The organism is Escherichia sp. E3659, from assembly GCF_005781135.1.
GTDB lineage: Bacteria > Pseudomonadota > Gammaproteobacteria > Enterobacterales > Enterobacteriaceae > Escherichia.
Window position 1 is genome coordinate 1 of sequence record NZ_VATQ01000010.1, and the last position, 115,343, is coordinate 115,343.

At 51.7% G+C, this 115,343-nt stretch carries 107 protein-coding genes, 1 tRNA gene and 1 riboswitch (1 of these 109 running past the window's edge); of the genes, 60 read left to right on the forward strand and 48 right to left on the reverse strand.

Going from position 1 to position 115,343, the window contains the following annotated elements; genetic code table 11:
- Positions 1-253: 253 nt before the first annotated feature.
- Both higB and higA read left to right on the forward strand, forming a co-directional pair.
- Positions 254-568, forward strand: a complete 315-nt coding sequence (gene higB, locus FEK47_RS10520) for a type II toxin-antitoxin system toxin HigB (RefSeq protein ID WP_000550189.1) — start codon at positions 254-256, stop codon at positions 566-568.
- Positions 565-981, forward strand: coding sequence for a type II toxin-antitoxin system antitoxin HigA (gene higA / locus FEK47_RS10525; RefSeq protein WP_130260147.1), 417 nt, complete (start codon positions 565-567; stop codon positions 979-981). Before higB ends, higA begins: the two co-directional genes overlap by 4 nt.
- Positions 982-1,025: 44 nt before the next feature.
- Here higA and fadH read toward each other — a convergent pair whose 3' ends face one another.
- The 7 genes from fadH to ebgR form a co-directional block, all read right to left on the reverse strand.
- A complete protein-coding gene (gene fadH, locus FEK47_RS10530) occupies positions 1,026-3,044 on the reverse strand; it encodes an NADPH-dependent 2,4-dienoyl-CoA reductase (RefSeq protein WP_135487217.1) in 2,019 nt (672 codons plus the stop codon).
- Between the two features lie 225 nt (positions 3,045-3,269).
- The gene (ygjK, locus tag FEK47_RS10535) at positions 3,270-5,621 is read right to left on the reverse strand and encodes an alpha-glucosidase (protein WP_135487218.1); all 2,352 of its coding nucleotides are present in this window, start codon (positions 5,619-5,621) and stop codon (positions 3,270-3,272) included.
- 16 nt (positions 5,622-5,637) lie between these two features.
- Entirely contained in the window at positions 5,638-6,708 is a 1,071-nt protein-coding gene (gene ygjJ, locus FEK47_RS10540; protein ID WP_000767654.1) for a protein YgjJ, read from the reverse strand.
- Between the two features lie 133 nt (positions 6,709-6,841).
- Positions 6,842-8,275 (reverse strand): amino acid permease, encoded by a 1,434-nt coding sequence (locus tag FEK47_RS10545; protein WP_135385465.1) that lies wholly within the window; start codon positions 8,273-8,275, stop codon positions 6,842-6,844.
- Between the two features lie 62 nt (positions 8,276-8,337).
- The gene (locus tag FEK47_RS10550; RefSeq protein ID WP_135487219.1) at positions 8,338-8,787 is read right to left on the reverse strand and encodes a beta-galactosidase subunit beta; all 450 of its coding nucleotides are present in this window, start codon (positions 8,785-8,787) and stop codon (positions 8,338-8,340) included.
- Complete coding sequence (ebgA, locus tag FEK47_RS10555; protein ID WP_135487220.1) at positions 8,784-11,876, reverse strand: beta-galactosidase subunit alpha; 3,093 nt, start codon at positions 11,874-11,876, stop codon at positions 8,784-8,786. Before ebgA ends, FEK47_RS10550 begins: the two co-directional genes overlap by 4 nt.
- A 183-nt stretch (positions 11,877-12,059) precedes the next feature.
- On the reverse strand, positions 12,060-13,043 hold the full coding sequence (gene ebgR, locus FEK47_RS10560) for a transcriptional regulator EbgR (protein WP_135487221.1): 984 nt from the start codon (positions 13,041-13,043) through the stop codon (positions 12,060-12,062).
- A 218-nt stretch (positions 13,044-13,261) separates the two neighbouring features.
- Here ebgR and FEK47_RS10565 point away from each other — a divergent pair, with 218 nt between their 5' ends.
- A complete protein-coding gene (locus tag FEK47_RS10565; protein ID WP_000450588.1) occupies positions 13,262-13,594 on the forward strand; it encodes a tRNA-binding protein in 333 nt (110 codons plus the stop codon).
- Between the two features lie 41 nt (positions 13,595-13,635).
- On the opposite strand, the gene ygjG is transcribed toward FEK47_RS10565, so the two are convergent.
- A complete protein-coding gene (ygjG, locus tag FEK47_RS10570; RefSeq protein WP_001309772.1) occupies positions 13,636-15,015 on the reverse strand; it encodes a putrescine aminotransferase in 1,380 nt (459 codons plus the stop codon).
- Positions 15,016-15,432: 417 nt separating this feature from the next.
- Here ygjG and aer point away from each other — a divergent pair, with 417 nt between their 5' ends.
- Complete coding sequence (aer, locus tag FEK47_RS10575; RefSeq protein WP_135487222.1) at positions 15,433-16,953, forward strand: aerotaxis sensor receptor Aer; 1,521 nt, start codon at positions 15,433-15,435, stop codon at positions 16,951-16,953.
- Positions 16,954-17,071: 118 nt separating this feature from the next.
- Here the strand turns inward: aer and nfeR are convergent, their stop codons facing one another.
- Positions 17,072-17,695 (reverse strand): DNA-binding transcriptional regulator NfeR, encoded by a 624-nt coding sequence (gene nfeR, locus FEK47_RS10580; RefSeq protein WP_135487223.1) that lies wholly within the window; start codon positions 17,693-17,695, stop codon positions 17,072-17,074.
- Positions 17,696-17,982: 287 nt separating this feature from the next.
- On the opposite strand from nfeR, the gene nfeF reads away from it, so the two are divergent.
- Entirely contained in the window at positions 17,983-18,747 is a 765-nt protein-coding gene (gene nfeF / locus FEK47_RS10585; RefSeq protein ID WP_135487224.1) for an NADPH-dependent ferric chelate reductase NfeF, read from the forward strand.
- Between the two features lie 60 nt (positions 18,748-18,807).
- Here nfeF and FEK47_RS10590 read toward each other — a convergent pair.
- Positions 18,808-18,883, reverse strand: a tRNA-Ile gene (locus FEK47_RS10590).
- 125 nt (positions 18,884-19,008) lie between these two features.
- Between FEK47_RS10590 and mug the strand changes: the two genes are divergently transcribed.
- Positions 19,009-19,515 carry a G/U mismatch-specific DNA glycosylase gene (gene mug / locus FEK47_RS10595; protein ID WP_130260138.1) on the forward strand — a complete coding sequence of 169 codons (507 nt, stop codon included), beginning with the start codon at positions 19,009-19,011 and terminating at the stop codon, positions 19,513-19,515.
- 78 nt (positions 19,516-19,593) lie between these two features.
- Here the strand turns inward: mug and rpoD are convergent, their stop codons facing one another.
- The 3 genes from rpoD to rpsU form a co-directional block, all read right to left on the reverse strand.
- Entirely contained in the window at positions 19,594-21,435 is a 1,842-nt protein-coding gene (rpoD, locus tag FEK47_RS10600) for an RNA polymerase sigma factor RpoD (RefSeq protein ID WP_064529606.1), read from the reverse strand.
- Positions 21,436-21,625: 190 nt separating this feature from the next.
- Entirely contained in the window at positions 21,626-23,374 is a 1,749-nt protein-coding gene (gene dnaG, locus FEK47_RS10605; RefSeq protein ID WP_135487226.1) for a DNA primase, read from the reverse strand.
- Positions 23,375-23,484: 110 nt separating this feature from the next.
- Positions 23,485-23,700 (reverse strand): 30S ribosomal protein S21, encoded by a 216-nt coding sequence (gene rpsU / locus FEK47_RS10610; protein ID WP_001144069.1) that lies wholly within the window; start codon positions 23,698-23,700, stop codon positions 23,485-23,487.
- Between the two features lie 237 nt (positions 23,701-23,937).
- On the opposite strand from rpsU, the gene tsaD reads away from it, so the two are divergent.
- Entirely contained in the window at positions 23,938-24,951 is a 1,014-nt protein-coding gene (gene tsaD, locus FEK47_RS10615; protein ID WP_001264352.1) for a tRNA (adenosine(37)-N6)-threonylcarbamoyltransferase complex transferase subunit TsaD, read from the forward strand.
- Positions 24,952-24,993: 42 nt separating this feature from the next.
- On the opposite strand, the gene ttdT is transcribed toward tsaD, so the two are convergent.
- Genes ttdT through ttdA form a run of 3 tightly spaced genes read right to left on the reverse strand, consistent with a single transcriptional unit; the run spans position 24,994 to position 28,019 of the window.
- Complete coding sequence (ttdT, locus tag FEK47_RS10620) at positions 24,994-26,457, reverse strand: L-tartrate/succinate antiporter (protein ID WP_000804924.1); 1,464 nt, start codon at positions 26,455-26,457, stop codon at positions 24,994-24,996.
- A gap of 48 nt (positions 26,458-26,505) precedes the next feature.
- A complete protein-coding gene (gene ttdB, locus FEK47_RS10625; RefSeq protein WP_000722957.1) occupies positions 26,506-27,111 on the reverse strand; it encodes a L(+)-tartrate dehydratase subunit beta in 606 nt (201 codons plus the stop codon).
- Entirely contained in the window at positions 27,108-28,019 is a 912-nt protein-coding gene (gene ttdA, locus FEK47_RS10630; protein WP_138183179.1) for a L(+)-tartrate dehydratase subunit alpha, read from the reverse strand. Before ttdA ends, ttdB begins: the two co-directional genes overlap by 4 nt.
- A 206-nt stretch (positions 28,020-28,225) precedes the next feature.
- Here ttdA and ttdR point away from each other — a divergent pair, with 206 nt between their 5' ends.
- Positions 28,226-29,158, forward strand: a complete 933-nt coding sequence (gene ttdR, locus FEK47_RS10635) for an L-tartrate utilization transcriptional activator TtdR (protein WP_130257967.1) — start codon at positions 28,226-28,228, stop codon at positions 29,156-29,158.
- A gap of 12 nt (positions 29,159-29,170) precedes the next feature.
- Here the strand turns inward: ttdR and plsY are convergent, their stop codons facing one another.
- Entirely contained in the window at positions 29,171-29,788 is a 618-nt protein-coding gene (gene plsY, locus FEK47_RS10640) for a glycerol-3-phosphate 1-O-acyltransferase PlsY (RefSeq protein WP_130210442.1), read from the reverse strand.
- A gap of 104 nt (positions 29,789-29,892) precedes the next feature.
- On the opposite strand from plsY, the gene folB reads away from it, so the two are divergent.
- Complete coding sequence (folB, locus tag FEK47_RS10645) at positions 29,893-30,261, forward strand: bifunctional dihydroneopterin aldolase/7,8-dihydroneopterin epimerase (protein WP_135487227.1); 369 nt, start codon at positions 29,893-29,895, stop codon at positions 30,259-30,261.
- Positions 30,262-30,351: 90 nt separating this feature from the next.
- Positions 30,352-31,173 carry an undecaprenyl-diphosphate phosphatase gene (bacA, locus tag FEK47_RS10650; protein WP_130210446.1) on the forward strand — a complete coding sequence of 274 codons (822 nt, stop codon included), beginning with the start codon at positions 30,352-30,354 and terminating at the stop codon, positions 31,171-31,173.
- A gap of 181 nt (positions 31,174-31,354) precedes the next feature.
- On the opposite strand, the gene cca is transcribed toward bacA, so the two are convergent.
- Positions 31,355-32,593, reverse strand: a complete 1,239-nt coding sequence (gene cca / locus FEK47_RS10655; RefSeq protein WP_135487228.1) for a fused tRNA nucleotidyltransferase/2',3'-cyclic phosphodiesterase/2' nucleotidase/phosphatase Cca — start codon at positions 32,591-32,593, stop codon at positions 31,355-31,357.
- A 63-nt stretch (positions 32,594-32,656) separates the two neighbouring features.
- Positions 32,657-33,277, reverse strand: coding sequence for a TIGR04211 family SH3 domain-containing protein (locus FEK47_RS10660; RefSeq protein WP_130210468.1), 621 nt, complete (start codon positions 33,275-33,277; stop codon positions 32,657-32,659).
- A gap of 243 nt (positions 33,278-33,520) precedes the next feature.
- On the opposite strand from FEK47_RS10660, the gene ygiF reads away from it, so the two are divergent.
- The 3 genes from ygiF to hldE are packed head-to-tail and all read left to right on the forward strand — an operon-like array spanning position 33,521 to position 39,166.
- Positions 33,521-34,822 (forward strand): inorganic triphosphatase, encoded by a 1,302-nt coding sequence (ygiF, locus tag FEK47_RS10665; protein ID WP_135487229.1) that lies wholly within the window; start codon positions 33,521-33,523, stop codon positions 34,820-34,822.
- A gap of 22 nt (positions 34,823-34,844) precedes the next feature.
- The gene (gene glnE / locus FEK47_RS10670) at positions 34,845-37,685 is read left to right on the forward strand and encodes a bifunctional [glutamate--ammonia ligase]-adenylyl-L-tyrosine phosphorylase/[glutamate--ammonia-ligase] adenylyltransferase (protein WP_138183180.1); all 2,841 of its coding nucleotides are present in this window, start codon (positions 34,845-34,847) and stop codon (positions 37,683-37,685) included.
- Positions 37,686-37,732: 47 nt separating this feature from the next.
- A complete protein-coding gene (hldE, locus tag FEK47_RS10675) occupies positions 37,733-39,166 on the forward strand; it encodes a bifunctional D-glycero-beta-D-manno-heptose-7-phosphate kinase/D-glycero-beta-D-manno-heptose 1-phosphate adenylyltransferase HldE (protein ID WP_130218220.1) in 1,434 nt (477 codons plus the stop codon).
- Between the two features lie 119 nt (positions 39,167-39,285).
- Here the strand turns inward: hldE and ibsE are convergent, their stop codons facing one another.
- The 4 genes from ibsE to FEK47_RS10695 all read right to left on the reverse strand — a co-directional run bounded on the left by ibsE (position 39,286) and on the right by FEK47_RS10695 (position 42,275).
- Complete coding sequence (gene ibsE, locus FEK47_RS10680; RefSeq protein ID WP_001387082.1) at positions 39,286-39,345, reverse strand: type I toxin-antitoxin system Ibs family toxin; 60 nt, start codon at positions 39,343-39,345, stop codon at positions 39,286-39,288.
- Positions 39,346-39,659: 314 nt separating this feature from the next.
- Positions 39,660-39,719: a type I toxin-antitoxin system Ibs family toxin gene (locus FEK47_RS10685; protein WP_001387081.1), complete on the reverse strand. Its 60-nt coding sequence runs from the start codon at positions 39,717-39,719 to the stop codon at positions 39,660-39,662.
- A gap of 238 nt (positions 39,720-39,957) precedes the next feature.
- Positions 39,958-41,619, reverse strand: coding sequence for a flotillin family protein (locus tag FEK47_RS10690; RefSeq protein ID WP_130218218.1), 1,662 nt, complete (start codon positions 41,617-41,619; stop codon positions 39,958-39,960).
- Positions 41,620-41,645: 26 nt separating this feature from the next.
- The gene (locus FEK47_RS10695) at positions 41,646-42,275 is read right to left on the reverse strand and encodes an OB-fold-containig protein (RefSeq protein ID WP_130210458.1); all 630 of its coding nucleotides are present in this window, start codon (positions 42,273-42,275) and stop codon (positions 41,646-41,648) included.
- 266 nt (positions 42,276-42,541) lie between these two features.
- Between FEK47_RS10695 and glgS the strand changes: the two genes are divergently transcribed.
- Positions 42,542-42,742 carry a cell surface composition regulator GlgS gene (gene glgS, locus FEK47_RS10700; RefSeq protein WP_130210460.1) on the forward strand — a complete coding sequence of 67 codons (201 nt, stop codon included), beginning with the start codon at positions 42,542-42,544 and terminating at the stop codon, positions 42,740-42,742.
- Positions 42,743-42,776: 34 nt separating this feature from the next.
- Here the strand turns inward: glgS and ubiK are convergent, their stop codons facing one another.
- Entirely contained in the window at positions 42,777-43,076 is a 300-nt protein-coding gene (ubiK, locus tag FEK47_RS10705; protein ID WP_064529620.1) for a ubiquinone biosynthesis accessory factor UbiK, read from the reverse strand.
- A 121-nt stretch (positions 43,077-43,197) separates the two neighbouring features.
- A riboswitch (FMN riboswitch) is annotated at positions 43,198-43,346 on the forward strand.
- Positions 43,347-43,449: 103 nt separating this feature from the next.
- Here ubiK and ribB point away from each other — a divergent pair.
- Both ribB and yqiD read left to right on the forward strand, forming a co-directional pair.
- Positions 43,450-44,103 carry a 3,4-dihydroxy-2-butanone-4-phosphate synthase gene (ribB, locus tag FEK47_RS10710; protein WP_113305203.1) on the forward strand — a complete coding sequence of 218 codons (654 nt, stop codon included), beginning with the start codon at positions 43,450-43,452 and terminating at the stop codon, positions 44,101-44,103.
- Between the two features lie 263 nt (positions 44,104-44,366).
- Positions 44,367-44,537: a protein YqiD gene (gene yqiD, locus FEK47_RS25105; protein ID WP_165382779.1), complete on the forward strand. Its 171-nt coding sequence runs from the start codon at positions 44,367-44,369 to the stop codon at positions 44,535-44,537.
- Between the two features lie 55 nt (positions 44,538-44,592).
- On the opposite strand, the gene zupT is transcribed toward yqiD, so the two are convergent.
- The gene (zupT, locus tag FEK47_RS10715) at positions 44,593-45,366 is read right to left on the reverse strand and encodes a zinc transporter ZupT (RefSeq protein WP_001295627.1); all 774 of its coding nucleotides are present in this window, start codon (positions 45,364-45,366) and stop codon (positions 44,593-44,595) included.
- Between the two features lie 142 nt (positions 45,367-45,508).
- Between zupT and ygiD the strand changes: the two genes are divergently transcribed.
- Positions 45,509-46,297 carry a 4,5-DOPA dioxygenase extradiol gene (gene ygiD / locus FEK47_RS10720; protein WP_171020850.1) on the forward strand — a complete coding sequence of 263 codons (789 nt, stop codon included), beginning with the start codon at positions 45,509-45,511 and terminating at the stop codon, positions 46,295-46,297.
- Between the two features lie 103 nt (positions 46,298-46,400).
- Here ygiD and FEK47_RS10725 read toward each other — a convergent pair whose 3' ends face one another.
- The 3 genes from FEK47_RS10725 to tolC form a co-directional block, all read right to left on the reverse strand.
- Entirely contained in the window at positions 46,401-47,561 is a 1,161-nt protein-coding gene (locus tag FEK47_RS10725; RefSeq protein WP_135403937.1) for a glutathionylspermidine synthase family protein, read from the reverse strand.
- Between the two features lie 5 nt (positions 47,562-47,566).
- Entirely contained in the window at positions 47,567-48,238 is a 672-nt protein-coding gene (locus FEK47_RS10730; RefSeq protein WP_000831534.1) for a DUF1190 family protein, read from the reverse strand.
- 147 nt (positions 48,239-48,385) lie between these two features.
- Positions 48,386-49,867: an outer membrane channel protein TolC gene (gene tolC / locus FEK47_RS10735; RefSeq protein WP_135487230.1), complete on the reverse strand. Its 1,482-nt coding sequence runs from the start codon at positions 49,865-49,867 to the stop codon at positions 48,386-48,388.
- 204 nt (positions 49,868-50,071) lie between these two features.
- Here tolC and nudF point away from each other — a divergent pair, with 204 nt between their 5' ends.
- The 5 genes from nudF to parE are packed head-to-tail and all read left to right on the forward strand — an operon-like array spanning position 50,072 to position 54,478.
- Positions 50,072-50,701 (forward strand): ADP-ribose diphosphatase, encoded by a 630-nt coding sequence (gene nudF, locus FEK47_RS10740; RefSeq protein WP_135487231.1) that lies wholly within the window; start codon positions 50,072-50,074, stop codon positions 50,699-50,701.
- Positions 50,702-51,124: a DUF1249 family protein gene (locus tag FEK47_RS10745; RefSeq protein ID WP_000833390.1), complete on the forward strand. Its 423-nt coding sequence runs from the start codon at positions 50,702-50,704 to the stop codon at positions 51,122-51,124.
- A gap of 24 nt (positions 51,125-51,148) precedes the next feature.
- Positions 51,149-51,976 (forward strand): 3',5'-cyclic-AMP phosphodiesterase, encoded by an 828-nt coding sequence (gene cpdA / locus FEK47_RS10750; protein WP_130218206.1) that lies wholly within the window; start codon positions 51,149-51,151, stop codon positions 51,974-51,976.
- Positions 51,976-52,557, forward strand: coding sequence for an esterase YqiA (gene yqiA / locus FEK47_RS10755; RefSeq protein ID WP_000105733.1), 582 nt, complete (start codon positions 51,976-51,978; stop codon positions 52,555-52,557). Before cpdA ends, yqiA begins: the two co-directional genes overlap by 1 nt.
- A gap of 28 nt (positions 52,558-52,585) precedes the next feature.
- Positions 52,586-54,478, forward strand: coding sequence for a DNA topoisomerase IV subunit B (parE, locus tag FEK47_RS10760; protein WP_130218204.1), 1,893 nt, complete (start codon positions 52,586-52,588; stop codon positions 54,476-54,478).
- A 63-nt stretch (positions 54,479-54,541) separates the two neighbouring features.
- Here the strand turns inward: parE and FEK47_RS10765 are convergent, their stop codons facing one another.
- A complete protein-coding gene (locus FEK47_RS10765) occupies positions 54,542-56,683 on the reverse strand; it encodes a TonB-dependent siderophore receptor (protein ID WP_138183182.1) in 2,142 nt (713 codons plus the stop codon).
- A 373-nt stretch (positions 56,684-57,056) separates the two neighbouring features.
- On the opposite strand from FEK47_RS10765, the gene FEK47_RS10770 reads away from it, so the two are divergent.
- From FEK47_RS10770 to FEK47_RS10790, 5 genes are read left to right on the forward strand one after another with little or no spacing between them, the layout of a single operon-like run.
- Positions 57,057-57,866, forward strand: coding sequence for an ABC transporter ATP-binding protein (locus FEK47_RS10770; protein ID WP_000940874.1), 810 nt, complete (start codon positions 57,057-57,059; stop codon positions 57,864-57,866).
- A complete protein-coding gene (locus FEK47_RS10775; RefSeq protein WP_135487232.1) occupies positions 57,863-58,846 on the forward strand; it encodes an iron ABC transporter permease in 984 nt (327 codons plus the stop codon). The genes FEK47_RS10770 and FEK47_RS10775 overlap by 4 nt, the downstream gene beginning before the upstream one ends.
- A gap of 8 nt (positions 58,847-58,854) precedes the next feature.
- On the forward strand, positions 58,855-59,892 hold the full coding sequence (locus FEK47_RS10780; protein ID WP_135487259.1) for an iron ABC transporter permease: 1,038 nt from the start codon (positions 58,855-58,857) through the stop codon (positions 59,890-59,892).
- Between the two features lie 10 nt (positions 59,893-59,902).
- Positions 59,903-60,850 carry an iron-siderophore ABC transporter substrate-binding protein gene (locus FEK47_RS10785; protein ID WP_135487233.1) on the forward strand — a complete coding sequence of 316 codons (948 nt, stop codon included), beginning with the start codon at positions 59,903-59,905 and terminating at the stop codon, positions 60,848-60,850.
- Positions 60,847-61,734, forward strand: coding sequence for a MurR/RpiR family transcriptional regulator (locus tag FEK47_RS10790; RefSeq protein WP_135487234.1), 888 nt, complete (start codon positions 60,847-60,849; stop codon positions 61,732-61,734). The genes FEK47_RS10785 and FEK47_RS10790 overlap by 4 nt, the downstream gene beginning before the upstream one ends.
- 44 nt (positions 61,735-61,778) lie before the next feature.
- Here FEK47_RS10790 and FEK47_RS10795 read toward each other — a convergent pair whose 3' ends face one another.
- From FEK47_RS10795 to qseB, 4 genes are all read right to left on the reverse strand, one after another.
- A complete protein-coding gene (locus FEK47_RS10795) occupies positions 61,779-62,093 on the reverse strand; it encodes a putative quinol monooxygenase (protein ID WP_000633737.1) in 315 nt (104 codons plus the stop codon).
- 30 nt (positions 62,094-62,123) lie between these two features.
- Positions 62,124-62,705, reverse strand: coding sequence for an NADPH:quinone oxidoreductase MdaB (mdaB, locus tag FEK47_RS10800; RefSeq protein ID WP_000065441.1), 582 nt, complete (start codon positions 62,703-62,705; stop codon positions 62,124-62,126).
- A gap of 109 nt (positions 62,706-62,814) precedes the next feature.
- Positions 62,815-64,164 (reverse strand): quorum sensing histidine kinase QseC, encoded by a 1,350-nt coding sequence (gene qseC / locus FEK47_RS10805; protein WP_135487235.1) that lies wholly within the window; start codon positions 64,162-64,164, stop codon positions 62,815-62,817.
- The gene (qseB, locus tag FEK47_RS10810; protein ID WP_130223937.1) at positions 64,161-64,820 is read right to left on the reverse strand and encodes a quorum sensing response regulator transcription factor QseB; all 660 of its coding nucleotides are present in this window, start codon (positions 64,818-64,820) and stop codon (positions 64,161-64,163) included. The genes qseC and qseB overlap by 4 nt, the downstream gene beginning before the upstream one ends.
- A 151-nt stretch (positions 64,821-64,971) precedes the next feature.
- Between qseB and ygiW the strand changes: the two genes are divergently transcribed.
- The 7 genes from ygiW to FEK47_RS10845 all read left to right on the forward strand — a co-directional run bounded on the left by ygiW (position 64,972) and on the right by FEK47_RS10845 (position 74,788).
- Positions 64,972-65,364 (forward strand): OB fold stress tolerance protein YgiW, encoded by a 393-nt coding sequence (ygiW, locus tag FEK47_RS10815; RefSeq protein ID WP_096251400.1) that lies wholly within the window; start codon positions 64,972-64,974, stop codon positions 65,362-65,364.
- Positions 65,365-65,415: 51 nt separating this feature from the next.
- Positions 65,416-65,898 (forward strand): GyrI-like domain-containing protein, encoded by a 483-nt coding sequence (locus FEK47_RS10820; RefSeq protein WP_135487236.1) that lies wholly within the window; start codon positions 65,416-65,418, stop codon positions 65,896-65,898.
- Between the two features lie 107 nt (positions 65,899-66,005).
- Positions 66,006-67,613 (forward strand): ABC transporter substrate-binding protein, encoded by a 1,608-nt coding sequence (locus FEK47_RS10825; protein WP_135487237.1) that lies wholly within the window; start codon positions 66,006-66,008, stop codon positions 67,611-67,613.
- A gap of 137 nt (positions 67,614-67,750) precedes the next feature.
- Positions 67,751-70,000 (forward strand): DNA topoisomerase IV subunit A, encoded by a 2,250-nt coding sequence (gene parC / locus FEK47_RS10830; protein ID WP_130223942.1) that lies wholly within the window; start codon positions 67,751-67,753, stop codon positions 69,998-70,000.
- Positions 70,001-70,234: 234 nt separating this feature from the next.
- Positions 70,235-70,972, forward strand: coding sequence for a 1-acylglycerol-3-phosphate O-acyltransferase (gene plsC / locus FEK47_RS10835; RefSeq protein WP_130223945.1), 738 nt, complete (start codon positions 70,235-70,237; stop codon positions 70,970-70,972).
- A 73-nt stretch (positions 70,973-71,045) separates the two neighbouring features.
- Entirely contained in the window at positions 71,046-72,458 is a 1,413-nt protein-coding gene (gene ftsP / locus FEK47_RS10840) for a cell division protein FtsP (protein WP_130218174.1), read from the forward strand.
- 110 nt (positions 72,459-72,568) lie between these two features.
- Complete coding sequence (locus FEK47_RS10845) at positions 72,569-74,788, forward strand: YgiQ family radical SAM protein (RefSeq protein WP_000095187.1); 2,220 nt, start codon at positions 72,569-72,571, stop codon at positions 74,786-74,788.
- A gap of 42 nt (positions 74,789-74,830) precedes the next feature.
- On the opposite strand, the gene yqhH is transcribed toward FEK47_RS10845, so the two are convergent.
- The 4 genes from yqhH to yqhD all read right to left on the reverse strand — a co-directional run bounded on the left by yqhH (position 74,831) and on the right by yqhD (position 78,359).
- A complete protein-coding gene (gene yqhH / locus FEK47_RS10850) occupies positions 74,831-75,088 on the reverse strand; it encodes a lipoprotein YqhH (RefSeq protein ID WP_135487238.1) in 258 nt (85 codons plus the stop codon).
- Between the two features lie 50 nt (positions 75,089-75,138).
- Positions 75,139-76,065, reverse strand: coding sequence for a YbjP/YqhG family protein (locus FEK47_RS10855; RefSeq protein WP_135487239.1), 927 nt, complete (start codon positions 76,063-76,065; stop codon positions 75,139-75,141).
- A 199-nt stretch (positions 76,066-76,264) separates the two neighbouring features.
- Entirely contained in the window at positions 76,265-77,092 is an 828-nt protein-coding gene (gene dkgA, locus FEK47_RS10860; protein WP_130218154.1) for a 2,5-didehydrogluconate reductase DkgA, read from the reverse strand.
- A 103-nt stretch (positions 77,093-77,195) separates the two neighbouring features.
- Positions 77,196-78,359: an alcohol dehydrogenase gene (yqhD, locus tag FEK47_RS10865; RefSeq protein ID WP_130218152.1), complete on the reverse strand. Its 1,164-nt coding sequence runs from the start codon at positions 78,357-78,359 to the stop codon at positions 77,196-77,198.
- 193 nt (positions 78,360-78,552) lie between these two features.
- Here yqhD and yqhC point away from each other — a divergent pair, with 193 nt between their 5' ends.
- Positions 78,553-79,452, forward strand: a complete 900-nt coding sequence (yqhC, locus tag FEK47_RS10870; RefSeq protein WP_138158408.1) for a DNA-binding transcriptional regulator YqhC — start codon at positions 78,553-78,555, stop codon at positions 79,450-79,452.
- A gap of 39 nt (positions 79,453-79,491) precedes the next feature.
- On the opposite strand, the gene yghB is transcribed toward yqhC, so the two are convergent.
- Both yghB and metC read right to left on the reverse strand, forming a co-directional pair.
- A complete protein-coding gene (yghB, locus tag FEK47_RS10875) occupies positions 79,492-80,151 on the reverse strand; it encodes a DedA family general envelope maintenance protein YghB (protein ID WP_064529651.1) in 660 nt (219 codons plus the stop codon).
- A gap of 139 nt (positions 80,152-80,290) precedes the next feature.
- Positions 80,291-81,478: a cystathionine beta-lyase gene (gene metC, locus FEK47_RS10880; RefSeq protein WP_135487240.1), complete on the reverse strand. Its 1,188-nt coding sequence runs from the start codon at positions 81,476-81,478 to the stop codon at positions 80,291-80,293.
- Between the two features lie 251 nt (positions 81,479-81,729).
- On the opposite strand from metC, the gene exbB reads away from it, so the two are divergent.
- Together exbB and exbD are read left to right on the forward strand one after the other, a co-directional pair.
- Positions 81,730-82,464 (forward strand): tol-pal system-associated acyl-CoA thioesterase, encoded by a 735-nt coding sequence (gene exbB / locus FEK47_RS10885; RefSeq protein WP_130208037.1) that lies wholly within the window; start codon positions 81,730-81,732, stop codon positions 82,462-82,464.
- Positions 82,465-82,470: 6 nt separating this feature from the next.
- On the forward strand, positions 82,471-82,896 hold the full coding sequence (gene exbD / locus FEK47_RS10890) for a TonB system transport protein ExbD (RefSeq protein WP_130208035.1): 426 nt from the start codon (positions 82,471-82,473) through the stop codon (positions 82,894-82,896).
- A gap of 159 nt (positions 82,897-83,055) precedes the next feature.
- On the opposite strand, the gene yghA is transcribed toward exbD, so the two are convergent.
- A complete protein-coding gene (yghA, locus tag FEK47_RS10895) occupies positions 83,056-83,940 on the reverse strand; it encodes an NADP(+)-dependent aldehyde reductase (protein ID WP_131162512.1) in 885 nt (294 codons plus the stop codon).
- 190 nt (positions 83,941-84,130) lie between these two features.
- On the opposite strand from yghA, the gene FEK47_RS10900 reads away from it, so the two are divergent.
- The gene (locus tag FEK47_RS10900) at positions 84,131-84,625 is read left to right on the forward strand and encodes a TIGR00645 family protein (RefSeq protein ID WP_000439331.1); all 495 of its coding nucleotides are present in this window, start codon (positions 84,131-84,133) and stop codon (positions 84,623-84,625) included.
- A gap of 39 nt (positions 84,626-84,664) precedes the next feature.
- Here FEK47_RS10900 and gpr read toward each other — a convergent pair whose 3' ends face one another.
- Positions 84,665-85,705: an L-glyceraldehyde 3-phosphate reductase gene (gene gpr / locus FEK47_RS10905; RefSeq protein ID WP_135487241.1), complete on the reverse strand. Its 1,041-nt coding sequence runs from the start codon at positions 85,703-85,705 to the stop codon at positions 84,665-84,667.
- A gap of 156 nt (positions 85,706-85,861) precedes the next feature.
- Here gpr and yghX point away from each other — a divergent pair, with 156 nt between their 5' ends.
- The 10 genes from yghX (at position 85,862) to hybG (ending at position 93,889) form a co-directional block, all read left to right on the forward strand.
- A complete protein-coding gene (yghX, locus tag FEK47_RS10910; protein ID WP_135487242.1) occupies positions 85,862-86,749 on the forward strand; it encodes a YghX family hydrolase in 888 nt (295 codons plus the stop codon).
- 118 nt (positions 86,750-86,867) lie between these two features.
- Complete coding sequence (yghW, locus tag FEK47_RS10915) at positions 86,868-87,155, forward strand: DUF2623 family protein YghW (RefSeq protein ID WP_001059136.1); 288 nt, start codon at positions 86,868-86,870, stop codon at positions 87,153-87,155.
- A 188-nt stretch (positions 87,156-87,343) separates the two neighbouring features.
- The gene (gene hybO / locus FEK47_RS10920) at positions 87,344-88,462 is read left to right on the forward strand and encodes a hydrogenase 2 small subunit (RefSeq protein WP_130218140.1); all 1,119 of its coding nucleotides are present in this window, start codon (positions 87,344-87,346) and stop codon (positions 88,460-88,462) included.
- Positions 88,463-88,464: 2 nt separating this feature from the next.
- Entirely contained in the window at positions 88,465-89,451 is a 987-nt protein-coding gene (gene hybA, locus FEK47_RS10925) for a hydrogenase 2 operon protein HybA (RefSeq protein ID WP_135487243.1), read from the forward strand.
- Complete coding sequence (gene hybB / locus FEK47_RS10930) at positions 89,441-90,619, forward strand: Ni/Fe-hydrogenase cytochrome b subunit (RefSeq protein ID WP_000017694.1); 1,179 nt, start codon at positions 89,441-89,443, stop codon at positions 90,617-90,619. The genes hybA and hybB overlap by 11 nt, the downstream gene beginning before the upstream one ends.
- Positions 90,616-92,319 carry a hydrogenase 2 large subunit gene (hybC, locus tag FEK47_RS10935; protein ID WP_000083065.1) on the forward strand — a complete coding sequence of 568 codons (1,704 nt, stop codon included), beginning with the start codon at positions 90,616-90,618 and terminating at the stop codon, positions 92,317-92,319. The genes hybB and hybC overlap by 4 nt, the downstream gene beginning before the upstream one ends.
- Positions 92,319-92,813, forward strand: coding sequence for a HyaD/HybD family hydrogenase maturation endopeptidase (locus FEK47_RS10940; protein ID WP_001221954.1), 495 nt, complete (start codon positions 92,319-92,321; stop codon positions 92,811-92,813). The genes hybC and FEK47_RS10940 overlap by 1 nt, the downstream gene beginning before the upstream one ends.
- Complete coding sequence (gene hybE, locus FEK47_RS10945) at positions 92,806-93,294, forward strand: hydrogenase-2 assembly chaperone (protein ID WP_000134014.1); 489 nt, start codon at positions 92,806-92,808, stop codon at positions 93,292-93,294. The genes FEK47_RS10940 and hybE overlap by 8 nt, the downstream gene beginning before the upstream one ends.
- Positions 93,287-93,628, forward strand: a complete 342-nt coding sequence (gene hypA / locus FEK47_RS10950; RefSeq protein ID WP_000544957.1) for a hydrogenase maturation nickel metallochaperone HypA — start codon at positions 93,287-93,289, stop codon at positions 93,626-93,628. Before hybE ends, hypA begins: the two co-directional genes overlap by 8 nt.
- Positions 93,629-93,640: 12 nt before the next feature.
- The gene (gene hybG / locus FEK47_RS10955; RefSeq protein ID WP_000334896.1) at positions 93,641-93,889 is read left to right on the forward strand and encodes a hydrogenase maturation factor HybG; all 249 of its coding nucleotides are present in this window, start codon (positions 93,641-93,643) and stop codon (positions 93,887-93,889) included.
- A gap of 141 nt (positions 93,890-94,030) precedes the next feature.
- Here the strand turns inward: hybG and yghU are convergent, their stop codons facing one another.
- Entirely contained in the window at positions 94,031-94,897 is an 867-nt protein-coding gene (gene yghU, locus FEK47_RS10960; RefSeq protein WP_126665286.1) for a glutathione-dependent disulfide-bond oxidoreductase, read from the reverse strand.
- Between the two features lie 204 nt (positions 94,898-95,101).
- Here yghU and gss point away from each other — a divergent pair, with 204 nt between their 5' ends.
- Together gss and pitB are read left to right on the forward strand one after the other, a co-directional pair.
- Positions 95,102-96,961, forward strand: coding sequence for a bifunctional glutathionylspermidine amidase/synthase (gene gss, locus FEK47_RS10965; RefSeq protein WP_135487244.1), 1,860 nt, complete (start codon positions 95,102-95,104; stop codon positions 96,959-96,961).
- Between the two features lie 302 nt (positions 96,962-97,263).
- Entirely contained in the window at positions 97,264-98,763 is a 1,500-nt protein-coding gene (pitB, locus tag FEK47_RS10970) for an inorganic phosphate transporter PitB (protein ID WP_130218134.1), read from the forward strand.
- A 47-nt stretch (positions 98,764-98,810) separates the two neighbouring features.
- On the opposite strand, the gene FEK47_RS10975 is transcribed toward pitB, so the two are convergent.
- Entirely contained in the window at positions 98,811-99,503 is a 693-nt protein-coding gene (locus tag FEK47_RS10975; RefSeq protein ID WP_135487245.1) for a dTMP kinase, read from the reverse strand.
- Between the two features lie 173 nt (positions 99,504-99,676).
- On the opposite strand from FEK47_RS10975, the gene FEK47_RS10980 reads away from it, so the two are divergent.
- Genes FEK47_RS10980 through lptG form a run of 7 tightly spaced genes read left to right on the forward strand, consistent with a single transcriptional unit; the run spans position 99,677 to position 106,146 of the window.
- Positions 99,677-100,390, forward strand: coding sequence for a dTMP kinase (locus tag FEK47_RS10980; RefSeq protein WP_135487246.1), 714 nt, complete (start codon positions 99,677-99,679; stop codon positions 100,388-100,390).
- Between the two features lie 31 nt (positions 100,391-100,421).
- Complete coding sequence (locus FEK47_RS10985; RefSeq protein ID WP_135487247.1) at positions 100,422-101,180, forward strand: hypothetical protein; 759 nt, start codon at positions 100,422-100,424, stop codon at positions 101,178-101,180.
- A gap of 46 nt (positions 101,181-101,226) precedes the next feature.
- The gene (locus tag FEK47_RS10990) at positions 101,227-102,579 is read left to right on the forward strand and encodes a lipopolysaccharide biosynthesis protein (protein WP_135487248.1); all 1,353 of its coding nucleotides are present in this window, start codon (positions 101,227-101,229) and stop codon (positions 102,577-102,579) included.
- Positions 102,576-103,400, forward strand: coding sequence for a hypothetical protein (locus FEK47_RS10995; RefSeq protein ID WP_135487249.1), 825 nt, complete (start codon positions 102,576-102,578; stop codon positions 103,398-103,400). The genes FEK47_RS10990 and FEK47_RS10995 overlap by 4 nt, the downstream gene beginning before the upstream one ends.
- A gap of 11 nt (positions 103,401-103,411) precedes the next feature.
- Positions 103,412-103,969, forward strand: a complete 558-nt coding sequence (locus FEK47_RS11000; protein ID WP_135404006.1) for a YtfJ family protein — start codon at positions 103,412-103,414, stop codon at positions 103,967-103,969.
- A gap of 30 nt (positions 103,970-103,999) precedes the next feature.
- On the forward strand, positions 104,000-105,070 hold the full coding sequence (gene lptF / locus FEK47_RS11005; protein ID WP_135487250.1) for an LPS export ABC transporter permease LptF: 1,071 nt from the start codon (positions 104,000-104,002) through the stop codon (positions 105,068-105,070).
- A complete protein-coding gene (gene lptG / locus FEK47_RS11010) occupies positions 105,067-106,146 on the forward strand; it encodes an LPS export ABC transporter permease LptG (protein WP_135487251.1) in 1,080 nt (359 codons plus the stop codon). Before lptF ends, lptG begins: the two co-directional genes overlap by 4 nt.
- A 34-nt stretch (positions 106,147-106,180) precedes the next feature.
- Here the strand turns inward: lptG and FEK47_RS11015 are convergent, their stop codons facing one another.
- The 4 genes from FEK47_RS11015 to FEK47_RS11030 are packed head-to-tail and all read right to left on the reverse strand — an operon-like array spanning position 106,181 to position 110,277.
- Positions 106,181-107,353, reverse strand: coding sequence for an aminotransferase class I/II-fold pyridoxal phosphate-dependent enzyme (locus FEK47_RS11015; protein WP_135487252.1), 1,173 nt, complete (start codon positions 107,351-107,353; stop codon positions 106,181-106,183).
- On the reverse strand, positions 107,353-107,601 hold the full coding sequence (locus FEK47_RS11020; protein WP_001697422.1) for an acyl carrier protein: 249 nt from the start codon (positions 107,599-107,601) through the stop codon (positions 107,353-107,355). The genes FEK47_RS11015 and FEK47_RS11020 overlap by 1 nt, the downstream gene beginning before the upstream one ends.
- 31 nt (positions 107,602-107,632) lie before the next feature.
- Complete coding sequence (locus FEK47_RS11025) at positions 107,633-108,547, reverse strand: NAD-dependent epimerase/dehydratase family protein (RefSeq protein ID WP_135487253.1); 915 nt, start codon at positions 108,545-108,547, stop codon at positions 107,633-107,635.
- Positions 108,544-110,277, reverse strand: a complete 1,734-nt coding sequence (locus FEK47_RS11030; protein ID WP_240727797.1) for a fatty acyl-AMP ligase — start codon at positions 110,275-110,277, stop codon at positions 108,544-108,546. The genes FEK47_RS11025 and FEK47_RS11030 overlap by 4 nt, the downstream gene beginning before the upstream one ends.
- Positions 110,278-110,640: 363 nt before the next feature.
- Here FEK47_RS11030 and yghO point away from each other — a divergent pair, with 363 nt between their 5' ends.
- A complete protein-coding gene (gene yghO, locus FEK47_RS11035; protein WP_171020851.1) occupies positions 110,641-111,783 on the forward strand; it encodes a protein YghO in 1,143 nt (380 codons plus the stop codon).
- Between the two features lie 62 nt (positions 111,784-111,845).
- Here yghO and glcC read toward each other — a convergent pair whose 3' ends face one another.
- Positions 111,846-112,616: a transcriptional regulator GlcC gene (glcC, locus tag FEK47_RS11040; protein ID WP_135487255.1), complete on the reverse strand. Its 771-nt coding sequence runs from the start codon at positions 112,614-112,616 to the stop codon at positions 111,846-111,848.
- Between the two features lie 250 nt (positions 112,617-112,866).
- On the opposite strand from glcC, the gene glcD reads away from it, so the two are divergent.
- A complete protein-coding gene (glcD, locus tag FEK47_RS11045; protein WP_135487256.1) occupies positions 112,867-114,366 on the forward strand; it encodes a glycolate oxidase subunit GlcD in 1,500 nt (499 codons plus the stop codon).
- Positions 114,366-115,343, forward strand: partial view of a glycolate oxidase subunit GlcE gene (gene glcE, locus FEK47_RS11050; protein WP_138183183.1) — the 5' portion only. The gene runs 75 nt beyond the window's last position; the window shows 978 of its 1,053 coding nt (coding positions 1-978); its start codon is at positions 114,366-114,368; its stop codon lies off the right edge, out of view. Before glcD ends, glcE begins: the two co-directional genes overlap by 1 nt.

A 115,343-nucleotide genomic window follows, 5' to 3' on the forward strand; every position in this document is an offset into this window, starting at 1 on the left:
AGGCCATAACAGTATCTACGTTCAGCACGTTACCCCCATGCCGGATAAGACGCGGCAAGCGTCGCATCCGGTAATGTCTGCCCAGTTCTGGAATCACGCTTCCATAAAATAAAAATCCCAGTCACCATCCTCTGCATTCTCTTGTTTCGCGTTGTTCAACGTTTATTCTTCCGTCAAGCAGATAAATTCATTCGTTGCCAATCTGTCAACGGATGTTATCATATTGCCAATTTGTCAACGGACGTGATGAAGAATGCACCTGATAACTCAAAAAGCATTGAAAGATGCTGCGGAAAAATACCCGCAACATAAAACGGAGTTGGTGGCTTTGGGGAACACGATTGCTAAGGGATATTTCAAAAAACCTGAGTCATTAAAAGCAGTATTCCCATCTCTGGATAACTTCAAATATCTGGATAAGCATTATGTTTTCAATGTCGGGGGCAATGAATTACGTGTTGTAGCAATGGTCTTTTTTGAATCGCAAAAGTGCTACATACGTGAAGTTATGACGCACAAAGAATACGATTTCTTTACCGCCGTTCATCGTACTAAGGGGAAAAAATGATTGCGATTGCCGACATCTTGCAAGCAGGAGAAAAGCTAACCGCTGTGGCACCTTTTCTGGCGGGTATTCAGAACGAGGAACAATATACCCAGGCGCTGGAACTGGTCGATCATCTGCTGCTCAACGATCCTGAAAACCCCTTACTGGATCTGGTGTGTGCCAAAATCACAGCGTGGGAGGGGGCAGCGCCTGAATTTGCTGAATTTAATGCGATGGCTCAAGCCATGCCTGGCGGTGTTGCTGTGATTCGTACACTGATGGATCAATACGGTTTAACCCTTTCTGATCTGCCGGAAATTGGCAGTAAATCGATGGTGTCACGTGTTTTGAACGGGAAGAGAAAATTAACGCTGGAACACGCTAAAAAACTGGCAACGCGATTCGGCATTTCCCCTGCATTGTTTATTGATTAACGCGACGTGCCGGATGCGTTGCATCCGGCACTTCAATGCACGATTTAAATCTCCAGCGCCAGCCGTGTCCCCTGGGCAATTGCCCGTCGTGCGTCCAGCTCCATAGCCACATCGCAGCCGCCAATTAAATGCACAGTTTTCCCGCTATCAATCAGCGGTTGCGCCAATGCGCGGTTTGGCTCTTGCCCTGCGCAGATCACCACATTGTCCACCGCTAATACCTGCGTTTCGCCGTTGATCACCACATGCAGCCCATCATCGTCGATCTTCTGATAACTTACGCCTGGGATCATTTTCACACCCCGCGAGAGCAGGGTGGTGCGATGGATCCAGCCGGTGGTTTTGCCTAACCCCTGTCCCGGTTTGCTGGCTTTGCGCTGGAGCATCACAATCTGCCGTGGGCTACGCGGGATCTGCATTCCCTGCGGGCTTAAGCCACCAGCCTGTTGTAGGCTACTGTCGATCCCCCATTCATTACAGAACCCGGCGATATTCTGGCTGGTGGATTCGCCCGGCTGACTCAAATACATCGCCGTATCAAAACCAATCCCACCACAACCGACGATGGCAACTTTGTTGCCCACCGGCGCTTTGTCGCGCAGGACATCGAGATAACTCAATACCTTCGGATGATCGATCCCGTCGATAGGCGGAACGCGTGGCACGATCCCACTGGCGAGGATTGTTTCATCGAACGCCTGTAACTGATCCGCCGTCACGCTGTGATTGAGTTTTAGCGTCACGCCCGTCACTTCGATCATCCGGCGGTAATAGCGCAGCGTTTCGTAAAACTCCTCTTTGCCTGGGATCTGTTTGGCGATATTAAACTGCCCGCCGATCTCGCTGTGCGCATCAAACAATGTTACCTGATGCCCACGCGCCGCCGCGTTAATGGCAAACGCCAGCCCAGCTGGTCCCGCACCGACCACCGCCAGATTTTTTTTCTGCATGGCGGGAAGGATCGGCATTTTGGTTTCATGGCAGGCGCGAGGATTCACCAGGCACGAGGTGACTTTGCCCACGAAGATCTGATCGAGACAGGCCTGGTTGCAGCCAATGCAGGTGTTGATCTCATCGGCTCGCCCCGATTGCGCTTTTGACAGCAGTTCCGCATCAGCAAGAAACGGTCGCGCCATCGACACCATATCGGCATCACCGCGCGAGAGAATATCGTCGGCAACCTGCGGATCGTTAATCCGGTTGGTGGTTACCAGCGGCAGCGAGACGTGGCCTTTCAGTTTGCGCGTGACCCAGCTAAATGCGCCGCGCGGCACGGGCGTGGCGATGGTCGGAATCCGCGCTTCATGCCAGCCAATGCCAGTGTTGATAATGGTCGCGCCCGCCGCTTCAATGGCCTGCGCCAGCTCTACCGTTTCTGCAAAAGTCCCACCGCCTTCGACCAGGTCGAGCATCGACAGCCGGTAGATAATAATGAAGTCGTTGCCAACGCGTTCGCGCACCGCACGCACTACTTCTACGGCAAATCGCATCCGGTTGCGGTAATCGCCGCCCCACAGGTCACTACGCTGATTGGTGCGCAGTGTCAGAAATTCGTTGATCAAATAGCCTTCGGAACCCATCACTTCTACGCCATCGTATCCGGCCTCCCGCGCCAGTTGCGCGCAGCGGGCGAAATCGTCGATCAGTTGCAGGATCTCTTCATGGGTGAGTTCATGAGGAACGAAACGGTTGATGGGGGCCTGCAACGCGGAGGGCGCTACCAGATGCGGCTGGTAGCTGTAGCGTCCGGTATGCAAAATTTGTAGGGCGATTTTGCCGCCTTCCTGATGTACGGCTTCGGTAATGGTGCGATGGTGTGGGATCTGGCTGGCGTCGTTGAGCATTGCGCCACCTTCCATGCCAACGCCTGTTAAATCTGGTGCAATGCCGCCGCTGACAATCAGCGCCACGCCGTGACGGGCGCGTTCGGCATAAAACGCTGCCAGCCGCTCGGCACCGTCTGGATATTCCTCCAGTCCGGTGTGCATTGAGCCCATCAGCACGCGGTTTTTTAACGTGGTAAAACCTAAATCAAGCGGGGCGAACAGCGACGGGTAGCTCATAAAATTGTCCAGTATGTAAAATAATTGTTATGTGGTCGGATGAGTTCTAATTTAGCCGTCGTCGGGGAAAAGGGAAAAGGGGAATGCGGGGTTTGTGATGGGATTCAAAAAGAAAACGCCCGGTGGTAACGCCGGATGCGACGCCTGACGCGTCTTATCCGGCCTGGGGGATTGCACATGTAGGGCGGATAAGGCGTTCACGCCGCATCCGCCAGCCGTTGCAAATTACTGCTTATGGAAAAAATCGTTATACAACATATACAAATGCGCGGCACTCCAGGAGAAATTCGGTGCACCTTGCTGTGCGCCGGTCAGCGGATTGTAATTCTCCTGAATTGGGCCATCGGCGGTTAACCCTTTGGCGTGCTGGAAGAACGTATCCGCCAGTTTCAGGGCATCATCGCGATAACCGTAACGCTCCATCCCTTTCAGACCAAACCAGAACTGATCCACCCATACGCGCCCGCGCCAGTAGATATCCGCGCCAAAAGCCGGGTTGGTTAACGCTGCCGTTCCCAGCGGGACAAAGGTGTTGAACTCTTTAGGATCGAGCATCACCTTCACCACCGCGTCGGCGTTGGCCTGCGTTGCCGCACCGTTAAACAGCGGTGACCAGCCTTCCGGCCCTTTACCGCGTTCGACAATCGGTTTGCCCGCGCAGCCGTTCGCCAGCGGTTTATCTTCAATACGCACGTCATAGTAAAACTGCGTAGCCGGGTCGAACATACAGGTGTTGATGTAGTCTGCGAGCTGCTGTGCCAACTGGCGATAGCGTTTGGCCTCTTCCGGCTTACCGAGGATGGTTGCCATCTCCGCCAGATAATGGTTATCGCTGTACATATAGCTGGCCTGATCCACCGACTCCTGCAATAGAGAGTACCCCAGCAACGTTCCGTCCTGACTGCGGTTTTCGGCGAATTTCACCGTCCAGTCGCTACGTTTGCCGCCGCTTGCGACATATTTATCCAGCTGTTCTTTGTCGATAAACCCAAAGACGGCGGCATCATCACGACCTGATTCCCACGATGCAGCAACCTGTGCCGGAATTTCCAGACTGTCGTACTGGCCTTTCTCCACCACGCGGGCGTAGTTGTTCAGCCCAGACTGCGTCTCTTCTTTGTCACCTTTTTTCACCGTAAACAGCATCTCGCCGTTCTCAGTGTTGTGGGCTTTGTCGCGGGTCGCGCCATATTCCGGCACGCCGTTGCCGTTATGATCGCGGTTACGTAACCACCAGTCGTGATAGGCCACCAGTTTCGGGTACATCTCTGCCAGCCAGGTTTTATCCTGGGTGACGTTATACACTTCCATCACCGACCAGGCGGCAAGGCTGGGTTTGGTATTGCGTTCGTTCCAGTTGCCGCCATCGCCACCACGCTCGGGGCTAAGGTTCCATGCAATCAGGTCGGGGACAAAGCCCACATCCTGCGGACGCACGGTGTCGCCGGGCTGGATCTGCCAGGAGAAGACCGCGCGGATATTCTCTTTGGCGATATCCGGATTGAAATGCGCCATCGCAAACGCCTGCTTCCAGGTATCCCACGGCCAGGTCTGATTGCCGGAGAACCAGCGCCCGGTCACCGACGGCGTGACGGTGTTGTATTTCACCGCGCCGCCAGGCGATCGCCAGTTACCGTTGAGCGTTTCGATTGCTTTCACCGCGACGTGCGTCTGTTCCGGCGTCGCATCCGGATTGGTTAACCCTTTCTTCAGATACTCTTCCCAGCGTTGCTGCGAGGCGGTGAGATAAAACGCCGGACGCGCCAGAATATCGCGGATCTGCATTTGCTCTTTGCTAACTTCCTGAGAGGTCAGCAGATGGGAATAGGTGGTATAGAGCGTGGTCGATCCGTTGATATGTGCCTTACTGGTAAAGCGATTGCCGTTGATTTCAGTCTGCACCGGCAGGGATTTATGCACCTGATATTCTGATTCACCGGAGGTCAGTAGATCCCAGGTGGCGCGCACTTTGCCAAAGGTGACTTTCAGGCCATCACGGGTAGCGCTGATTTTGCGCTGATAGTCAGGGTACTCGCCAGCAATGGTTTTATCGGAAAGCGGTTTCCCTTCTTTCGCTTCCAGTTTTTCCAGCAGTTCGCCATCCCACACCAGATCCAGCGGTTTATTGCTGGTGATTTTGGTTTCCAGTAGTGACGTGCGCGGCGTGGCGAAGCGCAGAGTCATTTCGACCTGCACATCTTTTGCTGTCAGTTTTTGCACCAGCGCGCCGGGAATACTGTATGCCTCCAGCGTGAAGTCGACTTTCTTGCCGTCCTGCCAGACGGTCAGGCGGTCGAAATTGCTGGCCATAAAGTTGATGTACTCTTCCGTCAGCAGCGCAACACCCGGAAAACCGCCCATGGTGTTCGGGCCGTCTGGCAACAGATGACCATGCCAGGCTCCGAGATCGAAAAACGGATTAAAACGTTGGTGATCGTCGTAATCGTAATCCTTCATGTACTGCGGCGCGCCAGTACGGTTAATCACGTTTTTATAATTGTCGGCGTTAGCAGCATGGGCGGAAAAACTTATCAGCAGAGCGCAGGCTACTGGCGTCAAAATAGTTTTTATTTTCATTAGATTACAGTCCTTATTACCAGTAGAAATATTGCATCAGGAAGATTTGGTCGCTGGGATCGTTAGAGGCATTTTTCATGTAGAAGCGGCTATCAAAAGCCGTTGCGAAACGTCCGCCGCCGTATTCGTACCAGATACCAAACTGCATGAAAGAGGTGGTTTCATCGTCAGCGTGGTCAGGGCGATGTTTGGCGTAGGTGTAAGCGGTGGAGAGATAAACGCCCTTTAACGCTTCATACATGGCGCTCACCATCATCCCACTTTCACTTCCCGGTACGTCCAGCCCGTCGGCGCGTCCGGTATGGTGCCAGGCGCGAGCGGCAAAGTTAGGGGTAAGCAGGCCCGTGAGATAGAGTTGGCCTGTGCCGTCGGTGATTTCCAGACCGTTCATCCAGGTGATACCTTCGGCAAGGTCATACTGGATGTAACCGTTCATCATTGCCGGATAGGTGTATTTGTCGTCGTAGCGATCGTACTTGCCAAAATGTAGCCAGGCTTTGCTTTCATCATGATGTCCGGCAGGTGTGGCGGTGACGCTATAACGAAAGTTGCCGCTTAAGTTCTGCACCTTCAGCGCGGTCATAATGTCGCGGGTATTGGGAATGACGTAGCCCAGGTCGGGGGTGAAGTCGCCCCACCATTGCAGGTCATCCAGCGAGGAATCCTGACGCAGACTGAGCATGATTTCGGTGCCATCATTGGTACGATAACCGCCATAGAAACGGTTAATTCCGCCCTCGAAACCACCCCAGCTATGGTCTGGCACCCAGGCATTGCCGTCGTGGTCGGCCTGCACGGTCCAGCCTTCGCCGTAAATCAGGCCGAACCAGGAGCCGTACTTCATCTCCAGGCCACCTTCAATATAGGTACCGTCGCTGTATTTATGTTTATTCTCACCCTCTAAATCCATATATCCACCAACCCCTAATTCGCCGTAAAAACGAAATGAAGGAGAAGATGTCGAGGTAATTGCGGGTGTTTTTGTGTCGTCATGTTCTGCCGGACGTGCTTCTTCTCCTGCCGCAGAAAAGGCGTAGCAAAACGGCAGAGCAAGTAATGCTCTGCATGGTGCAGTGATTAATTTCATTGTGTTAATCCATGAGCTAAAGAAAAAGTACAGCCTTTTATCGTTGTAATTATAAAAATATAAAGGCAGAAACTATTTTCCCTCTCCCCATCCAGGAAGAGGGAAAATGCCTGCTCATTTTTTATTAGTCTGCTTAATCAACATTGCTGGCTGGCGTCGCTTCAATATGGCGCTCTTCAGCCGTTAATCCCTTTATATATTTACTGTATTTCCACCACGCAAACCCGAGGAAGATAACAATACCGCCGACGTTATAAAAAATGATGGTCAGAATATTCGCGCCAGTCGGGAATGTCGAAGCGACAAACCCTACGGCAAATATCGCAATCAGCATTGAAACAATGATAATACCGGTGCGGCGGGAGCCCATACGGAAATCGCGTGGCAGGTGATCTAATTTGGCGCGTAAATTCAGGTAAGCCAGCATGATGAATAACGGCGGAAGCATGGACGCTGCGGCGGTCATATTAATAATGGTATTCATCAGATCCTGCACGGTATTGGAACCGAGCATCGGGATAATCATCAGCGGGATGACGATCAGGAACTGGATCCACGCTGCGCGCGCCGGAACGCCGTTTTCGTTAAGTTCGACGGTTTTCTTACCAAAGATGCCTTCCGGGATTTCGGAGAAGAAAATTTTCACCGGTGTTGCGGTCCACATCAGCAGGGAGCCGAACATCGCGGTAAAGGACACCAGACCGACAAAGCGATTCATCAGCGCTTCCGGCAGACCAAAATACGCCGCCATGCCGTGGAATACCTGCACCGATCCACCGGTAAATTTCAACTCTTTGCTGCTGACGAAGACGTTAATCAGCACTGAGGAGACGGAATACAGTACGCCGATAAAAATCCCGGCGAGGATGATCACTTTAACGAACGATTTCGAACCGCCTTTGACGTCGTTAACGTACACCGCGACGGACTCCGCGCCACCTGCGGCCATAAAGATCCAGGTGGTAACGCCGAGGAACGCCCAGTTGAAGTTCGGGATCATCGCGTCAACGGTGATCGGATCGGCAGGCTGTACGCCGCCAACCAGCGCCGTACCTGCCAGTAAAATGTAGGAGAGCGTTAACAGCAGCATCAGTGTTGAGGTGACGGAGGTGATTGGCCCCAGCATTTTCGCCCCGTTGGTAGAAACCCAGGTGGAGAAGGCGAACAGCACCATACTAATAATAGTGGTGGCAATCGGCGTCATAATATATTCGTAGCCGAGGAAGGCATACGAAGCATAAGCAATAACGCGCGGCAACAGCGAGGTGAAAAAGAACAGGTTTACGAACCAGTAGGTATAGGCAGTAATAAATGCCCAACGTCCGCCCAGCGAACTTTTTACCCACGCGTAGACACCAGCTTCTGAGTTTTTATTTAACGAAACAAATTCTGCGATGATCAGACAGAAGGGAATAAAATAAAAAATCGTCGCGAGGAAAAACATCGGTGCCGAGGCCAGTCCAAGCTCAATATTATTATTGATAACGTTGTTAAAGCTGTAAACGGCGGCAAAAGTCAGCGAGAGCAAGCCGAATTTACCGATTGTATTACGTTTGGTATCAGACATAACACATCTCCGAAAATGAGTAGGGTAGCGGTGGCGGCAAACTCCTTTTGCCGCCGTAGTTGTTATTTGTTATGGAAATAACCATCTTCGATGGTGACTTTGAGAACCACTTTTTTGACCGCGTTATTGCAGATAAACCGATACGCTTCATGGATATCGCAAATAACGATTTGCCCTTCGTGGACCTCTACGGTTTCTCCGCAGCCTTTTAAATATTCACGGTCAGTTTCATCACGATAATATTCCACTACCTGTAATGTCTCTTTCGGCGCATATTCAATTTTTTGCTGCCCTTGCAGGTAGTAATGCACTTCAAAATAGCGTCGATGCCCGGTAAATAGCGCATCGGTCGCGGAGTCTGTCTCCACGCGGTAAGTCAATGAATCACCGATGGAGTGGGCGATGCCAGGCTGAATGTTGTCGATATTTTCAATCGCTTCAACGCAGCGTTGCCACTTCTTACCAGAGGCGTAAATCTGGCGGAACTGTTCTAAGTTATCGATGATCCTCATTGCTTATTCTCGCTGTGCAAATTCGTGGAAAAGAACCCTGCGCCGAACTCATACGACGCCAGGCTTTGCGCGGTAGCTTCTCCGCCAGAAACCGGCAGCAACGTAAATCCGTAGCTGAAGTCACGGAACCAGACGCGCCAGGAGTCCAGCACCTCGCTGCCCCAGGAGTTGGAGCCGAGGCCAAGCAGCTGGTGGTCGAGATTCAGGGTGATGTCATCACTGCGCTGCAGCTCGTTACAGTGCTGGGCAGCGTGGATGTTTTCCTGGGTATAGTGCCAGGCGCTGAAGTTAATTGGGCGCTGCGGAACCACCAGCAGACCGTTGCCGTGGCGGTTAGTCAGTGCCGTCCAGCGGACATGCTGACGGTTGCCGTTGTTCTGCGGGAAGGGATAGTTCTCGAACATGGCATCGACGGTGCTGCGCCAGATATCGATGATGTTAGCCTGCTGGCTGTCGGCGTAGTTTTCGCCCGGTCCACGACCGTAATACGCCACCTGATCGTATTCGCCGTTAATCCCCATGGTGAAACCGATGCACGGAATGATGTGCGGATAGTCGCCGTAACGCTCGCCGGAAAGCGCCACGTTAACCTGGCCATCGGCAGCGATGCGCCAGATGTAGGTGCAGCGCATTCCGAAGTCAAACACCGGCGGGGCAATAACCGTGCGGCTGATGATCAACACCTCACCATCGCTCTGTTCCACGGCAAAGTCGCGCAAATGTTCCTGCATGATCTGCAAATGATTCGGTTGCCACAGCCCTTCGTACTCCTGCTTGTGGTTGTCGATCATCGGCTTGAAGAAGTTGATCTTTGGCTCGCGGGTCAGCAGCGATTCGCCATTCACCTGCCAGGATGTCGGTTTGCCACTCATTTTTGAGAAGGTGATCGCGAAGTTGTAGCCGCGAACGGTGCAGCTCAAACGATCGTCTTCCAGCGTCAGCGGACGCGCATTATTTGGTGCGAAAGGCACTGGCTGCGCGGTGTTTTCCTTCAGCGGGAACTGATAAGTGGCGATAGGGTGCCCGGCTTCGCTGTAGCGGGTGCGGGAATCTTTGGTCACCGTAATGTTGAGGAACGCTTCGCGGGCGTCCAGCTGCGGCAGCGTGATCTGCAAGGGGGCTTCGCTGTTCGGTGCAACGTCGTGCAATTTAATCTGCTGCGTCGCGAGCGTTTCACCTTCGGCGCGCACCTCTGCGTGCAGGGTGTAGTCATCAAGCGTGGTAAACCACAGTTTATTTTCGACTTTCAACTCGCCGCGAGTCAGATCCAGTGCGTGGATTTTTACCGGCGCAATAACCTGTTTGTACTCTTTCAGGCCCGGTCCCGGCGTCTGATCGGAATAGATCAAACCATCAAGACAGAAGTTATAGTTGTTGGGATAGTCGCCGTAGTCGCCGCCGAATTTATACCAGACATTGCCGTTGTCATCCTGCGCCTGGATTCCGTGGTCGCACCATTCCCAGACATAATGTCCCTGAATGCAATCGTGCTTATAGAAGACGTTCTGGTACTCCGTCAGCCCGCCCGGTCCGTTCCCCATCGCATGAGCATATTCACAGATGATGCGCGGCTTCGGATGCGGGTATTCACCAAACTCATTCATTAGCGGCACGCGGGTGTACATGGTGGAAATAATATCGACCACTTCAGCATCGCGATCTTCTTCGTAATGCACCAGTCGCGTGTCATCCAGCGCTTTCGCTGCGTGGTACATCGCGCGGATGTTACAGCCATAGCCGGATTCATTGCCCAGCGACCAGATGATGATCGACGGATGGTTTTTCTGCGCGTGAATATGGCGAACAATGCGCTCGACGTAGACTTTTTCCCACTGCGGATCGTCGGTAATACGGCTGATATCGCCGACATTAGCAAAGCCGTGCGATTCGACGTCGGTTTCCGCCATCACAAACAGGCCGTAGATATCACACAGTTCGTAAAAACGCGGATCGTTCGGGTAGTGAGCGGTACGCACGGAGTTGATGTTGTGCTGCTTCATCAACTGGAGATCTTTCTCGACGCGATCCATTCCAACGGCGCGGCCTTTGCGATGATCGTTGTCGTGACGGTTGACGCCGTGCAGCATCACATAACGGTTATTGATCCAGAACAGACCGTCGCGCACTTTGATATCACGGAAGCCAACGCGTTGTGGCACCACTTCCAGAACGTTGCCGTCGGCGTCTTTCAGCGTCATGACCAGATGGTAAAGATAAGGGGATTCAGCTGACCATTGCTGCGGCTGTTCGACAGTAAAAGCAAAGCTGGCGCTGGTCAGTTTTTCAATTGCCAAATGATCAATGGCGCTGCTGTGCACCACGCGTTCGCCATCAAACAGGGTATATTCCAGCGTTGTTACGACAGGGGAGGCGGCGAGATTTTCCAGCACCACTTCGCAGGAAAGCGTGGCATCGCAATAGGCTTCGTCAAAGTCGGTACGAACGGTGAAATCGTTGATATGTGTGAGTTGTTTTCCGATCAGATAAACATCGCGGAAGATCCCCGCCGACCACCACATATCCTGGTCTTCCACGTAGGTAGAGTCTGCCCATTGCATCACGCGCACACACAACAGGTTGTCACCGGTTTTTACCATCGCGCTGATGTCAAACTCTGCGGCCAGGCGACTGCCCTTGCTGAAACCAACATACTGACCGTTAACGTAGACTTCAAAATAGGTTTCGACGCCGTCAAATTTAATCAGGGTCTGTTTACCCTGCCAGCCGTCGCTGAGGGTGAAAATACGTTGATAGGCACCGGTTGGGTTATCGCTGGGGACAAACGGCACATCGATGGGGAACGGAAAACCTTCGTCGGTATATTGCAGTTTGCCGTGACCTTCCATTTGCCACATGGCGGGGACGGTAATATGCCCCCAGTCAGCCATTAACTCAGAAGTGAAGGCTTCTGGTACTTGCAGCGGATGGTCAAAAAAGTGGAAATTCCACTGACCGCTTAAGGGCAGAAACAGGCTGCTGGTTTCGCGGGCAAAGGTACGCGCTTGCGCAACAGAATCATATGAAAAAAAGTACGCACGCGGCGCAAGTCGGTTTTCGTGGGTGAGCTGAATGTTTTCCCAGCGATTCATAGGGCCTCCCGGTAGAGAGAAATCGGAACCATTCATGGTGATGGTAGTTTGTGTAATTGCTGGGGAGTTTAGTAAAATTTTTACTAAAATGTAGCGAGTAAATGCATTTACTTTAACTGGATCACGAAAATAAACGGCAGCACTGTCCGGCAAAAACGATTGCCGGACAGTGTGTAAGGGGATTTAACGGGTCGTGCCGCGCAGTTTTAATTTGCTGGGAACGAAGACTAACAGCGGCAGCGCGCGACCATCGCGGGCTTTTTCATACACCAGGTTAACGCCCTGACTTCCCATCATTTCGGAATGGATGCGCACGGTGGAGAGCGGCGGAAAGGTAAATCGCGCGGTGGGGATGTCGTTCACGCTGATAAGCGAAATATCCTGTGGGATGTTCAGGCCACGTTCATGAATTGCCCGCAGTACGCCGATAGCAATGGAATCGGAAGCAACAAACAGTGCCTTCGGATAGTCTTCCCGCGCCAGCATCTGTTTTGCCAGTTCATAGCCCGACGAACTGGAAAAACCGCCGCGCCAGATGTCTTCTTCGCGTACCACTTGTTTCAGTCGGCCATATTCCGCAAAGGCGACCTCACGAATATCCGCCTTGCCAGGCAAGTCTTCGCCGCCAATAAAACCAATGCGATTAACGCCCTGATCGATATAGAAGTCGATGATTTCTTTACTGATGCGTGCCAGATCGATATCCACCGCATCGTAACCGCTGCCAGGTTCGTGAAAATCGATAAAACAGATATTGTCGGTCAATGCGCTGGCAGCGGCGCGCAGGGCGGGCGTGGGTTTGCCGACAATTAAAATACCGGTGACGTTTTTAATGTCTGGTAAGCCGCTGTGTTCATAACAGTTGGTGAGCTCGATGCCCAGCTTTTCGCACTGGGTTTCAATGCCGTGGCGGATCGCCAGATAGTAAGGATCGTTGATCTCCAGCTCCTGTTGGTAGCTGTAGATAGCCAGAATATGGTGTTGGTTGACTGCACCTGTCTGGAGTTTACGGGCGCTACTGGTCTTGTACTCCAGCTTTTCGGCGATCTCGAGAATGCGATGTTTCGTCTCTTCTTTCACATTCAATGTCGGATCGTCATTTAAGACCCTGGATACTGTCGCCAGGGATACGCCAGCTTCGATTGCGATGTCTTTTAGTGTTGCCATGTTTACCTTTTTTACTTTCCCTGATGTGCGCTTCCATTGTAGAGGAAGCGCTTATCGGGTCACCTGTTTTCAGTAAATAAAGCGCGTTTCTTTGACGCTGTAACGGTAACACAGCGGCTTACGAATGTGATCACGCCTGCATTCTCCATTTTTAGCCTACAGGATTGAGAAAAACTTTTGCTATAGTTTAGTAAAATTTTACTCGAAGGGAGGAAACAATGGAAACCGTGGCTTACGCTGATTTTGCACGTCTGGAAATGCGCGTCGGAAAGATTGTGGAAGTGAAACGCCATGAAAACGCCGACAAGCTGTACATCGTACAGGTTGATGTGGGGGAAAAAACGCTGCAAACCGTGACCAGCCTGGTGCCGTACTACAGCGAAGAAGAGCTGATGGGGAAAACGGTGGTGGTCTTGTGCAATCTGCAAAAAGCGAAAATGCGCGGTGAAACGTCGGAATGCATGCTGTTGTGTGCGGAGACCGATGACGGCAGTGAAAGCGTGCTGTTAACGCCGGAGCGGATGATGCCTGCGGGCGTACGCATCGTATAAAAAGATCGGATGGCGACGTCGTATCGCCATCCGATTTGATACTACGCTTCTTCGACACTTACTCGCATGGCCGCCAGCGCCTTACGCGCCGCTTTGATCACCAGTTCGCACTGTTCAATGGTCAGTGTCAGTGGCGGTTCAATGCGGATCGTTTTGGCGTTATTGAGCGTTCCGGCCACCAGGACGCGCTGGCGGAACATCTCGCTGGCAAAGTTATAGCCGATTTCGTTATCAACAAACTCAATCGCCATCAACATCCCTTTACCACGCGCTTCCTGTACCAGATCGGGATATTCCCGCGCCAGTTGACGGAAACCGTCCAGCAACATATCGCCTTTTTGTTCAGCCTGAGCCGGTAAGTTCTGCTCCAGCAACACATTGATGGTCGCCAGCGCCGCCGCACAGGCCAGCGGGTTGCCGCCAAAGGTGGTGGTATGCAGGAACGGGTTGTCGAACAGGACTGAGAACACCTCTTCAGTAGCGATGGTTGCGCCAATCGGCATCACGCCGCCGCCGAGCGCTTTGGCAAGGCAGAGGATATCCGGCTGTACGTTCTCATGCTCGCAGGCGAACATCTTGCCCGTGCGCCCCATGCCCGTTTGTACTTCATCGAGGATCATCAGTGCGCCGAACTCATCGCACAGCTTACGCACGGCGGTGAGATAGCCCGGCGGCGGCAGAATTACGCCACCTTCGCCCTGAATCGGCTCAAGGATCACTGCGGCAACATCGTCACCGGTTTTTTTGCACTCGCTAAGGGCCGTGCGCATGGCTTCGATATTGCCAAACGGCACATGACGGAACCCTGGCAGCAGTGGCATAAACGGTTTGCGGAAGGTCGATTTCGCCGTGGCCGACAGCGCGCCAAGTGATTTACCGTGGAACGCGCCGCTGGTGGCAATAAAAGTAAACTTGCCGCGCGGCGACTGATAAGCCTTCGCCAGCTTCAGCGCTGCTTCAACGGACTCGGTGCCGCTATTACAGAAGAAGCTGTATTTCAGTTTACCTGGCGTTAGCGCAGCAAGGGTTTTCGCCAGCATCGCCCGTAACGGATCGAGCAGCTCCTGGCTGTGAAGCGGTTGTTTCGCAAGTTGATTCTGTACGGCGGAAACCACAACTGGATTACGGTGCCCCACGTTGAAAATTCCAAAACCTCCAAGGCAGTCGATAAACTCCTGTCCCTGGGTGTCGACAAGCGTATTTAAACCTCCCGCTTGCCACTCTACGGCTCCGTAATCCCCGCCGGCGGTAACAGATTTGCGATACTCTAAAAACCCCGGATTGACATGCTCTTTGAAGTATTCAATCACCTCCCGGTTAAGTGCTTTCATCTCCTCATGGTCCAGCGTTCGCTTTTCAATGAGATTCAGGGCGTGGGCGCTGCACGCTAAAGCCGATGCGCTCGAAGGTAACCTGTTCAAAATATGCTCCGGAGGCTCGCGTATCACATGATACCGATTTAAGTATTGCAGGGATTGCGCCACTCCGGCTGCGATCGCGAAAATCGGGATAAACACAAATTACATTATCATTTGCGTAACATTTAATGCTAAATGTTAACTATTGTCGTTATTTTGTACGATTTTATCGGGGGGGAATTTTGCGATCGCTGTGCAAATGCATTCTTTCAGGGCAATAAATGCCGGATTTTTGGGCAAGATAATTAACGTTCTCGGATAATAACAGAATGAAAGTATTTTAAATCAAGGGATTAGGTTTTGTGCTTTAGTTGCAAATTGCGATCTAAATCAAATTAAAGTGCTAAAGATAACCGCGCCGGGGCCGACATAACTTCCGACAAGAAGTTAACAACCATATAACCTGCACAGGACGCGATTATGTCTTCTCATCCGTATGTCACCCAGCAAAATACCCCGCTGGCTGACGATACTACCCTGATGTCCACTACCGATCTGCAAAGCTATATCACCCACGCCAATGATTCTTTCGTGCAAGTGAGCGGCTATACCTTGCAGGAGTTACAGGGCCAGCCGCACAACATGGTGCGTCACCCAGATATGCCAAAAGCGGCGTTTGCGGATATGTGGTACACCCTGAAAAAAGGGGAACCCTGGAGCGGCATCGTGAAAAATCGCCGCAAAAATGGCGACCATTATTGGATACGGGCGAATGCGGTGCCGATGGTGCGCGAGGGCAAAATCAGTGGCTATATGTCGATTCGCTCCCGGGCGACGGATGAAGAAATCGCGGCGGTGGAGCCGCTGTATAAGGCGCTGAACGCTGGACGTACCAATAAACGTATTCATAAAGGCCTGGTGGTGCGTAAAGGCTGGCTGGGTAAACTGCCTTCATTACCGCTTCGCTGGCGAGTGCGTGGAGTGATGACACTGATGTTTATCGTGCTGGCGGCCATGCTCTGGTTTGCCGCTGCCCCGGTGGTGACGTATATCCTCTGTGCGTTAGTGATGTTGTTGGGAAATACCTGTTTTGAATGGCAAATTGTACGTCCGATAGAAAATGTCGCCAGCCAGGCACTGAAGGTGGCGACCGGAGAACGTAATAGTGTTGAGCATTTGAATCGCAGCGATGAGCTGGGGCTGACATTACGCGCGGTAGGGCAGCTTGGCCTGATGTGTCGCTGGTTGATTAATGATGTCTCAAGCCAGGTTTCCAGCGTCAGAAACGGGAGTGAGACGCTGGCAAAAGGCACTGATGAACTGAACGAGCATACTCAGCAGACGGTAGATAATGTCCAGCAAACTGTAGCGACCATGAACCAGATGGCGGCGTCGGTGAAACAGAACTCAGCCACAGCGTCGGCTGCCGATAAACTTTCTATCACCGCCAGTAATGCGGCTGTGCAAGGCGGGGAGGCGATGACCACGGTGATCAAGACGATGGACGATATCGCCGACAGTACCCAGCGCATTGGCACCATTACTTCGCTGATTAACGATATTGCGTTTCAGACCAATATTCTGGCCCTGAATGCGGCGGTGGAAGCGGCGCGAGCCGGCGAACAAGGCAAAGGTTTTGCAGTGGTGGCAGGGGAAGTGCGTCATTTAGCCAGCCGCAGCGCCAATGCTGCCAACGATATTCGCAAGCTGATCGATGCCAGTGCTGATAAGGTGCAATCCGGTTCGCAGCAGGTGCACGCTGCCGGACGGACGATGGACGATATTGTGGCGCAGGTGAAAAATGTCACCCAGTTGATCGCCCAGATTAGCCATTCAACGCTGGAACAGGCCGATGGGCTTTCCAGCCTGACCCGTGCGGTGGATGAGCTTAACCTGATCACGCAGAAAAACGCCGAGTTGGTGGAAGAGAGTGCGCAGGTGTCGGCGATGGTAAAACACCGCGCCAGCCGACTGGAAGACGCGGTGACGGTGCTGCATTAATCGGTATGTCGCATCCGGCGGTTGATACACGATGCCTGATGCGATGCTGGCGCATCTTATCAGGCCTACGGGGTGTGTAGGCGGATAAGGCGTTCACGCCGCATCCGGCAATCGGTGATTAATCCAGTTGCGTAATATCAAACGCGGCGCGGTCGATCACCGCAATGATCTTTTTTATCTGCGCGTCGCTGATGTCGCTCTGATTGACGCGTAAATCCAGCACCGCTTTAAAATTATCCAGTGCTCGCTTCATTTGCGGGTTCTGGCGCAGCGCCGCACCAACGCAACGCGCTTTGATTCGTTCTTCAATCATCTCCACCTGTTCGCGGTTTTCTTCCAGCCACTGCGCGCCTTGTTCGGTCAACGCAATCTGCTTTTTGCCGCCTTCCTCTTCGCGGATGGTAATCAGCGACTGCTCTTGCAGAAAATCCAGCGTCGGGTAGATGACGCCCGGGCTTGGGGTGTAATTCCCCTGGGTCAGATTTTCAATCGCTTTAATCAATTCGTAACCGTGGCTGTCATCGCGCGAGAGAATATCCAGAATCACCAGACGCAATTCACCGTGACCAAAGAAACGTTGCCGACGACCGCCGCCGCGACCGTGGCGACCACCGCAGCATTGACCGTGTTCATGCTGGTGACCGTGTCCGCAGTGCTCGTGTTCTGACTTATCACCTTTGCAGCAGCCCTCATGGCGTGGCTGGCCTTCATGTTTACAACACCCTTCGTGATGATGGCTCATATCAGCCTCCTTTTGCTTAATTAGATATATCTAATTTATATCTGATATGAGAGTTCTTGCAAGTGTAAAAATGATTTTTAAACGCAAATGTACTCAACATCCAGGCCGGATAAGGCGTTCACGCCGCATCCGGCATTGAGCAATGATGCCTGAGAAGAGGCGGTTCGTCTTATCAGACTATAGATATATCAGTTCTACAAATCGCTTGCATTTATCATGATTAGCAATCATTATCATTTGCGAAATTTATTTAGATATATCTGATTACCATCACGAAGGCGATAACAATGAATAACTCCCCCCGCTACCCGCAGCGCGTTCGCAATGATCTGCGCTTCCGTGAACTGACTGTGTTACGCGTTGAGCGCATCAGCGCCGGTTTTCAGCGCATTGTCCTCGGCGGCGAGGCGCTGGACGGCTTTACGTCGCGCGGCTTTGACGATCACAGCAAACTCTTCTTTCCTCAATCTGACGCTCACTTTGTGCCGCCAACGGTAACGGAAGAGGGGATCGTCTGGCCGGAAGGACCACGTCCACCGTCGCGTGACTATACGCCGCTGTATGACGAACTACGCCATGAACTGGCGATCGATTTCTTTATTCACGAAGGCGGCGTTGCCAGCAGCTGGGCAATGCAGGCGCAACCGGGCGATAAACTCACGGTGGCAGGTCCGCGCGGTTCGCTGGTGGTGCCAGAGGATTACGCGTATCAGCTGTATGTTTGCGATGAATCCGGGATGCCCGCACTGCGCCGCCGCCTGGAAACGTTGAGCAAACTTGCCGTTAAACCGCAAGTTACCGCGCTGGTCAGCGTGCGGGATAACGCCTGTCAGGATTATCTCGCGCACCTTGATGGTTTTAATATCGAATGGTTGGCGCATGATGAGCAGGCGGTAGATGCGCGTCTGGCGCAGATGCAAATCCCTGCCGATGATTACTTCATCTGGATAACCGGCGAAGGGAAGGTGGTGAAGAATTTAAGCCGTCGCTTTGAAGCGGAACAGTATGACCCTCAACAGGTACGTGCAGCGGCTTACTGGCACGCGAAGTAATTGCTTTCCATATCAAAAAAGCAAAAAGGCTGACGATTTCTCGTCAGCCTTTACTGTATCTGGTGGCCCCTGCTGGACTTGAACCAGCGACCAAGCGATTATGAGTCGCCTGCTCTAACCACTGAGCTAAGGGGCCATGGTAGCGGATTATAAAGTAACTCTGTGTCGCAATCCAGCCATTACCGCGCACCTGCTGTTTTTATAAACAATGTATTTTCAATTCGTTATACTTTCCCCAGGTTGTGTTGTTCAGGGGTTAATATGGTTGAAGATATTATTGCACCAGGGTTGCGCGTGGTGTTTTGCGGCATCAATCCGGGGCTTTCATCTGCGGATACTGGCTTTCCTTTTGCCCATCCGGCGAACCGTTTCTGGAAGGTGATTTATCAGGCCGGGTTTACTGACAGACAGTTGAAGCCGCAGGAGGCGCAGCATTTGCTGGATTATCGTTGTGGAGTGACCAAACTGGTTGACCGTCCAACGGTGCAAGCCAATGAAGTGTCAAAGCAGGAGCTGCACGCAGGCGGGCGTAAGCTGATTGAAAAAATTGAAGATTATCAGCCTCAGGCGTTGGCGATTTTGGGTAAACAGGCCTATGAGCAGGGATTCAGCCAGCGCGGCGCACAGTGGGGGAAACAAACGCTCACTATTGGTTCGACGCAGATCTGGGTGCTGCCAAATCCCAGCGGTTTAAGTCGAGTTTCTCTGGAAAAGCTGGTGGAGGCGTATCGCGAGCTGGACCAGGCACTGGTGGTGCGTGGGCGATAAAAAACGCCACCGAAAAGGTGGCGTTTGTGCAAAGGGACAAGTGCCGGATGCGGCGTAAACGCCTTATCCGGCTACCGATTAATCGTCCAGGAAGCTACGCAGTACTTCAGAACGGCTCGGGTGACGCAGTTTGCGCAGCGCCTTCGCTTCGATCTGACGGATACGTTCGCGGGTAACGTCGAACTGTTTACCCACTTCTTCCAGCGTGTGGTCGGTGTTCATATCGATACCGAAACGCATACGCAGAACTTTCGCTTCACGCGCGGTCAGGCCAGCCAGCACGTCGTGCGTTGCCGCACGCAGGCTTTCGGTGGTCGCAGAATCCAGCGGCAGCTCGAGGGTGGTATCCTCGATGAAATCCCCCAGATGCGAATCTTCATCATCACCGATCGGCGTTTCCATGGAGATTGGCTCTTTGGCGATCTTCAGCACTTTGCGGATCTTGTCTTCCGGCATCAGCATACGTTCAGCCAGTTCTTCCGGCGTCGGTTCACGGCCCATCTCTTGCAGCATCTGGCGAGAAATACGGTTGAGCTTGTTGATAGTCTCAATCATATGCACCGGAATACGGATGGTGCGCGCCTGATCCGCGATAGAACGGGTGATCGCCTGACGGATCCACCAGGTTGCGTAGGTGGAGAACTTGTAACCACGGCGGTATTCGAATTTATCTACCGCTTTCATCAGACCGATGTTGCCTTCCTGAATCAGGTCAAGGAACTGCAAGCCACGGTTGGTGTATTTCTTGGCGATAGAAATAACCAGACGTAAGTTCGCTTCAACCATCTCTTTCTTCGCACGGCGGGCTTTCGCTTCACCGATGGACATGCGACGGTTGATATCTTTAACCTGCTCGATGGTCAGGCCGGTTTCTTCTTCAATCTGCTGCAGTTTCTGCAGGGCGCGATGCACTTCTTCAGAGACATCGTGCAGTTTTTCCGACCACGGCTTGTTCATCGCAATTGCCGCATTGAACCAGGTATCGCTGGTTTCATTGCCGGTAAACAGGGTGATGAAGTTTTTCTTCGGCATTTTGCACTGCTCAACGCAGAGCTTCATGATCAGACGCTCTTGCGTACGAACGCGGTCCATCATGACGCGCATGCTGTTGACCAGATAGTCAAACTGCTTCGGCACCAGGCGGAACTGTTTGAATACTTCAGACAGTTTCAGGATCTCTTCCTGAGCGGCAGCGTGACTGCGACCTTTCGCTTTGATGGTGTCACGCGTTACAACGTACTGAGCGCGCAGTTCCGCAAATTTTTCACGAGCCAGTTCCGGGTCGATGCTGTTGTCATCGTCGGCGGTATCGTCGTCACCATCTTCTTCGTCTTCATCTTCGTCATCGTCCAGATCTTCCTGGGAAAGCTCAGAGCCGACGTGAGTGGCGGTTGGTGCCAGATCTTCTTCTGCGTTCGGGTCAACAAAGCCGGTGATCAGATCGGACAGACGCGCTTCTTCTGCTTCCACACGATCGTACTGTTCCAGCAGATAGGTGATCGCTTCCGGGTATTCAGCAACGGAGCATTGAACCTGGTTGATCCCGTCTTCAATACGTTTAGCGATGTCAATTTCGCCTTCGCGGGTCAACAGTTCAACGGTGCCCATTTCACGCATGTACATGCGTACCGGGTCAGTCGTGCGCCCGATTTCAGATTCCACGCTGGAAAGCACCTGCGCGGCGGCTTCGGCAGCATCTTCGTCCGCGGTGTTTTCAGCCAGCATCAGATCATCGGCATCCGGTGCTTCTTCCATCACCTGAATGCCCATGTCGTTGATCATTTGGATGATGTCTTCGATCTGATCTGAATCGACGATATCTTCCGGCAGATGGTCATTGACCTCGGCATAGGTCAGATAGCCTTGCTCCTTACCACGGGTGACAAGAAGTTTCAGCTGTGACTGCGGGTTTTGCTCCATAAGACGGTATCCACACTTATTTCATGAGGTTGGTGTTGGGCGATTGACCCGATGTCCTTCAGGTGTTAACGCTGAAATCCAACGGCTGTTTACCGCCAACGATAATTACGAGGGCGTACTTATATATTTGCCGCTGCCTCTCAGTGCGGCTGTCGGGGGGCTTCCCGATCGCTATTCGGCACTTAAGCCGTTAAATTTTGCTTTTTTCTAGGGCTTGTCTGATTTCCCAGAATTCCCTGCGTTCTTCAGTGCTTAAACCATTTGTGCGATCGAGGGCTATCAACTCTTCCAGTCGCATTCTAAGCATTGAATCAAAAATCGTATTTAAGGTGTCAGTGAACGTTTTTTCCACGTTCTCATCTTTTATATCGTTCCATACTGACAGCTTTTCAAGTGTTGAGTACTCACTTGAACCACGATAATTCTCTAATAACTGTCCTGTGGTTAGACCCGGTTCTGTGATACAGATATTGACCAGTTCAGCAAATAAATCCAGTCCAGGCAGTTTTGTTTGGCTCAAACCTTGCAAAGGAGGAACGAGCGGTGCCAGGCCAGGGTTTTGAATCAATAACCCTATCAGTATACGCATAGGTGTCCGTTTTATCAGTTGAACTGGACGCACTACACTATTTTCTGCCTGTTTTGGCACTAATCGATCAAGCTGGGCATCATCAAAAATACCTAATTTCAGCCCTAACATCTGACGCAACTGGATCCTGTGAGCATCACCCGGCACCTGGTTGATTAACGGGAGCGCCAGCGCTGCTAACTTTGTACTGCCATCAGGTGAAGACAAATCCACCTGAGGTAACAAGTTATTAAATAAAAACATGGATAGCGGTTGGGCTTGTTCCATCCGGGCTTCAAAAGCCTCTTTACCCTCTTTACGTACCAACGTATCCGGGTCTTCGCCATCAGGCAAAAACATAAAACGTAACTGGCGGCCATCAGCCATATAGGGCATCGCGGTTTCCAGCGCTCGCCACGCCGCATCACGACCAGCCCGGTCACCGTCGTAACAGCAAATAACGTTGTTTGTGGCGCGGAAAAGCATATGGATATGATCCGCAGTGGTTGACGTACCCAGCGACGCAACGGCGTAATTAATGCCGTATTGCGCCAGCGCCACCACGTCCATATAGCCTTCGACCACAAGCAGACGATTGGGTTCAGCGTTATCCTGCTGCGCTTCATAAAGACCGTAAAGCTGGCGGCCTTTATGGAAAATGTCCGTTTCCGGCGAGTTCAGGTATTTAGGGGTATCGTTGCCCAGCACGCGCCCGCCAAAACCAATCACCCGACCGCGTTTATCGCGAATAGGGAACATCACCCGCTCGCGGAAACGATCGTAACTGCGACCCTGATCGTTAGTGACCAACATGCCCGCATCAATCAATGACTGACGATTTTCTGGATTGCCACCAAACCGCTTCAGGACGTTGTCCCAGCCGGGGGGCGCAAAACCAATCGCAAAGCGGGCGATAACCTCGTGGCTTAATCCGCGTTTTTCCAGATACTGGCGCGCAGACGTGGCAACAGGTTGCTGTAAAGATTGTTGGTAAAACGTATTCAGACCGTCCATCAACTGATAAAGCGTTTGCCGCTGATGGCGCTCGATCTGGCTGGGGCCGCTGCCTGCTTCAAATGGCACTTCAAGATTGTGCATTGCCGCCAGCTCTTCGACCGTTTCGACGAACTCGAGTTTGTCGTAGTTCATCAGGAAGTCGATCGCGTTGCCGTGCGCGCCACATCCAAAGCAGTGGTAAAACTGTTTCTCACCGTTAACGGTGAATGACGGGGTTTTCTCGTTGTGGAATGGACAACACGCGTGAAAATTCTTGCCCTGCTTTTTCAGCTTCACACGGGCATCGATCAGATCGACGATGTCGGTGCGTGCCAGCAGATCATTAATGAATACGCGTGGGATTCGTCCAGCCATAGGCCCCGATTTTTAGCAATTCATAAACGAAAATAAGCCGCGCATTCCTTTCGGAAGCACGGCCTTACAACTACAACTCGGTCTGATCGGAGAGCAACGCTCTCGGGGAATTAGTACAGACGAGTGCGGCGTGCGTTTTCGCGAGCCAGTTTCTTCGCGTGACGTTTCACTGCAGAAGCTTTAGCGCGCTTACGTTCGGTAGTCGGTTTTTCATAGAACTCACGACGACGAACTTCCGCCAGAACACCTGCTTTTTCGCAGGAACGCTTGAAGCGACGCAGAGCTACGTCGAACGGCTCGTTTTCACGTACTTTAATTACCGGCATGTGCCTCTCACCTTTGATTAATTCGGTTTGCCGCTGGCATCAACGCCAGCTTATTTCAAAATGGTGCGGAATTTTACTGCAATTGCTGCTGCTTTGTAAAGCACCGCGGCCTCTTTTGAAAGGGACTTTTATAAGGGTGGGGAGTATACACGAGGCTTTATCCAGGGGCGAACAAAGTTTTACATCAACCCGCATTGGTCCTACACTGCGCGGTAATAAAGCGAGGTAAAACAAGTCATGCGTGTACTGGGTATTGAAACTTCCTGCGATGAAACTGGCATCGCCATTTACGACGATGAAAAAGGTTTGTTAGCCAACCAATTGTATAGTCAGGTGAAATTGCACGCTGACTACGGCGGTGTAGTGCCTGAACTGGCTTCCCGCGATCACGTGCGTAAAACCGTACCGTTGATCCAGGCGGCGCTGAAGGAGTCTGGTTTAACGGCAAAAGACATTGACGCTGTGGCCTATACCGCAGGCCCTGGATTAGTCGGCGCGCTGCTGGTTGGCGCGACCGTGGGGCGTTCTCTGGCGTTTGCCTGGGACGTTCCGGCGATCCCGGTACACCATATGGAAGGGCATCTGTTAGCGCCGATGCTGGAAGATAACCCGCCAGAATTTCCGTTTGTCGCGCTGCTGGTTTCCGGCGGTCATACGCAGTTAATCAGCGTGACTGGCATTGGGCAGTACGAGCTGCTCGGCGAGTCTATTGATGATGCCGCCGGTGAAGCGTTTGATAAAACCGCGAAGCTGCTGGGGCTGGATTATCCTGGCGGACCGTTACTGTCGAAAATGGCGGCTCAGGGTACTGCCGGGCGCTTTGTTTTCCCGCGTCCGATGACCGACCGTCCGGGGCTGGATTTCAGCTTCTCTGGCTTGAAAACCTTCGCGGCAAATACCATTCGTGACAACGGCACCGACGACCAGACGCGTGCTGATATCGCCCGCGCTTTTGAAGATGCGGTGGTCGATACGCTGATGATTAAGTGTAAGCGAGCACTGGATCAGACGGGCTTTAAGCGACTGGTCATGGCGGGCGGCGTGAGTGCTAACCGCACGCTGCGGGCGAAACTGGCGGAAATGATGAAAAAGCGTCGCGGTGAAGTGTTCTACGCGCGTCCGGAATTTTGTACTGATAACGGCGCGATGATCGCCTATGCCGGAATGGTGCGGTTTAAAGCAGGCGCGACGGCGGATCTCGGCGTGAGCGTGCGTCCGCGCTGGCCGCTGGCGGAGTTACCGGCTGCGTAAAACTATTGGGTGCCGGAGAGCAATTTCCGGCACCGTCCTCACTTAAAGCAACACCACGGGCATCCACAGTAAGCCGGTAATCACCAGCAACACGAGGAATATCAGCCCAAAAATCGCCCCCAGTCGCCAGTAATCCACCGTTGGCAGATAACCACTACCGTAGTAAATCGGACTGGGTCCGGTGGCGTATGGTGTAAGAATGCTCCCCAGACCAATTGCCGCGCCAACCATCAGGCAGAACACCGGCAGCGGGATTTCCGGCATCGCCAGCGCGGCGGCAATCATCATCGGTGCGAGAGCGGAGGTATACGCCGTGGCGCTGGCAAAAAAATAGCGCAGCAGATAAAACACCACAATCAATGCCACCATCACCATCGTCGGCGAATAACCACTTAAGCTGCCTGCTAACAGTTTGCCAAACCAGCTAATAAAACCGGTGTTGTTGAGTCCGGTAGCGAGGGTGATAAGCGAGGCCAGCCAGAAGAAAACGTTCCACGCCGCTTTATTACTGACAATATCGTCCCAGCAGATAATGCGCAGAAGCAGCATCAGTGCTACCACGCTGTAACCGACCATCGCAGCATCAATATAATCACCGCCGAAAATCCACAGCACCAGCGCGCCTACCATCAGCCCCAACATCCGTTTTTCACGCGAACAGAGCGGGCCCATTGCCTGCAGTTCCGTCTCTGCCCAGCGCGGCACCTGATCGCCAGACTTCAGTACCGGCGGGTACAGCACGTAAGCCAGCCAGGGAACCAGCAGAACCAGTAAAATACTGAGCGGCAACATCCCGAGGAACCAATCGCCCCAACTCAGCGTGGCGTGAGATGCGCTTTTCATCAGTCCAATTAACAGCAAGTTAGGTGCCATCGCCGTCAGGAAAATGGCGCTGGTCACGCAGTCGGCAACAATCCCCATCCACATGATGTACGAGCCAATGCTGCGCGAGCTGCTGTCGTTTGGTTGTGATTGATAGAGCGGTGGCAGGTTACGGATGATGGGATAGATAATCCCCGCACCACGCGCCGAGTTGGACGGTGTGACAGGTGCCAGGATCAGCTCGGAGAACATCACCGCATAGCCGAGAAACAGCGTGCGATGCCCCATCTTTTTCACCAGAATCAGCGCGATGCGACGTCCAAGACCGGTTTTTTCATAGCCAGTGCCAAACATAAAGGCGGCGAAAATCAGCCAGATAACCGAATTAGAAAAACCGGAAACCGCCCAGGAGAGGGATTTGGCGGTGAACTTAAAACCTGGCTGGGCGAGCTGCTCCGGGCTAAACAGAAGCCAGGGAGATAGAATGGCGATGATGGAGATACCCACCATCGCCACCACGGCACCCGGCACGGGTTCGAGGATTAGCCCAACGATCACGCCAGTAAAAACGGCAAAGTAGAGCCAGGTATGACTCTCCAGCCCTGCGGGAACCGGAATTAGAGCAATAATGGCGATGACCGCCAGCGGCGCAAGGTATCGCCACCATTCAGTGGAAGGTTTCATCGTGTTATGCCTGCGAAAAAGGAGAGGGGGTGAGCCTCTCCGGGAGGGTTATTTGATGTAATGGACGTGCTCGCAAATCTCTTCCACGATGGGATCGCGGCGTTCGGCGAACAGCTTTTTGTTTTCGGCTATCAGGTTGTTGCCGTGGGTATCAATAGAGACAATCAGCGGGCCGAACTCTTTGACCCGGCAGACCCACAGCGACTCCGGCATCCCGAGCTCTGTCCAGTGCACTTCTTCAATCTCTTCCACCTGGGTTGCCGCCAGTACCGCGCAGCCAGCCGGGAAAATCACATGTAACGCCTTGAATTTCTGGCAGCCTTCTTCGGTCAGCGGCCCCATTCCACCTTTGCCAACCACCAGTTTCACGCCGGTCTGCTCGATAAATTCACGTTCAAAACTTTCCATACGCATACTGGTTGTCGGGCCGACGGAAACCATCTCCCATTTGTCGCCGTTTTTGCGCACGATGGGGCCAGCGTGGAAAATCGCTTTGCCGTTGAGATCGTAAGGGATCGGACGTTTGAGTTCGATCAAGCGGCGGTGACAAACGTCACGGCAGGTCACCAGCGTACCGGTCAGGTAGATCACATCGCCGACGCGAATATCTTGCAGATCTTCAGCTTTGATCGGGGTTGTCAGGATCTTTTTCATAACGCGCTCCGGGTGTGAGACAGATTTTCAAAGGTGAGATCGGCATGAACCAGCAGTGTGCCGCGACGATGCGCCCAGCAGCCTGTAGAAACAGCAACGCCGATGGTTGACGGATGGCGGGCGGCAGATTCGATATGTACGCCCATCACTGAACTGTTGCCAGTCAGCCCCTGTGGACCAATCCCCAGACGGTTAAGTCCTTCCTCCAGGCGTAGCTCCAGCTCTGCCGCTTTTGGATTGGGATGGCGGCTGCCAATCGGGCGCAAAATGGCTTTACGCGAGAGCACCGCGGCGGTTTCCACCGAGGTGGCGATGCCCACGCCCACCAGTACCGGTGGACAGGCGTTTACGGCGAGGGTGGAGATATTTTCGAAGACGAATTTCACCACGCCTTCGTAGCCTTCTGACGGCATTAACACTTTCGAGCGGCCAGGCAGTGTGCAGCCGCCGCCTGCCATGTAAACTTCGATTTCCGCATCGTCGCCGTCGGGAATGATGTCCCAGGTAACCCACGGTACGCCGCTGCCGGTATTTTTGCCGGTGTTCACTTCGTCAAAAATTTCCACCGCGTTGTGGCGCAGTGGCGCTTTGACGGTTGCTTCTTCCACAGCTTGCTTAAGAATGCTTTGCAGCTCGCCAAGCAGCGGGAAGCGGGAACCGACTTTAACGAAGAACATAATCTCCCCGGTGTCCTGACAGGCAGGACGATTCAGGTCGATCGCTTTTTGCATGTTGTCGAACATCGTGTGGTAGATGATTTTTCCCATCGACGACGTTTCGGCATCCTTTAGCTGTTTTAGTTTGTCCACCACGTCATCGGGCATTCGGGTAGAAATCATGGCGGTAAAGTTAGCGACAATATCCGTCAACTTATTCACTGCCTGTTGCTTATTACATTCGCTCATCATGGCAACTCCAGTTTATGTATTTGTCTGGAAAAATTCACCGCCACAAACTACCACTAAAAATGTGGTTTTATATTTTTTGCCGCCGTGAATATGTAATTAACAGTTCGTTAATCAACACGAAAATAAGAACGAATATTGCGCCAGAGCAGGGAATGGCAATGTTTTGCGAAATACACTGCGTTTATCAAAACTGCGGATATTTAACGATGCTAAATAGCTGGCCTTTAGCCAAAGACTTGCAGGTACTGGTGGAAATCGTCCATAGCGGGAGTTTTAGCGCCGCTGCGGCAACGCTTAGGCAAACGCCTGCATTTGTCACCAAGCGGATCCAAATCCTTGAAAATACGTTGGCAACCACACTGCTGAACCGCTCCGCTCGCGGCGTGGCGCTAACTGAAAGTGGCCAACGTTGTTACGAACATGCGCTGGAAATCCTCACCCAATATCAGCGACTGGTCGATGACGTCACGCAAATCAAAACGCGCCCGGAGGGGATGATCCGCATTGGTTGCAGCTTTGGCTTTGGGCGCAGTTATATTGCGCCAGCCATTACCGAACTGATGCGCAATTATCCTGAGTTACAGGTGCATTTTGAATTGTTCGATCGGCAAATTGATTTAGTGCAGGATAATATTGATCTGGATATTCGTATTAATGACGAAATTCCTGATTATTATATTGCGCATCTTTTGACAAAAAATAAAAGAATATTATGCGCAGCACCTGAGTATCTGCAAAAATATCCGCAGCCACAATCCTTACAGGAATTAAGTCGTCATGACTGTCTGGTGACCAAAGAGCGCGATATGACCCACGGAATATGGGAGTTGGGGAACGGTCAGGAGAAAAAATCGGTGAAGGTAAGCGGGCATCTTTCCTCCAATAGCGGCGAGATTGTGCTGCAATGGGCGCTGGAGGGCAAAGGGATTATGCTGCGTTCCGAGTGGGATGTGTTGCCGTTTCTGGAGAGTGGTAAACTGGTGCGAGTATTGCCGGAGTATGCACAGAGCGCCAATATCTGGGCTGTTTACCGGGAGCCGCTCTATCGCAGCATGAAATTACGTGTCTGCGTGGAATTTCTGGCGGCATGGTGCCAGCAACGGCTGGGCAAGCCCGACGAAGGCTATCAGGTTATGTAGACTCGCGAGAAATCACTCGGGATCCTTTTCGCGCTTTCTTTTGAATTTCGTCCAGATTTTTGTCTCCTGGTGACGCCACAGACGCTGGATGTTGTCATGATGACGCAGCAGGATCAGGCAAGAGAGCATCGAAACCGGAAAGGTGAATTGTGGCTTGAACCACCAGACATAAAACGGAGCAATCAGCGCGCTGACAATCGCCCCCAGCGACGAATATCCACTCAATAGCACGGTAAGCAGCCAGGTCCCCGCCATCACGCCCGTTAAATCCCAGCCGATCGGAGCAATAGCGCCAAAAGCGGTGGCAACGCCTTTTCCCCCTTTAAAACCGAAGAAAACGGGCCAGATGTGTCCAAGACAGGCGGCAATCGCAATTAATCCCAGCCAAAATGGGCTGACGCCTAATTCATATGCTCCCCAGACAGGCAACATACCTTTTAGGACGTCAAAGATCAGCACTGCTACGGCTGCCCCTTTGCCACCCATGCGTAAAACGTTGGTCGCGCCAGGATTACCGGAGCCGCTGGTTCGCGGGTCGGGCAAGCCACAAAGGCGGCAAACCAGAATGGCACTGGAAATGGAGCCGCAGAGGTACGCGATGAGGATCATTCCAGGCGCGATTGCACTCATAAGCTGTTCCGTTTTGAAAATTCGTGTTCAACGATGAATCTGTGGATAATACGCACATTTCGCCGGAAGTGGTATCCGGTTAGCCAAAAAGCAGGCAGGACGTGATGGATATTGTATTTATAGAGCAACTTTCGGTAATCACCACTATTGGTGTTTACGACTGGGAACAGACCATCGAACAGAAGCTGGTGTTCGATATCGAAATGGCGTGGGATAACCGTAAAGCGGCGAAAAGTGATGATGTGGCGGATTGCCTCAGTTACGCAGACATTGTAGAAACGGTAGTCAGCCACGTCGAGGGGGCGCGTTTTGCACTGGTGGAACGCGTGGCGGAAGAAGTGGCAGAACTGCTGTTAACTCGCTTTAATTCGCCGTGGGTTCGCATCAAACTTAGCAAGCCAGGCGCAGTGGCGCGAGCGGCGAATGTCGGCGTCATCATTGAGCGTGGCAATAATCTGAAAGAAAATAATTAATTTTACAGCTGTTAAACCAAACGGTTATAACCTGGTCATACTGCAGTAGTTCGGACAAGCGGTACATTTTAATAATTTAGGGGTTTATTGATGAGCGATATGCACTCGCTGCTGATAGCGGCAATATTGGGTGTGGTCGAAGGATTGACAGAATTTCTGCCGGTATCCAGCACGGGCCATATGATTATTGTCGGTCACTTGTTGGGGTTTGAGGGCGACACGGCGAAAACCTTTGAAGTCGTGATCCAGTTAGGATCAATTCTGGCGGTAGTAGTGATGTTCTGGCGGCGTCTGTTTGGTCTGATTGGCATTCACTTTGGACGCCCGTTGCAGCACGAAGGAGAAAGCAAAGGTCGTTTAACGCTGATCCACATTTTGCTGGGGATGATCCCTGCGGTGGTGCTGGGACTGCTGTTCCACGACATGATTAAATCATTGTTTAACCCGATAAATGTCATGTATGCGCTGGTTGTCGGCGGTTTGTTGCTGATTGCCGCCGAATGCCTGAAGCCGAAAGAGCCGCGTGCGCCGGGTCTGGATGATATGACCTATCGCCAGGCGTTTATGATTGGCTGCTTCCAGTGTCTGGCGCTGTGGCCAGGATTCTCTCGCTCCGGGGCGACCATTTCAGGTGGGATGCTGATGGGGGTGAGCCGTTACGCGGCTTCTGAGTTCTCGTTCCTGCTGGCGGTGCCGATGATGATGGGCGCAACGGCGCTTGATCTCTACAAAAGCTGGGGCTTCCTGACAACCGGCGATATCCCGATGTTTGCCGTTGGGTTTATCACTGCCTTCGTAGTGGCGCTGATAGCGATTAAAACCTTCCTGCAATTAATTAAGCGGATTTCGTTTATCCCATTCGCCATTTATCGCTTTATTGTGGCGGCTGCGGTGTACGTCGTATTCTTTTGATGTGAAGAATAGTGTCGGATGCCTGGAATTGTCCACGATTGCGTAGGCCGGATAAGGCGTTCACGCCGCATCCGGCAATCAACGCCTGATGCGACGCTCGCGCGTCTTATCAGGCCTACAACCGTCGTTGACATGTAGCCGGATAAGGCGTTCACGTCGCATCTGGCAAAATGCCCAACACTCACTCAGGCTTTGGGCAACGTTGTTCCTTCCAGCAAGCTACCGCTGCAATCCGGCGGCGAGTCAGCTCTTCGCGAATCTCTACACCTTTAAATCCTGCTTCAACGACGGCTTTTGTCGGCACTGACTGCGCCACTTCCCAGGCTTCGCGCAACCAGCGGCCTTGCGGGTAGTCCGCCGATTCAAAACCGGTTCTGCCGCGCACGTCAGCTTCGCTGGTCAGCGCCAGTTGCTCAACACGCTGCGGTTTACGCCAGGCATCAATGGAATCAAATAATTTAACGATGGTTTTCGGGTTCAGCATCGGGAAGGTGTGAATGAGATCGTGAAACTCCGCCACCAGTTTGGCTAAATCGCGAATTTCATTTGGCACGCGCAGACGCTGGCATAGTTGTTCCACCAACTTAACACCTGCCGGGCCATGTCCATGATGACGTGGCCAAAGCTCTGGCGGCGTCAGTCCTTTACCGAGATCGTGGCATAACGTCGCGAAACGCACATCGACCTGCGGACTTAGCATCGCCGCCATGGAGAGCGTCATTAAGGTATGAATCCCGGTGTCGATTTCCGGATGCCACTTGGCGGGGGCCGGAACGCCGAACAGGGCGTCAATTTCCGGGAATAAAACGCGCAGTGCGCCGCAATCGCGCAGCACCTGGAAAAACACTTGTGGATTGCGGGTGGTGAGGGCGCTTTCCGTCTCTTTCCACACTCGTTCAGGCGTCAGGTGTTCCAGTTCGCCCGCGTGAGTCATCTCGCGCATCAGCGCCAGGGTTTCATCAGCAATACGAAAACCGAGGTGGGCATAACGCGCAGCAAAACGCGCCACGCGCAGCACGCGTAGCGGATCCTCGCCAAAAGCGGGGGAAACATGGCGTAACAGACGGTTTTGCAGATCGCCCAGACCGTTGTACGGGTCGATAATCTCGCCGTCATCGTCCTGGGCCAGCGCATTAATGGTCAGATCGCGACGCTTAAGATCATCTTCCAGCGTGACATCCGGTGCGGCATAGCAGGTAAAACCGGTGTAACCGGAACCGGATTTCCGTTCGGTACGTGCCAGCGCATACTCTTCATGCGTTTGCGGATGCAGAAAAACAGGAAAATCGCGGCCTACCTGCTGGTAGCCCGCGTCGAGCATCTCCTGTGGCGTGCTGCCGACAACCACCCAATCTCTGTCTTTGACCGGTAGCCCTAACAATGCATCCCGTACCGCACCACCGACCAGATAAATCTTCACGCCATCTTCCCTTCGTCAAATACACAATTCCTAATAATAAGACAGTGCAACGAAGAAGGCGATTTAGTTCATCCAGCGATCTTTGCGTTTGCGCGTTGGGATCAGGTGCGGTAATACCAGTCCGAGCAGCAAGCCAAGCCCCAGCACGCCGCCGCCATACATAAACCATTGCATGATGATGGTGCGCTGTTTGTCATCTAGCTGCACGCTGGCGGCATCGACCTTTTTCTGTGCGACAATCAGTTCGTTTTTCAGCTTCTGATTTTCTTCTTTTAACCCGTTGATCACGCTGTCACTTTGCGCCACTTTTTGCTGCATTTCTGCAGTGCGCTGATTCCAGGTGTTATCAATATTGGTGAGCTTATCGGTCAGCGTTTTGACCTGATTTTCCAGCACCGGTACACGAGTGCGCAGGCTTGGCTCGGTATTAAGTTCTTTTAACGGGATCCAGGCGGTACGGCCGGAGCTGTCTTTCACCTGGGCATAATTGGTGTTGGCGTCAGTTTGTAATAAGGTTACTTCCTCGCCCGCGTTAACTGTGCCCACGAGGCGATAATTATCCCCCGGACCGCTGCGGACCCAGGTGTTCAGTTCGTCAGAAACATAGCGCTTTTCTTCGGCGTGCGAGACGGCAGTGGCGCTAAGTGCAAGTATAGTTAATCCGATCAGGCGTAATTTTGGCATCAGGCTGTCGTTATTGTCTGGGAAAAGTGGAACGATAGTAGTGGCATCAGTGTCGCTACGCAAAGCATTCGCTATCAATCGGAATCCTCTGTGTCAGGTCTTGCCACAGCTTCAATCTTTTACGCCCGTCAAATTGCCCGTTGCATGGCAATTTGGCGCAAAATACTATCTACTGACAAAAAAGATCGCATTAAGTTCGCCGTTCATCGTCACTAATGTGACATAACCGGATAAGTAAAGGCCATGGCTCAGGAAATCGAATTAAAGTTTATTGTTAATCACAGTGCCGTTGAGGCGTTGCGTGACCATCTCAATACGCTGGGCGGCGAGCACCATGACCCCGTGCAGTTGCTGAATATTTACTACGAAACGCCGGATAACTGGCTGCGTGGGCACGATATGGGCTTGCGTATTCGTGGCGAAAATGGTCGCTATGAAATGACGATGAAAGTCGCCGGGCGAGTGACTGGCGGCTTACACCAGCGCCCGGAATATAACGTGGCGTTGAGCGAACCGACGCTCGACCTGGCGCAGTTACCGACAGAAGTCTGGCCGAACGGTGAGTTACCTGCCGATCTCGCTTCCCGCGTACAACCGCTGTTCAGCACCGATTTTTATCGCGAAAAATGGCTGGTGGAGATCGATGGCAGTCAGATTGAAATCGCCCTCGATCAGGGCGAGGTGAAAGCCGGAGAATTTGCTGAACCTATCTGCGAGCTGGAACTGGAACTACTTCGCGGCGAAACGCGCGCGGTGCTGAAACTGGCAAACCAACTGGTATCGCAAACTGGTTTACGCCAGGGCAGCCTGAGCAAGGCGGCGCGTGGCTATCATCTGGCGCAGGGAAATCCCGCGCGTGAAATCAAACCCACCACCATTTTGCATGTTGCGGCAAAAGCCGATGTGGAACAGGGGCTGGAAGCGGCGCTCGAGCTGGCGTTAGCACAATGGCAGTACCATGAAGAGTTGTGGATACGCGGCAACGAGGCGGCGAAAGAGCAGGTGCTGGCAGCAATCGGCCTGGTTCGCCATACTCTGATGCTGTTCGGCGGTATCGTGCCGCGTAAAGCGAGCACTCACTTACGTGATCTGCTTACTCAATGCGAGGCGACCATTGCTTCTGCGGTTTCTGCCGTGACGGCGGTCTATTCTACCGAAACGGCAATGGCGAAACTGGCGTTGACCGAATGGCTGGTAAGCAAAGCCTGGCAGCCGTTTTTAGATGCCAAAGCGCAGGGCAAAATCAGCGATTCCTTCAAACGCTTTGCCGATATCCATCTTTCCCGCCATGCCGCTGAACTGAAAAGCGTTTTTTGCCAGCCGCTGGGCGATCGCTACCGTGACCAGTTGCCACGCCTGACACGTGACATTGACTCAATACTGTTGCTGGCGGGTTACTACGATCCTGTTGTCGCGCAAGCCTGGCTGGAGAACTGGCAGGGGCTGCATCACGCTATTGCGACCGGGCAACGCATTGAAATTGAACATTTCCGTAATGAGGCAAACAATCAGGAACCGTTCTGGTTGCACAGCGGAAAACGTTAATCAGGCAAGGATAAAATCGCTTATGAAGCCGCTCTCTTCACCGTTACAGCAGTACTGGCAGACCGTTGTTGAGCGGCTGCCAGCGCCTTTAGCCGAGGAATTACTTAGCGCACAGGCGAAGTCAGTACTTACTTTTAGTGATTTTGTGCAGGATAGCGTAATTGCGCATCCAGAGTGGCTGACGGAGTTGGAAAGCGAGCCGCCACAAGCCGATGAGTGGCAGTATTACGGCGAGTGGTTACAGGAGGCGCTCAGTAACGTGAGTGACGAGGCTGGGTTAATGCGTGAACTGCGGCTGTTCCGGCGGCGCATTATGGTACGTATCGCCTGGGCGCAAACGCTGGCGCTGGTTACTGAAGAGAGCATATTGCAGCAGCTCAGCCATCTCGCTGAGACGCTGATTGTCGCGGCGCGTGACTGGTTGTATGACGCATGCTGCCGCGAGTGGGGAACGCCGTGTAATGCGCAGGGCGAAGCGCAACCGCTGCTGATTTTAGGCATGGGTAAGCTGGGCGGCGGGGAACTGAATTTCTCCTCAGATATCGATCTGATTTTTGCCTGGCCGGAACATGGTTGTACGCAGGGCGGACGCCGGGAACTGGACAACGCTCAGTTCTTTACCCGCATGGGGCAACGGTTGATTAAAGTGCTGGATCAACCAACGCAAGATGGCTTTGTCTATCGCGTAGATATGCGGCTGCGTCCGTTTGGCGAAAGTGGCCCGCTGGTGCTGAGCTTTGCAGCGCTGGAAGATTATTACCAGGAGCAGGGGCGTGACTGGGAGCGTTACGCGATGGTCAAGGCGCGGATTATGGGCGATAGCGACGGCATTTATGCTAACGAATTGCGTTCGATGCTGCGCCCGTTTGTTTTTCGTCGTTACATCGATTTCAGTGTGATTCAGTCTCTGCGCAACATGAAAGGGATGATTGCCCGTGAAGTGCGTCGCCGCGGTTTGACCGACAACATCAAACTGGGCGCGGGCGGTATTCGCGAAATTGAATTTATCGTCCAGGTTTTCCAGCTTATTCGCGGCGGGCGCGAGCCGTCGCTGCAATCGCGTTCATTATTGCCTACCCTCAACGCCATTGCGGCATTGCATCTGCTCTCTGAGAATGATGCCGAACAATTGCGAGTGGCGTATCTGTTCCTGCGGCGCCTGGAAAATCTGCTGCAAAGCATTAATGACGAACAAACCCAGACGCTTCCTTCTGATGAGCTTAACCGTGCGCGGCTGGCGTGGGCGATGGACTTTGCTGACTGGCAGCAACTGACCGGAGCGCTGGGCGGACATATGGCTAATGTGCGTCGGGTATTTAACGATCTGATTGGTGACGACGAAAGCGAAACCCAGGAAGAGACTCTGTCGGAGCAGTGGCGTGAGCTGTGGCAGGATGCATTGCAGGAAGATGACACCACGCCAGTGCTGGCGCATCTTAGAGAAGATGATCGCAAACAGGTGCTGACGCTGATTGCCGATTTCCGCAAAGAGCTGGATAAGCGCACTATTGGGCCGCGCGGACGTCAGGTGCTCGACCATCTCATGCCGCATTTGTTAAGTGACGTATGCGCGCGTGAAGACGCTGCTGTCACGCTGTCGCGCATTACCGCCTTGCTGGTGGGGATTGTTACCCGCACCACCTATTTAGAATTGCTCAGTGAATTCCCCGCGGCGCTTAAGCATTTGATTTCTCTGTGTGCCGCATCGCCGATGATTGCCAGTCAACTGGCGCGTTATCCATTATTGCTGGATGAACTGCTCGATCCGAACACCCTCTACCAGCCGACAGCGACGGATGCCTATCGCGACGAATTGCGCCAGTATTTGCTGCGCGTGCCAGAAGATGACGAAGAACAACAACTTGAGGCGCTGCGTCAGTTCAAACAGGCGCAGCTGTTACGCATTGCCGCTGCGGATATTGCCGGTACGCTACCGGTAATGAAAGTGAGCGATCACTTAACCTGGTTGGCAGAAGCCATGATAGATGCCGTCGTTCAGCAGGCGTGGGTTCAAATGGTCGCCCGTTACGGAAAACCGACCCACCTGAACGAACGTGAAGGTCGCGGCTTTGCGGTGGTTGGCTACGGTAAGCTGGGCGGTTGGGAGCTGGGATATAGTTCTGATCTTGACCTGATCTTCCTCCATGATTGCCCGATGGATGTAATGACGGACGGCCAGCGGGAAATCGACGGGCGGCAGTTTTACCTGCGTCTGGCGCAACGCATTATGCACTTGTTCAGCACGCGCACGTCTTCCGGTATTTTGTACGAAGTGGATGCACGGCTACGCCCGTCCGGGGCGGCGGGAATGCTGGTTACTTCCGCAGAAGCGTTTGCCGATTATCAGAGAAACGAGGCCTGGACGTGGGAACATCAGGCGCTGGTACGTGCTCGCGTGGTATATGGTGATCCACAATTGACCGCTCAATTTGACGCAGTACGCCGGGAGATTATGACGCTGTCGCGTGAAGGCAAAACTTTACAGACAGAAGTGCGGGAAATGCGCGAGAAAATGCGCGCCCATCTCGGCAATAAACATCGCGATCGCTTTGATATCAAAGCCGATGAAGGCGGAATTACCGATATCGAATTTATTACCCAATATCTGGTGTTGCGCTACGCCCATGAAAAACCGAAGTTAACGCGCTGGTCAGACAACGTGCGCATTCTGGAACTGTTGGCGCAAAACGACATTATGGAAGAGCAGGAAGCGATGGCGCTGAGCCGTGCTTACACTACGCTGCGCGATGAACTTCATCATCTGGCATTACAAGAGTTGCCGGGCCATGTGCCGGAGGATTACTTTACCGCAGAGCGTGAACTGGTGCGGGCAAGCTGGCAGAAGTGGCTGGTGGAGGAATGAAATATGGTATTATCGCGCGCAAATTTTGAATCTCTCAGGAGACAGGAATGAAAGTAACGCTGCCAGAGTTTGAACGTGCAGGAGTGATGGTGGTTGGTGATGTAATGCTGGATCGTTACTGGTACGGTCCCACCAGCCGTATCTCGCCGGAAGCGCCAGTACCCGTGGTTAAAGTGAATACCATCGAAGAACGTCCGGGCGGCGCGGCCAACGTGGCGATGAACATCGCTTCTCTCGGTGCAAACGCACGCCTGGTGGGGCTGACAGGTATTGATGATGCGGCGCGCGCGCTCAGTAAATCGCTGGCGGACGTGAACGTAAAATGCGACTTCGTTTCTGTGCCGACGCATCCGACCATCACCAAACTGCGGGTGCTTTCTCGTAACCAACAGTTGATCCGCCTGGATTTCGAAGAAGGTTTCGAAGGTGTTGATCCGCAGCCGCTGCATGAGCGGATTAATCAGGCTCTCGGTACGATTGGCGCGCTGGTGCTTTCTGACTATGCGAAAGGTGCGTTGGCAAGCGTACAGCAGATGATCCAACTGGCGCGTAAAGCGGGCGTTCCGGTGCTGATTGATCCAAAAGGCACCGATTTTGAACGCTACCGCGGCGCTACGCTGTTAACGCCTAATCTCTCGGAATTTGAAGCTGTTGTTGGTAAATGTAAAACCGAAGAAGAGATTGTTGAACGCGGCATGAAACTGATTGCCGACTACGAACTCTCTGCGCTGCTGGTAACCCGTTCCGAGCAAGGGATGACGCTGCTGCAACCGGGGAAAGAGCCGCTGCATATGCCAACTCAGGCGCAAGAAGTCTATGACGTTACCGGTGCAGGCGACACGGTGATTGGCGTGCTTGCGGCAACGCTGGCAGCGGGTAATTCGCTGGAAGAAGCCTGCTTCTTTGCCAATGCGGCGGCTGGTGTGGTGGTCGGCAAACTGGGGACATCCACGGTTTCGCCGATCGAGCTGGAAAACGCAGTACGTGGACGCGCAGACACTGGTTTTGGCGTGATGACCGAAGATGAGCTGAAGCTGGCTGTAGCGGCGGCGCGTAAACGTGGCGAAAAAGTAGTGATGACCAACGGTGTCTTCGACATTCTCCACGCCGGGCATGTCTCTTATCTGGCAAATGCCCGCAAGCTGGGTGACCGCTTGATTGTCGCCGTGAACAGCGATGCTTCCACCAAACGCCTGAAAGGGGATTCTCGCCCGGTTAACCCGCTCGAACAGCGTATGATTGTGCTGGGCGCACTGGAAGCGGTCGACTGGGTGGTGTCGTTTGAAGAGGACACGCCGCAGCGCCTGATCGCCGGGATCCTGCCAGATCTGCTGGTAAAAGGAGGCGACTATAAACCAGAAGAGATTGCCGGGAGTAAAGAAGTCTGGGCCAACGGCGGCGAAGTGCTGGTGCTCAACTTTGAAGACGGTTGCTCAACCACTAACATCATCAAGAAGATCCAACAGGATAAAAAAGGCTAACCGGAAAGCGGTTCACAGATCTCGCTTCGTGTCAGGTAGACCTATTGACGCTGTTGTTTTTTCAACCTAAAGTAAAGGAATAAGGGTAAGGGAGGATTTCTCCCCCCTCTGATCAGTTGTTAGTAAGTTGGGAAGCTTAGCAGTAACAACACAACCAGTATGATGACGAACTTCATCATAACCCTTTCCTTCTATAAGGCCCCTTCTTCGGGAGGGGCTTTCCCGTTTCAGCCCCTTACTGACTTCCCGATTGTTGATTAGCGCCTGACCCCGCGCAACGCTTTCCCTGATGCAGTTTTCTCTTCCCCGAGTCGACTCGCAAAACGCTGTAACAACCTGATCATTTGCACTTTTTAGTGGAACGTAGATATAAAAAAACCAGCTTTTTGGGCCAGGGATATGCGTTAATGAAACCTTCTTGACGCTGTTGTTTTTTCAACCTAGAGTAAAGGAATAAGGGTGAGGGAGGATTTCTCCCCCCTCTGATTGGCTGTTAATAAGCTGCGAAACTTACGAGTAACAACACAATCAGTATGATGACAAGCTTCATCATAACCCTTTCCTTCTGTAAGGCCCCTTCCTCGGGAGGGGCTTTCCCGTTTCAGCCCCTTGCTGGCTCCCCGATTGTTGATTAGCGCCTGACCCCACGCAACGCTTTCCCTGATGCAGTTTTCTCTTCCCCGAGTCGACTCGCAAAACGCTGTAACAACCTGATCATTTGCACTTTTTACCGGAATGCAGATATAAAAAATCCCCGGCTTTTTGGGCCAGGGATATTCATAGATGAAAATTTATTCTACGTTTTCTGCGACGGGAGTTGTTGAGGTTAAGGGTGAAGTCAATGCCGCCAGCGAGCCGCCTGAAACGCCAATTTCATTGAGCAAGGAGTCAATCAGTGGTGCTTGTGTGCGGTAAGAAAGGGCGGCAGACAATGCCTGTTCCGCCAGATTTCCGCCACCAACGCTGCCTGATGCCGCATCCCCCGCAGCGCCACCACGGTTCAATCCATCGACCTGAATAATCTTGATGCCGTCGATAGACTTCATCGGTTCAACGGATTTCTCTATTACCGCAGGTAACGACTGTAATAGCGCCAGTTTGAATTTAAGGCTGGTTTGTTCATCAGAAAGTACGTTGATTGCATCGTTCAGCGCACGTTGCGCTTCTGCTTCCGCCAGACCTTTTTTACGCGTAGCTTCGGCTAACTCAACGATCGCTGCCGCCTGCATCTCTGCGGCTTCTTTCTCTGCTTTTGCTCGGACGGTCAGTTCGACCGCTTTGGTTTCTGCGTCTTGCGCTGCGGCAATCAGCGCCACCTGCTTGGCACGATCGGCTTCGGCTGTTTGGCGAGTGGTTTCTACGTTTTGTTGCGCACTTACCGCTTCTGCAAGTGCGAGGTTGGCACGCGCTTCTGCCTGTGATTGTTGTTCCGATTTTGCCGCAATGGCGATTGATTTCGTCTGGTTGGCGATTTCGGTGACCTGCTGCTGTTCGATCTCTTTAATGCGAACTTCACGTTCGGCCTCAACCTTTCTTGAGCGGACGGCTTGTTCGCGGTCGATTTCCGTTTCCTGAATCTGTCGTTCAGCCAGAATTCGCGTCTGCTCTGCTTCACGACGACGTTCAGCTTCAAAAGCCGCAATTTTCGCATTCTGCTCAGCGGTACGGGTTTTAACCTGCTGCTCCTGCTCAAGCGTCATAAACGCTTCTTGCTGTTCAATCTCCAGTTTCCGCGAAAGAGCGTCTCGATTTTTCTCACGCACCGCAACTTCTACATCCTGTTCAACTTCGTTACGCTCGCGACGACGGCGTTCCGTCTCCTGGGTTAGTTTGGTCAAACCTTCGGCGTCAAAAGCGTTGTTCGGGTTAAAATGCTCTTTCGAAGTCTGGTTAAAGTTGGTGAGTGAAACACTTTCCAGTTCCAGTCCGTTTTTCGACAAGTCTTCTGCCACGGTATTTTGTACACCCTGCACGAAGTTCTCACGGGTATCCTGTAACTCATGCATGGTCATTTGCGCAGCGGTGGCGCGTAGGGCATCGACGAATTTATCCTCGACCAGCATACGTAAATCTTCTGGTGATAGAGTGCGTTGCCCCAACGTCTGGGCCGCAGTGGCGATGCCTTCTACTGACGGTTTTACCCGTACAAAGAAAGCCACTACAACATCAACACGCATACGATCTTTCGTAATCAGGCTATCAATAGTAGAACGGCTGACTTCCAGCTTGAGCGTATTCATATTGATAGGAATGATTTCGTGGAAGATCGGCATTACGATTGCGCCGCCGCTCATTACCACTTTTTGCCCGCCTAACCCGGTACGAACAAATGCCTGCTCGGCAGATGCCCGACGATAAAGTCGCGCGAAAATAATACCGATAATAAACAGAACACATACGGCAACAATCGCCATAAACATCCATGACGGTACTAAGTTAACAATATCATCCATTATTAAATTTCCTTTTGATTAAATATTTACAATATATTTGGCCAGGGATTTTTTTCTGCTAAATATCGTGTTGCAGAAAGTCGGCAAATAATCAATACCTTGTCACCTTTGGTGAAGTTTTTTCCTTCTTCAGGTTCCAGTAATAAATAGTGTATTTGACCAAATTGATCGGTAAGTTTTCCTTCACAGGGTCTGCCAGATATTGCCTGATGACCGGTAATTAATGCCATGCAGCCAATATATTCTTCTTCTGTAATAGCAGAACTATGATCGCGAGGAATCCAGGGGGCGATCGCCTTGCCGATATAATGCACTGTAATAACAGTGAGCAGTAAACAAACAGGAACCACCAACAGGTTTGAGAGCGGAGCTTTCCAGACCGTCACGCAGGCATGCTGTAGAACGATGCCGATAAGGCCAAAAAAACCAGCTAACAGGCAGAGGATGACGAGGGCTGGTAGCCTTCCAATATTAAGATAATGAAGTGCCTGACTAATATTACCTGTGGTTATGGAATCGTAATGATCAAGATGTGCATCAAGAGCACCGGAGAGCATGTGACCGCAGACAATAGCAATAATTTCTAACAGGCCGATCAAAAGTACAAAGGAAATAGCGAAAAGATAAGGTGTGTTATAGTCGGCAAATAAAATCATCAGTCACTCCATCGTCCATTCAGTGACGCATTGTTTACTATGGTATGATTTCCTTTCTTACATTTATCTTTGCTAATAATAACATGCGTTAGTGAAATTTTAAAAGGGAAAGTCTTTTAACGTTGTAATTATTTTCAATAAAAAGTGTGATCCAAAACAATATATTTACGCACGTTATGTTTAAAGGCACTACACTGATTAAGGAATACTGAAATCAGAAAAAGCATATGGCCTTAAAAGGTATGCGATAACCGGAGGATGTGCTTATGGATCATGGTCTTAATTCTTTAAATAATTTCGATTTCCTGGCGCGTAGTTTTGCCAGAATGAATGCTGAAGGTCGACCGGTCGATATTCTGGCCGTCACTGGTAATATGGATGAAGAACACAGAACCTGGTTTTGCGCTCGTTATGCCTGGTATTGCCAGCAAATGACACAGTCAAGAGAACTGGAACTAGAACATTGATATTACGGGCCGTCAGGCCCGTTTTTGTGGTGCTTTATTCTGCTTTATCAACTGGTGGGATGGCGGGAGGAGATTGAACTTCTGCTGCCGGATTACTACGAGCTTCCAGTTCACTGATGCGCTGCTCCAGTAACGCCAGTTTCTCACGAGTCCGTAACAGGACCTGCGTCTGCACATCGAATTCTTCGCGGCTTACCAAATCGAGGCGAGTCAGCTGTGCTTGTAGGGTTTGGCGGATTTTTTTCTCCACATCTTCCCCGAACTCCCTGATTCCTTTAGGCATTGATTCGTGAACCTGGCGAGCAATTTGCTCAATTTTTTTCGGGTCAATCATTGTAGTTTCCCTGTACTGATAGGTGTTTAGTGCCATTGTAGTGCGATAAGGGTAAGTCATAAACCAGAATTATGTGAACCTATGCGTTGCTGCCGCTAATCATTAGCGTTATAGTGAATTCGCTTATTCTCAGGGCGGGGCGAAATTCCCCACCGGCGGTAAATCAACTCAGTTGAAAGCCCGCGAGCGCTTTGGGTGCAAACTCAAAGGACAGCAGATCCGGTGTAATTCCGGGGCCGACGGTTAGAGTCCGGATGGGAGAGAGTAACGATTCTGTCGGGCATGGACCCGCTCACGTTATTTTGGCTATATGCCGCCACTCCTAAGACTGCCCTGATTCTGGTAACCATAATTTTAGTGAGGTTTTTTTACCATGAATCAGACGCTACTTTCCTCTTTTGGTACGCCTTTCGAACGTGTTGAAAATGCACTGGCTGCGCTGCGTGAAGGACGCGGTGTGATGGTGCTTGATGATGAAGACCGTGAAAACGAAGGCGATATGATCTTCCCGGCAGAAACCATGACCGTTGAGCAGATGGCTCTGACCATTCGCCACGGTAGCGGTATTGTTTGCTTGTGCATAACCGAAGAACGCCGTAAACAACTCGATCTGCCAATGATGGTCGAAAATAACACCAGCGCCTATGGCACTGGTTTTACCGTGACCATTGAAGCTGCTGAAGGTGTGACTACCGGTGTTTCTGCCGCTGACCGTATCACGACTGTTCGCGCTGCGATTGCTGATGGTGCTAAACCTTCAGACTTGAATCGCCCTGGCCACGTTTTCCCATTGCGCGCACAGGCGGGTGGTGTACTGACTCGTGGCGGTCATACCGAAGCGACTATTGATCTGATGACGCTGGCAGGCTTTAAACCTGCAGGTGTGTTGTGTGAACTGACTAATGACGATGGCACCATGGCCCGCGCGCCAGAGTGCATCGAGTTTGCCAACAAACACAATATGGCGCTGGTCACTATTGAGGATCTGGTTGCATACCGTCAGGCGCATGAGCGCAAAGCTAGCTGAAAATAACTGCTAAAACTGGCGCGATAATCAAAGAAACCGAAGCTGTAGAAGGCTTCGGTTTTATTTTGCCCTTACCCTGCTGAATGTAAATTTCACCGCTTTATCTATGAGTAAATTTCACTAATATCAGACAACCTTTTTCATTATGATCAAAATCATATAAATGTTCCGATATTATGCGACCATATAAATATATCCGAAAATGGATATGTGAAATTTATGCGCTAAATGTTTGGTATTGTTAAATATTAAGGGTAAAAAGGATGTTTATCTCCTGGTACTGGATTGTATTGATTGCGCTGGTTGTGGTGGGGTATTTCCTGCATTTGAAACGTTATTGTCGGGCGTTTCGCCAGGACAGAGACGCACTGCTTGAAGCGAGAAACAAATACTTAAACAGTGCGAGAGAAGAGACAGCAGAAAAGCTAGAGTAGTGCTTCTGCGATGCCTGCAGATGTTGTCCATGCTGGACAACATCTGAAGTTGTTTTCAACCAATTCCCGCCGTTTGTAACAGCACTAAACTAAATCCCATTACTGACATCCCACACAGCACGCCATAGCTGGGATTATTATTGGGATCAATCTCTTTGGCTAACGGCATTAATTCGTCCACGGAGAGCGCCACCATGATTCCTGCAACCGCCGCCATGATTGCCGCCATGACCACCGGGGAAATCATGCTACCAAGGATTAACCACGCCAGCACGCCGCCGAGAATTTCCGCCAGCCCAGAAATCCCCGCCCACAGAATTGCGGTGCGTTTCGACCCCGTTGCCGCGTAAACCGGCCCCGCAACCGCCAGACCTTCAGGAATGTTGTGCAACGCCACGGCCAGCGCGATGCCAAAGCCCAGCTCCAGGTTACTGCTTGCCGTAACAAAAGTGGCAATCCCTTCCGGGAAGTTATGCAGACTGATTCCAAGAGTGAGCAGAATAGCAGTGCGCTTGATCGATTTGGGCAACGGTTGCACCGATTTTTGCATTAAATCCTGCGGATGCGCATGCGGCAACATGCGGTCCAGACCAAAATAGCCCAGCAGACCAAAGATAAACATCCCGTAGCCCAGAACGGGGGACATTCCTTCAGCGGCTAATGCGGCAGGGAGCATCTCCATCAATGAGATAAGCAACATGATCCCCGCCGCAAACCCTAGCGAAAACGCCAGCAGTCGGTTCGAGGGTTTTTGCCCGAGAACGCCGAGAAACGCGCCAATAAACGTGGCTGCCCCCGCCAGTATGGTCAGAATGAGAGGTACTGACATCGACAACTCCTTATAAATCTTCACCTTCAGGCAGATCGTCAAAATAACTGATGATGATCATCATCGTTATCCGGGTTCTTACTCCGCCGAACAAGCGTATTGTGAGGATATCAAAATGACACCTTTAGTTAAGGATATCATCATGTCTTCAACACGTATGCCAGCATTGTTTTTAGGTCACGGTAGTCCGATGAACGTGCTGGAAGATAATTTGTATACCCGCAGCTGGCAGAAGTTGGGGATGACATTGCCACGTCCGAAAGCGATTGTCGTGGTTTCGGCTCACTGGTTTACCCGTGGTACAGGAGTGACTGCGATGGAGACGCCGCCAACGATTCATGACTTTGGCGGCTTTCCGCAGGCGCTGTACGACACCCATTATCCGGCTCCTGGCTCACCGGTTTTGGCTCAGCGATTGGTTGAGCTGTTAGCGCCAGTGCCTGTTACACTGGATAAAGAAGCCTGGGGCTTTGACCACGGCTCGTGGGGCGTACTGATTAAGATGTATCCGCAAGCGGATATCCCGATGGTGCAGTTAAGTATTGATAGCACCAAACCCGCCGCCTGGCACCTTGAGATGGGGCGTAAACTGGCAGCGCTGCGAGATGAAGGAATAATGTTGGTCGCCAGCGGTAACGTGGTGCATAACCTGCGTACGGTGAAGTGGCACGGTGATAGTTCCCCCTATCCGTGGGCGACGTCGTTTAATGAGTATGTGAAAGCGAATCTGACGTGGCAAGGACCGGTGGAGCAGCATCCTCTGGTGAATTATCTCGACCATGAAGGTGGCGCGTTATCGAATCCAACACCGGAGCATTACCTGCCGCTATTGTATGTTTTAGGTGCATGGGATGGGCAGGAGCCAATTACCATTCCGGTCGATGGTATAGAAATGGGCAGCTTAAGTATGCTTTCGGTGCAGGTGGGCTAACGGAGAAAATATCACCCTTTGTTGGCTAGCTTATGCCACATCCGGCGTAAATGCCTTATCTGAGTTACGAAACCGGATGGCGAATGCCATCCGGTATCATTGATTACTCTACAAAAATATGCGGATAAAACCGAGACATATCCTGGGTGATCAATGCACGGTCTTCACGAATACCAATTCCGGCGGGTTGATCGTTCACCAGCCAGCTACCAATCAACATATAGCTGTCGCCAAATTTCGGCAGCGGATGGAATTGTTGAACAATCATGCCTTCTTCGCCATACGGACCTTCTGCTGCTTCAATGGTTTTGCCATTCTCGATAATCGACACGTTTGCGCCTTCACGCGAGAAGATTGGCTTAACCACATATTTTTCCATTTCTGGATAATCATCTTCCGCAAAATAAGCGGGCAACAGGTTCGGATGATTCGGGAACATCTCCCACAGTAGCGGCAGAAGCGCTTTGTTGGAGATAATGCTCTTCCACGCCGGTTCCAGCCAGCGTACGCCAGCATCTTCCAGCTTGGTGGAGAACATCTCGCGCAGCATAAACTCCCACGGATACAGTTTGAACAGGTTAGCGATGACCTGATCCTGTAAATCCGTGAACTGACCTTTTTCACCTAAACCGATATCGTCGATGTACAGGAACTCGGTAGCAATTTCAGCTTCCGTCGCGCAGTCCTGCAAATACTGGATGGTGCCACGATCTTCCACCGTGTCACGACAGCAGGTGAGATGCAGCAACTGGAAGCCATACTGTTCACGCAGCTCGACAAAGCGATCGATCAGCTTTTCTTGCAGACTGTTAAACTGGTCGCTGCCTTCCGGCAGGTTGCCCGCGTTAAGCTGATCTTCCAGCCAGATCCACTGAAAGAATGCTGCTTCATACAGTGACGTGGGCGTATCAGCGTTATTTTCCAGAAGTTTAGGTTCGCCAGTGCCATCCCACGCCAGATCAAGGCGTGAGTAAAGCGACGGCTGGTGCGTCAGCCATGACTGACGCACAAAACTCCACGTGTGCTTTGGAATGCGGAATTTGGTCATCAGCTCATCGCTGGAGATCACTTTTTCCACCACTTTCAGGCACATCTGGTGCAGTTCGGCGGTGACTTCTTCCAGCTTTTCAACCTGGGCGAGGGTCAACTTGTAGTAAGCATCTTCACACCAGTACGGCTCGCCGTACATGGTGTGAAAATTGAAACCGTATTCGTGAGCTTTCTCACGCCAGTCTGGGCGCTCGGTAATACTGACTCTTTCCATCGGTATCAGCCACCCATTGAACGAGAAGAGGTGCCGGTTGCGCTACGCTGCATAGTGCTTTGTTTGGCAACAGATTCACCAAAACCGCCGCGGGTAACGGTAGTGGTGGTCGCCGGTTTTGGTGCCATTGCCGTCTTCGGTACGGTCATGGTGCGGCCTGGCTGGGCTGCGCCATAGTTTTTACCCGTCGCGTCGGTATATTTACCGTAAGCCGGGCTGGCTGGGTTTTTCGAGGAGAACAGCGGCTGCTGTGCAAATCCCGCGCCGCCGCCCATCAGACGTCCCATCATGTAACCGGCCATCAGCGGCATCCAGAAACTCCCGCTGGATTGCTGGGCCTGCGCCTGGTTTTCAGGTGCCATGCCAGCCTGGGCTGGCGCCTGCTGGCACTGACCTTCACCAAATTCGGCAATACAGTCTTCACGAGTGGCGTATTTCGGCGCAGTACGTTCTGCTTCTTTCAGCGCATTGTTGTACGCGGTGGTACATTCGGCGCTTTTGCCTGGGTTTGCAGCTGAACAGTCGTCAGCATTTTGATAGAGAGACACAGTTTCATCACTCTTTTCACAGCCTGCCAGCATAAAAACAGTAGCAACAGCGAGAGCGACAGGTGTCAGGTGGCGTGCGCTCCAGTTTTTGCGGAACGATGCGTGGCGTATGGATTTTGTCCGTTTCATTTTTGTCTTCCAGGACCAGTGGTAAATACCCATCAGAATAGAGGATGGCTGGTCGAAATTGAAGCGAGAAGGGGGAAGAATGCGGCAGATAACCCGTATCTTTACGTTGCCTTACGTTCAGACGGGGCCGAAGCCCCGTCGTCGTCATCAGTTACGGAAAGGGTTATGACCGTTACTGGTGTTAGTGCGTGCGGATGTTTGCTGAACGACTGGTGCCGGGCTATCAGGTGCATAACCGTCAGCAATAGCATTCTGTTCTGGCGTTTGCGGCGCAACGTTTTCTGGATTAGTAGAAACCGGTTTGCTCAGCGCATTGTTCAGTGCCAGCAGATCCTGCTCGTTCAACGTACCCAGAGCTGATTTAATATTCAGCTGATTAATCAGGTAGTTATAACGCGCATTTGCCAGTTCTTGCTTGGCGTTGTACAGCGTAGTGGTCGCGTCCAACACATCAACAATGGTACGCGTACCAACCGAGTAGCCCGCTTCCATCGCGTCTAAAGAGCTTTGGGCGGAAACCACGGCTTGTTTGTAGGCGTTAATGCTACTGATAGATGCATTAATGTTGTTGAAGGAGGAACGCACGGTCTGCACGACGCTACGATGGGCGCTTTCCAGTTGCTCGCTGGCACCGACAAAGTTGTACTGTGCCTGTTTCACCTGCGAGTTAACCATTCCGCCCTGATAAATCGGCAGCGAGAAGCTCAGGCCCACTTTGTTCTGGCCCATATTGCTGTCGTCATACTGGCCTGCGGTCGCACCACGGGTTTTTGAACCGCTGTAAGAGGTGTCAGAAATTCCGGTAGAGGCCGTCAAATCCAGAGTCGGTAAGTGACCGTCCTGCGCCTGGCGAATTTGCTCGCGCGCCAGGTCCTGGCTCAAGCGTGCCTGTAACAGCGACAGGTTGCGTTTTTCGGCTTCTTTCAGCAGCGCGTTAACCGGCTGTGGCTTGTCGGTCTTGAAGTTTTCGACATTCAGCGCCGCCAGTTCCGGATAGTAGTTACCGGTGATCTGACGCAGCTGCTCAACGGCGTTGTCGAGGTTGTTACGTGCGGTCACTTCGTTCGCCAGCACGGTATCGTACTGTGCGCGGGCGTTCTGCACATCGGTGATCGCCACCAGGCCCACGTTAAAGCGTTGGGTGGTTTGATCTAACTGACGGTAGATTGCCTCTTTTTGTGCCTGAGTATAAGAAAGCACGTCAATGGCATTCAACACGTTGAAATAAGCGGTCGCGGTGTTGAGGATCAAAGTTTGTTGATCGGTCTGGTAAGTGACGTCCTGAATACCGGCAGCTTTTTCCTGCAAGGTCAGTGCGCGCCATTTCGACATATCGAAAATGGACTGGGTCAACTGCAGGGACGCACTGGTTGCGTTAGAGTTGATGCCGTTCGCGTCGCGGTAGCCGTTGCTGTAGGTGTAATCTGCACCTAAACCTAGCTGTGGCAGTAATGGACTGCGAGCTTCATTAATTTTTTCAAAGGCAGCATCACGATCGGCGGCAGACTTACGCAATTCCGGGTTACTAAGGCGTGCTTGCTGATAAACTTGCATCAGGTTCTCGGCCTGGCTCAACGAACTGAACCCAGAAAGGCTCAGGCCGATAAGAATGGGGAGCAATTTCTTCATTTGCATTCCTTGTGGTGAAGCAGTATTTAGCGCGATCAAACAGTAAAATTATTGCGGATTCTAGCAGAAGCCGCTACCGCAAAAGGTTGGCGTTACGTGCCATAGGGCATTAATGTGCCTCAATTTAACACATGACTGCTCAAACGGCAGTCAAACGTCTCTGAAATTCACATTTTATTCACTATTAGTGCCAGGACATTAGCCATGCTTAAGTCAGACAACCTGCCCGTTACATTTGGCAAAAACGATGTAGAAATTATTGCACGAGAAACACTTTATCGCGGCTTTTTTTCATTAGATCTTTATAGATTTCGCCATCGTCTATTCAACGGACAAATGAGTCATGAGGTCCGACGGGAAATTTTTGAACGCGGTCACGCCGCAGTCTTGCTACCCTTTGACCCAGTGCGCGATGAAGTTGTACTGATTGAGCAGATACGAATCGCCGCGTATGACACCAGCGAAACGCCCTGGTTACTGGAAATGGTTGCCGGGATGATTGAAGAAGGTGAGAGTGTGGAAGATGTTGCCCGTCGCGAAGCGATTGAAGAGGCGGGACTAAAAGTGAAACGGACCAAACCGGTGTTAAGTTTCCTGGCAAGCCCGGGCGGCACCAGCGAGCGTTCGTCAATTATGGTGGGCGAAGTGGACGCCACGACCGCAAGCGGTATTCACGGTCTGGCTGATGAAAACGAAGATATTCGCGTTCATGTGGTAAGTCGGGAACAGGCATACCAATGGGTAGAAGAGGGGAAAATCGACAACGCAGCGTCGGTCATCGCTTTGCAATGGCTGCAACTGCATCATCAAGCGTTAAAAAATGAGTGGGCATAAATGAAGCGTTACACACCTGACTTTCCTGAAATGATGCGCCTGTGCGAGATGAACTTTTCACAATTGCGCCGTTTGTTACCGCGCAATGACGCACCCGGTGAAACTGTAAGCTATCAGGTGGCAAACGCACAATATCGGCTAACGATTGTGGAATCGACCCGATACACTACCCTGGTGACTATTGAACAGATTGCGCCAGCGATCAGTTACTGGAGCCTTCCGTCGATGACGGTGCGTCTGTATCATGACGCGATGGTGGCTGAAGTGTGTTCAAGTCAGCAGATTTTTCGCTTCAAAGCGCGGTATGATTATCCTAATAAAAAGTTGCATCAACGCGACGAAAAGCATCAAATTAATCAGTTTTTAGCGGACTGGTTGCGATACTGTTTAGCACATGGAGCGATGGCGATTCCGGTTTATTAGCGTCGTGAAACCTAAGGACACCATTTGGAAAGCCTGTTAACCCTTCCTCTGGCTGGTGAGTCCAGAGTCAGGATTTTACAAATTACCGATACTCACCTGTTTGCGCAAAAGCACGAAGCCCTGTTAGGGGTGAACACCTGGGAGAGTTACCAGGCGGTGCTGGAGGCGATTCGCCCACACCAGCACGAATTCGACCTGATTGTCGCGACAGGTGATTTAGCGCAGGATCAAACGGCTGCGGCCTATCAGCACTTCGCTGAAGGCATCGCAAGTTTTCGTGCGCCCTGCGTCTGGCTGCCGGGCAACCATGATTTCCAGCCTGCGATGTACAGCGCGCTACAGGACGCAGGTATATCTTCAGCGAAACGCGTGTTTATCGGTGAACAGTGGCAAATCCTGTTGCTGGACAGCCAGGTGTTTGGCGTACCGCACGGTGAGTTAAGCGAGTTTCAACTCGAGTGGCTGGAACGTAAACTAGCTGATGCGCCAGAGCGCCATACCTTGCTGTTGCTGCATCATCATCCGTTGCCTGCGGGCTGTAGCTGGCTTGACCAACACAGTCTGCGTAACGCGGGGGAACTGGATAACGTGCTGGTGAAGTTTCCGCACGTCAAATATCTGTTATGCGGCCATATCCATCAGGAACTGGATCTCGACTGGAACGGTCGTCGCCTGCTGGCAACGCCATCGACCTGCGTGCAGTTTAAGCCGCACTGTTCCAACTTCACGCTGGACACCATCGCGCCCGGTTGGCGTACGCTGGAACTCCATGCCGATGGTACGCTGACCACAGAAGTACACCGCCTGGCAGACTCCCGTTTCCAACCAGATACCGCTTCAGAAGGTTACTGATGTCGACGCTTCTTTATTTACACGGTTTCAATAGTTCGCCGCGTTCTGCGAAAGCGAGCTTGTTGAAAAACTGGCTGGCGGAACATCACCCTGACGTTGAGATGATTATTCCGCAGTTACCGCCGTATCCTTCCGATGCGGCAGAACTGCTGGAATCCATTGTCCTGGAACATGGCGGCGATTCGCTGGGTATTGTCGGTTCGTCACTGGGGGGATATTACGCCACCTGGTTGTCGCAATGTTTTATGCTGCCCGCAGTGGTGGTAAACCCGGCGGTGCGCCCGTTTGAACTGCTGACGGACTATCTCGGTCAGAACGAGAACCCCTACACCGGGCAGCAATATGTGCTAGAGTCTCGCCATATTTACGATCTCAAAGTCATGCAGATTGACCCGCTGGAAGCGCCGGATTTGATCTGGCTGCTGCAACAGACGGGAGATGAAGTGCTGGATTACCGCCAGGCGGTGGCGTACTACGCTTCCTGCCGCCAGACTGTTATAGAAGGCGGCAACCACGCATTCACGGGCTTCGAAGATTATTTCAACCCGATCGTCGATTTTCTTGGTCTGCACCATCTCTGACGATCAACTCGAATTACTAACTTAAACCATGACGCAAACTTATAACGCTGATGCCATTGAGGTACTCACCGGGCTTGAGCCGGTTCGCCGCCGTCCGGGGATGTATACCGATACCACTCGCCCTAACCATTTGGGGCAAGAAGTCATTGATAACAGTGTGGATGAAGCACTGGCGGGTCACGCAAAACGCGTGGACGTTATTTTACACGCTGACCAGTCGCTGGAAGTGATTGACGATGGCCGTGGGATGCCGGTGGATATTCACCCGGAAGAAGGTGTTCCGGCGGTAGAACTGATTCTTTGCCGTTTGCACGCGGGCGGTAAATTTTCTAACAAAAACTACCAGTTTTCTGGCGGTCTGCACGGCGTGGGGATCTCGGTGGTTAACGCCCTGTCGAAGCGCGTAGAAGTTAACGTGCGCCGCGATGGTCAGATTTATAACATCGCCTTTGAAAATGGCGAAAAGGTGCAGGATTTGCAGGTTGTCGGCACTTGCGGTAAACGCAATACCGGTACCAGCGTGCACTTCTGGCCGGATGAAACCTTCTTTGACAGCCCGCGCTTCTCTGTTTCACGCCTGACACATGTGCTGAAAGCCAAAGCGGTATTGTGCCCTGGCGTTGAGATCACTTTTAAAGATGAGATCAACAATACCGAACAACGCTGGTGCTATCAGGACGGTCTGAATGATTACCTGGCGGAAGCGGTAAATGGTCTGCCGACGCTGCCGGAAAAACCGTTTATCGGTAATTTTAACGGTGAAACGGAAGCCGTTGACTGGGCGCTGCTGTGGCTGCCGGAAGGTGGCGAACTGCTGACCGAAAGTTACGTCAACCTGATCCCAACGATGCAGGGCGGTACGCACGTTAACGGTTTGCGTCAGGGGCTGCTGGATGCGATGCGCGAGTTCTGCGAATACCGCAACATTCTGCCGCGCGGTGTGAAGCTGTCGGCGGAAGATATCTGGGATCGCTGTGCCTATGTGCTGTCAGTAAAAATGCAGGATCCGCAGTTTGCCGGGCAGACCAAAGAGCGTCTCTCTTCGCGTCAGTGCGCGGCATTCGTTTCTGGCGTGGTGAAAGATGCCTTTACCCTGTGGCTGAACCAGAACGTTCAGGCGGCTGAACTGCTGGCGGAGATGGCGATTTCCAGCGCCCAGCGCCGTATGCGTGCGGCCAAAAAAGTGGTGCGTAAAAAGCTGACCAGCGGCCCGGCACTGCCTGGCAAACTGGCAGACTGTACCGCGCAGGACCTTAACCGTACCGAACTGTTCCTCGTGGAAGGTGACTCCGCAGGCGGATCTGCCAAGCAGGCGCGCGATCGTGAATATCAGGCGATCATGCCGCTGAAAGGTAAGATCCTTAACACCTGGGAAGTTTCTTCCGACGAAGTGCTGGCCTCGCAGGAAGTGCATGATATTTCGGTAGCGATCGGTATCGATCCTGACAGCGACGATCTTAGCCAACTGCGTTATGGCAAGATCTGTATCCTGGCGGATGCTGACTCCGATGGTCTGCACATTGCCACGTTGCTCTGCGCCTTGTTTGTAAAACACTTCCGTACGCTGGTGAAACATGGTCACGTATATGTAGCGCTACCACCGCTCTACCGCATTGACCTTGGCAAAGAGGTCTATTACGCCTTGACGGAAGAAGAGAAAGAGGGAGTGCTCGAACAATTAAAACGCAAGAAAGGCAAGCCAAATGTCCAGCGTTTTAAAGGTCTGGGTGAAATGAACCCGCTGCAACTACGTGAAACCACGCTCGACCCGAACACTCGCCGTCTGGTGCAGTTGACTATCGATGATGAAGACGATCAGCGTACCGACGCGATGATGGACATGCTGCTGGCGAAGAAACGCTCGGAAGATCGCCGTAACTGGTTGCAAGAGAAAGGCGACATGGCGGAGATTGAGGTCTGATAATCTTCCCGTCAGGAGAATAAAACATAGCCCGGTATACACGTGTATACCGGGCTTTTTTTATCAAAATTCCATTTTCACCGTGAATTGCACTTCACGCGGATCGCCAATCTGATTACCCAGATTATTTGTGGCGATGGAAGAGGTGTAATACGTTTTATCAAACAGGTTTTTGACGTTTAATTGCAGTGTGACCGGATACTGCAATTTCATTTTGTATGCGGCGAAGGCATCGGCAACGAAATAGCCTGGCAGATAATAGTCAGCCCCATTGGTTGCCGAACGACGGCTTACACCATGTCCACCACCGCCAAACGTCAGTGTGTTATTGCCTGGCATGTTATGAATATCATAGGTCAGGAATAGCGAACCGGTATGACGAGGAACATTCGGCAATGGTTTTCCTGCATAATCAGGATCTTCCAGAACCTTAGCATCGGTATAGCCGTAGCTGGCAATGATATTAATGTTTTCAGTTAATGCTCCCGCAAGGTCGACTTCTACCCCTCTTGAACGAACGCGGCCTGCCGTTTTGGCGATGGTTTCATCACCAATACTTTCGGTATATAGCACGTTACGTTTATGGATATCAAAGAGCGCAATATCTGCGGTTATACCATCGAACAGCTCGAATTTTGCCCCGACTTCGTAAGCATTAGATGATTCCGGTGGAAGATCGCCAATGTAGCTGGCAATTGACGATTGCGGCATAAATGTTTGCGAATAATTGGCAAATAAGGATACCGATGGCGTCAGTTTGTAGACTAACCCCAGTTTGGGCGTCCATTGTTCATCGCGGCTGTCAGTATTGACATTAAAAGGACGGCCTTTACCCGCATATTGCGTGTAATACTGATAGCGGATCCCGGCGACGGCAATCCAGTTATCTGTCAGATAGAGTGCGTCCTGTGCATAAGCTGAGTAGCTCTCCTGTTTGATCGTCTGATCGCTGTCCGACGCCGAGACAGTTGTGCATTTGCTGGTATTGCCATAAACCGGGTTGTAGATATTGAAATCTTTAGCGTTTTTACAGCGAATCATATCTGTGCGCAGAAGATCATAATATTCATATGACACCCCACCCAGAATCTCATTATAGAACCCAGCAATATCAACATTCCCTTGCAGATCCGCACGAGTAGAATGCATACGCTGTGTAGATCCCTGAGTTGCATCAACACGCCGTGTCAGCGTTCCTGTCGTTGCATCATACGCGGTAACACGAGCCTGATTATCGTTGTATTTATCCTGGCTGTAGCTGTAATCAAAGCGCGCTGTCCACTGGCTATTGAGATGATATTCTGCGTTGAGTTGCGCCAGATCGGACTGACCATCTGTAATATTAAACGGTTCGTCGAAACGTATTTTTCGATCAACGTTTACGGGCTGTCTCGTCGTAAGGTCGAAAATCGTTCCACGATCGAACGGCGTTTTATAATCCCGATGTGAATAGAGCATGGTTACTGTTGCATTATCACCAAACCAGGTGAGTGATGGGGCAATAAATGTGCTGCGCTCTTTACCGAAATTCCGCCAGTAATCTTCATCCTGCACTTCCCCCGTCAGGCGGTATGCCAGCTGAGTGCCTTCAATGGGACCTGTGATATCCAGTTGCCCAGTGCCTCCGCCAAAACTGGAGGACGTGGCTGAGACAGTACCATGAAATGTTTTTTCCGGGCGCTTTGTCACGACGTTAATCAGTCCGCCAGGATCGAGAATGCCATACAGCGTGGAGGCCGGACCTTTTAGCACTTCCACACGTTCTGTTGCAGCGTTGAAGCTGCGAGGAAGTACGGTTCGCAGACCGTTGGTCATGATGGAGCCATCCCGGTTAGCACCAAACCCACGACGTACAAAGGCGTCCTGGGTTCCACCTAATGTATTGGTCTGTACCACGTTACTGACGTTATAAAGCGCCTCATCCAGCGTCGTCGCATTCTGATTTTCCAGAACTTGATCGCTAACGGTATTGACCACTTGCGGGATATCCAGCATCGGCATATCGGTTAATGTCGCCGTGGAGGTGCTCAGAGGTTGATAACCATCGGTCGCCTCAGTTGCGGTATTTGCATCCGCTGTAACAGTGATTGTTTCGCCATCTTTGGTCGTTGCAGTGTCGGTTGCATGAATCATTGGTGCTGCAAAGAGCAGTGAAAAGAGCGCCCGACCTTTGATTCCTGAGAATGAAGGTGTGAACTTAGCCATTTAGTCTGTTATCCCAAAAACTCACGGATTGTCGTGAGTGAAAATTGTTTCTTGTTGCTCACTAAGCACTATCCGTTTGTTATTTCGCCATCGGATATGTAATTGAGAATCATTCAATCATGCGGTGATGTAGTAGTAAATGAGAAATAACAAAAAATTGCTACATGTGTTTTTATGAGAGGTTAATGCAATTCAATTGATGTTAACTTATTAATATTTAATGATTTTATTTTTATCTTTAAAAATATTTCACCTGTTATTTACCTTGTTTTTGTATGGCTTTTAACTTCTTGACTACTACATTTTGTGGCGTCAAACTCTCAAAGGAGAATGAGTTTTATTTTTGTTTGTCTTTGATTAAGTTGGCGTACACGTGGCACATAACGCAAAAGGGCAGGGGCTGATCCTCGACAATGTTTCTGCCGGGTATCACAAGAAAATCATTGTTGATGGTGTTTCTTTCTCCGTTCCCACAGAAAAAATGACCGTTCTGGTTGGGGCAAACGGCTGTGGAAAGTCGACGTTGCTCAGCACCATTGCACGTATCTTGCAACCTATGGGCGGCTCAATATTGCTGGATGGTAAAGCGATTCACGAGCAACCAACGAAAGCGTTATCCCGTAGACTTGGGATCTTGCCGCAGTCGCCATTATTGCCGGAGGGCTTAACCGTTTATGAACTGGTGTCGCGTGGGCGTTTTCCCTGGCAAAATTTCATACGTCAATGGAGCGACGCCGACGAGCAGGCGGTAGAAGAGGCCCTGAAATTAACCGGTACGCAGGAGTTTGCACATTTACCGGTTGAAAAACTCTCTGGTGGGCAGCGCCAGCGTTGCTGGATTGCGATGGTGTTGGCGCAAAAGACGCCTTATATCCTGCTGGATGAACCCACAACCTGGCTTGATTTACGTTATCAGGTTGAAATTCTTGAGTTATTACATGACTTAACGCGTCATCACGGGCGTACAGTCGTCGTGGTGTTGCATGATCTGAATTTTGCCGTCAATTATGGCGATACGTTGATATTTTTACGCCAGGGGAAAGTGGTGCGTGTGTTGAATGAGGGGGAGCATTGCACGCCTGAGCTGGTAAAAGCTGTCTTTGACGTTGATGTTCACGCATCAATAAATCCTCTGACGGGAAAACCGTTCTTCATGCCGTTTCGTGGTGTAGAAAAAGTATGATGCGCACGGGACTGGTTACTGTAATTTTCCTCGCCTTACTGCTGGTGGGATGCGTGGTATATCCAGGGATTGGGGCCCGATTTATTGCACCACAAACGGTGTTGCAGGCATTTCTTCATTTTGAACCGCAAAACTTCGATCACAACGTAATTGTAAGACTCCGTTTGCCGCGTTTAGCGGCAGCATTGCTTACCGGTGCTTCTCTTGGTGTTGCTGGTGCTTTGTTGCAGGCTGTCATTCGTAACCCATTAGGGGAGCCACATATTTTAGGCTTAAATGCCGGCGCCGCTCTTGCTGTCGTTGCTGCCAGTGCGCTTGGACTGGCCTTTCCGGTTGGACGCCCACTGCTGGCATCTACGGGCGGCGCGTTATTGTTCCTGTTGATATTGCTGCTTTCCTCCGCAGGGCGTTCAGGGTTAACGCCAATGAAAGTTACTTTATGCGGCGTGGCGCTATCGGCGTTCGTGTCCTCAATAACGGCTGCAATCCTGATTCTTGACGAACAAACGCTGCTGGCGATGCGGACATGGCTAGCAGGTGATTTAGCGGGGCAGGATTGGGAGACGCTGGGTACGTCCGCCTGGTTTTCTCTGGGGGGATTTGTGTTAGCCCTTTACCTTGCGCCCTCTCTTAACATGTTGGCACTGGGCGATCGCATGGCGCAGGGGCTGGGCGTCTCGGTTCTACGCACGCGGACATTCACTTTGATCGCGATCGCGTTGCTCTGCGGTGCTGCCGTATCGATTGCTGGCCCCATTGGCTTTGTCGGTTTGCTAGTACCGCAGATTGTCCGGCGTCTGGTATCAACGGATCTGCGCGTTCTGCTCCCTCTTTCAGCTTGTGTCGGTGCCTTACTGCTATTACTGGCAGATATTATTGCCCGGACGCTTTTCACGCCCCATGAGCTGGCGACCGGTATCATGACGGCGTTAGTTGGTGCGCCCGTTTTTGTCATTATGGCGACGAGGATGTTCAAATGAGTCGGATAATGAACATCGGGCTACGCCCACTACGTGTTGGTAAGTTTTCGACACTGATTCGCCCTAAAAATCTGCTGTTGCTTGGTGGGCTGTTTCTGTTTGCGGTTGGAATACTGATATTCGGTCTGATACATGGCTCTTTCTCCGTCCCGGCATCGGAAGTAGGACGAGCATTGTTCTCTCCTGAAAACGTAAGCACAGACGCACGTTATATTGTGCAGGATATTCGCTTGCCGAGAGCCATCATGGCATTGCTATGCGGGGCCATGTTAGGTATGGCGGGGGCCGCAATGCAATCCATTGCGCGTAACGGCCTTGCCGATCCCGGTTTAATCGGCGTCAAAGAAGGATGTAGCGTGGCGGTGCTGTGGCTGATTTTCCAGTTTCCAATGCTGGGAATGTTCTGGCGTCCAGTGGCTGGTCTTGCTGGTGGCTTGTTGGTGGCTTTAATCGTGATTTTTTGTGCGCGCGATATTTCCCGCCCGCGATTTGTTCTGATTGGTATTGGTGTTTCCTGGTTTTTCGCCGCCGGTATCGGTGTATTTATGACCACTGCAGATGTTCGAGATGTACAAACTGCATTGATGTGGTTATCGGGAAGCCTGCATGCAGCTAACTGGATGTTAGTCGGTATTTCAGCCTGTTGGATGTTGCCAGCCGCTCTTTTATTGCTGTTCACCGCCAGGACGGCGGATATCGCTCTGCTTGGTCATCAGGTTGCAACCGGGTTAGGGGTGAATAGTTCTCGTCTGGCGTTGTTACGTGTCGCCGCACCAATAATCCTGACAGCCGTCTGCGTTTCGTGTGTTGGTAACATCGGTTTTGTCGGATTGATAGCACCCCATATATCACGTTTTATTCTACGTGGCGGGCAGACGACATTACTGCTGGGGAGCGCCGTATCGGGGGCGTTGTTAGTCATCCTGGCGGATAGCATTGGTCGTTTGGCTTTTTTGCCTTTGCAACTGCCTGCCGGAATCATTATTTCATTGATTGGCGGACCATTCTTTTTGCTACTGCTCTGGCAGCGCAGGAACAGTTTTTAATGGGAGTTATATGCGTTTATTTTTTTCTCTGCTGATACTGTTGTCATTCTTTGCCCGCGCGACAGAACCTGTTCAGGTCTTTACTGATGATTTAGGGCGCAAAGTCACTGTTCCTGCTCATCCAAAGAGAATTGTCTCTTTACACGATCTTGATATCACTATTCCTCTGATTGAGCTCGGTGTACCTCCTGTCGCCAGCCACGGGCGAACTCGGCCTGACGGTAGCCATTTCATTCGATCAGGCGCGTTATTGACAGGTGTCGACTTTGATAATTCATCGATCGCTTTTATTGGCACCGCTGATATTGATATTGAAGCGATTGTGGCGGCAAAGCCTGACCTGATCATCACAGAACCGACCCGTAATACGCCCATTGAACAATTGGAAAAAATTGCGCCCACGGTGAGCATTGATCATCTCAAAGGGGGCGCGCCAGAAATCTACCGCAAGCTGGCAGAACTTACAGGAACGCAGTCGCAGCTGGAGATACTTGAACGCCGCTATCAGGCACAAATCAATGCGCTGAAGGCGACGCTGGACAGCCAAAAAATAACGGTATCGGTGATTCAGGCAAATCAGGGAAAAATTAATGTGATGCATAGCTATCATTCGCTGGGGCGGGTATTACGCGATGCTGGTTTTCGTTTTCCGCCGCTGATTGAGAGCATTCCTGAAGGTGGGCGAATGGATGTGAGCGCGGAGCGTTTACCTGAACTGGATGCCGATTTTATTTTTGCAACCTGGCGTGGTGACACCGGTGGTAAACCTCAGGATGAGCAGGCAGCAATGGAAAAAGTCATGCCGGGATGGTGTCAGTTTCTGACGGCCTGTCGTTCCGGGCGCTATGTGCTGATTTCTCGTGAAGAGGCGATTTCTAACTCCTTTGCATCTCTGGGGCTGATGGCTGCGCAGATACAATCACAAATTGCGGGACGACCTCTACCGGAGGCTAAATGATCCAGAAAGACAAAACGCGGGTTGATATTTATGGTGAGCGTTTTCGCACTCGCGCGAGTCAGTTAACGCCTGGGTTAAGAGCTGTCGCCAGCTACATTAATGAGCATCGTGAAGTGGTTCTCGAGCAAACGGCGATGGAAATTGCGGCCACGTTGAACACTTCCGATGCCACAGTTATCAGGGCTATACAGGCCCTGGGGTTTGCCGGGCTGCGTGATCTGAAACGCACTCTGGAACAGTGGCTTGGTCCAGCCCTTAGTTCCAGCGAAAAGATGTCTACGACGGTGAGTAACTTGACGAGCGATGTTAACACCGCAATCGACTTTGTTCTTGAAGGGCATTTGTATACTTGTAATGTCCTGTCAGAGCCTGAAAACCGCTACGCGCTTGCGCAAGCGGTAGCGTTGTTGGTGCAGGCACGGCAAGTCGCAATTTTTGGCATTGGCGCTTCGGGTATTCTGGCGGACTATACCGCACGACTATTCAACCGCATAGGCTTGCCTGCCACGGCACTAAACCGTACGGGTATTGGCCTTGCCGAGCAACTGATCGCGCTTCAACGTGGCGATGTTCTGATCATGATGGCGCAAAAATCTGCGCACCGGGAAGGACTGACAACGCTGCGTGAAGCGAGACGGCTGGGGATCCCTGTTATTTTGCTGACAAACGCGCTGGATTCACGTTTTAGCAAAGACGCCAGTATCGTGATTCATGTTCCGCGCGGGGATGAAAAGGGGAAAACGCCACTACATGGTACGGTATTGTTGTGCCTGGAAATGATTGTTTGGTCGGTGGCTTCCGCGATGCCGCAGCGTGCGGTTAAAACCATTAAGCGAATTAACGATTTCCATCGGGGTTTGAAAACGGGAAGAAAGAATGGCTAATCTGACCTGAGGCCGGTAGCAACACCGGCCTCTTTTCAGGAATGTTAAATCCCCGGTTGCAGGATGCGGATATTCATCTCCAGCACATCGCCTTTTACGGCCTCGCTGTACGCTTTCATGTGCGGGGTCTGCAAGTGCGCTTCAAGATGCGCGATGCTTTCCCACTGCTCAATCATCACGATAGAGTCCGGCGCCATAGACTGGAAACTCACGCCAGCAGCGCAATCCACCATCGGCGCATAGCCGTGGCAACCTTCTTCCTTCAGTACGGTTGGAACGATTTTAGCAAACTGATCCAATACCGCCTGACGGTGATGTTGACCAGGACGAGTACGGATTTCTGCGATTACTGTAATCATGGTTAACTCCTTCTAAAGCCAGAGCCCTAGTTAACCAAAAATCTCTACAAGATGCTTGCGATATTCTTCAGTATAGCGGGGAACATCAGGCATTTTTATCACGTCATTAGCGATAAATGTCGGCAGCGGTTCCATACCCAGGAATTGGTTTGCTTTATGGAACGGCAGATACACGCCGTCAACGCCAACGCCGTGGAAGAATTGGTCTTTTTCGGTGAAGGCTTCCATTGGTGCGTTCCAGGTCAGGGAAAGCATATATTTTTTGCCCTGTACCAGGCCGCCAGAACCGTATTTTTTCGACGGATCTTTGCGGGTACGACCATCGCTGGCATACAGCGTGCCGTGACCTTCGGTGAAAACATCATCGATATATTTCTTCACCGTCCACGGTGCGCCCATCCACCAACCTGGCATCTGCCAGATCACCACATCAGCCCAGAGAAAGTTTTGTACTTCGGCTTTGACATCGTAGTCGCTCTCGGCGCGAACGATGCGGACATCATGCCCGAGGTCGCGCAGCGTACCATCCGCGACTTCGGTCAGGGTGTCGTTCAGTTGACCATTGGAGTGGGCGAATTTTTTCGCGCCGTTGATAATCAGGATGTTGCTCATTTTTTATCCTCAGGGTGAGACGTTTGCCGACTATAGTACGTCACAGAGCGGTGCGGTGAAATTAGCAAAATGTGCAAAGTCTTTTGCGAATATTGCAAAAATATCACCACTACCAGCTCACCTTCGCCTCAAATCCACCTTGTTCCGCATTCCCAAACACAACATTCATGCCATGCAATTTGGCGATTCGCTGGACAATCGATAGCCCAAGCCCGCTGCCGGTAGCGGTTTGTCCGGGTGGGCGGTAGAAACGTTCACCAATTCGCGCAAGTGCCTCTGGCGTCACACCGGGGCCGTTGTCTCTTACGGTGAAATTATCTGCATTTAGAGTGACGTCCACCACGCTGCCCTGTGGACTGTAACGTACTGCGTTATCCAGCAGATTTCGTACCAGTAGACTTAGTAATAGCGGTTGTCCGGTGCGTTTGATGCCGTGGGCATTGAGCGTCAGCCGCACGTCAATTTTTGCCTGCTGCGCTGTATGGTAAATATCCATCACCGACGATTGCAGGAGGTCTTCAAGCGGGATCTCCGCGACGTCCTGAAGGTTATCCAGTGAGTCGAGCCGCGACAGGGTGAGCAACTGATCAACCAGGCGTGTGGCGCGATCGATCCCCGAATGTAATTGCATCAGTGCTTTTTTCCGTGCCTGCGGATCATCGTCAGAAAGCTGTGCGACTTCGGTTTGTACTTTCAGCGCTGTTAACGGGCTACGCAGTTCGTGAGCGGCATCAGAGGTAAAGCGGCGCTCACGGACCATCATCGCATGTGTGCGGGCGAACAGTTGATTCAACGACTCGACCAGTGGACGTACTTCGCTGGGTACGCCAGTAGTATTGAGTGGTTTTTCCGAGTCAGGGTCACGCATACGTAGCGCCAGCGCCAGTTTGTTCAGCGGTGCGAGTTCACGCCCCAGTAGTACCATCATGATGATTAACATAATGGGCAGGGCGATAAGCCACGGGATCAGTTGTCCGATGACAATCGCCAGCGCCATGTCTTCGCGGTATTCCCATTCCTGACCTACAACGATGCGGTATTTACCATCAGACGACGTCATCCAGACAAAACGCCAGGGATCATCTTCATCTACCAGTTGACCGTTAGTAAATCCTTCACGTTGATAGCTGTAGGGAATGTCTTTTCCGTTATCGCCATCATTGAGCACCATTTTGCCGTCGTGGGTAAAGATGGCAAAGGTCAACGCGTCGTCATCCACATGACCATGTTTTAATTTATTTGGCGTCCGTGCCATGCGATCCGCAGCGTTAATCTCGTTGAGATCGAGCGTACTTAACCGTTTGGCAAACAGCATCAGTTGGGTGTCGAACAGCTCATCGACGTTATCCGTAGTTTGCTTCCAGGCGACAAAGCTGGAAAGCAGCCAGGTCACCGAGGCCAGAATTAAAAAGATTAGCGTCAGCCTGACTCGCAGACTAAGGCGTTGGGTAAATTTCATTTCTCACCTAATGTGTAGCCTATACCGTGAACGGTACGAATAAAGTCACTGCCAAGTTTGCGCCGCAGATGATGCACATGCACTTCAACGGCATTGCTGGTGACCTCTTCGTCCCAGGTATACAGTTTTTCTTCAATCAGTTTGCGTGGCAGTACCCGACCAGCGTTACGCATCAGTAATTCCAACAGGGCAAATTCTTTTGGTTTCAGCGTTAAGGGTTCGCCAGCCAGCGTGGCGATACGTTTGCCGGGGTCGAGCATGACGTTACCGTGGCGCAGCTCGTTGCTGGCCTGGCCGTTGGTTCGGCGCATCAGAGCTTCCAGCCTGGCGGCGACTTCTATCAATGCAAAAGGTTTGCATAGATAATCGTCGGCTCCCAGGCGCAAACCTTCCACGCGTTCGGCCAGAGCGTCGCGAGCGGTGAGAATCAGTACCGGTTCACGCTGACCTTTACTCCGCCACTCGCGTAAAATATCGCGACCATCCATTCCCGGTAAGGTGAGATCAAGGATCACCGCGTCATAAGGCGCGCTATAAAGCGCCTCTTTTCCCTGACGGCCTTCCGTAAACCAGTCGACGCTAAAACCCATCTTACTCAGACCTGTTTTGATGCCATCGCCAATCAGCATGTCATCTTCTATCAGTAAAATTCGCATCTTTTCATCCCTGCGATAACTGTATTTGTTGCAAGTAAACCGTGTTGTAACGTGCTCTGTACAGCCCTAAATTTTCTTTTTTTTCCTTAAGAAGTTGTTAAGGACTATCTTGTTTAATACTCGGAAACAGACATTAAAGGGAGTAACAAACATGAAAAAATTCGCAGCAGCAATTGCAGTAATGGCCCTGTGCAGCGCACCGGTAATGGCAGCAGAGCAGGGTGGTTTTTCTGGCCCATCGGCAACACAAAGTCAGACCGGAGGATTCCAGGGGCCGAACGGCAGCGTAACTAACGTAGAAAACGCGAAATCTCTGCGTGACGACACCTGGGTAACTCTGCGTGGCAATATCGTTGAGCGCATCTCTGACGATCTGTATCTGTTCAAAGATGCCAGCGGCACCATCAATGTAGATATCGACCACAAACGCTGGAACGGTGTGACGGTAACGCCGAAAGATACGGTTGAGATTCAGGGCGAAGTGGATAAAGACTGGAACTCTGTTGAAATTGACGTTAAACAGATCCGCAAAGTAAACCCGTAACTTTACCGCTCCCGGGACGCGTTCCCGGGAATAATTTCGCAGGGAGGCAAAATGACAAACCTGACACTGGATGTAAACATTATCGATTTCCCATCAATCCCTGTGGCGATGTTGCCACATCGCTGTAGCCCTGAGTTGCTCAACTACAGCGTGGCAAAATTTATCATGTGGCGCAAAGAGACGGGGCTTTCTCCTGTTAACCAAAGCCAGACTTTTGGCGTCGCCTGGGACGATCCTGCCACCACCGCGCCTGAAGCATTTCGCTTTGATATCTGTGGCAGCGTTAACGAACCGATTCCGGATAATCGTTATGGCGTGAGTAATGGTGAACTTACTTCGGGACGTTATGCCGTAGCCCGCCATGTTGGCGACCTGGATAACATATCTCACACTATCTGGACCATCATTCGCAACTGGCTTCCTGAAAGCGGCGAGAAAATGCGTAAAGCACCAATTCTGTTTCATTACACCAACCTGGGCGAAGGAATGGTAGAGCAGCAATTGAAAACGGATGTTTATGTGCCGTTAATGTGAAGGGGATCTTTTCCGGAGTGTGAACCAAATCACTCGCGATAAGTTTGAGCTAACAATGCCACAGGCGTATTGTTGTCTGGCTTATAATTTCTCCGGTAAGGAATACCATGTATACGCGAAATTTATTATGGCTGGTCAGCCTGGTAAGTGCGACTCCTCTCTACGCTGCTGACGTTCCCGCCAATACTCCGCTCGCTTCGCAACAAGTCTTTCGTTACAACAATCATAGCGATCCAGGCACGCTCGACCCGCAAAAGGTTGAGGAGAATACTGCCGCGCAGATTGTGCTGGATCTGTTTGAAGGTCTGGTATGGATGGACGGCGAAGGTAAAGTGCAACCCGCTCAGGCCGAGTCCTGGGAAGTGTCAGATGGCGGCAAACGCTATGTTTTCCATTTACGTAACGGCTTACAGTGGTCTGACGGTCAGCCCCTGACAGCTCAAGATTTTGTCCTCGGCTGGCAGCGCGCAGTTGACCCCAAAACAGCAAGTCCTTTTGCTGGCTATCTGGCGCAGGCGCATATAAAAAATGCTGCGGCTATTGTGGCGGGAAAAGCGGATGCCTCATTGTTAGGCGTGAAAGCGACGGATGAGCGCACCCTTGAAGTCACGCTTGAGCAACCTGTTCCGTGGTTCACGACGATGCTCGCCTGGCCGACGTTGTTTCCTGTTCCACATCATGTGATAGCGAAATATGGCGATAGCTGGAGTAAGCCAGAACATATGGTTTACAACGGTGCCTTTGTGCTTGATAAATGGGTGGTTAACGAAAAGATTACTGCTCGCAAAAATTCTAAGTACCGCGATGCAGAGCATACCGTTTTGCAGCAGGTCGAGTATCTGGCGCTGGATAATTCGGTCACTGGCTATAACCGTTATCGCGCGGGAGAGGTCGATCTGACCTGGGTTCCGGCGCAGCAAATTCCTGCTATCGAAAAATCGTTGCCAGGCGAGTTGCAGATTATCCCGCGTCTGAACAGCGAATATTACAACTTCAATATGCAGAAAACGCCGTTTGACGACGTGCGTGTGCGGCGGGCGTTATACCTGACGGTCGACAGACAGTTAATCGCGCAAAAGGTACTTGGGCTGCGAACCCCTGCAACTACGTTGACGCCGCCAGAAGTTGAAGGCTTTAACGCGCCGATGTTCGATGAACTGCAACAGCCGATGAGTGAGCGCGTGGCGACGGCAAAAGCATTGCTGAAACAGGCGGGATACGACGCCTCTCACCCGCTACGCTTTGAACTGTTCTACAACAAATACGATCTGCATGAGAAAACGGCGATAGCCTTGTCTTCCGAATGGAAAAAATGGCTTGGCGCACAGGTGACGCTGCGCACGATGGAGTGGAAAACGTATCTTGATGCCCGGCGTAGCGGTGATTTCATGTTGTCGCGGCAGTCGTGGGATGCGACGTATAATGATGCTTCCACCTTCCTGAACACGCTTAAAAGCGATAGTGAAGAGAACGTCGGTCACTGGAAAAACACGCAGTATGACGCGTTATTGAATCAGGCGGCGCAAACCACCGATGCGGGGAAACGTAACGTGCTGTATCAACAGGCCGAGGCCATTATTAACCAGCAGGCTCCGCTCATTCCCATCTACTATCAACCGCTGATCAAACTGCTTAAACCCTACGTTGGCGGTTTCCCGCTGCATAATCCTCAGGATTATGTCTACAGCAAAGAGTTGTATATCAAGGCACATTGATGCCTTTATCGCCGCCGGAGCACGTCCGGCGGCGCTAATGACGCTGATCTCCTGTGACTCGACGCGGCAGATAATGTAGTATCTCCAGCAATATTGCCCCTTTGAAGGCTGGCGAATAAGTTGAGGAATCAGAATTAATGAGCGATATGGCAGAGCGCCTTGCGCTGCATGAGTTTACGGAGAACGCCTACTTAAACTACTCCATGTACGTGATCATGGACCGTGCGTTGCCGTTTATTGGTGATGGTCTGAAACCCGTTCAACGCCGCATTGTGTATGCGATGTCAGAACTGGGCCTGAATGCGACCGCCAAATTTAAAAAGTCGGCTCGTACTGTCGGTGACGTACTGGGTAAATACCATCCGCATGGCGACAGCGCCTGCTATGAAGCGATGGTGCTGATGGCGCAGCCATTCTCTTACCGTTATCCGCTGGTGGACGGGCAGGGGAACTGGGGGGCGCCGGACGATCCGAAATCGTTCGCAGCAATGCGTTACACCGAATCCCGCCTGTCGAAATATTCCGAGCTTTTATTAAGTGAACTGGGGCAAGGAACGGCAGATTGGGTGCCAAACTTCGATGGCACGTTGCAAGAGCCGAAAATGCTCCCCGCCCGCTTGCCGAATATTTTACTTAACGGCACCACCGGCATTGCCGTCGGCATGGCGACGGATATTCCGCCGCACAACCTGCGTGAAGTCGCGCAGGCGGCAATCGCCTTAATTGAGCAGCCCAATACCACGCTCGACCAGTTACTGGATATCGTGCAGGGGCCGGACTACCCGACCGAAGCGGAAATCATTACCTCGCGTGCCGAGATCCGTAAAATCTACGAGAACGGTCGCGGTTCTGTGCGTATGCGCGCGGTGTGGAAGAAAGAAGATGGCGCGGTGGTTATCAGTGCACTACCGCATCAGGTTTCTGGCGCGCGCGTGCTGGAGCAGATTGCTGCGCAAATGCGCAACAAGAAGCTGCCGATGGTTGACGATCTGCGCGATGAATCTGACCACGAGAACCCGACCCGTCTGGTGATCGTGCCGCGTTCCAACCGCGTGGATATGGAGCAGGTGATGAATCACCTCTTCGCTACCACCGATCTGGAAAAGAGCTATCGTATTAACCTTAATATGATCGGTCTGGATGGGCGTCCGGCGGTGAAAAACCTGCGGGAAATCCTCTCCGAATGGCTGGTGTTCCGTCGTGATACCGTACGCCGCCGTCTGAACTATCGTCTGGAGAAAGTCCTCAAGCGCCTGCATATCCTCGAAGGTTTGCTGGTGGCGTTTCTCAACATCGACGAAGTGATTGAGATCATTCGTAATGAAGATGAACCGAAACCGGCGCTGATGTCGCGCTTCGGCATTACGGAAACTCAGGCGGAAGCTATTCTCGAACTGAAACTGCGTCACCTCGCCAAACTGGAAGAGATGAAGATTCGCGGTGAGCAGAACGAGCTGGAAAAAGAGCGCGATCAGTTGCAGGGCATTCTGGCTTCCGAGCGCAAAATGAATAACCTGCTGAAGAAAGAGCTACAGGCCGACGCACAAGCGTATGGCGACGATCGCCGTTCGCCGCTGCAGGAACGCGAAGAAGCGAAAGCGATGAGCGAGCACGACATGCTGCCGTCTGAGCCGGTGACCATTGTGTTGTCGCAGATGGGCTGGGTGCGTAGTGCCAAAGGTCATGATATCGACGCCCCAGGTCTGAACTACAAAGCAGGTGATAGTTTCAAAGCTGCGGTGAAAGGCAAGAGTAACCAGCCTGTGGTGTTTGTAGACTCTACCGGACGCAGCTACGCCATCGACCCCATTACGCTGCCTTCAGCGCGTGGTCAGGGCGAACCGCTCACCGGTAAACTGACGTTGCCGCCAGGCGCTACCGTTGATCACATGCTAATGGAAAGCGACGATCAGAAACTGTTGATGGCTTCCGATGCAGGTTACGGATTCGTCTGTACCTTCAACGATCTGGTGGCGCGTAACCGTGCAGGTAAGGCACTGATTACTCTGCCAGAAAACGCGCATGTTATGCCGCCTGTGGTGATTCAGGATCCTTCCGATATGTTGCTGGCGATTACTCTGGCTGGACGTATGCTGATGTTCCCGGTCAGTGAGCTCCCGCAACTGTCGAAGGGTAAAGGCAACAAGATCATTAACATCCCGTCGGCAGAAGCCGCTCGTGGCGAGGATGGTCTTGCGCATCTATATGTCCTGCCCCCACAAAGTACGCTGACGATTCATGTCGGGAAACGCAAAATTAAACTGCGCCCGGAAGAGTTGCTGAAAGTGACCGGTGAGCGTGGCCGTCGCGGCACCTTGATGCGTGGTTTACAGCGTATCGACCGCGTCGAGATTGACGCTCCGCGACGCGCTGACAGCGAAGAGTAAAATGCAGGAGAGGGCCGTACCTTCTCCTGTCAAAAAGGTGAACCGGATGAAACGTTGAAGTCGTCATCCGGTGCCGCATTTAGTCTGTATAAACAATAAAAATTCCCTTGAAACCGTTGTTTATTCATGCGTTGCGATTAACAATACGTTTTTCCAGAGAGCGGCTTTTAACAATGCCCTAACCTGATTTCAGGTGACGTACAATGCCAGTCTCTCAGATCTTCAGAGGGTGTTATGCTATATATCTTTCGTCTTATTATTACCGTTATTTACAGCATCTTAGTCTGTGTATTCGGCTCCATTTACTGCCTTTTCAGCCCGCGTAATCCGAAGCATGTGGCTACCTTCGGGCATATGTTTGGTCGTCTTGCGCCGCTGTACGGCCTGAAGGTCGAATGTCGCAAACCTGCTGATGCCGAAAGCTACGGTAATGCTATCTATATTGCTAACCATCAGAACAACTATGACATGGTGACGGCATCAAACATCGTGCAGCCGCCGACAGTCACTGTAGGTAAAAAGAGTTTGCTGTGGATCCCCTTCTTCGGGCAGTTGTACTGGTTAACCGGTAACTTATTGATCGACAGAAACAACCGTACTAAGGCACACGGCACTATTGCGGAAGTGGTGAATCACTTCAAAAAACGCCGTATTTCCATCTGGATGTTCCCGGAAGGTACCCGCAGTCGTGGTCGCGGCCTGCTACCGTTCAAGACCGGGGCATTTCACGCGGCAATTGCAGCAGGTGTGCCGATTATTCCCGTGTGCGTCTCTACAACTTCGAATAAGATTAATCTTAACCGGCTACACAACGGTCTGGTGATTGTCGAAATGCTGCCGCCAATTGATGTCAGTCAATATGGTAAAGATCAGGTTCGCGAGCTGGCTGCCCATTGTCGTTCGATAATGGAACAAAAAATCGCCGAGCTCGATAAAGAAGTCGCAGAACGCGAAGCCGCCGGAAAAGTTTAAGTCGGCAATCTGTATTTTTGCGGGAACACTTTCCTGCACGGTATTACTTTAGCCAGTTTTACATGGAGCAAATATGTCACTCAGTCGGCGTCAGTTCATTCAGGCATCGGGGATTGCACTTTGTGCAGGCGCTGTTCCCCTGAAGGCCAGCGCAGCCGGGCAACAGCAACCGCTACCCGTTCCGCCGCTGCTTGAATCTCGCCGTGGGCAACCGCTGTTTATGACTGTACAACGTGCGCACTGGTCATTTACGCCAGGGACACGCGCGTCGGTCTGGGGAATCAATGGCCGTTACCTGGGGCCGACTATCCGCGTCTGGAAGGGCGACGATGTTAAGCTTATTTACAGCAACCGCCTGACAGAAAATGTCTCAATGACGGTGGCCGGGCTACAGGTACCTGGCCCGCTGATGGGCGGTCCGGCACGGATGATGTCGCCTAATGCTGACTGGGCGCCCGTACTGCCTATTCGCCAGAACGCAGCTACTCTGTGGTATCACGCCAATACTCCCAACCGCACGGCTCAGCAGGTCTATAACGGCCTTGCCGGAATGTGGTTGGTGGAAGATGAAGTCAGCAAGTCGCTGCCTATCCCCAACCATTATGGTGTGGATGATTTTCCGGTCATTATCCAGGATAAAAGGCTGGATAACTTTGGTACGCCAGAATACAACGAACCGGGAAGCGGCGGCTTTGTTGGTGATACGCTGCTGGTTAACGGTGTACAAAGCCCGTACGTTGAAGTCTCGCGTGGCTGGGTGCGCTTGCGACTGCTGAACGCGTCGAACTCTCGTCGCTATCAACTACAGATGAGCGACGGACGCCCATTGCATGTAATTTCAGGCGATCAGGGATTCCTGCCTGCTCCTGTATCGGTGAAGCAACTTTCGCTGGCACCGGGCGAGCGTCGTGAGATTCTGGTGGATATGAGCAACGGTGATGAAGTGTCTATCACCTGTGGCGAAGCGGCGAGTATTGTTGATCGTATTCGTGGCTTCTTTGAGCCATCCAGCATTCTGGTTTCTACGCTGGTGCTAACGCTGCGCCCAACTGGGCTACTGCCACTGGTCACTGACAGCCTGCCGATGCGCCTGTTGCCGACTGAAATTATGGCCGGTTCACCGATTCGTAGTCGTGATATTAGCCTGGGTGACGATCCTGGTATCAATGGGAAGTTGTGGGACGTCAACCGTATTGATGTCACCGCGCAGCAAGGAACGTGGGAGCGCTGGACCGTACGAGCAGACGAACCGCAAGCGTTCCATATTGAAGGCGTGATGTTCCAGATCCGCAACGTTAACGGCGCAATGCCGTTCCCGGAAGACAGAGGCTGGAAAGATACCGTTTGGGTCGACGGACAAGTGGAGCTGCTTGTCTATTTCGGTCAGCCTTCCTGGGCGCACTTCCCGTTCTACTTTAATAGCCAGACGCTGGAAATGGCGGACCGTGGCTCGATTGGGCAACTGTTGGTCAATCCGATACCGTAATCTTCATACTCGCCCGAGGAGGGCGAGTATGGAATACCTTTCGATTTCTCTTTCGTTCCGGCTTATAATCCCCGGCCTTTGATTATTTTTTTACCATTTCTGGAAGCAAAATGAGCTCTATCTCCCTGATCCAACCGGATCGCGACCTGTTCTCCTGGCCGCAGTACTGGGCCGCCTGTTTTGGACCGGCACCGTTTTTGCCGATGTCTCGTGAAGAGATGGATCAACTTGGCTGGGATAGCTGCGACATCATTTTGGTTACTGGCGACGCGTATGTCGATCACCCAAGCTTCGGGATGGCGATCTGCGGTCGTATGCTGGAAGCGCAGGGCTTTCGCGTCGGGATCATCGCCCAGCCAGACTGGAGCAGCAAAGACGATTTCATGCGTCTGGGTAAACCGAATCTGTTTTTCGGTGTTACTGCTGGCAACATGGATTCGATGATCAACCGTTATACCGCCGATCGCCGTTTACGTCATGACGATGCCTACACACCGGATAACGTCGCGGGTAAGCGCCCGGATCGCGCCACACTGGTTTATACCCAGCGTTGTAAAGAAGCGTGGAAAGATGTGCCGGTGATCCTCGGCGGTATTGAGGCTAGTCTGCGCCGTACCGCGCATTATGATTACTGGTCCGATACCGTGCGCCGTTCGGTGCTGGTGGATTCGAAAGCCGACATGCTGATGTTCGGTAACGGTGAGCGTCCGCTGGTGGAAGTGGCGCATCGTCTGGCGATGGGCGAGCCGATTAGTGAAATCCGCGATGTGCGTAATACCGCGATTATCGTGAAAGAAGCACTGCCTGGCTGGAGCGGCGTGGATTCCACCCGTCTCGATACCCCGGGGAAAATCGACCCGATCCCGCATCCGTATGGTGAAGACCTGCCGTGCGCGGATAACAAACCAGTGGCGCCGAAAAAACAAGAAGCCAAAGCCGTTACCGTGCAGCCGCCGCGCCCGAAACCGTGGGAAAAAACCTACGTGTTGCTGCCTTCATTCGAGAAAGTGAAGGGCGACAAAGTGCTGTACGCTCATGCTTCGCGTATTCTGCACCACGAAACTAACCCAGGCTGCGCCCGTGCGTTGATGCAAAAACATGGCGACCGCTATGTGTGGATCAACCCGCCTGCTATCCCGCTTTCTACCGAAGAGATGGACAGCGTTTTTGCGCTGCCGTACAAGCGCGTGCCGCATCCGGCCTATGGTAATGCCCGTATTCCGGCTTACGAAATGATCCGTTTCTCGGTCAACATTATGCGCGGCTGCTTTGGCGGCTGTTCTTTCTGTTCTATCACCGAGCACGAAGGGCGCATTATTCAGAGCCGTTCGGAAGATTCGATCATTAATGAGATTGAAGCGATCCGCGATACCGTTCCTGGCTTTACTGGCGTGATTTCCGATCTCGGCGGGCCAACTGCCAACATGTATATGTTGCGCTGCAAATCGCCGCGCGCCGAGCAGACCTGCCGTCGTTTGTCGTGCGTTTACCCGGATATTTGTCCGCATATGGACACTAACCACGAACCGACCATCAATCTCTATCGCCGTGCTCGCGATCTCAAAGGTATCAAGAAGATCCTGATCGCTTCCGGCGTGCGTTACGACATTGCCGTGGAAGACCCGCGCTATATCAAAGAGCTGGCGACCCATCACGTCGGCGGTTATCTGAAGATTGCCCCGGAACATACTGAAGAAGGGCCGTTATCGAAGATGATGAAGCCGGGCATGGGCAGTTATGACCGCTTTAAAGAGCTATTCGACACCTATTCCAAACAGGCAGGTAAAGAGCAGTATCTGATCCCCTATTTCATCTCTGCACACCCCGGTACGCGTGATGAAGATATGGTGAACCTGGCGCTGTGGCTGAAAAAGCATCGTTTCCGTCTCGACCAGGTACAGAACTTCTACCCATCGCCGCTGGCTAACTCGACCACTATGTATTACACCGGCAAAAACCCGCTGGCGAAGATTGGTTATAAGAGTGAAGACGTCTTCGTACCGAAGGGCGACAAACAGCGTCGTTTGCATAAAGCGTTGTTGCGTTACCACGATCCGGCAAACTGGCCGTTAATCCGCCAGGCGCTGGAAGCGATGGGCAAAAAGCATCTGATTGGCAGCCGTCGCGATTGCTTAGTGCCTGCGCCAACCATTGAAGAGATGCGCGAAGCTCGCCGTCAGAACCGCAATACCCGTCCGGCGTTGACCAAACATACGCCGATGGCGACCCAGCGTCAGACGCCTGCTACGGCAAAAAAAGCGTCGTCTACGCAATCTCGTCCGGTGAATGCTGGCGCGAAGAAACGCCCTAAAGCAGCGGTCGGACGTTAAAAAAAATCCCCGGCAACTGACACGCTGCCGGGGATTTTTTTATCATTCTGCGTACATACGCAAGCAGCGCAGGCAATCAAAATAGTCTTGTGCATCAAGACGCGTATTGGCTCTGTTAGCTTCGGATTTGGCTGCATAGATTTGTGGGCGTAGTGCTTTCATATCCTGCTCAAGTCGGGCAATTTTGGCATTTAACGTTTGTACGTTGCTTGTCAGCTGATTGACCTTTTGCTCATCGACGCAGCCACTGAGCAAGCAGGTTGCCAGAACAACAGCTCCCACGGTGAAAATCGTTTTCATATAGTGTTCCCTTTTATTTATTGTTCCGGCTAATTGTTATTTAATTCAGCTCATTGCTTTAATCTGGCGGCGGTTTTCGCCTCAATCTGTTTAAGGAGGCTGCCGCTGTTCGGGCGGATAAAATCGGCAATCTCCCACTTACCCTCACGCCGCTGTAAAACAAATTCTTGCTCTTCGCTGTTGCCATTGGTCAATGCAAAACGAACATAAATACGAGCGGAGTCGGCAGTTTTCTCCAGCACACGAATTTCATCAACGCGTGAAAATAACGACTCTTCGCCAAAACAGATTGGGTTGTCGTAGATAAATTGCCGCTCTAATTGCATATTTTCATCGGAGTTACTGTCAGTCTTGAAGGTGGTTTTATAGAAGGCATTAACAGCCTGGCGATAGGTGTTGGAAACAACCCACGTCCAGGGCCAGCTATAATGAGTGATATGGTCAAACAACTCGGCGACAAAGGCTTCAGGCTGCTCTTTTTGCAGCGATGCCAGTACCGCCAATATTTTTTCATTCTCACCATTAACCGACTGCCAGACGCTGCCATGATTGCTGACAATATCATCAATCACCCAACGACCATTTTCTGCCACCATCTTCAGTGTTTGCGTGGTCTTTTCTTTATCGTCTTTATAGGGACGAAAGCGCACAAGGGCATCCACGTGATCGGCATCCGTTTGAGTAACCGCGACACTTTCTAACACCAGATCGCCGTAATCCTGACAATCGCAAACCGGATCGTAATCCAGCCAGCCAATATTACCCGGCAGTGTGAGATTGTCATTCAAGGTTAGCGCCTTTTGCATTCGCGTTGATGTTATTGCTTGCTCACTGTTATCAGCGAAATAAGGAGCGCTAGCCCCACCGGTATAGTATTGATAAATCTGCCTGACTGTTTGTTCAGCGGTTAGCGAGGGGGATTGCGCCTGGAGGGTAAAACTTAAAAAGGCTGCCAAAAACAGAATCATTATTTTCATCTGTTTTTCACCTCTCCATCGCGTTTATCCCTGGTGTAGATGAGTTGTTCCTTTAAGAGCTTCCAGCTCCGCATGATGATGTCCTTATATTTGGTGTTCCTGAACAGGGGAGAGTAACAACGGGCGGGAGGCGAGGGGAATAAATGATTTCTGAAAAGTCCGGTAGCGGAACATTACCGCTACCGGGAGAATTTGTGCGTTAGCCGCTGAACTGGTCGGGATCGGGGCCGAGGCGTTTACCCTGGTCGAGTTTTGCAATGTCACCAAGTTCGTCTTTGTCGAGACGGAAATCCCAGACATCGAAGTTTTCGGCAATTCGTGAAGGGGTGACCGATTTCGGGATTACGACCAGACCGTTATCCAGATGCCAGCGGATAACAATCTGCGCCGGGGTTTTGCCATACTTATCTGCCAGATCGCGAATGATTTTCTGATCGAATACGCCTTTCCCGCCCTGGGCTAATGGGCTCCAGGATTCGGTCTGGATTTTGTGTGTGGCGTTCCAGGCATGCAACTGACGTTGCTGCATCAGCGGGTGAAGTTCTATCTGGTTAATGACAGGCGCCACGCCAGTTTCATCAATCAGACGCTGAAGATGGTGGATCTGGAAATTGCAGACGCCGATACTTTTGATTAATCCCTCTTTTTGCAGCTCAATCATTCCTTTCCATGCTTCGACATAATGGTCGATTGCGGGAACGGGCCAATGCATTAAGTAGAGGTCGATATAATCAAGCTGGAGTTTTTTCAGACTGTCGAGTAGGGCTTCGCGGGGGCGCTTGTGGTTGTCGTTCCACAGTTTCGTGGTGATGAACAGATCTTCTCTGTTAAGTGCGGAATTTTTCAGGGCTTTGCCGACACCTTCTTCGTTCTTGTAGGCTGCGGCGGTATCAATTGAACGATAACCCACTTCTAACGCTTTTTGGATAGCGGTGATAACTTCCTCATTACTTGCTTGCCAGACGCCCAGTCCCAGCTGGGGCATGACATTGCCGTCCTGTAGCTTAATAACGGTTGGATTAGCCATACGTTCCTCCTTATATGAACTCACCGGAGCAGGCTCCGGTGAGATGTTGTGAACTTAAGTCTGGACGAAATGCCCGAAAACGAAAGTTTGAGGCGTAAAAAGCTTAACGGGCGGCTTCGTAGATGCGGCGGCTGACTTCCAGTGTAATGTCATGATTTTCGCCCAGTTGGGTCATGCCGTGCTCTTCCAGTTTTTTCAGCAATGCCGGGATAGAGCTGCCGTCCAGACCGTAGTCGGAAAGATGTGTCGGCACGCCTAATTGCTCGAAGAAGTTACGGGTAGCGGCAATCGCGGCGTCAATGCGCTCGTCGTCGGAACCTTCGGTGATGTTCCAGACGCGTTCAGCGTATTGCAGCAGTTTCGCACGCTTGGTGTCGCGTTTTTCATTCCACAGTGCAGGCAGGACGATAGCCAGAGTTTGTGCGTGATCCAGACCGTGCATAGCGGTCAGTTCGTGGCCCAGCATATGCGTTGCCCAGTCCTGCGGTACGCCAGCGCCGATCAAACCGTTCAGCGCTTGGGTCGCCGCCCACATAACGTTGGCGCGCACATCGTAGTTCTCTGGTTCTTTCAGGGCCTTCGGGCCATCTTCGATCAGCGTCAGCAAAATACCTTCTGCGAAGCGATCCTGAATTTTGGCATCAACTGGTTTGGTCACATACTGTTCTACGGTGTGCACAAAGGCGTCCACTACGCCGTTAGCCACCTGGCGCGGCGGCAGGGTATAGGTATAAACCGGATCGAGTACGGCAAATACCGGCTGAACATGGGCAGAATGGAACGCCTGTTTGTCGCCAGTGGTTTTACGGGAGATAACCGCGCCTGCGTTGGATTCTGAACCAGTTGCAGGCAGCGTCAGCACACAGCCCATCGGGATAGCGCTTTTAATCTCTTTGCCGCCAGTTTGCAGGATATGCCACGGATCGACGTTTTCAGGATAATTTGCCGCTGCGGCGATAAATTTGGTGCCATCCAGCACGGATCCGCCGCCAACCGCCAACAGGAAAGTCACTTTCTGTTCGCGAACCAGTTTTACGGCGTTCATCAGCGTTTCATAAGCCGGGTTTGGTTCGATACCGCCAAACTCCAGCACGTCCATGCCTTTCAGTGCATCCAGAACTTGATCGAGGACGCCGGTTTTTTTCACACTACCACCGCCGTAGGTAATCAATACGCGGGCGCCATGAGGAATTTGCTCGCGTAAACCAGCGATAGCGCCTTTACCAAACAGAATGCGGGTTGGGGTGTGCAGATTAAAGTTGTTCATTACTTGCTCCCTTTGCTGGGTCAATATGAGGGCAGAGATCGGTCTGCCTGATGTTTTTCATTGTGGTCGCCAGCGCCGTGGCTCTCAATGCTCATTTCTGCCAATGTCTTGCCTATTTCTCCAGAGTACTGGAGAAATGGTACAAAATTGCGCACAATCAAATTGCCGCATTATTCCTAAGAAATTACGCGATATGAAACGTGAAGAGATATGCCGCCTACTGACGGATAAAATTAATAGACTGAAAGATAAAGAAAATAGTTTGTCAGATATGTTGCCTGATGTGCGCTTATTGTATGGCGAGAACCCCGGTGCGCGTACGCCAGTGATGTATGAACCTGGCATCATAATTCTCTTTTCTGGGCATAAAATCGGTTATATCAATGAACGCGTGTTTCGCTATGACGCCAATGAATACCTGCTGCTGACGGTGCCGTTGCCGTTTGAGTGCGAAACTTATGCCACGCCAGAGGTGCCACTGGCGGGGGTGCGTCTCAATGTTGATATTTTACAGTTACAAGAGCTGTTGATGGACATTGGCGAAGATGAACATTTCCAGCCGTCGATGGCTGCCAGCGGTATTAATTCCGCTACATTGTCCGAAGAGATTTTATGCGCGGCGGAGCGGTTACTGGATGTGATGGAACGACCGCTGGATGCGCGCATTCTCGGTAAACAGATTATCCGCGAAATTCTTTACTATGTGCTGACGGGGCCTTGCGGCGGCGCGTTGCTGGCACTGGTAAGTCGCCAGACGCATTTCAGCCTGATTAGCCGCGTGCTGAAACGAATTGAGAATAAATACACCGAAAACCTGAGCGTTGAGCAACTGGCAGCAGAGGCCAATATGAGCGTTTCAGCGTTCCACCATAATTTTAAGTCTGTCACCAGTACCTCGCCGTTGCAGTATCTGAAGAATTACCGTCTGCATAAGGCGCGAATGATGATAATCCACGACGGCATGAAGGCCAGCGCGGCGGCGATGCGCGTCGGCTATGAAAGCGCGTCGCAATTTAGCCGTGAGTTTAAACGTTATTTCGGTGTGACGCCGGGAGAAGATGCAGCCAGAATGCGGGCGATGCAGGGGAGTTAAATGCGTTCCCGGCATGGCCACCGGGAACGGAGGAAATCGTCAGGCACTAGAGTACTTTTTTTTAATCACCACGAACAGCGTGCCTAACAAGCCAGCGGTTAGCAAGGCAATCGGCAGGATCATCAGGAACGTCATCACCTGATCTTCATGGCGTTTAACGAACGGAATCATGCTTAAGGCATAGCCAAAACTGGTTACCACGCTGACCCATAACAACCCGCTTAACCAGTTGAAAAACTGGAAGCGGCGATTTGGCAGTCCGGAAATCCCCGCCATGGTTGGCAGCAGCGTGCGGACAAAGGCGAGAAAACGTCCAGCCAGCAGCGCCAGCAGACCGTGGCGGTCAAACATACAGGTGGCGCGCTGGTGATATTTGGCCGGAAGCTGTGCCAGCCAGCCTTTCACCGTTTTGGTATTACCCAGCCAGCGCCCCTGAATATAACTCAACCAACAACCCAGGCTGGCTGCGGCAGTCAGAATCGTGATTGTTGGCAGAAAATCCATAACCCCTTGGGCAATCAATGCGCCAGCCAGAATCAACAAGCTGTCGCCAGGCAAAAATGAGGCGGGCAGCAGGCCGTTTTCTAAAAACAGCGTGGCAAACATGACAAAGTAAACAACGCTAACAATGTGAGGGTCCGCCAGCGCGGCAAAGTCATGTTGCCAGAGCGCAGCGATAATATCTTGAATAACAGCCATGGACTTTCCTGTGGAACAGCGTTTAAGCCTTAATTTGACTATTGTACTCCTGAATCGTCCGGGACGCCTTGATCCCGGACGCAACAATTTAAGACTATTCACAATTAAATGTCTGCAAAATTGTCCAAATTTGGCAATGTTACACAATTCGCGCGAAGCCGGCGTCCAGATCGGCAATCAGATCGTCGACGTTTTCCAGACCAATATGCAGGCGAATCAAGGTGCCGCTAAAATCGATCTTACCTTGCGGGCGGATGGCGGCGAGATGTTCTGGCTGGTTCGCGAGGATCAAGGATTCATACCCGCCCCATGAGAAGGCCATGCTGAATAAACTGAAGTTATCCAGATAGTTCGCCAGTTCTTCGTCATTAAGTTTTTTCTTCAGGACAAAGGAAAATAGTCCGCTGCTACCTGTAAAGTCTCGTTTCCAGAACTCATGGCCTTTACTGCCTGGCAGAGCAGGGTGGTTAACTCGCTCAACCTGCGGATGTGCGGCCAGCCATTCAGCCACTTTCAGGCTGCTTTCATGATGTTGGCGCAGACGCACGCCCAGTGTACGCAGGCCACGACTGGTCATATAGGCGGTATCGGCGTCGACCATCTGCCCCATCAGATAGGCATTTTCCCGCAGTTGCTCCCAGCAACGGGTATTGCACACTGCAGTGCCAATCATCGCATCTGAATGCCCTACCAGATATTTGGTGGCGGCCTGAATAGAAACATCAATACCAAAATCAAGAGCTTTGAACAGTACTCCGGCAGCCCAGGTGTTATCGATCATAATGATGGCGTCCGGCACCACACTGCGTACGGCGGCAACAATTGCTGGAACATCATGCACTTCCATAGTGATGGAGCCCGGTGATTCCAGAAATACGATTTTGGTGTTTGGCTGCAGATGTTTAACGATATCGGCACCAATCAACGGATCAAACCATGATGTCGTTACGCCCAACTTGCTGAGGATTTTGCTACAGAAATCCTGGCTCGGCTCGTAGGCGGTATTTGTCATCAACACATGATCGCCCTGTTCAACAAAAGCAAGAATGGAATTGGCAACCGCTGCCGCCCCGCAAGGAAACAGTGCGCAACCTGCGCCACCTTCCAGTTCGCACATCGCTTCTTGTAAGGAGAAATGGGTTAATGTTCCGCGCCGTCCATAGAACAACTCGCCATTGGCGCGATTGCGCGTCGCATGTTTTTTGGCTTCCATACTGTCAAAGACCAGCGAAGAGGCGCGCTGAATCACGCTATTTACCGCGCCGAGAGTGTATTTTTTGCTGCGTCCTGCATTGACCAGTTGAGTATCAAGTTGTTTGTCTGCCATGTTGGGATTCCTGTTTTTATACGTCTGGATGTCTAAACTAGCACGAATGAGGTCATGCGCATCCTGAAGAATTGGCATAAAGCAGAAAAATTTCGCAAAAGGTGTACTGGTGACTTTTTTACTGCGTAAACGCAAAGAAAAGAAAGCAAAGGTACGGCAGTATGCAAATAGTAATGAGAACGACTATCAATTCGACGTCGTTTTGATATTATTGTGCGCAGATTTTGTGACTTGCGTCCTGGAGATACACAGTGGGTAATAATTTAATGCAGACGGACCTTTCCGTCTGGGGTATGTATCAGCACGCCGATATTGTCGTTAAGTGCGTGATGATTGGGCTTATTTTGGCCTCCGTAGTCACCTGGGCAATCTTTTTCAGTAAGAGCGTAGAGTTCTTCAACCAGAAGCGTCGCCTGAAGCGCGAGCAGCAACTGCTGGCTGAAGCACGCTCTTTAAACCAGGCCAGCGATATCGCCGCTGATTTTGGTAGCAAAAGCTTAAGCTTGCATTTGCTCAATGAAGCGCAAAATGAGCTGGAACTGTCGGAAGGCAGCGACGATAACGAAGGTATTAAAGAGCGTACCAGTTTCCGCCTTGAGCGTCGGGTCGCCGCAGTAGGTCGTCAAATGGGCCGCGGTAACGGTTATCTTGCTACCATCGGTGCAATTTCGCCGTTCGTTGGTCTGTTTGGTACGGTCTGGGGCATCATGAACAGCTTTATTGGTATCGCGCAAACGCAAACTACCAACCTGGCAGTGGTTGCACCGGGTATTGCAGAAGCGTTGCTGGCAACGGCAATCGGTCTGGTGGCAGCGATTCCGGCGGTCGTTATCTATAACGTATTTGCACGCCAGATTGGCGGCTTTAAAGCGATGCTTGGCGATGTCGCAGCGCAGGTATTGTTGCTGCAAAGCCGTGACCTGGACCTGGAAGCCAGCGCCGCTGCGCATCCGGTTCGTGTTGCACAAAAATTACGCGCAGGATAATGTCCGATGGCAATGCATCTTAACGAAAACCTCGACGATAACGGCGAAATGCATGATATCAACGTGACGCCGTTTATCGACGTGATGTTGGTTCTGCTGATTATCTTTATGGTGGCGGCACCGTTAGCGACGGTAGATGTGAAGGTGAACTTGCCTGCTTCTACCAGCACGCCGCAGCCGCGCCCGGAAAAACCGGTTTATCTGTCGGTGAAGGCGGACAACTCAATGTTTATCGGTAACGATCCGGTCACCGATGAAACGATGGTTACGGCGCTGAATGCGTTAACCGAAGGTAAGAAAGACACCACCATCTTCTTCCGTGCAGATAAGACCGTCGACTACGAGATGTTGATGAAGGTAATGGATAAGCTGCATCAGGCAGGTTACCTGAAGATTGGTCTGGTCGGCGAAGAAACTGCCAAAGCGAAGTAAAGAGAATTGCCTGATGCGCTACGCTTATCAGGCCTACAAAATCTATTGCAACGTGTTGATTTTTAATAATTTTGTAGGCCAGATAAGGCGTTTACGCCGCATCCGGCAAGGTTAGAAGCACAATGATGCCCGGTTGCTATCACACAACCGGGCATTTTTTTAGCCTAAATGTTCGCCGCCACACACGCCGTGCACTTCTGCGGTGACATAGCTCGACTCCTGACTTGCCAGATAAACATATACAGGGGCCAGCTCCGCCGGTTGCCCCGCACGTTTCATCGGCGTTTTCTGACCAAACTGCGGGATCTTATCCTGCGTCTGTCCGCCGGAAATTTGCAGAGCTGTCCAGATAGGGCCTGGCGCGACAATATTCACCCGAATACCTTTTTCCGCGACCTGTTTTGCCAGACCACGGCTGTAGTTCAGAATCGCCGCCTTCGTTGCCGCATAGTCCAGCAAATGCGGGCTTGGCTGGTAGGCCTGGATTGACGAAGTGGTGATGATACTGGCACCTTTCGGTAGCAGGGGAATTGCTTCCTGGGTTAGCCAGAACAGCGCGAAAACGTTAATGGCAAAGGTCTTTTGAAACTGTTCGCTGGTGAGGTCTGCAATATCAGGAATGGCAACCTGTTTCCCGGCGACCAGCGCCATAATATCCAGCCCGCCTAACGCCTTATGCGCGTCGTGAACCAGTGAACGGGCAAATTTCTCATCGCTTAAATCGCCCGGCAGCAGAATGGCTTTGCGTCCGCATTCTTCAATGATCTTTTTCACATCCTGAGCGTCTTCTTCTTCCACGGGAAGATAACTGATCGCCACGTCAGCCCCTTCACGCGCGTAAGCGATGGCGGCAGCGCGACCGATTCCGGAATCGCCCCCTGTCACCAGTGCTTTACGATCTTTCAGGCGACCGCTACCAACATAGGTTTTCTCGCCGCAATCTGGCACGGGCGTCATCTTCGCCTGAATGCCGGGCGCTGGTTGTTTCTGTTTGGGATATTCACCAGTGTAATACTGTGTGGTCGGGTCTTTTAAATGAGACATCGCTTTTCTCCCTTCAGGTTCAACGTCCTTTAAGGGTAGACGCACGCACCACGGTAATCAGTGAACCAGGAAGATCCCTAAATCTCAGAATCATGCGACAACGGTTTAACGTATATGTTGATTTGCTGTTGCGCGCTGTTTACTCAATTGCGATATACTGTTGCCCGTTTTAACTACACGACAGGAATGTATGGAACGTTTTCTTGAAAATGCAATGTATGCTTCTCGCTGGCTGCTTGCCCCCGTGTACTTTGGCCTTTCGCTGGCGCTGGTTGCCCTGGCGCTGAAGTTCTTCCAGGAGATTATTCACGTACTGCCGAATATCTTCTCGATGGCGGAATCAGATTTGATCCTCGTGTTGCTGTCGCTGGTGGATATGACGCTGGTTGGCGGTTTGCTGGTGATGGTGATGTTTTCCGGTTATGAGAATTTCGTTTCGCAGCTGGATATCTCCGAGAACAAAGAGAAACTGAACTGGCTGGGGAAAATGGACGCAACGTCGCTAAAAAACAAAGTGGCAGCGTCGATTGTGGCAATCTCTTCCATTCACTTACTGCGCGTCTTTATGGATGCGAAAAATGTCCCGGATAACAAACTGATGTGGTACGTCATTATCCATTTGACGTTTGTGCTCTCTGCATTTGTGATGGGCTATCTTGACCGACTAACTCGTCATAATCACTGATCTTATGCGGGCGCGGTTCTCGCGCCCGGTATGAACTTGTTATTTATCGGAAGATGCTTGCCACAGGTTTAGCTCGCCATCGGCGATATGCTGATCAATCTGCGCCAGTTCTTCGGTGCTAAACGTCAGATTATTCAGCGCCTCCACGTTCTCCTCCAGTTGCTCCGCACGGCTGGCACCAATCAATACCGACGTCACTCGCTCATCTTTTAGCAACCAGCTTAACGCCATTTGCGCCATAGACTGACCGCGCTGCTGTGCCATTTCATTCAATAACCGCAGGCTGTTGAGGTTGGCTTCGGTGAGCATTTTCGGTGTCAGGCCACGAACTTTATTCCCTTCACGATGCATCCGTGAATCTTCAGGAATACCGTTGAGATATTTTCCGGTCAGCAATCCCTGGGCCAGTGGGGTGAAGGCAATGCAGCCCACGCCGTTATTTTGCAGGGTATCCAGCAGGCCACTTTTATCCACCCAGCGGTTCAGTAAATTGTATGAAGGCTGATGAATTAACAGCGGAATTTTCCACTCGCGCAGCAACTCGACCATTTTTTGCGTCCGCTCTGGCGAGTATGAAGAGATCCCAACATACAGCGCCTTACCACTTTGCACCGCATGGGCAAGCGCAGAGGCGGTTTCCTCCATTGGCGTATTTTCATCGACACGGTGCGAGTAAAAGATATCGACATACTCAAGCCCCATACGCTTCAGGCTTTGGTCGAGACTGGCGAGCAGGTATTTACGCGACCCGCCAGAGCCATACGGGCCAGGCCACATATCATAGCCAGCTTTGGTGGAGATAATTAACTCGGCACGATAAGGCGCAAAATCTTCCCATAACAGACGACCAAAGTTCTCTTCTGCACTTCCTGGAGGCGGGCCGTAGTTGTTGGCTAAATCAAAGTGCGTAATGCCTAAATCAAACGCTTTACGCAGGATCGCACGCTGTGATTCCAGCGCGTTAACGTGACCGAAATTGTGCCATAAACCGAGCGATAACGCGGGCAGGCGTAAACCGCTTTTTCCGCAATAGCGGTACTGCATCTGCCCGTAACGTTCGGGATTCGCTAACCAGACCATGACATCTCCTTTCCACCATTCAATTTCGAAACAATGTTTCTAGTCTAGCGATTTACCAGGACGTATCCCGTAGCATCGCTCACAGAGTGACGAAAAACTGGGCAAAAACACACGCTTATGCTTTGCTTAAAAAAACAACAGTTGAGGAGTAAAACGATGCCGCGTTTGACCGCCAAAGATTTTCCGCAAGAGTTGCTGGATTACTACGACTATTACGCTCATGGGAAAATATCAAAACGTGAGTTTCTCAACCTGGCAGCGAAGTACGCGGTGGGCGGGATGACGGCGTTAGCGTTGTTTGATTTGCTCAAGCCAAATTACGCGTGGGCGACCCAAGTGGAGTTTACTGACCCGGAGATTGTCGCTGAGTACATCACGTATCCTTCGCCAAATGGTCACGGCGAGGTACGTGGTTATCTGGTGAAGCCTGCGAAGATGAGCGACAAAACACCCGCTGTGGTGGTCGTGCATGAAAATCGTGGGCTGAATCCGTATATCGAAGATGTAGCACGGCGGGTGGCTAAAGCGGGATACATTGCTCTGGCACCCGACGGTTTAAGTTCCGTTGGTGGTTACCCGGGAAATGATGATAAAGGCCGCGAACTGCAACAGCAGATTGATCCAACCAAACTGATGAATGATTTCTTTGCCGCAATTGAGTTTATGCAACGCTATCCCCAAGCCTCGGGCAAAGTTGGCATAACCGGATTTTGCTATGGCGGTAGTGTCTCGAACGCGGCTGCCGTGGCGTATCCGGAACTGGCCTGCGCGGTGCCGTTTTATGGTCGTCAGGCACCCACTGCCGATGTGGCGAAGATTGAAGCGCCTTTACTGCTCCACTACGCGGAACTGGATACCCGAATCAACGAGGGCTGGCCCGCTTACGAGGCGGCGTTGAAGGCCAATAACAAAGTCTATGAAGCGTATATTTATCCGGGGGTTAACCATGGATTCCATAATGATTCCACGCCACGTTATGACAAATCAGCCGCCGATCTTGCCTGGCAAAGGACGCTGACATGGTTCGATAAATATCTTTCCTGATGTGTTTATCCCTTAAAGGATAACGTCCTACATGTGCAGGAAAAAATAGCGTGCGTAAAAGTCGGAGTTTGCCTAAAATATCGCTATATATATTGATATATAGCGTTTGAGGTAAACGATGAATAACCATTTCGGTAAAGGCTTAATGGCGGGATTAAAAGCAACGCATGCCGACAGTGCAGTTAATGTGACTAAATTTTGCGCCGATTATAAACGTGGTTTTGTATTAGGCTACTCGCACCGGATGTATGAAAAGACCGGCGATCGCCAGCTCAGCGCCTGGGAAGCGGGTATTCTGACGCGCCGTTATGGGCTGGATAAAGAGATGGTAATGGATTTCTTTCGTGAGAATAATTCCTGTTCTACGTTGCGCTTTTTTATGGCTGGTTATCGCCTCGAAAATTGATCAAACATACGTATTATCTTGCTTTAATTAATTACACTAATGCTTATTCCCTTCGTTTTAGCGCCCCGCCGCAGTATCATTGTAATGATAACCATAATAAATGTGTGGTAAATGGCGCATCGATCGCATTATTGATTTTGCGGTTGAGGCAAAATATATGCCAGGTCTTCGCAACGGAATAACAATAAATGACTGGAGATAACACCCTCATCCATTCTCACGGCATTAATCGTCGTGATTTCATGAAGCTTTGTGCAGCATTAGCCGCCACCATGGGGTTAAGTAGCAAAGCCGCCGCAGAGATGGCCGAATCGGTCACTAACCCGCAGCGCCCGCCGGTTATCTGGATTGGCGCGCAGGAATGCACCGGTTGTACGGAATCTCTGCTTCGTGCGACGCATCCAACGGTAGAAAACCTCGTGCTGGAGACTATCTCTCTGGAGTATCACGAAGTGCTTTCTGCCGCCTTCGGCCATCAGGTTGAAGAGAACAAACACAACGCACTTGAGAAGTACAAAGGGCAGTATGTGTTGGTGGTGGATGGTTCCATCCCATTAAAAGATAACGGTATTTATTGCATGGTTGCCGGTGAGCCGATTGTGGATCACATCCGCAAAGCGGCAGAAGGCGCAGCAGCAATTATCGCTATCGGTTCCTGCTCCGCGTGGGGCGGTGTTGCCGCGGCTGGGGTTAACCCAACCGGCGCAGTCAGCCTGCAAGAAGTTCTGCCAGGCAAAACGGTAATCAACATTCCTGGCTGCCCGCCAAACCCGCACAACTTCCTCGCGACCGTTGCGCACCTCATCACTTACGGCAAACCGCCGAAGCTGGATGATAAAAACCGTCCGACCTTCGCCTATGGTCGTCTGATTCACGAACACTGCGAACGCCGCCCGCACTTCGATGCTGGTCGTTTTGCCAAAGAGTTCGGTGATGAAGGCCACCGTGAAGGCTGGTGCCTGTACCACCTCGGCTGTAAAGGGCCAGAAACTTACGGCAACTGCTCAACGCTGCAATTCTGCGACGTTGGCGGCGTGTGGCCGGTGGCAATTGGTCACCCATGCTATGGCTGTAACGAAGAAGGTATCGGCTTCCATAAAGGCATCCATCAGCTTGCCAACGTCGAAAACCAGACTCCGCGTTCACAAAAACCGGACGTCAACGCTAAAGAAGGCGGCAACGTCTCTGCGGGCGCTATCGGTTTGCTCGGCGGTGTGGTTGGGCTGGTTGCCGGTGTCAGCGTGATGGCGGTGCGTGAACTGGGTCGTCAGCAAAAGAAAGATAACGCTGACTCACGGGGAGAATAACCGTGAACAGACGTAATTTTATTAAAGCAGCCTCCTGCGGGGCATTGCTGACGGGCGCACTGCCGTCTGTCAGTCATGCGGCTGCTGAAAACCGCCCGCCAATTCCGGGATCGCTGGGGATGTTGTACGACTCGACCTTGTGCGTAGGCTGTCAGGCTTGCGTCACCAAGTGTCAGGATATCAACTTCCCTGAGCGTAACCCGCAAGGGGAACAGACCTGGTCGAACAACGACAAACTGTCGCCGTATACCAATAACATCATTCAGGTGTGGACCAGCGGCACTGGCGTCAACAAAGACCAGGAGGAGAACGGCTACGCGTACATTAAGAAACAGTGTATGCATTGCGTCGATCCGAACTGTGTCTCCGTGTGTCCGGTTTCTGCACTGAAAAAAGATCCGAAAACCGGCATTGTCCATTACGACAAAGACGTGTGCACCGGCTGCCGTTACTGCATGGTTGCCTGTCCGTACAACGTGCCGAAGTACGACTACAACAACCCGTTTGGTGCGCTGCATAAGTGCGAGCTGTGCAACCAGAAAGGTGTGGAACGTCTCGATAAAGGCGGTCTGCCTGGCTGTGTAGAAGTATGCCCGGCGGGCGCGGTGATTTTTGGTACGCGTGAAGAGCTGATGGCGGAGGCGAAAAAACGTCTGGCGCTGAAGCCTGGCAGCGAATACCACTATCCGCGTCAGATGCTGAAATCTGGCGACACTTACCTGCATACGGTGCCGAAATATTATCCGCATCTGTACGGCGAGAAAGAGGGCGGCGGTACTCAGGTTCTGGTACTGACGGGTGTGCCTTATGAAAATCTCGACCTGCCGAAACTGGACGATCTTTCTACCGGTGCGCGTTCCGAAAATATTCAACACACCCTGTATAAAGGCATGATGCTACCACTGGCTGTGCTGGCGGGCTTAACCGTGCTGGTTCGTCGCAACACCAAAAACGACCATCACGACGGAGGAGACGATCATGAGTCATGATCCACAACCGCTGGGCGGCAAAATCATCAGTAAACCGGTCATGATTTTTGGACCGTTAATCGTCATCTGTATGCTCCTGATTGTGAAGCGTCTGGTGTTCGGCCTGGGCTCTGTCTCTGACCTGAACGGCGGCTTCCCGTGGGGCGTGTGGATCGCGTTTGACCTGTTGATCGGCACCGGCTTTGCCTGTGGCGGCTGGGCGCTGGCGTGGGCGGTATACGTCTTTAACCGTGGGCAATACCATCCGCTGGTGCGTCCGGCGCTGTTGGCGAGTCTGTTTGGTTACTCACTAGGTGGTTTGTCGATCACCATCGACGTTGGTCGTTACTGGAACCTGCCGTACTTCTACATTCCGGGTCACTTCAACGTGAACTCGGTACTGTTCGAGACGGCGGTCTGTATGACCATCTACATCGGCGTGATGGCACTGGAGTTTGCTCCGGCATTGTTTGAACGTCTGGGCTGGAAAGTGTCGCTCAAGCGTCTGAACAAGGTGATGTTCTTCATCATCGCGCTCGGTGCGCTGCTGCCGACCATGCACCAGTCTTCAATGGGGTCGCTGATGATCTCGGCGGGCTACAAGGTGCATCCGCTGTGGCAGAGCTATGAAATGTTGCCGCTGTTCTCGCTGCTGACGGCGTTCATCATGGGCTTCTCGATTGTCATCTTTGAAGGTTCGCTGGTGCAGGCGGGTCTGCGTGGCAACGGTCCGGATGAAAAGAGCCTGTTCGTCAAGCTGACCAACACCATCAGTGTGTTGCTGGCGATTTTCATCGTGCTGCGCTTTGGCGAGCTTATCTATCGCGACAAGCTGTCATTGGCGTTTGCCGGTGACTTCTACTCCGTGATGTTCTGGATTGAAGTCCTGCTGATGCTCTTCCCGCTGGTGGTTCTGCGTGTGGCGAAGCTGCGTAATGATTCCCGCATGCTGTTCCTGTCGGCACTGAGCGCGCTGTTAGGTTGTGCAACCTGGCGTCTGACCTATTCGCTGGTGGCATTCAACCCGGGCGGCGGTTACGCCTACTTCCCAACCTGGGAAGAACTGTTGATTTCTATTGGTTTTGTGGCTATTGAGATTTGCGCTTACATCGTACTCATTCGTCTACTGCCGATACTTCCTCCTTTAAAACAAAACGATCATAATCGTCATGAGGCGAGCAAAGCATGAGCCAGAGAATTACTATTGATCCGGTAACCCGTATTGAGGGGCATTTACGCATCGATTGCGAAATCGAAAATGGCGTCGTTTCGAAAGCATGGGCTTCCGGTACCATGTGGCGTGGCATGGAAGAGATCGTGAAAAACCGCGATCCGCGCGATGCATGGATGATTGTGCAACGTATCTGTGGCGTATGTACTACCACTCACGCGCTGTCTTCCGTTCGTGCGGCTGAAAGTGCGCTGAATATCGACGTTCCGGTTAACGCGCAATACATCCGTAACATCATTCTGGCTGCGCACACCACGCATGACCATATCGTTCATTTCTATCAGCTTTCGGCGCTGGACTGGGTGGACATCACTTCTGCACTGCAAGCTGACCCAACCAAAGCCTCCGAAATGCTGAAAGGTGTTTCGACCTGGCACCTGAACAGCCCGGAAGAGTTCACCAAAGTTCAGAACAAGATCAAAGATCTGGTTGCCAGCGGTCAGTTGGGTATTTTCGCCAATGGCTACTGGGGTCACCCGGCGATGAAACTGCCGCCGGAAGTGAACCTGATTGCGGTAGCGCACTACCTGCAAGCGCTGGAGTGCCAGCGTGACGCTAACCGCGTCGTGGCGCTGCTGGGCGGTAAAACGCCGCACATTCAGAACCTGGCGGTAGGTGGTGTCGCGAACCCGATCAACCTCGACGGTCTGGGTGTGCTGAACCTTGAGCGCTTGATGTACATCAAGTCCTTCATCGACAAGCTGAGCGACTTTGTTGAGCAGGTTTACAAGGTTGATACCGCAGTTATCGCCGCGTTCTACCCGGAATGGCTGACGCGCGGTAAAGGTGCGGTGAACTACCTGAGCGTGCCGGAATTCCCGACCGACAGCAAAAACGGCAGCTTCCTGTTCCCGGGCGGCTACATTGAGAATGCGGATCTGTCCTCGTATCGTCCGATCACTTCTCATTCCGATGAATACCTGATCAAAGGAATTCAGGAAAGCGCGAAGCACTCCTGGTATAAGGACGAAGCGCCGCAGGCACCGTGGGAAGGCACCACCATTCCGGCTTATGATGGTTGGTCTGACGACGGTAAATATTCCTGGGTGAAATCACCGACTTTCTACGGCAAAACGGTAGAAGTGGGTCCGCTGGCTAATATGCTGGTGAAACTGGCGGCAGGTCGCGAGTCTACCCAGAACAAACTGAATGAAATCGTTGCGATTTATCAGAAACTGACTGGCAACACGCTGGAAGTGGCGCAGCTGCACTCTACGCTGGGCCGTATTATTGGTCGTACCGTTCACTGCTGCGAATTGCAGGATATCCTGCAAAACCAATACAGTGCACTGATCACCAATATCGGCAAAGGCGATCACACCACCTTTGTGAAGCCGAACATTCCGGCAACGGGCGAGTTCAAAGGCGTTGGCTTCCTCGAAGCGCCGCGCGGTATGCTCTCTCACTGGATGGTTATTAAAGACGGTATCATCAGCAACTACCAGGCAGTTGTTCCATCAACCTGGAACTCTGGCCCGCGTAACTTCAATGATGACGTCGGTCCTTACGAGCAGTCGCTGGTGGGTACACCGGTTGCCGATCCGAATAAACCGCTGGAAGTGGTACGTACCATTCACTCCTTCGACCCGTGCATGGCCTGTGCGGTACACGTAGTGGATGCCGACGGCAACGAAGTGGTTTCAGTGAAGGTTCTGTAATGCGTATTTTAGTCTTAGGGGTCGGCAATATTTTGCTGACCGATGAAGCCATCGGTGTGCGGATTGTTGAAGCGTTAGAGCAACGATACATTCTGCCGGATTATGTTGAGATCCTCGATGGCGGCACGGCGGGAATGGAGCTGCTTGGCGACATGGCAAATCGCGATCATCTGATTATTGCGGATGCCATTGTGTCGAAGAAGAGCGCGCCGGGAACGATGATGATCCTGCGGGATGAAGAAGTTCCGGCGTTGTTTACCAACAAAATCTCTCCGCATCAGCTTGGCCTGGCCGACGTCTTGTCGGCCCTGCGCTTCACCGGTGAGTTTCCGAAAAAGTTGACCCTGGTCGGTGTGATCCCGGAATCGCTGGAGCCGCACATCGGCTTAACGCCGACGGTTGAAGCAATGATTGAACCTGCGCTTGAGCAGGTTCTGGCTGCGCTGCGCGAATCAGGTGTGGAAGCTATCCCACGGGAGGCGACTCATGACTGAAGAGATAGCAGGTTTCCAGACCTCCCCGAAGGCGCAAGTACAGGCAGCGTTTGAAGAAATTGCCCGGCGTTCGATGCACGATCTCTCTTTTCTGCATCCTTCAATGCCGGTGTATGTTTCCGACTTTACGCTGTTCGAAGGTCAGTGGACGGGGTGTGTGATCACCCCGTGGATGCTGAGTGCAGTTATCTTCCCCGGCCCGGATCAACTCTGGCCGCTGCGCAAAGTGAGTGAAAAAATCGGTCTGCAACTGCCGTATGGCACTATGACCTTTACCGTTGGTGAACTGGACGGTGTTTCTCAATATCTCTCCTGTTCGCTGATGTCGCCGCTTTCGCATAGCATGTCGATTGAAGAGGGCCAACGCCTGACGGATGACTGCGCACGAATGATCCTTTCGCTGCCAGTCACGAATCCGGATGTACCACACGCAGGGCGTCGCGCCCTGCTGTTTGGTCGCAGGAGTGGCGAAAATGCATGAGTTGTCGCTTTGCCAGAGCGCCGTTGAGATTATCCAACGGCAGGCGGAGCAGCACGATGTTAAGCGCGTCACCGCCGTGTGGCTGGAAATTGGTGCGCTCTCCTGCGTTGAGGAGAGCGCCGTCCGTTTTAGTTTTGAAATTGTCTGCCAGGGAACGGTGGCGCAAGGGTGCGATTTACATATCGTCTATAAACCCGCCCAGGCCTGGTGTTGGGATTGCAGCCAGGTGGTGGAGATTCATCAGCACGATGCGCAGTGTCCGCTCTGTCACGGCGAGCGGTTGCGTGTCGATACCGGCGATTCGCTGATCGTCAAAAGTATTGAAGTTGAATAACCGGAGTTAATAATGTGTATTGGCGTTCCAGGCCAGGTGCTGGCTGTCGGTGAAGATATTCACCAGCTTGCGCAGGTTGAAGTATGTGGTATCAAGCGCGACGTGAATATCGCCCTTATTTGCGAAGGTAACCCTGCCGATCTGCTGGGCCAGTGGGTACTGGTACACGTCGGATTTGCCATGAGTATCATCGACGAAGATGAAGCCAAAGCCACATTAGACGCACTGCGCCAAATGGATTACGACATTACCAGCGCGTGATGATTAAAGCCGGATGCTGTCGTAGGCCTGATAAGACGCGCGAGCGTCGCATCAGGCATTGTGCTCGATTGCCGGATGCGGCGTGAACGCCTTATCCGGCCTATATCGGTCTGGATGGCTTGCTGCGACGAACGCTAACCATTACCCCTGACGCTTATCTTCCGTATTTGTCTCGAAATCACTGGCGTCATGGCGCTCATGCAACTGCTCGTTCAGCGGCCCGTTGGTGCGGTTAACAATACGCCCACGTTTCACTGCCGGACGTTCGCCCACTTCTTTCGCCCAGCGTTGCACGTGCTTATAACTGCCCGCATCAAGAAACTCTGCGGCATCATACACGCCGCCTAACACCACGTTGCCAAACCACGGCCAGATCGCCATATCCGCAATGGTGTACTCATCGCCCGCAACAAACTTGTGCTGCGCCAGTTGCTTATCCAGCACGTCGAGCAGGCGCTTGGCTTCCATGGTAAAGCGGTTAATGGCGTACTCAATTTTCACTGGCGCGTAATGATAAAAGTGACCAAAACCACCGCCGAGGAACGGCGCAGCGCCCTGTAACCAGAACAACCAGTTCATCGTTTCAGTTCGCTTCGCCAGATCCTGCGGCAGGAAGTAGCCAAATTTCTCGGCCAGATAAAGCAGAATCGATCCTGACTCAAACACGCGGATCGGCGGGTTATGTGTATGATCGCGCAGAGCGGGAATTTTCGAGTTTGGGTTCACTTCGACAAAACCGCTGGAGAATTGATCGCCATCGCCAATGCGAATCAGCCACGCGTCGTACTCTGCGCCGGTAACGCCCAGCGCCAGCAGCTCCTCAAGCATAATCGTTACTTTCTGACCGTTCGGCGTTCCCAGCGAATAGAGTTGCAATGGGTGTTTGCCAACGGGCAGCGTTTTTTCATGTGTCGGACCAGAAACCGGGCGATTGATATTGGCGAACGCGCCGCCAGCGGATTTATCCCACGTCCAGACTTTCGCGGGCTGATAAGTATTGTCTGCCATAGTGAGTTGCCTTCTGAGTGGTAGTGTTGAAGCAGTGTAGCAGGTCACTTGCTGTACAGAATGTGAATTTTTTAACCCTTTGCGCCAGCCGCTGCGTTGAGGTGTATGATAAGTCTAACCTCTGTCCGGTTAATGTCGCTGAGCAGGTAATCAGAGCACAACAATTACGCCAACTGCTTAGGTTGTATTGTTAAAGGTAAAGTGATGAGCAAAGGAACGACCAGCCAGGATGCCCCGTTCGGGACGTTATTGGGCTACGCCCCCGGTGGTGTAGCAATCTACTCTTCAGATTACAGTTCTCTCGATCCGCAGGAATACGAAGATGACGCCGTATTCCGTAGCTATATCGACGACGAATATATGGGCCACAAATGGCAATGCGTTGAGTTTGCTCGCCGTTTTCTCTTTCTGAACTACGGTGTGGTCTTCACTGACGTGGGCATGGCGTGGGAGATTTTCTCGCTGCGCTTCTTGCGTGAAGTGGTTAATGACAACATTCTGCCATTGCAGGCATTTCCTAACGGTTCGCCGCGTGCGCCGGTCGCGGGCGCGCTTCTTATCTGGGATAAAGGCGGTGAATTTAAAGACACCGGCCATGTCGCCATCATTACGCAATTACATGGCAACAAAGTCCGTATTGCGGAACAGAACGTGATTCATTCCCCGTTGCCGCAAGGGCAACAGTGGACGCGCGAGCTGGAGATGGTGGTAGAAAACGGCTGCTATACCCTCAAAGACACCTTCGATGACACCACCATTCTGGGCTGGATGATTCAGACGGAAGATACCGAATACAGCTTGCCACAGCCGGAAATTGCAGGCGATTTGTTGAAGATCAGCGGAGCGCGACTGGAAAACAAAGGCCAGTTTGACGGTAAATGGCTGGATGAAAAAGATCCGCTGCAAAACGCCTACGTGCAGGCGAACGGTCAGGTGATTAATCAGGATCCGTATCATTACTACACCATTACGGAGAGTGCCGAACAGGAACTGGTTAAAGCCACCAACGAGCTGCACCTGATGTATCTTCACGCCACCGATAAAGTGCTGAAAGATGACAACCTGCTGGCGTTGTTTGACATTCCGAAAATCCTCTGGCCGCGTTTGCGCCTCTCCTGGCAGCGTCGTCGCCACCATATGATCACTGGTCGTATGGATTTCTGTATGGATGAACGTGGCCTGAAGGTCTATGAATACAACGCCGATTCAGCCTCTTGTCATACTGAAGCGGGCTTGATCCTCGAACGCTGGGCGGAGCAGGGCTATAAAGGCAATGGCTTCAATCCGGCGGAAGGGCTAATTAACGAACTGGCTGGCGCGTGGAAACACAGTCGCGCGCGTCCGTTTGTCCATATCATGCAGGACAAAGATATTGAAGAGAACTACCACGCTCAGTTTATGGAGCAGGCGCTGCAACAGGCGGGCTTTGAAACGCGTATCTTGCGCGGGCTAGATGAACTGGGCTGGGATGCTGCCGGACAACTGATTGATGGGGAAGGGCGACAGGTTAACTGCGTGTGGAAGACCTGGGCGTGGGAAACGGCGTTTGATCAGATTCGTGAAGTCAGTGACCGTGAATTTGCTGCGGTGCCGATTCGCACTGGTCACCCGCAAAATGAAGTGCGCCTGATCGACGTTCTGCTACGCCCGGAAGTGCTGGTCTTTGAACCGCTATGGACGGTGATCCCTGGCAACAAAGCGATTCTGCCAATTCTCTGGTCGCTGTTCCCGCATCATCGTTATCTGCTGGATACCGATTTCACTGTTAATGATGAACTGGTGAAAACCGGTTACGCCGTGAAACCGATTGCTGGTCGCTGTGGTAGCAATATCGACCTGGTCAGCCATCATGAAGAGGTGCTCGACCAAACCAGCGGTAAATTTGCCGAGCAGAAAAATATCTACCAGCAACTGTGGTGCCTGCCAAAAGTGGACGGTAAATACATTCAGGTATGTACCTTCACCGTGGGCGGCAACTACGGCGGGACGTGTTTGCGCGGCGATGAATCTCTGGTCATCAAAAAAGAGAGTGATATTGAACCGTTAATTGTGCTGAAAGAGTAATAGACTTTTTCGCAAACCCGTGCTGATTATCAAAAATAATCAGCACGGATAATCGTTCATGGAATGCTCAAAATATTGAATATTGAAATACATTAACTTAATAAATTCACAATATGAATGTATTAATGATTGAAATGATTCGCCATTAATTATTTCTTAAAATTTTGAATAGCAACTTATTATCTGATACTAAAGAAATAACACTCTTTTTATCGTTAAAAAATGATATTTCACTTTGCCCACGCCGTTAAACTCACTGATAATGCGTCCGTTCGTAAATTCAAAATGGCGTAATCTAATATATGCTAAATTTATTTGTTGGCCTTGATATATACACAGGGCTTTTGTTATTACTTGCTCTGGCATTTGTGTTGTTCTACGAAGCAATCAATGGTTTTCATGACACGGCGAATGCGGTGGCAACCGTTATTTATACTCGTGCCATGCAGCCACAGCTTGCCGTGGTGATGGCGGCATTTTTTAACTTTTTTGGCGTGTTATTGGGCGGACTTAGTGTCGCTTATGCCATCGTCCATATGTTGCCAACCGATTTGCTATTGAATATGGGGTCAACCCACGGTCTGGCGATGGTCTTTTCCATGCTGCTGGCGGCGATTATCTGGAACCTGGGAACGTGGTTCTTTGGTTTACCGGCCTCCAGTTCGCACACATTGATTGGTGCGATTATCGGCATCGGTTTAACCAACGCGCTGTTAACCGGCTCATCGGTGATGGATGCGTTAAACCTGCGTGAAGTGACCAAGATTTTCTCCTCGTTAATTGTCTCCCCCATCGTCGGCCTGGTCATTGCGGGTGGTCTGATTTTCCTGCTGCGCCGTTTCTGGAGCGGGACGAAAAAGCGTGACCGTATTCACCGCATTCCTGAAGATCGCAAAAAGAAAAAAGGCAAACGTAAGCCACCATTCTGGACGCGTATTGCCCTCATTGTTTCCGCTGCGGGCGTGGCGTTTTCGCACGGTGCGAACGACGGGCAGAAAGGGATCGGCCTGGTGATGCTGGTGCTGGTGGGGATAGCGCCCGCTGGTTTCGTCGTCAATATGAATGCGTCCGGCTATGAAATTACCCGTACCCGCGATGCAGTGACTAACTTCGAACACTATCTGCAACAGCATCCTGAACTGCCGCAGAAGTTGATCGCGATGGAACCTCCATTGCCTGCGGCATCGACTGATGGCACGCAAGCGACGGAGTTTCACTGTCATCCGGCAAATACCTTTGATGCGATTGCGCGCGTCAAAACGATGCTGCCGGGTAATATGGAAAGCTACGAGCCGTTAAACGTAAGTCAACGCAGTCAGCTACGCCGTATTATGCTTTGCATCTCTGATACCTCCGCGAAGCTGGCGAAACTGCCAGGCGTTAGCAAAGAAGACCAGAGCCTGCTGAAAAAACTGCGCAGCGATATGTTAAGCACCATTGAGTACGCTCCGGTGTGGATCATCATGGCGGTAGCACTGGCGTTGGGTATAGGCACCATGATTGGCTGGCGCCGTGTAGCGATGACCATCGGTGAGAAAATTGGTAAGCGCGGCATGACGTATGCGCAAGGGATGGCGGCGCAGATGACGGCGGCGGTATCAATCGGTCTTGCCAGCTATATTGGGATGCCTGTTTCCACAACTCACGTACTCTCTTCTGCGGTGGCGGGGACGATGGTGGTAGATGGCGGTGGGTTACAGCGTAAAACGGTAACCAGTATCCTGATGGCGTGGGTGTTTACCTTACCGGCGGCAATTTTTCTGTCTGGTAGTCTGTACTGGATTGCATTGCAGCTTATCTAACCTTCCTGTTAATGCCCGGTCCTGCGATCGGGCATTATCACTTCTGACTAGTGATAACCTCGCGCTGTCATGAAATCCATTATCGCTTTTTCCGCATCAACCAGCACTTGTTCCAGCGGTTGATTGGCATCGATATCAACCAGTTGCGCGCCTCCAAAGGTTAACTGTGGCGTTATGGCTATCTTCCTTTCCAGCGATTCCCTTTTGTGGTCAGGCTTACGCGCGCAGGCCACGTCCAGGGAGACATTGAGTTTGATGACCAGATCAGGCTTATGGCTCGCCATCCAGTGAAATGCTTTACGTTCCTGACTTGCCAGCCATGAGACAAAACGACCACCTTCAACGTTAGGTGGGAACACCGTACCATCGTAAGCGCCAGGAATCTGGTCCTGCGGATAACGGTCGGTTAAAACAATTAACCCGCGACGACGACAGGCAAGCATATGACGAAAGCGCAGTAAGCGGCGGGCGACAAACGCTGTAATTACCAGCGCCGGAACTGGCCCAGGCAATTTTTTCGCTGTTTTCACTTTATTGCGTTCAATAGATTTATTAAGCGATTTTCCCATTAAGGGCAGTTTTACCACTGCACGACCGACATTTCCGGCCTGTTTTCCTAAATGAACTCTTTCGGCAGCACCATATTTTTCGACAACGGTAATGAGATGTTCACACACCGTTGACTTGCCTGAACCATCGCTACCAATAACGGCTATTAATGGAGGTGTTATTGACTGCATGAATATATCCTTTAATTTAAATATCCATTAAAAATATTTATTTGGTTAATATGTTTTTATGAAAGCGTAATTCAGGTCAATGTCACAATTAACCATTGTCACAATAAGGTTGAACGGATATTCTGAGCACGGACCACGTAATATTCAATACATTATTTGCTGCCGGGTTTTTCGTGAATCAACGTAATATGTCAATAATTAATTCCATGCCAGTGCGTGTTATTGCCATTGTGGGATGTGATGGTTCAGGTAAATCGACCCTCACGGCAAGCCTGGTGAATGAACTGGCAGCAATAATGCCAACAGAACAAATTTATCTTGGGCAGTCTTCCGGACGAATTGGCGAATGGATTTCACAGCTCCCTATAATTGGCGCCCCTTTTGGGCGTTATCTGCGGGGTAAGGCAGCTCATGTGCACGAAAAGCCCTCAACACCGCCCGGCAATATTACCGCGCTGGTTATCTATTTGCTTTCCTGCTGGCGTGCGTACAAGTTTCGCAAAATGTTGAGAAAAAGCCAGCATGGTTTTTTGTTGATTACCGACCGCTACCCGCAGGTTGAAGTGCCTGGCTTTCGTTTTGATGGCCCACAACTGGCTAAAACTAAAGGCGGTAATGGCTGGGTAAAAATGTTAAGGCAGCGCGAGTTGAAGCTGTACCAATGGATGGCGTCTTATTTGCCCGTATTGTTGATTCGTCTTGGCATTGATGAACAAACCGCGTTTTCGCGTAAACCTGACCATCAACTGGCGGCGTTACAGGAAAAAATCGCCGTTACGCCGCAACTGACTTTCAACGGCGCCAGGATCCTTGAACTGGATGGTCGGCAACCAGCCGATGAAATCCTGCAAGCGTCACTACGTGCAATTCACGCCGCACTTTCCTGATCACCAAAATGGATAGGGGATGATTTAAAGAATGGATGCACTACAAACGCAAGCTGTTAACAGCACTACCGCGCCGCAGCCCAGCTACATTCCGGGGCTAATTGCGGTGGTCGGGTGCGATGGCACCGGTAAATCCACGCTGACCACCGATCTGGTGAAATCATTGCAACAGCACTGGCAAACCGAGCGGCGCTATCTGGGGCTGCTCTCGGGCGAAGATGGCGACAAAATCAAACGATTACCGTTGGTTGGTGTCTGGCTGGAACGGCGACTGGCGGCCAAATCATCGAAAACCCAAAGCATGAAAACCAAATCTCCGGCGCTATGGGCGGCAGTGATTATGTACTGTTTCTCGCTGCGAAGAATGGCGAACCTTCGTAAGGTCCAGCGACTGGCGCAAAGCGGCGTTCTGGTGGTCAGCGATCGCTTTCCGCAGGCGGAAATTTCCGGTTTTTATTATGACGGACCGGGGATTGGCGTCGAACGTGCGACCGGGAAAATCAGCATGTTTCTGGCGCAGCGCGAGCGACAGTTATACCAACAAATGGCGCAGTACCGTCCTGAATTAATCATCCGTTTGGGGATTGATATTGATACTGCCATCTCCCGCAAGCCTGACCATGACTATGCCGAATTGCAGGACAAAATCGGCGTCATGTCGAAGATTGGCTATAACGGCACAAAAATTTTAGAGATTGATTCCAGAGCGCCCTACAGCGAAGTACTGGAACAGGCACTGAAAGCGGTTTCTCTGGTTGCCATCGTTTCTGACCGCCGAAGTTTGACTTAAGGCAGACGGGATATTTTTCATTTTTCAACGATAAGGTCAGGCTGAATTGGCAGGTTTTAACATCAAACATTGGTTTGCAGATGGAGCCTTTCGCACCATTATTCGTAACAGCGCCTGGTTAGGTTCCAGCAATGTCGTGAGTGCCTTGCTGGGCTTACTGGCGCTTTCGTGCGCCGGTAAAGGGATGACGCCAGCGATGTTTGGCGTACTTGTCGTCATACAGTCTTATGCCAAGTCGATTAGTGATTTTATTAAGTTTCAGACATGGCAGTTGGTGGTGCAGTACGGAACGCCAGCATTAACCAACAATAATCCCCAGCAATTCCGTAATGTCGTCTCATTTTCCTTCTCGCTGGATATCGTCAGTGGTGCGGTGGCGATTGTCGGCGGCATTGCCTTACTGCCATTCCTTTCCCATTCATTAGGTCTGGATAACCAAAGCTTTTGGCTGGCGGCGCTCTATTGCACGCTCATTCCTTCAATGGCTTCCTCCACGCCGACTGGCATTTTGCGTGCGGTTGATCGCTTCGACTTAATTGCTGTACAGCAGGCGACGAAACCTTTTCTGCGTGCGGCGGGCAGCGTAATCGCCTGGTATTTTAACTTTGGCTTTGCCGGATTTGTTATCGCCTGGTACGCATCGAATCTGGTTGGTGGCACCATGTACTGGTGGTTTGCCGCGCGCGAATTACGCCGCAGAAATATCCATAACGCGTTCAAATTGAATCTGTTTGAGTCTGCCCGACACATCAAAGGCGCATGGAGTTTTGTCTGGTCAACCAACATTGCCCATTCCATTTGGTCGGCGCGTAATTCATGTAGCACGGTGCTGGTGGGGATCGTATTAGGGCCAGCTGCTGCCGGGTTATTTAAAATCGCCATGACATTCTTCGATGCCGCCGGGACGCCAGCGGGTTTGCTGGGTAAAAGTTTTTACCCTGAAGTCATGCGCTTAGATCCACGAACTACCAGACCGTGGCTCCTGGGCGTGAAGTCTGGATTGCTGGCAGGTGGGATTGGCATTCTGGTGGCGCTGGCCGTGTTAATCGTTGGCAAGCCACTTATTTCACTGGTGTTTGGCGTTAAGTATCTCGAAGCGTATGACCTGATTCAGGTGATGCTGGGCGCAATTGTTATTTCGATGTTGGGCTTCCCACAGGAGTCATTATTGCTAATGGCGGGGAAACAGCGTGCTTTTCTCGTGGCGCAAACCATCGCCTCTATCGGCTACATCGTGTTGCTGTTCATGTTCTGCCATCTGTTTGGCGTGCTGGGGGCAGCATTTGCTTACTTCGGTGGGCAATGTCTTGATGTGGTGCTCTCGTTAATTCCGACATTAAAGGCGTTCTTTCAACGCCATTTATTGGCCTATAACGCAGTGGGAGAAAAATCCCAATGATGAAAAAATATTTTCCACTTGAGGTCAGTGAGCGTTTATTTATCGCGGTCGAAGAAGATGATGTTGTTGACGCTCAAGTTAGCTTACCACCAACGATCGCACTGCGTTGTTCATCGGAAATTATTCATGATAATTATGCATTATGCCTGAGATTCTGGTTGGACGGCGTCAATCGCAAGGCGTTACTCCACCTGACCCTGAAGCAGGCTAAAGGTGACTCTCTTACCGACGAAGAACGCAAACAGTATAAATACATGCGAGCGCGCTACAAGCATCTGCGTTTTGCGCAACGGCTGTATTTAAAGAAGCATCAGGCTGGTTTTTTATTTGGCAAAACGACCGTTTTTCTGGGGCGTTTTCAGGATGGTTTTCGTAACGGTAAGAAAAATATTGTGTCGTATTACGGCAACCTGTTACGTATTTATTTAAGCTCTCCTGTCTGGTGGCTGGTGAACTATTCATTACGCCATAGCCAGCTAGAAAGCGTTAATGGTTTTATCGCTTATCGTCAGAAGCAAATGCACATCCTGAAAGAAATTATTGCCAGGCCGCAGCTAACCGGCAGGGAATTTCATGATGTGCGAAAAATCATCAGTCAGCAGGTTTCGTATTACGACACTCTAAGATCGATTGATCCCGAAAATACAGAGGCGTTGCAGATTTCCCGCTTCCTGGCGGCCATTAATGGCCTGATGGGGGATAAGCACGACGACATGGTGGCGGATGATTTGGAAAATCGCCAATCGTATGATGCGCCAGTGGCACTCGACAGCGATATTCGTCAGCGCTTAGAACTGCTGATTTCGCGTTTTCCGCTATAACCGGAGTAATGATGCCCTCTCGTCTGATTACTGCGCTGATATTTTCACTCTTCTCGTTCTGCGCTACTGCGCACAATTTCGTCATCGGAAAACCGGTCACACCTGTTTATATTCAGGACGGTGGCGAATTACTGCTCAAAAATGACGAAATTTACTACCAAAAATGGAACAGCACGCAACTGAAAGGAAAAGTCCGCATTATTCAGTATATCGCCGGGCGAAAGTCAGCGAAGAAGAAGAACTCTCTGTTAATCAAAGCAGTAGAAACAGCAAACTTTCCTCAGGATCGTTTTCAGCCCACCACCATTGTGAACACCGATGATGCCATCTTTGGCACCGGCTATTTTGTGACAGGTAAAATTGAAAAAAATAAACGTCGTTATCCGTGGGCGCAATTCGTAATCGACGGCAGCGGTCTGGGGCGCGTTGCCTGGCAACTGCCGGAACAGAGTTCAACCATTCTGGTGCTGAATAAATACGGGCAAATTCAGTGGGCGAAGGACGGCAGCCTGACGCCAGAAGAAGTTGATCAGGTCATTGCGTTGGCGCAGAAGCTGATCGATGAATAAAAAACTCAAAGGATTGAGGGCGTTAGTGAGATGAAGCTGGTTGAACACTACATCATGCGTGGTACACGCCGTCTGGTGCTGATTATCGTTGGTTTTTTGATCTTTATCTTCGCCAGTTACTCTGCACAGCGTTACCTGACCGAAGCAGCCAATGGGACTTTAGCGCTTGATGTAGTACTTAATGTTGTTTTCTACAAAGTGCTGATAGCGCTTGAAATGTTACTTCCAGTGGGCCTGTATGTGTCGGTTGGTGTGACACTTGGGCAGATGTATACCGACTCGGAAATTACCGCTATCTCTGCGGCGGGCGCCAGTCCCACACGTTTGTATAAAGCCGTTCTGTATCTGGCAATTCCATTAAGCATTTTTGTCACGCTGTTGTCGATGTATGGTCGGCCCTGGGCTTATGCGCAGATTTATCAACTGGAACAACAGTCGCAGTCGGAGCTGGATGTTCGCCAGTTGCGGGCAAAGAAATTTAACACTAACGATAACGGACGAATGATCCTTTCGCAGACGGTTGATCAAGACAATAATCGCCTGACTGACGCGCTGATTTACACCTCTACCGCCAATCGAACCCGCGTTTTCCGCGCCCGTTCGCTTGATGTTGTTGACCCCTCTCCGGAGAAGCCAACCGTTATGTTGCATACCGGCACGGCTTATATACTCGATCATCAGGGCAGTGACGACAACGAACAGATCTACCGTAATCTGCAATTACATCTCAATCCACTGGATCAAAGTGCCAACGTCAAACGTAAAGCGAAATCGGTCGCGGAATTGGCGCGCTCTGTATTTCCTGCCGATCATGCCGAACTGCAATGGCGACAAAGCCGTGGCCTGACAGCGTTGTTAATGGCGCTGCTGGCCATTTCATTAAGTCGGGTAAAACCGCGGCAAGGGCGATTTTCAACGTTATTGCCACTGACGTTGCTGTTTATTGCCATTTTTTATGGCGGCGACGTCTGCCGTACGCTGGTGGCTAACGGCGCTATTCCCCTCATTCCTGGTTTGTGGTTAGTGCCCGCACTCATGCTAATGGGCCTGCTGATGCTGGTCGCACGCGACTTCTCCTTGCTGCAGAAATTTTCCCGATGAATGTTTTCAGTCGCTATTTAATCCGTCATCTCTTTCTCGGTTTTGCCGCCGCCGCAGGGCTATTGCTGCCGCTTTTTACCACCTTCAACCTGATTAACGAACTGGATGATGTCAGCCCGGGCGGTTATCGCTGGACTCAGGCGGTGCTGGTGGTGCTAATGACCTTACCGCGCACACTGGTCGAACTTTCGCCGTTTATCGCCTTATTGGGTGGGATTGTTGGTCTTGGGCAGTTATCGAAAAACAGTGAGCTTACCGCCATTCGCAGCACGGGGTTTTCTATCTTCCGTATTGCACTGGTGGCGCTGGTTGCCGGGATACTGTGGACTGCTTCGTTAGGCGCGATAGATGAGTGGGTAGCGTCGCCATTGCAGCAACAGGCGCTGCAAATCAAATCGACTGCCACCGCGTTGGGGGAGGACGATGACATTACCGGCAATATGCTGTGGGCCAGGCGCGGTAATGAATTTGTGACGGTAAAATCGCTAAACGAGCAGGGGCAACCGGTGGGCGTGGAGATATTTCATTACCGCGACGATCTCTCGCTCGAATCCTACATTTATGCACGCAGTGCCACCATTGAAGACGACAAAACGTGGATCCTGCATGGTGTGAATCATAAAAAATGGCTGAAAGGCAAAGAAACGCTGGAAACATTAGATAATCTTGCCTGGCAATCGGCCTTCACCAGTATGAATCTTGAAGAGTTATCGATGCCGGGGAATACTTTTTCTGTCCGTCAGCTTAATCATTACATCCATTATTTGCAGGAAACCGGGCAACCCAGCAGCGAATACCGCCTTGCACTGTGGGAAAAACTGGGGCAACCCATCCTGACCCTGGCGATGATTTTGCTGGCTGTTCCGTTTACTTTTAGCGCTCCGCGCTCGCCAGGGATGGGTAGCCGTCTCGCTGTAGGCGTCATCGTTGGCTTACTCACCTGGATCAGCTATCAAATCATGGTCAATCTGGGATTGCTATTTGCGTTGAGCGCACCCGTTGCCGCGCTCGGTTTACCGATAGCGTTTGTGCTGGTGGCGTTGAGCCTGGTGTATTGGTATGACAGTCAACATTAAACCCGCCGTGGCGCAACACCACGGCGGGCTCACATTACTGCTTCAGAGTAGCAAATGCCTGAATGATGGCATCGATTTGCTCACGACTGTGGGCAGCGTTTACGCTACAGCGCAGCAGCGTAATGCCTGCAGGCGCGGCAGGTGGCAGGATAAGATTCACATAAACGCCTAGCGAAATAAGCTCGCGCCAGATGCGTAAACCTTCCTCTTTCGAACCGATTATTACCGGCACTACCGGGCTAATATGTGAACTTAACTCATAACCCAGTTTTTGCAGACCGTCATACAGATGGTTGGCGTTATCCATCAGCTTTTGCCGCAGCTCTGGTTGTGTGGCAATAGTTCTTAACGACGAGCGCACGGTCGCAATGCAGGACGGAGAAGGAGAGGCGGTAAAAATATACGGGCGGCTGCCGTAGCGCAGCACTTCCATCGCTTCCGAACCGACAGCAAAACCGCCAATCGAGGCCAGACTTTTACTGAAGGTACCAACGATAATATCCACATCATCTTCAACGCCAACGGCTTCAGCCAGTCCGCGCCCCGTTGCGCCTAACACGCCAAACGAGTGAGCTTCATCGACAATTAAATATCCACCGAGACGACGTTTGATATCAACAATTTCCGCCAGCGGCGCAACGTCACCGAGCATGCTGTAGATGCCCTCAACGATGATAATCGCCTCTTTCGCCCGTTCACCGAGGCGAACCATGCGCCGTTCCAGATCTTTAGCATCGTTATGGCGGAAACGAATAATTTCCGCGCCGCCGAGAGAACAGGCGTCATAAATACTGGCGTGGCTGTCGGCATCCAACAACACCACGGCGTTATGGTCGGCGAGTGCGCTGATGACGCCCAAATTAGCGGTATAACCGGTTGAAAAAACGATAGCGGTAGGACGATTGAAAAACTCGGCAATCTCTTTCTCTAACGCCAGATGCGGCGCATAACTACCATTAGCCATACGTGAACCGGTGGTGCCGGTGCCTTGCGTTGCTAACGCTGCCTGGCCATCGGCGATGGCATCATGATTGAAGGTTAAACCGAGATAATTATTGGTCCCGGCCAGAATCACTTTTTTATTGCCGATACGCCCTTCGGTGGCGGAATACACTTCATCAATACAGGTGCCAAACGGCGTTAACCCGTTATCGCTAAATTGCAGTCGCTCGCCCGCAAGACGCGCATATTTATCGTATAGCCCCATTATTTATTCTCCAGCCATGGAAGTAGTGTTTCCATTAATTGCACAGGGGTTTTGACATCCAGCAGAATATTAATAGGAATGGAAATATCAAATCTGTCTTCAAGCATCATTAAGAGATCCATCACTTTAATCGACTCCAGGCCGAGATCGTTGACGAGATCGCTGTCAGGCTTAATTTCCACACCGTTTTCGACCAAATCCTGTAAACAGGAAAGGATGTAATCCATTACTATTTCACGATTTACCATAGAAACGTTAACACACCTTTAAACAAGACAATCAAAATAGCCCGTTGCGTAATGCGTGTTCCAGGCTAATCCCGGGAAACCAATTAATATCTTCAGAAATACGGTTATTACTTGCCGACCAGTCAACATGAGTTAATTCACCCAATTTTGAGCGGGTCAGCATAGGTTCTTTACCTGCCAGGCGACTCAACGCGGTACTGACATCTGCAAGGCAGGTGAGCAACGGCAGAGGAACGCCGACCATCCGTACAGCTCCTTGACGGGCGGCGGCGGCCAGTTGTTGCACGCGCTGCCAGTCATAGCCACCGGCGACACCATCACATAATTCATACGTTTGCGTCTGTACGGAATCGGTGCTTAACCACTGACCCACGGCTTGCGCAAAATCGGTGACGTGCAGGAAAGAGAGCTGTGTATCTGGTGCGCCCAGCCGTGGCAGCAGGCCACGCAGCATCCAGTCAAACAGTGGTTTTAACTCTTTATCGCCGGGGCCATAGACTGCTGTTGGGCGAAAAACGCCCAGCGTAATTTCGTCCGCCATTGCTGCCAGTCGTTGTTCGGCGACGTGTTTGGATTTCGCGTACCAGGAGAGTTCGGGATGGCGCGCCGCCAGCGAAGAGATAAACAGAAAACGTTGGCAAAAACCGCTATCTTTTGCCGCCTGCATCAGGCGCAGGCTGCCGTCAACGTTACAGCGGGTAAAAATCTCTTCTTTGTGTCCGCGCACTTGCCCGGCGCAATGGACCACTGCGCTGGCTCCGGCAACCAGCTCGCTAAGTGAATGCGTATCTTCCAGCGAACCGCGCACCCAGGTAACGTTATCGTTATGGTGAGCACGGGAAGTACGCGTCAATGCGCGGACGTGAAAGCCGCGGGCGAGCAGATTATCGATAATATATTTACCGATAAACCCGGTAGCGCCCGTCACCGCGACCGTTTGATTCATTGCGCAAAACCTGCGAGGGATTCCTGCACATGAAGATTGGCGGCATAGGCTTTCTGATAACGTTTTTTCGCTTCTGCGCGGGCAGGTTTACCGGAAGATGTGCGCGGAATACTGTGTGGTGGTAACAAGTCGATAGCCGCCGAAACGCCAAATTCGCTTTGTATCCGCGCCGCCAGAGAGTGGATTAGCTGGGCGCGACGATTTTCGTCGCTGATCCGGCACTGGATCTGCAAAATGATTTTTTCCTGGGCGGTAACAAAAGCAATGGCATCGCCAGAATGAATTTCTGGTTCCTGTTCTGCAATGTATTCAATATCTTGTGGCCAGATATTGCGGCCACGAATAATAATCAGATCTTTAATGCGTCCGGTGACATACAGATAACCGTCCAGCAGATAACCGAGGTCGCCGGTATCTAACCAGCCCGTCGCCGCGATATCGTCCTGCGAAGTCTGGTCGCCAAAATAGCCGCTCATCAGGCTAGGACCAGAAATACAAATATGGCCCACTACGCGTTCTGCTACTGGCAGACCCGCTTCATTACGAATTTCAATGCCATGTTCCGGCAACGTTTTACCGCAGTTGACGAAAGTCGATACGGCGCGTGTCTCAGCACCCGGTGCGACGGCTTTACCCTGATATTCAAGGATGTCGCGATCCACTTCGTTAACCACAACCCCCGAGGCTTCATCGGAGAAGCTGACGGCCAGCGCGTTCTCTGCCAGTCCGTAGCAGGGCATAAAGGTTTTATCGTCAAAGTTAACCTGACGGAAACATTCAGCGAACTGATGGAGCTGTTCTGCTGAGATGGGTTCTGCGCCAATACCCGCAACGCGCCAGCAGGAAAGATCCAGTTCAGCGAGATCTTTTTCATTCACGCGGCGCTGGCACAATTCATAGCCAAACGGCGGCGCAACGGAAACGGTGCCATGATTTTTACTGATCAATTTAAGCCATTGCAGCGGGCGCATGGCAAAATCCTGGGTACGTAAATAATCCACCGAAAGCTGCGTGGCGACAGGTGTCAGGAGAAAACCGACCAGCCCCATATCATGGTAGAAAGGCAGCCAGGAGACGCAGCGGTCGCCAGGGCGTAATTTAATGCCATCGTGGCTTATGGCGCGTAGATTAGCCATCACTTCGCGGTGAGTGATGATAACGCCACGGGGAAAACGGGTGCTGCCGGAGGTGTACTGGAGGTAGGCGATATCGTCTGGAACTGGACGCTGGAGCGCAACATCGGCTTCTGGTAATGCCTTAAACCAGGCGTGGCTTAAAACATGTAATTTGGGGTTGTCATGCGTCGCGGCATTGACCAGCGGCAACCATTCATCGCCAGTGATTATCGCGGCTGGTTGGCAGCTTGCCAGTAAACCTTGCAGTTTGGTGCTCCAGGAATCACGCTGACCGACGCCCATTGGAATCGCCAATGGTACGGCAACTAATCCAGCATACTGGCAGGCAAAAAATGCCTCGACAAACCCGCTACTGGTTTCGGCAATCAGCGCCACGCGATCGCCTTTTTTCAGGTTCAGCGATAGCAGCCGCTTTGCTCCTGTTTCGGCGCGCACTTTTAGTGTCTGATATTCCAATTTTTCTTCAAGTTGGCAACGCCTGTCATAAAAACTCATTCCGGCGCTTCCCAGCGCGGCATAGTCCAAAGCATCAACAAGCGTTGGAAAATCGGCATAGCGCATAGGCAGGGAATGCGTAAAAATTTTATTGGACATATACACCACGAAAAAATTGGATATCAAAAATAAAGTGACAATAATGCGGTGGATTATATATGCATAAAAGATAAATGAGATAGTATTTTCATTGGTGTGATATTGAACATTGATTTAAATAATGCTTTAAATCTTAACTCTGTTTATTGTGAATAATATTTAATTTATGAATATATTAAGATAATGCCCTGGCGGGTCGCATTAAGTCCACAATAGTCATGTTGATCGGCTAATGGTAGCTCTGGTTTATCGTAATTATTCATAAATATTATTTTATTTTTTCTTGTATTCACCGAATGGATTTTTAAGGTGCCGTCCGTTGCTGTTTATTTTCAGCATTAATTATTTGTTATCCACTAAGATATGGAATGCGATCTGCTGATGATTAAAATTGAAAAAGTAATAAATAAAAACGACTTAAAAGCATTTATCGCTTTTCCGTCGTCACTTTATCCCGATGATCCGAACTGGATCCCTCCTTTATTCATTGAACGCAGCGAGCATCTGTCAGCGAAGAATCCGGGGACGGACCATATCATCTGGCAGGCATGGGTGGCGAAAAAAGAAGGTCAGGTAGTAGGGCGCATTACCGCGCAAATCGATACCTTACACCGCAAGCATTACGGCGAAGATACCGGTCATTTCGGCATGATTGACGCCATTGATGATTCGCAGGTTTTTGCCGCGTTGTTTGGCGCAGCGGAAGCGTGGTTGAAGTCACAAGGTGCAAGCAAGATCAGCGGACCTTTTAGCCTGAATATCAATCAGGAAAGTGGATTACTGATTGAAGGTTTCGATACACCTCCCTGCGCGATGATGCCGCACGGTAAACCGTGGTATGCCGCGCATATTGAACAACTGGGTTATCACAAAGGTATTGATTTACTGGCGTGGTGGATGCAGCGAACCGATCTCACTTTCTCTCCGGCGCTAAAAAAACTGATGGATCAGGTGCGCAAAAAGGTGACCATTCGCTGTATTAATCGTCAGCGGTTTGCCGAAGAGATGCAGATCCTGCGTGAGATTTTCAACTCCGGCTGGCAGCACAACTGGGGATTTGTGCCGTTTACCGAACATGAATTCGCGACCATGGGCGATCAACTTAAGTATCTGGTGCCGGACGATATGATCTACATCGCCGAGATTGATTCTGCACCCTGCGCGTTTATTGTCGGCTTGCCGAACATCAACGAGGCGATTGCCGATCTGAACGGATCGCTCTTTCCCTTCGGCTGGGCAAAATTGCTGTGGCGTTTGAAAGTCAGCGGTGTACGGACCGCGCGAGTGCCGCTAATGGGAGTTCGCGACGAGTATCAGTTCAGCCGCATCGGCCCGGTGATTGCTCTGTTATTGATTGAAGCCTTACATGATCCGTTTGCCCGCCGGAAGATCGATGCGCTGGAAATGTCATGGATCCTCGAAACCAATACAGGCATGAATAACATGCTGGAACGCATTGGGGCGGAGCCGTACAAGCGTTACCGCTTGTATGAAAAGCAGATTTAACTCCAGATCCCATTAAGCGCACAGACAGCCCCCTCGCCTCGGGGATAGGGGGAAAACGCTGCTCACATCCCCCCTTTGTTCATCTCCTGCGGCACCGCTGAACGAATCAAATGGTGGCCTTCCAGCTCGATATCGTGGAGATTCTTTTTCACGGTCCGCACATGATCGCGGGCGGCGCGCTGGGCGACATGCGGGAGTCGCTGCAACACCGCGTTATAGATCCGCGCATGCTGGCGATCGATCTGCTTTTTTTGCTGTGGTCGATGGTAGAGATTATTCACGCTGGCAAACACCGAATTAAACATCAGGTCGGTCAATGATTGCAGCGTAAACACCAGCACCTGATTGTGGGAAGCCTGACAAATGGCGAGATGGAAAGCATGATCCAGCTGTGCATGTTCGATCAGCGAAAGCTCTTTGTTGTGCTCACTGGCGGCGAGCATTTTTTCATAACAGCGGGTTATCAAAACAAAATCAGCCTGGGTTCCCAGCGTAGCCGCCAACCTTGCCGATTCGCCTTCCAGCAATGCGCGAACATCAAGCAGATCGTACAGCGTTCGCGGCTGCGTGCTGAACAGATGAATTAGCGGGCTGGTGTCCTGCACCCGATTAAGCCGTGCGACACGAGAATCGCGACCCTGTGCTGTTTCAATAATCCCGCGCCCGCGCAGCACGGTCAGCCCTTCACGCAGTGCGGAGCGTGAGAAGCCGAGCTTTTCACACAGTCGACGTTCTGAAGGAAGCGGCTGCCCGACCTTCAGCACGCCGTCGATAATTAACCGTTCGATACTTTCAGCAACTACTTCGCAAATAGGGCGACGTTCATCTTTCATTCCCGGACCTCGTGCACAGGTAGGACCAATTTTTCTGTTCTTAACTCGCAAAACACGCACATCACGTAAGTGATTATGTTACATCAATTTAACATTAAGTTAACCAATGCGAAGTCACAGAGCTGGAAAAAAAATGGTCTGACCGGTAACTAAAGAGATAGACGAAAACGAAAAGCCCGCTTAATAACTGTTCACAGAAGCAGCGCGCAAAAATCAGCTGCCACACAACACAACAAAGCGAACCCTACTCATGAGCATCTTGTACGAAGAGCGTCTTGATGGCGCTTTACCCGATGTCGACCGCACATCGGTACTGATGGCACTGCGTGAGCATGTCCCTGGACTGGAGATCCTGCATACCGATGAGGAGATCACTCCTTACGAGTGTGACGGGTTGAGCGCGTATCGCACGCGTCCATTACTGGTTGTTCTGCCTAAGCAGATGGAACAGGTGACGGCGATTCTGGCTGTGTGCCACCGCCTGCGTGTGCCGGTGGTGACCCGTGGCGCAGGCACCGGGCTTTCTGGCGGAGCGCTGCCGCTGGAAAAAGGTGTGTTGTTGGTGATGGCGCGCTTTAAAGAGATCCTCGACATTAACCCCGTCGGGCGCCGTGCGCGCGTGCAGCCGGGCGTGCGTAACCTGGCGATCTCCCAGGCCGTTGCGCCGCATAATCTCTATTACGCGCCGGATCCTTCCTCACAAATCGCCTGTTCGATTGGCGGCAATGTGGCGGAAAATGCCGGTGGCGTCCACTGCCTGAAATATGGTCTGACCGTACATAACCTGCTGAAAATTGAAGTACAAACGCTGGACGGCGAGGCGCTGACGCTGGGATCGGACGCGCTGGATTCGCCTGGTTTTGACCTGCTGGCGCTGTTCACCGGATCGGAAGGTATGCTCGGCGTGACCACCGAAGTGACGGTAAAACTGCTGCCGAAGCCGCCCGTGGCGCGCGTGTTGTTAGCCAGCTTTGACTCGGTAGAAAAAGCCGGACTTGCGGTTGGTGACATCATCGCCAATGGCATTATCCCCGGCGGGCTGGAGATGATGGATAACCTGTCGATCCGCGCGGCGGAAGATTTTATTCATGCCGGTTATCCCGTCGACGCCGAAGCGATTTTGTTATGCGAGCTGGACGGCGTGGAGTCTGATGTACAGGAAGACTGCGAGCGGGTTAACGACATCTTGTTGAAAGCGGGCGCGACTGACGTCCGTCTGGCACAGGACGAAGCAGAGCGCGTACGTTTCTGGGCTGGCCGCAAGAACGCCTTTCCGGCGGTGGGGCGCATCTCTCCCGATTACTACTGCATGGACGGCACCATCCCACGCCGCGCGCTGCCTGGCGTACTGGAAGGCATTGCCCGTTTATCGCAGCAATATGATTTACGCGTTGCCAACGTCTTTCATGCCGGAGACGGCAACATGCACCCGTTAATCCTTTTCGATGCCAATGAACCCGGCGAATTTGCCCGTGCGGAAGTGCTGGGCGGGAAGATCCTCGAACTCTGCGTTGAAGTTGGCGGCAGCATCAGTGGGGAACATGGCATCGGGCGCGAAAAAATCAATCAAATGTGCGCCCAGTTCAACAGCGATGAAATCACGACCTTCCATGCAGTCAAGGCGGCGTTTGATCCCGATGGTTTGCTGAACCCAGGAAAAAATATTCCCACGCTACACCGCTGTGCTGAATTTGGTGCCATGCACGTGCATCACGGTCATTTACCTTTCCCCGAACTGGAGCGTTTCTGATGCTACGCGAGTGTGATTACAGCCAGGCGCTGCTGGAGCAGGTGAATCAGGCAATGAGCGATAAAACGCCGCTGGTGATTCAGGGCAGCAATAGCAAAGCCTTTTTAGGCCGCCCTGTCACCGGGCAAACGCTGGATGTGCGTTGTCATCGCGGCATTGTTAATTACGACCCGACCGAGCTGGTGATAACCGCGCGTGCCGGAACGCCGCTGGTGGCGATTGAAGCGGCGCTGGAGAGCGCCGGGCAAATGCTCCCCTGCGAGCCGCCGCATTATGGTGAAGAAGCCACCTGGGGCGGGATGGTCGCCTGCGGGCTGGCGGGGCCGCGTCGCCCGTGGAGCGGTTCGGTCCGCGATTTTGTCCTCGGCACGCGCATCATTACCGGCACAGGAAAACATCTGCGTTTTGGTGGCGAAGTGATGAAAAACGTTGCCGGATACGATCTCTCACGGTTAATGGCCGGAAGCTACGGTTGTCTTGGCGTGCTCACTGAAATCTCGATGAAAGTGTTACCGCGACCGCGAGCCACCTTGAGCCTGCGTCGGGAAATCAGCCTGCAAGAAGCCATGGACGAAATCGCCCAGTGGCAACTCCAGCCATTACCCATTAGTGGCTTATGTTACTTCGACAATGCGTTGTGGATCCGCCTTGAGGGCGGCGAAGGATCGGTAAAAGCAGCGCGTGAACTGCTGGGTGGCGAAGAGGTTGTGGGTCAGTTCTGGCAGCAATTGCGTGAACAACAACTGCCGTTCTTCTCGTTACCAGGTACCTTATGGCGCATTTCATTACCCAGCGATGCGCCGATGATGGATTTACCCGGCGAACAACTGATCGACTGGGGCGGGGCGTTACGCTGGCTGAAATCGACAGCCGATGACAATCAAATCCATCGCATCGCCCGCAACGCTGGCGGTCATGCGACCCGTTTTAGCACCGGAGATGGTGGCTTTGCCCCGTTACCGGCTCCTTTATTCCGC

Bases quoted from the DNA above. Each gene is read 5' to 3' on its own strand.
- mdaB (WP_000065441.1), bottom strand. From the start codon at position 62,705: ATGAGCAACATCCTGATTATCAACGGCGCGAAAAAATTCGCCCACTCC.
- parE (WP_130218204.1), top strand. From the start codon at position 52,586: ATGACGCAAACTTATAACGCTGATGCCATTGAGGTACTCACCGGGCTT.
- FEK47_RS10845 (WP_000095187.1), top strand. From the start codon at position 72,569: ATGAGCTCTATCTCCCTGATCCAACCGGATCGCGACCTGTTCTCCTGG.
- yqiD (WP_165382779.1), top strand. From the start codon at position 44,367: ATGTTTATCTCCTGGTACTGGATTGTATTGATTGCGCTGGTTGTGGTG.
- yghW (WP_001059136.1), top strand. From the start codon at position 86,868: ATGAATAACCATTTCGGTAAAGGCTTAATGGCGGGATTAAAAGCAACG.
- FEK47_RS10855 (WP_135487239.1), bottom strand. From the start codon at position 76,065: ATGAAAATAATGATTCTGTTTTTGGCAGCCTTTTTAAGTTTTACCCTC.
- FEK47_RS10550 (WP_135487219.1), bottom strand. From the start codon at position 8,787: ATGAGGATCATCGATAACTTAGAACAGTTCCGCCAGATTTACGCCTCT.
- rpsU (WP_001144069.1), bottom strand. From the start codon at position 23,700: ATGCCGGTAATTAAAGTACGTGAAAACGAGCCGTTCGACGTAGCTCTG.
- ygiF (WP_135487229.1), top strand. From the start codon at position 33,521: ATGGCTCAGGAAATCGAATTAAAGTTTATTGTTAATCACAGTGCCGTT.
- pitB (WP_130218134.1), top strand. From the start codon at position 97,264: ATGCTAAATTTATTTGTTGGCCTTGATATATACACAGGGCTTTTGTTA.
- yghX (WP_135487242.1), top strand. From the start codon at position 85,862: ATGCCGCGTTTGACCGCCAAAGATTTTCCGCAAGAGTTGCTGGATTAC.
- FEK47_RS11020 (WP_001697422.1), bottom strand. From the start codon at position 107,601: ATGGTAAATCGTGAAATAGTAATGGATTACATCCTTTCCTGTTTACAG.
- FEK47_RS10995 (WP_135487249.1), top strand. From the start codon at position 102,576: ATGATGAAAAAATATTTTCCACTTGAGGTCAGTGAGCGTTTATTTATC.
- gss (WP_135487244.1), top strand. From the start codon at position 95,102: ATGAGCAAAGGAACGACCAGCCAGGATGCCCCGTTCGGGACGTTATTG.
- plsC (WP_130223945.1), top strand. From the start codon at position 70,235: ATGCTATATATCTTTCGTCTTATTATTACCGTTATTTACAGCATCTTA.
- yqiA (WP_000105733.1), top strand. From the start codon at position 51,976: ATGTCGACGCTTCTTTATTTACACGGTTTCAATAGTTCGCCGCGTTCT.
- lptG (WP_135487251.1), top strand. From the start codon at position 105,067: ATGAATGTTTTCAGTCGCTATTTAATCCGTCATCTCTTTCTCGGTTTT.
- ttdR (WP_130257967.1), top strand. From the start codon at position 28,226: ATGCTAAATAGCTGGCCTTTAGCCAAAGACTTGCAGGTACTGGTGGAA.
- FEK47_RS10825 (WP_135487237.1), top strand. From the start codon at position 66,006: ATGTATACGCGAAATTTATTATGGCTGGTCAGCCTGGTAAGTGCGACT.
- dnaG (WP_135487226.1), bottom strand. From the start codon at position 23,374: ATGGCTGGACGAATCCCACGCGTATTCATTAATGATCTGCTGGCACGC.
- FEK47_RS10780 (WP_135487259.1), top strand. From the start codon at position 58,855: ATGAACATCGGGCTACGCCCACTACGTGTTGGTAAGTTTTCGACACTG.
- qseC (WP_135487235.1), bottom strand. From the start codon at position 64,164: ATGAAATTTACCCAACGCCTTAGTCTGCGAGTCAGGCTGACGCTAATC.
- ttdT (WP_000804924.1), bottom strand. From the start codon at position 26,457: ATGAAACCTTCCACTGAATGGTGGCGATACCTTGCGCCGCTGGCGGTC.
- ebgA (WP_135487220.1), bottom strand. From the start codon at position 11,876: ATGAATCGCTGGGAAAACATTCAGCTCACCCACGAAAACCGACTTGCG.
- exbD (WP_130208035.1), top strand. From the start codon at position 82,471: ATGGCAATGCATCTTAACGAAAACCTCGACGATAACGGCGAAATGCAT.
- tolC (WP_135487230.1), bottom strand. From the start codon at position 49,867: ATGAAGAAATTGCTCCCCATTCTTATCGGCCTGAGCCTTTCTGGGTTC.
- nfeF (WP_135487224.1), top strand. From the start codon at position 17,983: ATGAATAACTCCCCCCGCTACCCGCAGCGCGTTCGCAATGATCTGCGC.
- ygjK (WP_135487218.1), bottom strand. From the start codon at position 5,621: ATGAAAATAAAAACTATTTTGACGCCAGTAGCCTGCGCTCTGCTGATA.
- FEK47_RS10975 (WP_135487245.1), bottom strand. From the start codon at position 99,503: ATGCAGTCAATAACACCTCCATTAATAGCCGTTATTGGTAGCGATGGT.
- glnE (WP_138183180.1), top strand. From the start codon at position 34,845: ATGAAGCCGCTCTCTTCACCGTTACAGCAGTACTGGCAGACCGTTGTT.
- nfeR (WP_135487223.1), bottom strand. From the start codon at position 17,695: ATGAGCCATCATCACGAAGGGTGTTGTAAACATGAAGGCCAGCCACGC.
- nudF (WP_135487231.1), top strand. From the start codon at position 50,072: ATGCTTAAGTCAGACAACCTGCCCGTTACATTTGGCAAAAACGATGTA.
- FEK47_RS11015 (WP_135487252.1), bottom strand. From the start codon at position 107,353: ATGGGGCTATACGATAAATATGCGCGTCTTGCGGGCGAGCGACTGCAA.
- FEK47_RS10940 (WP_001221954.1), top strand. From the start codon at position 92,319: ATGCGTATTTTAGTCTTAGGGGTCGGCAATATTTTGCTGACCGATGAA.
- yghU (WP_126665286.1), bottom strand. From the start codon at position 94,897: ATGGCAGACAATACTTATCAGCCCGCGAAAGTCTGGACGTGGGATAAA.
- FEK47_RS11000 (WP_135404006.1), top strand. From the start codon at position 103,412: ATGCCCTCTCGTCTGATTACTGCGCTGATATTTTCACTCTTCTCGTTC.
- tsaD (WP_001264352.1), top strand. From the start codon at position 23,938: ATGCGTGTACTGGGTATTGAAACTTCCTGCGATGAAACTGGCATCGCC.
- FEK47_RS10660 (WP_130210468.1), bottom strand. From the start codon at position 33,277: ATGCCAAAATTACGCCTGATCGGATTAACTATACTTGCACTTAGCGCC.
- yghB (WP_064529651.1), bottom strand. From the start codon at position 80,151: ATGGCTGTTATTCAAGATATTATCGCTGCGCTCTGGCAACATGACTTT.
- plsY (WP_130210442.1), bottom strand. From the start codon at position 29,788: ATGAGTGCAATCGCGCCTGGAATGATCCTCATCGCGTACCTCTGCGGC.
- ttdA (WP_138183179.1), bottom strand. From the start codon at position 28,019: ATGATGAGCGAATGTAATAAGCAACAGGCAGTGAATAAGTTGACGGAT.
- parC (WP_130223942.1), top strand. From the start codon at position 67,751: ATGAGCGATATGGCAGAGCGCCTTGCGCTGCATGAGTTTACGGAGAAC.
- hypA (WP_000544957.1), top strand. From the start codon at position 93,287: ATGCATGAGTTGTCGCTTTGCCAGAGCGCCGTTGAGATTATCCAACGG.
- ftsP (WP_130218174.1), top strand. From the start codon at position 71,046: ATGTCACTCAGTCGGCGTCAGTTCATTCAGGCATCGGGGATTGCACTT.
- FEK47_RS10790 (WP_135487234.1), top strand. From the start codon at position 60,847: ATGATCCAGAAAGACAAAACGCGGGTTGATATTTATGGTGAGCGTTTT.
- yqhC (WP_138158408.1), top strand. From the start codon at position 78,553: ATGAAACGTGAAGAGATATGCCGCCTACTGACGGATAAAATTAATAGA.
- metC (WP_135487240.1), bottom strand. From the start codon at position 81,478: ATGGCAGACAAACAACTTGATACTCAACTGGTCAATGCAGGACGCAGC.
- qseB (WP_130223937.1), bottom strand. From the start codon at position 64,820: ATGCGAATTTTACTGATAGAAGATGACATGCTGATTGGCGATGGCATC.
- zupT (WP_001295627.1), bottom strand. From the start codon at position 45,366: ATGTCAGTACCTCTCATTCTGACCATACTGGCGGGGGCAGCCACGTTT.
- FEK47_RS11025 (WP_135487253.1), bottom strand. From the start codon at position 108,547: ATGAATCAAACGGTCGCGGTGACGGGCGCTACCGGGTTTATCGGTAAA.
- FEK47_RS10765 (WP_138183182.1), bottom strand. From the start codon at position 56,683: ATGGCTAAGTTCACACCTTCATTCTCAGGAATCAAAGGTCGGGCGCTC.
- yqhH (WP_135487238.1), bottom strand. From the start codon at position 75,088: ATGAAAACGATTTTCACCGTGGGAGCTGTTGTTCTGGCAACCTGCTTG.
- FEK47_RS10730 (WP_000831534.1), bottom strand. From the start codon at position 48,238: ATGAAACGGACAAAATCCATACGCCACGCATCGTTCCGCAAAAACTGG.
- ygiD (WP_171020850.1), top strand. From the start codon at position 45,509: ATGTCTTCAACACGTATGCCAGCATTGTTTTTAGGTCACGGTAGTCCG.
- hybB (WP_000017694.1), top strand. From the start codon at position 89,441: ATGAGTCATGATCCACAACCGCTGGGCGGCAAAATCATCAGTAAACCG.
- mug (WP_130260138.1), top strand. From the start codon at position 19,009: ATGGTTGAAGATATTATTGCACCAGGGTTGCGCGTGGTGTTTTGCGGC.
- glcC (WP_135487255.1), bottom strand. From the start codon at position 112,616: ATGAAAGATGAACGTCGCCCTATTTGCGAAGTAGTTGCTGAAAGTATC.
- higA (WP_130260147.1), top strand. From the start codon at position 565: ATGATTGCGATTGCCGACATCTTGCAAGCAGGAGAAAAGCTAACCGCT.
- FEK47_RS10900 (WP_000439331.1), top strand. From the start codon at position 84,131: ATGGAACGTTTTCTTGAAAATGCAATGTATGCTTCTCGCTGGCTGCTT.
- yghO (WP_171020851.1), top strand. From the start codon at position 110,641: ATGGAATGCGATCTGCTGATGATTAAAATTGAAAAAGTAATAAATAAA.
- aer (WP_135487222.1), top strand. From the start codon at position 15,433: ATGTCTTCTCATCCGTATGTCACCCAGCAAAATACCCCGCTGGCTGAC.
- FEK47_RS10695 (WP_130210458.1), bottom strand. From the start codon at position 42,275: ATGATTTTATTTGCCGACTATAACACACCTTATCTTTTCGCTATTTCC.
- glcD (WP_135487256.1), top strand. From the start codon at position 112,867: ATGAGCATCTTGTACGAAGAGCGTCTTGATGGCGCTTTACCCGATGTC.
- gpr (WP_135487241.1), bottom strand. From the start codon at position 85,705: ATGGTCTGGTTAGCGAATCCCGAACGTTACGGGCAGATGCAGTACCGC.
- hybC (WP_000083065.1), top strand. From the start codon at position 90,616: ATGAGCCAGAGAATTACTATTGATCCGGTAACCCGTATTGAGGGGCAT.
- hldE (WP_130218220.1), top strand. From the start codon at position 37,733: ATGAAAGTAACGCTGCCAGAGTTTGAACGTGCAGGAGTGATGGTGGTT.
- bacA (WP_130210446.1), top strand. From the start codon at position 30,352: ATGAGCGATATGCACTCGCTGCTGATAGCGGCAATATTGGGTGTGGTC.
- lptF (WP_135487250.1), top strand. From the start codon at position 104,000: ATGAAGCTGGTTGAACACTACATCATGCGTGGTACACGCCGTCTGGTG.
- dkgA (WP_130218154.1), bottom strand. From the start codon at position 77,092: ATGGCTAATCCAACCGTTATTAAGCTACAGGACGGCAATGTCATGCCC.
- FEK47_RS10820 (WP_135487236.1), top strand. From the start codon at position 65,416: ATGACAAACCTGACACTGGATGTAAACATTATCGATTTCCCATCAATC.
- rpoD (WP_064529606.1), bottom strand. From the start codon at position 21,435: ATGGAGCAAAACCCGCAGTCACAGCTGAAACTTCTTGTCACCCGTGGT.
- ebgR (WP_135487221.1), bottom strand. From the start codon at position 13,043: ATGGCAACACTAAAAGACATCGCAATCGAAGCTGGCGTATCCCTGGCG.
- yqhD (WP_130218152.1), bottom strand. From the start codon at position 78,359: ATGAACAACTTTAATCTGCACACCCCAACCCGCATTCTGTTTGGTAAA.
- ubiK (WP_064529620.1), bottom strand. From the start codon at position 43,076: ATGATTGACCCGAAAAAAATTGAGCAAATTGCTCGCCAGGTTCACGAA.
- FEK47_RS10725 (WP_135403937.1), bottom strand. From the start codon at position 47,561: ATGGAAAGAGTCAGTATTACCGAGCGCCCAGACTGGCGTGAGAAAGCT.
- FEK47_RS10785 (WP_135487233.1), top strand. From the start codon at position 59,903: ATGCGTTTATTTTTTTCTCTGCTGATACTGTTGTCATTCTTTGCCCGC.
- FEK47_RS10775 (WP_135487232.1), top strand. From the start codon at position 57,863: ATGATGCGCACGGGACTGGTTACTGTAATTTTCCTCGCCTTACTGCTG.
- yghA (WP_131162512.1), bottom strand. From the start codon at position 83,940: ATGTCTCATTTAAAAGACCCGACCACACAGTATTACACTGGTGAATAT.
- FEK47_RS10745 (WP_000833390.1), top strand. From the start codon at position 50,702: ATGAAGCGTTACACACCTGACTTTCCTGAAATGATGCGCCTGTGCGAG.
- fadH (WP_135487217.1), bottom strand. From the start codon at position 3,044: ATGAGCTACCCGTCGCTGTTCGCCCCGCTTGATTTAGGTTTTACCACG.
- FEK47_RS10565 (WP_000450588.1), top strand. From the start codon at position 13,262: ATGGAAACCGTGGCTTACGCTGATTTTGCACGTCTGGAAATGCGCGTC.
- ttdB (WP_000722957.1), bottom strand. From the start codon at position 27,111: ATGAAAAAGATCCTGACAACCCCGATCAAAGCTGAAGATCTGCAAGAT.
- FEK47_RS10690 (WP_130218218.1), bottom strand. From the start codon at position 41,619: ATGGATGATATTGTTAACTTAGTACCGTCATGGATGTTTATGGCGATT.
- FEK47_RS10545 (WP_135385465.1), bottom strand. From the start codon at position 8,275: ATGTCTGATACCAAACGTAATACAATCGGTAAATTCGGCTTGCTCTCG.
- ygjJ (WP_000767654.1), bottom strand. From the start codon at position 6,708: ATGAAATTAATCACTGCACCATGCAGAGCATTACTTGCTCTGCCGTTT.
- hybE (WP_000134014.1), top strand. From the start codon at position 92,806: ATGACTGAAGAGATAGCAGGTTTCCAGACCTCCCCGAAGGCGCAAGTA.
- ribB (WP_113305203.1), top strand. From the start codon at position 43,450: ATGAATCAGACGCTACTTTCCTCTTTTGGTACGCCTTTCGAACGTGTT.
- FEK47_RS11030 (WP_240727797.1), bottom strand. From the start codon at position 110,277: ATGTCCAATAAAATTTTTACGCATTCCCTGCCTATGCGCTATGCCGAT.
- hybG (WP_000334896.1), top strand. From the start codon at position 93,641: ATGTGTATTGGCGTTCCAGGCCAGGTGCTGGCTGTCGGTGAAGATATT.
- glgS (WP_130210460.1), top strand. From the start codon at position 42,542: ATGGATCATGGTCTTAATTCTTTAAATAATTTCGATTTCCTGGCGCGT.
- folB (WP_135487227.1), top strand. From the start codon at position 29,893: ATGGATATTGTATTTATAGAGCAACTTTCGGTAATCACCACTATTGGT.
- FEK47_RS10795 (WP_000633737.1), bottom strand. From the start codon at position 62,093: ATGATTACAGTAATCGCAGAAATCCGTACTCGTCCTGGTCAACATCAC.
- FEK47_RS10985 (WP_135487247.1), top strand. From the start codon at position 100,422: ATGGATGCACTACAAACGCAAGCTGTTAACAGCACTACCGCGCCGCAG.
- hybO (WP_130218140.1), top strand. From the start codon at position 87,344: ATGACTGGAGATAACACCCTCATCCATTCTCACGGCATTAATCGTCGT.
- ygiW (WP_096251400.1), top strand. From the start codon at position 64,972: ATGAAAAAATTCGCAGCAGCAATTGCAGTAATGGCCCTGTGCAGCGCA.
- higB (WP_000550189.1), top strand. From the start codon at position 254: ATGCACCTGATAACTCAAAAAGCATTGAAAGATGCTGCGGAAAAATAC.